This window comes from Planctomycetota bacterium (assembly GCA_016125255.1).
GTDB lineage: Bacteria > Planctomycetota > Phycisphaerae > Phycisphaerales > Zrk34 > RI-421.
In genome coordinates, this window is the sequence record WGMD01000017.1 from 1 (window position 1) to 115343 (window position 115343).

The 115343-nt window shown below is 63.5% G+C and carries 92 protein-coding genes (1 of these 92 running past the window's edge); 37 read left to right on the top strand and 55 right to left on the bottom strand.

The genetic code is table 11. The features are described from left to right. The first annotated feature begins 482 nt into the window (after positions 1-482). From GC162_13425 to GC162_13460, 8 genes are all read left to right on the top strand, one after another. Entirely contained in the window at positions 483-848 is a 366-nt protein-coding gene (locus tag GC162_13425) for a DUF559 domain-containing protein (protein ID MBI1369640.1), read from the top strand. Between the two features lie 30 nt (positions 849-878). After that, a complete protein-coding gene (locus GC162_13430) occupies positions 879-1334 on the top strand; it encodes a DUF393 domain-containing protein (GenBank protein ID MBI1369641.1) in 456 nt (151 codons plus the stop codon). A gap of 19 nt (positions 1335-1353) precedes the next feature. Continuing rightward, positions 1354-2166, top strand: a complete 813-nt coding sequence (gene panB, locus GC162_13435; GenBank protein MBI1369642.1) for a 3-methyl-2-oxobutanoate hydroxymethyltransferase — start codon at positions 1354-1356, stop codon at positions 2164-2166. Between the two features lie 711 nt (positions 2167-2877). Further along, complete coding sequence (locus GC162_13440) at positions 2878-4458, top strand: PDZ domain-containing protein (GenBank protein ID MBI1369643.1); 1581 nt, start codon at positions 2878-2880, stop codon at positions 4456-4458. A 130-nt stretch (positions 4459-4588) separates the two neighbouring features. Next, on the top strand, positions 4589-5875 hold the full coding sequence (locus tag GC162_13445; GenBank protein ID MBI1369644.1) for a citrate synthase: 1287 nt from the start codon (positions 4589-4591) through the stop codon (positions 5873-5875). 79 nt (positions 5876-5954) lie between these two features. Then, positions 5955-7325, top strand: a complete 1371-nt coding sequence (locus GC162_13450) for a homoserine dehydrogenase (protein MBI1369645.1) — start codon at positions 5955-5957, stop codon at positions 7323-7325. 233 nt (positions 7326-7558) lie between these two features. Next, positions 7559-9361 (top strand): glycosyltransferase, encoded by a 1803-nt coding sequence (locus GC162_13455; protein MBI1369646.1) that lies wholly within the window; start codon positions 7559-7561, stop codon positions 9359-9361. Positions 9362-9435: 74 nt separating this feature from the next. Next, on the top strand, positions 9436-10830 hold the full coding sequence (locus GC162_13460; GenBank protein ID MBI1369647.1) for a hypothetical protein: 1395 nt from the start codon (positions 9436-9438) through the stop codon (positions 10828-10830). Positions 10831-11017: 187 nt separating this feature from the next. On the opposite strand, the gene GC162_13465 is transcribed toward GC162_13460, so the two are convergent. Continuing rightward, positions 11018-12097 carry a hypothetical protein gene (locus GC162_13465; GenBank protein MBI1369648.1) on the bottom strand — a complete coding sequence of 360 codons (1080 nt, stop codon included), beginning with the start codon at positions 12095-12097 and terminating at the stop codon, positions 11018-11020. Between the two features lie 66 nt (positions 12098-12163). Continuing rightward, positions 12164-13288, bottom strand: coding sequence for a galactose-1-epimerase (locus GC162_13470; protein ID MBI1369649.1), 1125 nt, complete (start codon positions 13286-13288; stop codon positions 12164-12166). Between the two features lie 47 nt (positions 13289-13335). Between GC162_13470 and GC162_13475 the strand changes: the two genes are divergently transcribed. Together GC162_13475 and GC162_13480 are read left to right on the top strand one after the other, a co-directional pair. After that, positions 13336-14610 carry a cofactor-independent phosphoglycerate mutase gene (locus tag GC162_13475; GenBank protein MBI1369650.1) on the top strand — a complete coding sequence of 425 codons (1275 nt, stop codon included), beginning with the start codon at positions 13336-13338 and terminating at the stop codon, positions 14608-14610. Positions 14611-14729: 119 nt separating this feature from the next. Next, positions 14730-15221: a zinc-ribbon domain-containing protein gene (locus GC162_13480; GenBank protein MBI1369651.1), complete on the top strand. Its 492-nt coding sequence runs from the start codon at positions 14730-14732 to the stop codon at positions 15219-15221. 31 nt (positions 15222-15252) lie between these two features. Here GC162_13480 and GC162_13485 read toward each other — a convergent pair whose 3' ends face one another. Then, a complete protein-coding gene (locus GC162_13485) occupies positions 15253-16647 on the bottom strand; it encodes a hypothetical protein (protein MBI1369652.1) in 1395 nt (464 codons plus the stop codon). Next, positions 16644-17039: a hypothetical protein gene (locus GC162_13490; protein ID MBI1369653.1), complete on the bottom strand. Its 396-nt coding sequence runs from the start codon at positions 17037-17039 to the stop codon at positions 16644-16646. Before GC162_13490 ends, GC162_13485 begins: the two co-directional genes overlap by 4 nt. Before the next feature lie 76 nt (positions 17040-17115). On the opposite strand from GC162_13490, the gene GC162_13495 reads away from it, so the two are divergent. Both GC162_13495 and GC162_13500 read left to right on the top strand, forming a co-directional pair. Beyond that, positions 17116-17838: a tetratricopeptide repeat protein gene (locus GC162_13495; protein MBI1369654.1), complete on the top strand. Its 723-nt coding sequence runs from the start codon at positions 17116-17118 to the stop codon at positions 17836-17838. A gap of 168 nt (positions 17839-18006) precedes the next feature. Beyond that, the gene (locus GC162_13500; GenBank protein MBI1369655.1) at positions 18007-18351 is read left to right on the top strand and encodes a hypothetical protein; all 345 of its coding nucleotides are present in this window, start codon (positions 18007-18009) and stop codon (positions 18349-18351) included. A gap of 82 nt (positions 18352-18433) precedes the next feature. Here GC162_13500 and GC162_13505 read toward each other — a convergent pair whose 3' ends face one another. Then, positions 18434-19552 (bottom strand): FAD-dependent oxidoreductase, encoded by a 1119-nt coding sequence (locus GC162_13505; protein ID MBI1369656.1) that lies wholly within the window; start codon positions 19550-19552, stop codon positions 18434-18436. A 46-nt stretch (positions 19553-19598) separates the two neighbouring features. Continuing rightward, a complete protein-coding gene (locus GC162_13510) occupies positions 19599-21155 on the bottom strand; it encodes a hypothetical protein (GenBank protein MBI1369657.1) in 1557 nt (518 codons plus the stop codon). A 215-nt stretch (positions 21156-21370) separates the two neighbouring features. On the opposite strand from GC162_13510, the gene GC162_13515 reads away from it, so the two are divergent. The 5 genes from GC162_13515 (at position 21371) to GC162_13535 (ending at position 26199) form a co-directional block, all read left to right on the top strand. Continuing rightward, complete coding sequence (locus GC162_13515) at positions 21371-22318, top strand: metalloregulator ArsR/SmtB family transcription factor (protein MBI1369658.1); 948 nt, start codon at positions 21371-21373, stop codon at positions 22316-22318. Continuing rightward, entirely contained in the window at positions 22318-22734 is a 417-nt protein-coding gene (locus GC162_13520) for a HEPN domain-containing protein (GenBank protein ID MBI1369659.1), read from the top strand. Before GC162_13515 ends, GC162_13520 begins: the two co-directional genes overlap by 1 nt. Before the next feature lies 1 nt (position 22735). After that, positions 22736-23059 carry a hypothetical protein gene (locus tag GC162_13525; protein MBI1369660.1) on the top strand — a complete coding sequence of 108 codons (324 nt, stop codon included), beginning with the start codon at positions 22736-22738 and terminating at the stop codon, positions 23057-23059. Positions 23060-23125: 66 nt separating this feature from the next. Beyond that, positions 23126-24604 (top strand): adenosylhomocysteinase, encoded by a 1479-nt coding sequence (locus GC162_13530; GenBank protein ID MBI1369661.1) that lies wholly within the window; start codon positions 23126-23128, stop codon positions 24602-24604. 191 nt (positions 24605-24795) lie between these two features. After that, positions 24796-26199 carry a Si-specific NAD(P)(+) transhydrogenase gene (locus GC162_13535; protein ID MBI1369662.1) on the top strand — a complete coding sequence of 468 codons (1404 nt, stop codon included), beginning with the start codon at positions 24796-24798 and terminating at the stop codon, positions 26197-26199. A 121-nt stretch (positions 26200-26320) separates the two neighbouring features. On the opposite strand, the gene GC162_13540 is transcribed toward GC162_13535, so the two are convergent. The 13 genes from GC162_13540 to rpmE form a co-directional block, all read right to left on the bottom strand. Continuing rightward, the gene (locus tag GC162_13540; protein ID MBI1369663.1) at positions 26321-27379 is read right to left on the bottom strand and encodes an ATP-binding cassette domain-containing protein; all 1059 of its coding nucleotides are present in this window, start codon (positions 27377-27379) and stop codon (positions 26321-26323) included. Between the two features lie 66 nt (positions 27380-27445). Continuing rightward, positions 27446-28645, bottom strand: coding sequence for an ABC transporter permease subunit (locus tag GC162_13545; GenBank protein ID MBI1369664.1), 1200 nt, complete (start codon positions 28643-28645; stop codon positions 27446-27448). Continuing rightward, the gene (locus tag GC162_13550; protein MBI1369665.1) at positions 28638-29720 is read right to left on the bottom strand and encodes an ABC transporter permease subunit; all 1083 of its coding nucleotides are present in this window, start codon (positions 29718-29720) and stop codon (positions 28638-28640) included. Before GC162_13550 ends, GC162_13545 begins: the two co-directional genes overlap by 8 nt. A 55-nt stretch (positions 29721-29775) precedes the next feature. Beyond that, a complete protein-coding gene (locus GC162_13555) occupies positions 29776-31875 on the bottom strand; it encodes an ABC transporter substrate-binding protein (protein ID MBI1369666.1) in 2100 nt (699 codons plus the stop codon). 18 nt (positions 31876-31893) lie between these two features. Continuing rightward, positions 31894-32781, bottom strand: a complete 888-nt coding sequence (locus GC162_13560) for an ABC transporter permease subunit (protein MBI1369667.1) — start codon at positions 32779-32781, stop codon at positions 31894-31896. A 532-nt stretch (positions 32782-33313) separates the two neighbouring features. Beyond that, complete coding sequence (locus GC162_13565; GenBank protein ID MBI1369668.1) at positions 33314-34501, bottom strand: polysaccharide deacetylase family protein; 1188 nt, start codon at positions 34499-34501, stop codon at positions 33314-33316. A gap of 202 nt (positions 34502-34703) precedes the next feature. Further along, positions 34704-35375: a hypothetical protein gene (locus GC162_13570; GenBank protein MBI1369669.1), complete on the bottom strand. Its 672-nt coding sequence runs from the start codon at positions 35373-35375 to the stop codon at positions 34704-34706. Beyond that, complete coding sequence (locus tag GC162_13575) at positions 35372-36841, bottom strand: iron-sulfur cluster-binding protein (protein ID MBI1369670.1); 1470 nt, start codon at positions 36839-36841, stop codon at positions 35372-35374. Before GC162_13575 ends, GC162_13570 begins: the two co-directional genes overlap by 4 nt. A 118-nt stretch (positions 36842-36959) precedes the next feature. Next, positions 36960-37748, bottom strand: a complete 789-nt coding sequence (locus GC162_13580; protein ID MBI1369671.1) for a Fe-S oxidoreductase — start codon at positions 37746-37748, stop codon at positions 36960-36962. A 13-nt stretch (positions 37749-37761) separates the two neighbouring features. Further along, a complete protein-coding gene (locus GC162_13585; GenBank protein ID MBI1369672.1) occupies positions 37762-37944 on the bottom strand; it encodes an entericidin A/B family lipoprotein in 183 nt (60 codons plus the stop codon). Between the two features lie 142 nt (positions 37945-38086). Further along, complete coding sequence (locus GC162_13590; GenBank protein MBI1369673.1) at positions 38087-39493, bottom strand: glycosyltransferase; 1407 nt, start codon at positions 39491-39493, stop codon at positions 38087-38089. A 135-nt stretch (positions 39494-39628) separates the two neighbouring features. Next, positions 39629-40705: a peptide chain release factor 1 gene (gene prfA / locus GC162_13595; GenBank protein ID MBI1369674.1), complete on the bottom strand. Its 1077-nt coding sequence runs from the start codon at positions 40703-40705 to the stop codon at positions 39629-39631. A gap of 131 nt (positions 40706-40836) precedes the next feature. Then, positions 40837-41061, bottom strand: a complete 225-nt coding sequence (gene rpmE, locus GC162_13600; GenBank protein ID MBI1369675.1) for a 50S ribosomal protein L31 — start codon at positions 41059-41061, stop codon at positions 40837-40839. A 94-nt stretch (positions 41062-41155) separates the two neighbouring features. Here rpmE and GC162_13605 point away from each other — a divergent pair, with 94 nt between their 5' ends. Further along, entirely contained in the window at positions 41156-43255 is a 2100-nt protein-coding gene (locus GC162_13605) for a glycogen debranching protein (protein ID MBI1369676.1), read from the top strand. 15 nt (positions 43256-43270) lie between these two features. Here the strand turns inward: GC162_13605 and trpD are convergent, their stop codons facing one another. Beyond that, positions 43271-44299 (bottom strand): anthranilate phosphoribosyltransferase, encoded by a 1029-nt coding sequence (trpD, locus tag GC162_13610; GenBank protein MBI1369677.1) that lies wholly within the window; start codon positions 44297-44299, stop codon positions 43271-43273. Positions 44300-44421: 122 nt separating this feature from the next. Here trpD and GC162_13615 point away from each other — a divergent pair, with 122 nt between their 5' ends. The 8 genes from GC162_13615 to GC162_13650 all read left to right on the top strand — a co-directional run bounded on the left by GC162_13615 (position 44422) and on the right by GC162_13650 (position 54172). Further along, on the top strand, positions 44422-45903 hold the full coding sequence (locus GC162_13615; protein MBI1369678.1) for a hypothetical protein: 1482 nt from the start codon (positions 44422-44424) through the stop codon (positions 45901-45903). An 11-nt stretch (positions 45904-45914) separates the two neighbouring features. Continuing rightward, complete coding sequence (locus tag GC162_13620) at positions 45915-46433, top strand: hypothetical protein (protein MBI1369679.1); 519 nt, start codon at positions 45915-45917, stop codon at positions 46431-46433. After that, positions 46430-47260, top strand: coding sequence for a hypothetical protein (locus tag GC162_13625; protein MBI1369680.1), 831 nt, complete (start codon positions 46430-46432; stop codon positions 47258-47260). The genes GC162_13620 and GC162_13625 overlap by 4 nt, the downstream gene beginning before the upstream one ends. Before the next feature lie 177 nt (positions 47261-47437). Then, a complete protein-coding gene (locus GC162_13630) occupies positions 47438-50377 on the top strand; it encodes a CHASE2 domain-containing protein (GenBank protein MBI1369681.1) in 2940 nt (979 codons plus the stop codon). A gap of 23 nt (positions 50378-50400) precedes the next feature. Then, positions 50401-51690 (top strand): DUF21 domain-containing protein, encoded by a 1290-nt coding sequence (locus tag GC162_13635; GenBank protein MBI1369682.1) that lies wholly within the window; start codon positions 50401-50403, stop codon positions 51688-51690. Next, positions 51687-52685 (top strand): DUF21 domain-containing protein, encoded by a 999-nt coding sequence (locus GC162_13640; GenBank protein ID MBI1369683.1) that lies wholly within the window; start codon positions 51687-51689, stop codon positions 52683-52685. Before GC162_13635 ends, GC162_13640 begins: the two co-directional genes overlap by 4 nt. Before the next feature lie 99 nt (positions 52686-52784). Beyond that, on the top strand, positions 52785-53444 hold the full coding sequence (locus GC162_13645; protein ID MBI1369684.1) for a tetratricopeptide repeat protein: 660 nt from the start codon (positions 52785-52787) through the stop codon (positions 53442-53444). Beyond that, positions 53375-54172, top strand: coding sequence for a sialate O-acetylesterase (locus tag GC162_13650; protein ID MBI1369685.1), 798 nt, complete (start codon positions 53375-53377; stop codon positions 54170-54172). Before GC162_13645 ends, GC162_13650 begins: the two co-directional genes overlap by 70 nt. Here GC162_13650 and GC162_13655 read toward each other — a convergent pair. Further along, positions 54130-56592 carry a diguanylate cyclase gene (locus GC162_13655; GenBank protein MBI1369686.1) on the bottom strand — a complete coding sequence of 821 codons (2463 nt, stop codon included), beginning with the start codon at positions 56590-56592 and terminating at the stop codon, positions 54130-54132. The genes GC162_13650 and GC162_13655 overlap by 43 nt on opposite strands. 169 nt (positions 56593-56761) lie before the next feature. Then, complete coding sequence (locus GC162_13660; GenBank protein MBI1369687.1) at positions 56762-57334, bottom strand: NUDIX domain-containing protein; 573 nt, start codon at positions 57332-57334, stop codon at positions 56762-56764. A gap of 48 nt (positions 57335-57382) precedes the next feature. Between GC162_13660 and GC162_13665 the strand changes: the two genes are divergently transcribed. Continuing rightward, entirely contained in the window at positions 57383-59938 is a 2556-nt protein-coding gene (locus tag GC162_13665) for a hypothetical protein (GenBank protein ID MBI1369688.1), read from the top strand. 73 nt (positions 59939-60011) lie between these two features. Here the strand turns inward: GC162_13665 and GC162_13670 are convergent, their stop codons facing one another. From GC162_13670 to GC162_13735, 14 genes are all read right to left on the bottom strand, one after another. Then, a complete protein-coding gene (locus GC162_13670) occupies positions 60012-61553 on the bottom strand; it encodes a F0F1 ATP synthase subunit alpha (protein ID MBI1369689.1) in 1542 nt (513 codons plus the stop codon). 4 nt (positions 61554-61557) lie between these two features. Then, complete coding sequence (gene atpH / locus GC162_13675) at positions 61558-62160, bottom strand: ATP synthase F1 subunit delta (GenBank protein ID MBI1369690.1); 603 nt, start codon at positions 62158-62160, stop codon at positions 61558-61560. An 18-nt stretch (positions 62161-62178) separates the two neighbouring features. Then, positions 62179-62793: a F0F1 ATP synthase subunit B gene (gene atpF, locus GC162_13680; GenBank protein MBI1369691.1), complete on the bottom strand. Its 615-nt coding sequence runs from the start codon at positions 62791-62793 to the stop codon at positions 62179-62181. A 77-nt stretch (positions 62794-62870) separates the two neighbouring features. Further along, positions 62871-63125: an ATP synthase F0 subunit C gene (gene atpE / locus GC162_13685; GenBank protein ID MBI1369692.1), complete on the bottom strand. Its 255-nt coding sequence runs from the start codon at positions 63123-63125 to the stop codon at positions 62871-62873. Between the two features lie 101 nt (positions 63126-63226). After that, complete coding sequence (gene atpB / locus GC162_13690) at positions 63227-64177, bottom strand: F0F1 ATP synthase subunit A (protein ID MBI1369693.1); 951 nt, start codon at positions 64175-64177, stop codon at positions 63227-63229. Next, entirely contained in the window at positions 64174-64623 is a 450-nt protein-coding gene (locus GC162_13695) for a hypothetical protein (protein MBI1369694.1), read from the bottom strand. The genes atpB and GC162_13695 overlap by 4 nt, the downstream gene beginning before the upstream one ends. 21 nt (positions 64624-64644) lie before the next feature. After that, a complete protein-coding gene (locus tag GC162_13700) occupies positions 64645-64854 on the bottom strand; it encodes a hypothetical protein (GenBank protein MBI1369695.1) in 210 nt (69 codons plus the stop codon). Between the two features lie 200 nt (positions 64855-65054). Continuing rightward, positions 65055-66257 (bottom strand): hypothetical protein, encoded by a 1203-nt coding sequence (locus GC162_13705; protein MBI1369696.1) that lies wholly within the window; start codon positions 66255-66257, stop codon positions 65055-65057. 23 nt (positions 66258-66280) lie between these two features. Further along, a complete protein-coding gene (locus GC162_13710) occupies positions 66281-67348 on the bottom strand; it encodes a prenyltransferase (protein MBI1369697.1) in 1068 nt (355 codons plus the stop codon). Positions 67349-67350: 2 nt separating this feature from the next. Beyond that, positions 67351-68019: a hypothetical protein gene (locus tag GC162_13715; GenBank protein ID MBI1369698.1), complete on the bottom strand. Its 669-nt coding sequence runs from the start codon at positions 68017-68019 to the stop codon at positions 67351-67353. After that, positions 68016-71492: a hypothetical protein gene (locus GC162_13720; protein ID MBI1369699.1), complete on the bottom strand. Its 3477-nt coding sequence runs from the start codon at positions 71490-71492 to the stop codon at positions 68016-68018. The genes GC162_13715 and GC162_13720 overlap by 4 nt, the downstream gene beginning before the upstream one ends. 156 nt (positions 71493-71648) lie before the next feature. Next, a complete protein-coding gene (locus tag GC162_13725; GenBank protein MBI1369700.1) occupies positions 71649-74060 on the bottom strand; it encodes a hypothetical protein in 2412 nt (803 codons plus the stop codon). 6 nt (positions 74061-74066) lie between these two features. After that, positions 74067-76322: a VWA domain-containing protein gene (locus GC162_13730; GenBank protein ID MBI1369701.1), complete on the bottom strand. Its 2256-nt coding sequence runs from the start codon at positions 76320-76322 to the stop codon at positions 74067-74069. Positions 76323-76447: 125 nt separating this feature from the next. Beyond that, positions 76448-77383 carry a DUF58 domain-containing protein gene (locus GC162_13735; GenBank protein ID MBI1369702.1) on the bottom strand — a complete coding sequence of 312 codons (936 nt, stop codon included), beginning with the start codon at positions 77381-77383 and terminating at the stop codon, positions 76448-76450. A gap of 86 nt (positions 77384-77469) precedes the next feature. Between GC162_13735 and GC162_13740 the strand changes: the two genes are divergently transcribed. Further along, positions 77470-77754, top strand: coding sequence for a 4a-hydroxytetrahydrobiopterin dehydratase (locus tag GC162_13740; protein ID MBI1369703.1), 285 nt, complete (start codon positions 77470-77472; stop codon positions 77752-77754). 52 nt (positions 77755-77806) lie between these two features. Here the strand turns inward: GC162_13740 and GC162_13745 are convergent, their stop codons facing one another. Then, on the bottom strand, positions 77807-78583 hold the full coding sequence (locus tag GC162_13745) for a hypothetical protein (protein ID MBI1369704.1): 777 nt from the start codon (positions 78581-78583) through the stop codon (positions 77807-77809). After that, complete coding sequence (locus tag GC162_13750) at positions 78580-79398, bottom strand: AAA family ATPase (protein MBI1369705.1); 819 nt, start codon at positions 79396-79398, stop codon at positions 78580-78582. The genes GC162_13745 and GC162_13750 overlap by 4 nt, the downstream gene beginning before the upstream one ends. A 422-nt stretch (positions 79399-79820) precedes the next feature. On the opposite strand from GC162_13750, the gene GC162_13755 reads away from it, so the two are divergent. Further along, complete coding sequence (locus GC162_13755; protein MBI1369706.1) at positions 79821-81998, top strand: serine hydrolase; 2178 nt, start codon at positions 79821-79823, stop codon at positions 81996-81998. Here GC162_13755 and GC162_13760 read toward each other — a convergent pair. From GC162_13760 to GC162_13785, 6 genes are all read right to left on the bottom strand, one after another. Beyond that, on the bottom strand, positions 81985-82599 hold the full coding sequence (locus GC162_13760) for a DUF1080 domain-containing protein (protein ID MBI1369707.1): 615 nt from the start codon (positions 82597-82599) through the stop codon (positions 81985-81987). The genes GC162_13755 and GC162_13760 overlap by 14 nt on opposite strands. Before the next feature lie 518 nt (positions 82600-83117). Next, a complete protein-coding gene (locus GC162_13765; protein ID MBI1369708.1) occupies positions 83118-83609 on the bottom strand; it encodes a hypothetical protein in 492 nt (163 codons plus the stop codon). 461 nt (positions 83610-84070) lie between these two features. Beyond that, a complete protein-coding gene (locus GC162_13770) occupies positions 84071-84382 on the bottom strand; it encodes a hypothetical protein (protein ID MBI1369709.1) in 312 nt (103 codons plus the stop codon). Positions 84383-84509: 127 nt separating this feature from the next. Then, the gene (groL, locus tag GC162_13775) at positions 84510-86141 is read right to left on the bottom strand and encodes a chaperonin GroEL (GenBank protein MBI1369710.1); all 1632 of its coding nucleotides are present in this window, start codon (positions 86139-86141) and stop codon (positions 84510-84512) included. A gap of 91 nt (positions 86142-86232) precedes the next feature. Further along, positions 86233-86523, bottom strand: a complete 291-nt coding sequence (locus GC162_13780) for a co-chaperone GroES (GenBank protein MBI1369711.1) — start codon at positions 86521-86523, stop codon at positions 86233-86235. Between the two features lie 32 nt (positions 86524-86555). Next, on the bottom strand, positions 86556-86993 hold the full coding sequence (locus GC162_13785; GenBank protein MBI1369712.1) for a hypothetical protein: 438 nt from the start codon (positions 86991-86993) through the stop codon (positions 86556-86558). A 316-nt stretch (positions 86994-87309) separates the two neighbouring features. Between GC162_13785 and acnA the strand changes: the two genes are divergently transcribed. Continuing rightward, positions 87310-90081, top strand: coding sequence for an aconitate hydratase AcnA (acnA, locus tag GC162_13790; protein ID MBI1369713.1), 2772 nt, complete (start codon positions 87310-87312; stop codon positions 90079-90081). Between the two features lie 169 nt (positions 90082-90250). Further along, the gene (locus tag GC162_13795) at positions 90251-92023 is read left to right on the top strand and encodes an AAA family ATPase (GenBank protein ID MBI1369714.1); all 1773 of its coding nucleotides are present in this window, start codon (positions 90251-90253) and stop codon (positions 92021-92023) included. 474 nt (positions 92024-92497) lie between these two features. Here the strand turns inward: GC162_13795 and GC162_13800 are convergent, their stop codons facing one another. The 6 genes from GC162_13800 to GC162_13825 all read right to left on the bottom strand — a co-directional run bounded on the left by GC162_13800 (position 92498) and on the right by GC162_13825 (position 99033). Continuing rightward, positions 92498-92863, bottom strand: coding sequence for a hypothetical protein (locus GC162_13800; protein MBI1369715.1), 366 nt, complete (start codon positions 92861-92863; stop codon positions 92498-92500). Positions 92864-93085: 222 nt separating this feature from the next. Further along, on the bottom strand, positions 93086-94159 hold the full coding sequence (locus GC162_13805; protein MBI1369716.1) for a PilT/PilU family type 4a pilus ATPase: 1074 nt from the start codon (positions 94157-94159) through the stop codon (positions 93086-93088). Positions 94160-94221: 62 nt separating this feature from the next. Beyond that, positions 94222-96162 (bottom strand): EAL domain-containing protein, encoded by a 1941-nt coding sequence (locus GC162_13810; GenBank protein ID MBI1369717.1) that lies wholly within the window; start codon positions 96160-96162, stop codon positions 94222-94224. A 28-nt stretch (positions 96163-96190) separates the two neighbouring features. Beyond that, a complete protein-coding gene (locus GC162_13815) occupies positions 96191-96529 on the bottom strand; it encodes a hypothetical protein (protein MBI1369718.1) in 339 nt (112 codons plus the stop codon). Positions 96530-96580: 51 nt separating this feature from the next. Next, entirely contained in the window at positions 96581-98293 is a 1713-nt protein-coding gene (locus GC162_13820) for a M3 family oligoendopeptidase (protein ID MBI1369719.1), read from the bottom strand. A gap of 83 nt (positions 98294-98376) precedes the next feature. Beyond that, positions 98377-99033, bottom strand: coding sequence for a hypothetical protein (locus tag GC162_13825; protein ID MBI1369720.1), 657 nt, complete (start codon positions 99031-99033; stop codon positions 98377-98379). A 297-nt stretch (positions 99034-99330) separates the two neighbouring features. Here GC162_13825 and GC162_13830 point away from each other — a divergent pair, with 297 nt between their 5' ends. Beyond that, positions 99331-100704, top strand: a complete 1374-nt coding sequence (locus GC162_13830; protein ID MBI1369721.1) for a hypothetical protein — start codon at positions 99331-99333, stop codon at positions 100702-100704. An 85-nt stretch (positions 100705-100789) separates the two neighbouring features. Here GC162_13830 and GC162_13835 read toward each other — a convergent pair whose 3' ends face one another. Both GC162_13835 and GC162_13840 read right to left on the bottom strand, forming a co-directional pair. Further along, positions 100790-102025, bottom strand: a complete 1236-nt coding sequence (locus GC162_13835) for an argininosuccinate synthase (protein MBI1369722.1) — start codon at positions 102023-102025, stop codon at positions 100790-100792. 113 nt (positions 102026-102138) lie between these two features. Then, entirely contained in the window at positions 102139-103638 is a 1500-nt protein-coding gene (locus tag GC162_13840) for a hypothetical protein (GenBank protein ID MBI1369723.1), read from the bottom strand. 351 nt (positions 103639-103989) lie between these two features. On the opposite strand from GC162_13840, the gene GC162_13845 reads away from it, so the two are divergent. The 5 genes from GC162_13845 (at position 103990) to GC162_13865 (ending at position 110278) form a co-directional block, all read left to right on the top strand. Further along, positions 103990-106545, top strand: a complete 2556-nt coding sequence (locus tag GC162_13845; GenBank protein MBI1369724.1) for a twin-arginine translocation pathway signal protein — start codon at positions 103990-103992, stop codon at positions 106543-106545. Between the two features lie 175 nt (positions 106546-106720). Further along, positions 106721-107512 (top strand): prolyl oligopeptidase family serine peptidase, encoded by a 792-nt coding sequence (locus tag GC162_13850; protein MBI1369725.1) that lies wholly within the window; start codon positions 106721-106723, stop codon positions 107510-107512. 128 nt (positions 107513-107640) lie between these two features. Further along, on the top strand, positions 107641-108090 hold the full coding sequence (locus GC162_13855) for a hypothetical protein (protein MBI1369726.1): 450 nt from the start codon (positions 107641-107643) through the stop codon (positions 108088-108090). Between the two features lie 58 nt (positions 108091-108148). Next, positions 108149-109087 (top strand): DUF692 family protein, encoded by a 939-nt coding sequence (locus tag GC162_13860; GenBank protein MBI1369727.1) that lies wholly within the window; start codon positions 108149-108151, stop codon positions 109085-109087. Positions 109088-109357: 270 nt separating this feature from the next. Continuing rightward, entirely contained in the window at positions 109358-110278 is a 921-nt protein-coding gene (locus GC162_13865; protein ID MBI1369728.1) for a hypothetical protein, read from the top strand. Here the strand turns inward: GC162_13865 and GC162_13870 are convergent. The 3 genes from GC162_13870 to GC162_13880 form a co-directional block, all read right to left on the bottom strand. Next, a complete protein-coding gene (locus GC162_13870; GenBank protein MBI1369729.1) occupies positions 110254-110643 on the bottom strand; it encodes a hypothetical protein in 390 nt (129 codons plus the stop codon). The two genes, GC162_13865 and GC162_13870, sit on opposite strands and share 25 nt — an antisense overlap. A 505-nt stretch (positions 110644-111148) precedes the next feature. Beyond that, positions 111149-114841: an adenosylcobalamin-dependent ribonucleoside-diphosphate reductase gene (locus GC162_13875; protein ID MBI1369730.1), complete on the bottom strand. Its 3693-nt coding sequence runs from the start codon at positions 114839-114841 to the stop codon at positions 111149-111151. A 138-nt stretch (positions 114842-114979) separates the two neighbouring features. After that, positions 114980-115343, bottom strand: the 3' portion of a protein-coding gene (locus tag GC162_13880; protein MBI1369731.1) for a DUF4282 domain-containing protein. It continues 5 nt past the right edge of the window; only the last 364 of its 369 coding nucleotides appear in the window; its start codon lies off the right edge, out of view; its stop codon occupies positions 114980-114982.

Sequence of the window (115343 nt, forward strand, 5' to 3'; positions counted from 1 at the left end):
AAGGGGGAGGGCTTCTGACCCCCCGCCCTTGAGGGCGGGGCTGGGGGCGGGTGAGGCGCATCAGTTCGCGCGGGTTTCGTTTCGATGCGGACGTGGCTTGGTGCTGACACGATTCACCCCCACCCAACCCTCCCCCTCGAAGGGGGAGGGCTTCTGACCCCCCGCCCTTGAGGGCGGGGCTGGGGGCGGGTGAGGCGCATCAGTTTGCGCGGGTTTCGTTTCGATGCGGACGTGGCTTGGGGCTGACACGATTCACCCCCACCCAACCTCCCCCTCAAGGGGGAGGGCTTCTGACCCCCCGCCCTTGAGGGCGGGGCTGGGGGCGGGTGAGGCGCATCAGTTCGCGCGGGTTTCGTTTCGATGCGGACGTGGCTTGGGACTGACACGATTCACCCCCACCCAACCCTCCCCCTCGGAGGGGGAGGGCTTCTGTGCTCTATTGGCAGCTTGTCAAGAACCTGACCGCGCACCATGATGGGGTGATGTCGGAAAAGCGTCATCGCATCAAGCCCGTTCACACGGATCGCGCTCGTCGGCTCCGCCGGGTGATGACCGGGCCGGAGCGGCATTTGTGGAGCGTTCTGAGAGACAAGCAAATCGGGGGATTGCGATTTCGCCGACAGCATCCGGTTGGGCGGTTCATCGCTGACTTTGCATGCCTGGAGGCGCATCTGATTGTCGAGGTCGATGGCGAGAGTCACGTCGGACAATTCGATGCGGACAATGCGCGCACGCGCGAACTGATGCGGCAGGGATTCAAAGTCCTGCGCTTTACAAATGACGAGGTCTTGCAAGCCACGGAAGCCGTTGCGAACACGATCGCGCGTGCGGCGGGTTTGGATTGGTGATCGCATCGATGCGGGCACGGTCTTGGGCTGATGCGATTTACCCCCACCCAACCTCCCCCTCAAGGGGGAGGGGAAGAGGGCGCTAGACTTTCGGGTATGGCCGAATGGGACATCAAGATGTTGCACGATGGGCAGTGTCCGATCTGTTCGCGCGAGGTGGCGATGCTGCGGCGGAAGGATGTGCATCATCGCATCGCTTTTGAGGATATCACCGGGCCGGACTTTGATGCGGGCCGGTACGGTCTGACGCAGGCGGCGGTCGAGGGGCGGATGCACGGCGTGCTGCCGGACGGGCGGATCGTCACGGGCGTGGAGGTTTTTCGACGCACGTACCGGGCGATCGGGCTGGGCTGGCTGGTTGCGCCGACGGGTTGGCCGGTGCTTCGATGGGTGTTTGACGGGTTATACGCCGTTTTTGCGAAGGTTCGGCCCTGGCTGGGGCGCAAGCGGCGTTGCGAGACGGACACATGTCGCCCCGGCCGGTAGCCGATACAATGCCCGGCCCATGAACGAACCGACCCACAAGCCGATCACGCTTTCGACGCTGCGCCGGATGGCGGCGGCGGGGGAGCGCATTGCCGTGTTGACCTGTTATGACGCCACGACGGCGCGCTGGTTATCGCGGGCGGGGTTGCCGGTGCTTTTGGTGGGGGATACGGCGGCGGAGATGATTCTGGGCGAGCCGTCGACGATCCATGTCACGATGGACCTGCTCATCGCGCTGACGCGTGCGGTCAAGCGGGGGGCGCCGGATTGCTTTGTCATGGCGGACATGCCGTTCATGAGCTATCAGGCGTGCGACGCGGAGGCGATCCGCAATGCCGGCCGCTTTCTGAGCGAGGCGCATGCGGATGCGGTCAAGCTCGAAGTCGACGGTTCGTTCGGCGATCTGGTCGGCAAGATGGCGCGGGCGGGGGTGCCGGTGGTGGCGCATCTGGGGTCGAGGCCTCAGCATGTGCATCGCACGGGCGGGTACCGGGCAGCGGGGCGCAGCGCCGCGGATGCGAATCGGCTTGTGGAGGAAGCGCAGCTCATGGAAGCGCGCGGGGCGGTGATGTTGTTACTGGAGGCGACGACGGCGAGCGTGGCGGAGCGGATCGTGGGGAGCGTGAAGATTCCGGTGATCGGCTGCGGGGCCGGGCCGGCGTGTCACGGACATGTGGTGGTGCTGCACGATTTACTGGGTTTGACCGACTGGCACCCGCCGTTCGTCAAACCCAACGCGGCGATCGGCGAAGCGATCGCGCAGTCCGCCAAGCAGTGGATCGAACTGGTCCAGTCGGGGAAGTATCTGAAGGATGATCACCCGTATCGGTGACACGGGGATGGGGGTTGAGCACTCTCAATAACCACCAAGACACCAAGAACACCAAGGTGAAATCAGGGTTTTAGAACGTGTGTGAGAAGATCATTGATCGACGAGCCGCGACCGTCAGGGAGCGGTCGAAACAGGTCACAATGAGCGGCGCCGTGACCGCTCCCTGACGGTCGCGGCTCGTTAAACTCCGCCTTCTCACACACGTTCTTATACACAATGCGGCATTCCTTGGTGACCTTGGTGTCTTGGTGGTTGAGTTCTTTCTGAGGTTTCGGTTTTGCGATGCGCGAAGAAGTGGGCATCGCGGCTCGGGGATTTGGTCGCAATTCGCACAGGGTTTGCGCGTTTGGCGCATGGGGATGGCGGCTGTGCGCGCACCGTGCGCGCGGGTTGATGTAAGTCATTAAAAAACGTCGCATGGATGTGACGCGTCGGGTTCGGCGGTGCGCACGGGCGCGCCGGTGCGCGCTTCGTTGCGTGAAAAGCGTCGGAGGATGCAGGGGATAGGGCGCGAAGGGCGGGGAGCGAGAGCGGTGAAAACGCGGACGTGCGGATGCGCGGGGGAGGATCGGGCTGGGAAACTTTTCGGACGTGGGCGGGGGATGCAGGGCGGGGGGTGAACCTGTCGATCAAATGAGCGTATAGATTCGGAGCGGTGGCATAAACGATGAGCCATTGCACGTGGTACATTTACAAGACAGGAGCGAACCCATGAAGCGTTCAGTAAGCTACGGGCCGGTGATGGTGCTGGCCGTGACGGTGTTGGCGGTGTTGTTGGGCGGTCCGTATGCGATGCGGCAACTGGCGTACGCGGAGCAGGAAGCGCGTGTGAGCCAGGGGCGGCAGACGCTTAAGACGAGCAAGTTGGCGGAGTTGAGCGACGCCTTCCGGGAGGTGGCGAAGGTGGTCGAGCCGTCGGTGGTGCACATTTCGGTGAGCACGAAGGTTTCGGAGCATCCGGTGCATAACCGGCTTGGGCCGAACATTCCCGACGAGTTCCGCCGCTTTTTCCCGGGCATTCCCGATGACCAGGACAACGCCGAGCCCAAGGGCAAGGACGACGACAATCAGGAGTACGACAAGTACGACGTGCCGCAGGCGTACGGGTCGGGCAGCGGTTGGGTGTATGGGCACGGCAATGAGAATTTCATCGTGACCAACAACCACGTCGTCAAGGACGCGGACGAAATCATCGTCAAGTTCTTCGACAAATCGACGCGGAAGGCGACGGTCGTCGGCACCGATCCGCAGACGGACATCGCGGTGCTCAAGGTCGACGACGGCGACCTGCACCCGGCGGCGATCAGCATCAAGCCCGTCGAGCAGGGCGAGATGGTCTTCGCCTTCGGCTCGCCGTTCCAGTTCGATTTCTCCATGAGCCAGGGCATCGTCTCGGGGTCCGGCCGCCGGCTGGGGATCCTCGGCAACATGGGCTATGAGAACTTCATCCAGACCGACGCGGCGATCAACCCCGGCAACTCCGGCGGGCCGCTGTGCAATATCTATGGTGAAGTCATCGGCATGAACTCGGCGATCGCGACGCGCACCGGCGCCAGCAACGGCATCGGCTTCGCGATCCCGTCGGACATGATCAAGGACGTCGTCAACCAGATCATCGACAAGGGCAAGGTGAGCCGGGGCTACCTGGGCGTGTGGATCCGCGATCTGGATGACAAGCTGGCCAAGAGCTTCGGGTACAGCGGGTCGGGCGTGCTGGTGGAGGACCTCGTCGGGGCCGACAGCCCGGCGGGCAAGGGCGGCATGAAGGCCGGTGACATCATCACGAAGATCGAAGGCGTGGAGGTGACCAATGCGTCGGAGCTTCGCCGCGTGGTCGCCCGTTATGCGCCCGGTCAGGTGATCACGGTGGACATCTACCGCGATGGCAAGAATCAGATCCTCAAGATCACGCTGACCGAGCAGCCCAAGAACCCCGAGGTGGCGGCGGCCAACGGCGGGGCGGGTTCGGAGCCGGCCGTGGCGCCGGAGAAGCTCGAGCCGCTGCGTCAGCTCGGGCTTGAGAAGCTCGAGAATTTCACGGAGGGGATGGCCAAGCGTCTGGACGTTCAGTTCACGCCGGGCGTGGTGATCGAGGATGTTCGGGCCGGTTCGGTGGCGGCGGCGGAAGGGCTTCGCCCGGGCGTCGTCGTGACGGAAGTGATGGGCACGCCGGTCAAGAACCTCAAGCAGCTCACGACGGAGATCGCCAAGCACGATCTGAAAAAGGGCGTTCGGCTGCGTGTGATGGCGGGGGATGTGAAGCGATTTGTGCTCCTGGCCCTGCCCGAGTAACGCGATCGCGGACTCACAAAAACCCCATGCCCCCGGCGTCGTCCGGGGGTTTTTTTTTGCCCGTTTTCCTGCTACGCTGTGGGTCTTGCATGCGGGTCCGGCCCGGGCCCATTCTTCAGGAGTATTTCGTATGAGCGACAAAGCTCTGCTCAAGTTGCCCGATGGCAAGACGCTCGAGATGCCCATCGTCGTGGGCACCGAGAACGAGAAGGCCATCGATATCGCCAAGCTGCGTTCGGAGACCGGTTACATCACACTCGACCCCGCCTACGGGAACACCGGCTCGTGCACCAGCGACATCTGCTACATCGACGGCGAAGCGGGCATCCTCCGCTATCGCGGCTACCCCATCGAGCAGCTCGCCGAGCAGAGCTCCTTCGTCGAAGTCGCCTACATGCTCATCTGGGGCAAGCTGCCCAACGAACAGGAGCTGGCCGAGTGGAGCAATCTGCTGGGCAAGAACGCCATGCTCCACGAAGGCCTGCGCTTCGCGTTCAACTCGATCCCGCAGACCGGTCATCCGATGGCGACGCTTTCGTCGATGATCAACGCCATGTCCTGCTACCACCCCGATGTGCTGGAGCTCAAGGACGAGGCGCAGTTCATGCCCATGGCCGCCAAGCTTCTCTCGAAGGTGCGGACGATCGCCGCGTTCAGCTATCGCCAGACGGTCGGTCATCCGATCCGCTATCCCAAGCCGCACCTCGATTACTGCGCCAACTTCCTGCACATGATGTTCTCGATTCCCTACTCGGGCTATGAGCCGGACCCGGATGTGGCCAAGGCGCTCAATCAGATTCTGATTCTGCACGCCGAGCACGAGCAGAACTGCTCGACGTCGACGGTCCGCATGGTCGGCTCGTCGGGGGCGAACCTGTTCACTTCGTGCGCCGCGGGCGTCTGCGCCCTGTGGGGCCCGCTGCACGGCGGGGCGAACGTCGCCGTGCTCGACATGCTCGAACGCATCCGCGGCGGCAAAACCACCGTCAAGGACTTTATGGCCAAAGTCAAGAGCAAGGAAGAGAAGCTCATGGGCTTCGGCCACCGGGTCTACAAGAACTTCGACCCCCGCGCCAAGATCCTCAAGGACGCCTCGGTCAAAGTCCTCGCCAAGCTCGGCGTCAAGGACCCGCTGCTGGACATCGCCCGCGAGCTGGAGGAAATCGCCCTCGCCGACGACTATTTCATCAGCCGCAAGCTCTACCCCAACGTCGACTTCTACTCGGGCATCATCATGCGCGCGATGGGCCTGCCCACCAACATGTTCACCGTCATGTTCGCCATCGGCCGCATGCCCGGCTGGATCGCCCACTGGTACGAAGTCTACCGCGACCCCAATTCGCGCATCAACCGCCCGCGCCAGATCTACACCGGCCCGACCCGGCGCGATTACGTGCCGATGGATAAACGGTCCTGAGACGGCCGGAACGAGAGGGTTAACTGGTTGACTCGTTCACTGGTTAACTGGGAAAGGCAGAAAGACAAGCCGCGCCCCGATGCGATGGTCCTGCCAGTCAACGAATCAACGAGTTAACCAGTTAACCAGTCAACCTCAAATGTCTGAGTCTCCCCTGGGCATCGGTATCATCGGCTGCGGCACCGTCGGCGTCGGTGTCGTCAAGTTGCTCACCGACATGCGCGACGTCTACGCCCGGCGCGTCGGACGCCCGATCGAAATCCGCCGCATCCTCGTCCGCAGCGCCAAGGCGAAGCGCGATGCGGCCGTGCCCGCGAATCTTGTGACCGATGATGCCGACGCGTTCTTCAATGACAAGCGCATCGCCATCATCGTCGAAGTCGCCGGCGGCATCGACCCGGTCGGCAAGTACGTCCGCCGCGCCATCGAGACCGGCCGGCATGTCGTGACCGCCAACAAGTCGCTCCTGGCCGCGCAGGGCGTCGAACTTTTCGCCCTCGCCCGCAAGCACAAGGTCGCCATCGCCTTCGAGGCCTCCTGCGGCGGAGGCATCCCGATTCTCGCCGCCCTGAAATTCGGTCTCGCCGCCAACCGGATTGATGCGCTTTACGGCATTCTCAACGGCACCTGCAATTTCATCCTGACGCAGATGACCGAAGCCGGCGCGTCCTACGCCGACGCCCTCGCCGCCGCGCAGGCCCGGGGCTACGCCGAGGCCGACCCGACCCTTGACGTCTCCGGCGCCGACACCGCGCAGAAGCTTTCCATCATCGCCGCACTGGCGTTCGGCGTGTGCGTCGATGCCGCGGCGGTGAGCTGCCAAGGCATCGACAAACTCCAGAGCGAAGACATCTTCTTCGGCGCCGAGCTGGGCTACACCATCAAGCTGCTGGCCATCGCCCAGCGGACGGACAAGGGCTTGAGTCTGCGGGTGCATCCGTGCTTCGTGCACATGGACGAACCGCTCGCGCAGGTCCGCGCCGCCTACAACGCCCTGAGCGTGTTCGGACACGCGGTCGGACACACGATGTTCTACGGCCACGGCGCCGGTCAAATGCCGACCGCCTCCGCCGTGGTCGGCGATATCCTCAACGTCGCCGCCGGCTGGTATCCGCACGCCTTCGCGTCGATGTGCATCTGGCCCGATCAGCACAAGGCGACCGCCATCGCCAGTCCCGACATCGTGACCAACCGCTACTACCTCCGCATCGCGGCGAAGGATCAGCCGGGCGTGATGGCCAAGGTCGCCGGCGTGCTCGGTGATCACGCCATCAGCATCTCCGCCATCCTCCAGCACGAATCGCCCGACGGCGGATCGTTCGTGCCCCTGATCATCACGACGCACGACGCCCCCGAAGGCGCGATGCGCTCCGCCGCCGCCATCGCCAAACTCGACGTCGTCGCCGACAAACCCGTGTGCCTGCGCATCATCGAACTGCCGAGGGATTAGACGGGCGTCATCCCCATGGCTTTCCCGTTTCGCCGCGAGCCGCAGGCGAGCGCGATGCGACGAATGAACCGGTCCGGCAATCGACCCCCTTGTCCCCTTTGTGATATCATGCACGCGTCGCGAGGGAGCACATCTCAGTGAGCAAGCGCATTTCACGTACGAGGTCCGGCACGAAAAAGCCGCGGCGGGTGGTTGAGACGCCTGATGTGGTGACGGTGGTCGATGATGATGAAATGATTTCGACGACCGGGCGCAAGAACGACCCGCTGCTCGTCGAGGTCGCATGGGAAGTCGTCAACCAGGTCGGCGGCATCTACACCGTCATCCGATCCAAACTCCCGGCCATGGACGCCAAGTGGGCCAAACGCTATTGCGTCGTCGGCCCCTACATGCACCACACCGCCAGCGTCGAGTTCGAACCCGCCACCCCCACCGGCGCGTTCGGACAAGCCGTCAAAAAACTCCGCGAGATGGGCATCGGCGTGCATTACGGGCACTGGCTCGTCACCGGCCGGCCCCGCGCCGTGCTGCTCGACCTGGCGACCGGCTACTCGAAGCTCAATGAAGCGCGCGGCAAGCTCTGGCATCATCACAACGTCCCCACCCCGCACGATGATCAGCTCATCAACGACGTCGTGACCTTCGGCTACCTCGTCGAGCAGTTCCTGGCCGTGCTCGCCGACCGCGAGGCCGGCAAGCGTCCGATCATCGCGCATTTTCACGAATGGATGGGCGCCGCGGCGATTCCCGAAATCCGCCGCCGCATGATCCCCATCACGACCGTCTTCACCACCCACGCCACGATGCTCGGCCGATACATCGCCGCCAACGATCCGTGGTATTACGACCATGTGCCCTTCGTCGACTGGCTCAAGGACGCCCGCCGCTTCCTCATCGAACCGCAGGTCACGCTCGAACGCGCCGCCGCCCACGGCGCGCAGGTGTTGACCACCGTCTCCAACGTCACCGCCTTCGAATGCGAACATCTGCTCGGCCGCAAGGTCGATGTCGTCACGCCCAACGGGCTGAACATCGAACGATTCGTGGCGCTGCATCAATTCCAGAATCTTCACAACACCTACAAGGCGAAGATTCACGAATTCACGATGTCGCATTTCTTCCCCAGTTACGCCTTCGATCTGGACAAGACGCTCTACTTCTTCACGTCCGGCCGGTACGAGTATCGCAACAAGGGCTTTGACATGACGCTCGAAGCCCTCGCCCGACTCAACTGGCGGCTCAAACAGGACAAGATCGACCGCACCGTCGTCTTCTTCCTCGTGACGCGCAAGCCCTATCGCTGCATCAACGCCAACGAGCTTTCGCAGCACGCCATCATGGACGAATTGAAGGCGACCTGCGACGCGATCAAGGAGCAGATCGGCGAGAAGCTTTTCACGCAGACCGCCATGGGCCGCTCGCCCGAGTTCAACGAGCTGGTCGATGAATACTGGCGCCTGCGGCTGCGTCGCACGCGGCAGGCATGGGGCACCGGGCGCTGGCCGGCGATCGTGACGCATGACCTGGTCGATGATCGCAATGACGAGGTGCTCAATCAGATCCGCACCTGCAAGCTCCTCAACGACCGCTCCGATCCGGTCAAGGTCGTGTACCACCCCGAGTTCATTCAGGCGGTCAATCCGCTCTGGGGCCTCGATTACGATCAGTTCGTGCGCGGCTGCCACGCGGGCGTCTTCCCGAGCTACTACGAACCCTGGGGCTACACGCCGCTCGAGTGCATGGCGCTGGGCATTCCGTCGGTGACGAGCGATGTGTCGGGCTTCGGATCGTACGTCATCGACAACATCCCCAATCACGAGGACGCCGGCCTGTACGTCGTGCATCGCCGCTACGCCGACTATCACGCGGCCGTGGACGAGCTGGCCAACCACATGTACAACCTGACCGTGCTGGGCCGGCGCGACCGCATCGCCCTGCGCAACAAGGTCGACCGCTCCGCTGAGCATTTTGACTGGACCAACCTCGTCAAATACTACGATCAGGCCCACGACCTGGCGCTGCAGCGCATGAGCTGACCTACAATCAGACACCCGCCCCCCCGTTTAGCGACGCGGCTTGCCGCGTGCTTCTTCTTCAACGGACCATGCCCATGCTCCGCACCCTTCTGCTCGTCCTGGTATTGACCCCCGCGACCTTCGCCGCCGACTACGCCATCGTCGTCAAACAGGCGACGCTCGACGATGCCGCGTGGAAGCCCGTCATCGACGCGCTTGTGAAAAAGCACGACGGCGTCGTCATCGCGTACGCCGCCGAGGTGACCGAGTCGCGGGAAGCGCTGGCGAAAATGATGCCGCGCTATACGTGTTTCGTCACGAAGCCGGAGGAAGCCGGGCGGGCGATGGTGATCGCGGTGCATCGCATGACGCGCGCGCTCGATGACGATCCGTACACCGACACACGCTGGGCGATCCTCACCGGCTACTCGCCCGACGCCGCCCTGCGGATCGCGCAGGCGAGCGAACCGTTGGTCATCCGCAAAGGCGCCGCCGGCACGCCGATGGATCTGTCGCCGTTTCATGAAGGCGTCTGGTACTCGGAGCGCGACGCGGGGGAGTATGTTGTCAAAAAGCCCGGTGAAAAGGCCGAGAAACAGACCGGCCCCGCCGACTCGACGGCCGAGATCGTCGATACGCTCAACAAGTTCTCGCCCGATCTTTTCATGACCAGCGGGCACGCCACCGAACGCGACTGGCAGATCGGCTACGCCTATCGCAACGGGCAGTTCCGCTGCGCCGATGGCAAACTCTTCGGCCTCGACACCGCCGGCCAGCGCCTCCCCATCGACTCGCCCAATCCGAAAATCTACATGCCCGTCGGCAACTGCCTGATGGGCCACATCGCCGACCGCGATTCGATGGCGCTGGCCTTCATGAACAACGCCGGCGTCAACCAGATGATCGGCTACACCGTCCTGACATGGTTCGGCAAGGCCGGCTGGGGCACGCGCGATTACCTGTTCGATCTGCCCGGACGATACTCGCTCAGTGATGCGTTCTTCTTCAACAACCAGATGATCACGCGCGAACTGATCGACCGTTTCCCCAAGTCCCTCGACTACGTCAACACGCACTGGGACCTGCAGCACGATCCGCGCGCCCTGGCACGCATCGCCGGTGAACTGGGCTACACGCAGTTCGACCAGACGACGCAACAGAACGTCGGCCTCATCTGGGACCGCGACACGCTCGCCCTCTACGGCGACCCCGCCTGGGACGCCCGCCTCGACGCCGCCGACCTGCCCGTCAAAACGCAACTGTCGCGCGACGGAAATACGTGGACTTACACCATGACGGCGACGCGGAACATCCAACCCGCCCGCCCCCTCGCCGACTTCCTCCCGCAGCGCGTCAAAAACGTGAAGCTCACCACCGGCGCCGAGTTCGCGCCCGTCATCACCGATGACTTCATCCTCCTCGAAAAAACCCCGGTCCTCGAAGCGGGCAAAACCTACACCGTAACCTTCACCGCCGATCCGATTGAGTGATGCTTGAACCCTCCCCCTTGAGGGGGAGGGCAGGGTGGGGGTGAATCGCATCAGTTCAAATGCGTCTGTTTGCGCGTCCACACATCCGTGCGCGCGACGGATGCGATCATGGCGGAACGCGACATGACTGGACTGATACGCCTCACCCTCCCCCAGCCCCTCCCTGAAAGGGAGGGGGGAAGAGCATTCACTCCCCGATCGCACCGGGCAGCGGTTTGGCGATTTTGTCAGAGGTCGACGCGAAGTCTTCGTGCAGGGCGGCGCTGATCGTGGGGGCGATCTGCGATTGGGTCACTTCGATGTTCTCGCGCAGGCCCATCGCCTTCGTGTCGGGGCCCATGACGGCGATCCAGATGCGGTTGGATTCGGGGATGGATTTGCCGTGGCTGGTCCAGTTCTGCCCGGCAGCGCCGCGGCCGTGATCGGTGGAGAGGATCAGCGTGGTTTTGCCGGCGTACTGCGGGTCGGACTGGCAGTATTCCCATACGCGCCGAATGAAATCATCGCCCTGATGCATCGCGTGCAGGTACAGATCGTATCGCCGGCCGTGGCCCCATTCGTCGGTCTCGCCGAGCATGACGTACAGCACGCGCGGCTTGTTCGTGGTGAGCGTGCGCCAGGCGGATTGCATCGTCACGGCGTCGAAGCGCGCCCCGTCCCAATACGCGGGCAGGTCCGCGGCGATCTGATTGAGCGTGTGCTCCTCGGGCGTTTGCGGATCGAGAATCGGCGGGCCGTCGCCGTTGGCGGGGAGCTTGGAGCGATCGACGTTGAGAATGTACGGCAGCACGTCCCACGACCCGGCGGCATAGACGCGGCCCTCGAAGCCGGGGCGAGCATTGAGGTATTCCAGAACGGTGACGTTGGGATTGGGGACTTTGTTGTTGGAGTCGATGTGCTCATCATCGGGTCGGCCGGTGAGCATTTCGTTGTAGCCGGGGTAGGAGAAGCGCATGTCGTTGGCGACATGCGCGAGGGACCCGTGCGCGTCGTCGCCGAAGACCTGGCCGTGTTTGGCGACGACGGTCCAGAAGAAGGGCATGAGCTTCGCGCGCCGCTGCTCGGGCGTGTCGGCCTTGTACAGATCGGCGACGGGTGCGGGGTTGCGGATGCCGCCTTCCTTTGGAGTCAATAGTTCATCTTGCGCGCCGCCGAAGACTTCCTGCCAGCGCGTGCCGTCCATGGTGATGAAGATGACGTTTTGGGTTTTGGTTTGAGCGAGTGCGGTGTTGGCGAGGAGGACGCAGGCGAGGAGGAAGTTGCGCATGTTTGCACCGTGATGAAAGCGCGGGGCGTTGCCCCGCCGCTAAACGGGATCGACGGCGGTGGCGGGTCAGCGCGTCGAGAAGCGGAAGGTCATGTGATGTTCGTACGTCTGGCCGGGGCGGAGGATCGGGCTGGGGAAGTTCGGGTGGTTGATCGCATCGGGGAAGGTCTGGGTTTCCAGGCACAGACCGGCGTGCTGCTGATAGACAACGCCATGCTTGCCGGTCACCGTGCCATCGAGGAAGTTACCGGTGTAAAGCTGCACGCCGGGTTGATCGGCCGAGAGCTGCATCACGCGACCGGACGCCGGGTCGTACACCTCGGCGACGGGGCGCATCTGATGCGCCGGGCCGTCGACGACGAAGTTATGGTCATACCCCTTGCCGGGCCCTGCGCGGAGGGCGTCAATGTCGCGCCCGATTTCCTTGGGCTTGCGGAAGTCGAAGGGCGTTCCGGCGACGGGGGCCAGCTCGCCGGTGGGAATCTGCGTGTCATCGGTCGGCGTGTACTTGTCGGCATGCAGCGTGAGCACATCATCGAGCACATTCTTCGATGGATCCCCGCCGAGGTTCCAATACGTGTGCTGCGCCAGATTGACGATCGTCGGCGCATCGGTCACCGCGGACATCTCGACCTTCAGCTCGTTGTCATTGGTCAGCGTGTAAATCACCGTGACCGTCACCTTGCCCGGATAGTGTTCATCGCCATCGGGGCTGACGAGCGTGAGCTTCAGCGATGGGCCGTCGGATGTTTCCATCGGCTCGCCGGACCAGACGAGCTTGTCGAATCCGACGATGCCGCCGTGCAGATGGTTCACGCCATTGTTGACGGCGAGCTGGTACTTCTTGCCGTCGAGTTCGAACTGTCCCTTGGCGATGCGATTGGCGCACCTTCCGGCGATGACGCCGAAGTAGGGGTGCCCCTTGACGTAGTCCGCGAGGTTGTCGAAGCCAAGGACGACGTCGGCGAATTGTCCGTGGCGATCGGGGAGGTGCAGTTCGGTGAGGGTGGCGCCGTAGCTCGTGATTTTGGCGACGAGTCCGTGGATGTTGGTCAGCGTGTAGAGCTGAACGGGATGGTTGGAGGCGGCGCCCCAGTCGTTGGTCACGATTTTTCCTTTGATGCTCGTGCAGCAGGCGGCGAGGGGAAAGATGAGCAGGGCCAGTAGGACGATGCGGACGGTGCGTTGCATGGGTCTGCCTCGATTGCCGGTTCGTCGCGGTGGAGTTGAGGGTTGCCATGATAAAAGCGTCGGCGGGGCGGGGCAACGGGCGGAGGGTCAATCGCTATAATCCCGCCATGAAATACGCGATCATTCTTCCCGACGGGGCGGCGGATCATCCGCTTGAGGCATTGGAGGGGCGGACCCCGTTCCAGGTCGCCCGCAAGCCGAACATCGACGCGATCGCCATCGAAGGTCGTCAAGGCACCGTCGCCACGACGCCGGAGGGTTACGCCGCCGGTTCGGACATCTGCTCGATGGCCCTGCTCGGTTATGACCCGGTGCAGTATCACCCCGGCCGCGCCCCGCTGGAGGCGGCGGCGATGGGCCTGCCCATCGAGCCGGGTCAATGGGTCTTCCGCTGCAATCTCGTGACGGTGATCGACGGCGAGATGGCCGACCACTCCGCCGGTCACATTCAAAGCCCCGAGGGCCGGCGGCTCCTGGCCGACTTCGCGGCGATGATTCAATCCAGCGGTCTGGCCGACGGTTTGGATTTTTATCCGGGTGTGAGCTACCGCAACATCATGGTCGATCGCTCCGGGCGGACATATGACGAATTGATCACCACGCCGCCGCACGACATTCCCGGCGAGGCGATCCGCAAGTATCTGCCCAAGGGCGGCGAGCACGCCGCGCTGATTCAGAAGCTCATCGCCGCCAGCGCCGAGCTGTTCGCCAATCACGAAGTGAACATGACGCGTCGCGAGATGGGCGAGCGGGAGGCGACGCATGTCTGGCTCTGGGGCCAGGGCACGCCGCGCGTGATCGATTCGTTTGAGAAGCGTTTCGGTCTGCGCGGGGCGATGATCACAGCCGTGGACCTCCTCGCCGGCATCGCCGCGCTGATCGGATGGGACCGGCTCCACGTCGACGGGATCACCGGCTACCACGACACCAACTACATCGGCAAAGGCCAGGTCGCCTGCGACGCGCTCGATCACTACGACGTGGTCGCGGTGCACATCGAAGCGCCCGACGAGGCGAGTCATCAGGCCGACGCGGCGACGAAAGTGGCGAGCATCGAAGCGATCGACAAACACATCGTCGCGCCGATTCTCAAGAAGCTCAAGACGTATGACGAGGGCTGGCGCGTGCTGCTCATGCCCGATCATTACACCTGCGTCGAGACGCGCAAGCACGACCCGACCCCGCCGCCGTTCTGCATGGCGGGCAAAAACATCACCGGCGTCCGCCATCAGCCCTTCACCGAAGAAAACGCCATCCACTCGGACCTGCACATCGAGTACGGCCACGAACTGATGGAGTTCTTCCTCCGCAGCGGGCTTTGACCCCCGGAAGTTGCTGTTCAGCGACGCCGCTTCTTGCCGTGAGCGTGTCGAACGGGCGGCGTGTTTGCCTTGACGTTTCGTTCACGTTCCGGGAAACTCTCCGCCGTGGGAGCCCGTTCATGAGCGAGCCGAAAATCGTCTGCGAGGGATGCGGCAAACAGTACGCATGGAAGGAATCGCTGGCCGGCAAAAAGGTCAAGTGCAAGTGCGGTCACGTCATGCGCATCCCCGACAAGCCGCCCGTCGAAGACGACGGCCTGGGCCCGCTTGAACTGGAATTCGCCGACACGCCCTCGCATCTGGCCCCGCCGCCGCCGCCCCCTCCCAAAGCCAAACCCGCCGAGCCCAAGCCGCCCGCCATCGACACCGATGACATCAGTTTCATGGACGTACCCGCCAAAGCGCCCGAGCCGGCCGTGCCCGAAGGCGGCTGCCCCTCGTGCGGCGCGCCCCTCGCCGACGGCGCGGTGATCTGCATCCAGTGCGGGTTCAACGTCAAAGCCGGCAAAAAACTCGGCACGGAAAAGGGCGAAGTCGAAGTCGAAGAAGGCGCCGCCTCCGCCATGCTTGGCAAACTCAAGGGCCTGTTCAAGCGCAAGTCCAAAGAGTGAGGCACGTCACACGTCGCCTGTAACCGGGTCGCTACGCGACCCCGGTTCCCAGATCACGTCGCATCTCCTCAATTCGATACCCGAACCCCGCCCCACGGATTGTTGAAAGATCGACGCATCCGCCGCGCCGTTGGTACAAGCCGGGGTGGACGTGCGCTTCGATATCCGATGCCGCGGGGTAGAACTGGCACGCATTGGTTTCGACGCCCATGATCGTCCCCGCGTGGGCCGCAAGCTGCACATGCGGGATCATCGCCAGCATCGGGTTCGTCAGATCCTGCACCATCAGCGGCATGCCGTGCGCCTTCGCCCAGCACAGACTCAGCAGCGCCCCCGTCTGCGTCTTGCATGTCTTAAGCGCGACGCCCGTCCAGCCCAGCGCCCGCCCGAGCCGCACATGCTCCCAGTCGTGCGCGCTCTCGTCGAGAAACAAGGGCTTCCGGGCCGACACGCTGTGCACATCGATCGGGTGCGCGCGGAGTTCATACGGGAACGGCTGCTCGACGTAGAGAATCATGCCGTACAGCTTCGGGTCCGTGTCGCGCAGGCGATCGAGGATGGCGTTGACGTAGTCGGGGTCGGTCACGGTGCAGTTGAAATCGACGCTGAGCCAGTCGACGCCGCGTGCTCGGGCGATGGCGCCGACGCGGCGGAGGCGCTCCTCGTCCCACGCCCCGTCGTTGCCCCGCAGCTTGATCTTCAGACACGTCAGCCCGTCGCGCTCGATCCATTTTTCGAGCGTCACGGGGTAGCCGTCATCGGGTTCATCGCCTTTCAGATCGCCCGCCGTCAGCGCGTCCAGTCCGCCGACGAGGTGCCACGCGCGGAGCGTTTTGGCCGGATTTTGAAGGAGAAAACGATCGGGACACACGCCGGCGAAGCTCACGGCCGCGCCCTCGGCGGGCGTCAGAAAATGCGACAGGTCATGCGACAAAAATTCGCGGCGATACGTTTCGTACACCGGTTTGTCATGCAACCGGCCGTACGCGTCATGCGTCGCGATATCGACGACGCTCATGCATAGAAGCGCCGCCAGATGGGGCAATTGATCATCTGCGGCGCGCGAAGCATTGAAGCGCGCCAATAGATCGTGCAGCACATGCCGCTCGAACGCGTGGCCGATTTCCAGCGCATGACCCCGATGATCGAACGAAGCCCATGCTTCCGTCAACGCGATGCAGAATTGTTTGAGCGCTTCGTGGCGCGGTTCGTACGGTTTGCTGCTGGGCCAAACCCATTGCACGCTCAGCGGCGTCTCGCCCCAGCCCTCGGCGCTTCGACCGCTCGCATCGCTGACGCGCACGGCGGCGCGGGCGCACGTGACGCTCGTCAGCGATTCGGAGCCGAACTTGAGCGGGACGCGCGTCGTGACGGGCAGGAAATACAGACGCGCGGCGTCGATGGTGATGTCGGTCGGTCGGGTCATGGGTAGAGACTACTTTCGATGACACGGGCGAGCCAGCGGTCGCCGGTCAGCCGCGAAAGTTCGATGGTGGCGCTGACGCGGCGGAAGTACACGCGGAGCAGGGCGGCTTCGAGGGTCCAGCTTCGCACGATCACCGAGCCGACGTCGATGCGATGCACCTCGCCGCGGTTTTGGGTCATCGGGCCTTCGTAGCTCAGGTACGCCCGTCGGTGGTCGCCGAGGCGGGTCAAGTCCAGCGAACGGCCGAGGGTCCAATCGGCCGGTGGCGCGTCGACGCGCCAGGTCGCCAGCGGCGGGGCCGGGGCGGCAATGAGCGGATTTTCGACCATCCAGTCGAAATGCGCCCCGTCCGTCCGGCGATGTTCGAGCACGACGCTTGCCCAGGTCCGCATAAGTCCCTTCCTTGTTTCAGCCGCCCGCTCGGCGTATCTTGTTGGGTCGTTCCACTCAACGCAAGGACCATGACCGATGAGAGCTTCTTTGGCATTGGCGGCGATGATGATGATTCTGGGCGGGTGCGTGTCGGAACTGCCCGTCGACTCGGTGCGCGTCAACGCCTACGACGCCTACCGGGCCGGCGACGTGGACACCGCGACGACGAAGTTCACCGAATGCGTCGACCGCGACGCCACGGACTACAAGAGCCATTACTACCTCGGGCAGCTCGCGCTGAGGAAGCTGATGGACCCGGGGTTGGCGCAGCGGCATCTTGAGCTGGCCCTGTCGCTGTACGAGTCGCATCTGCGGCATCCGTGGGTCATGTCCGCCGGGGCGCCCGAGACGTACGTCCCCGCGCCCACCCGGCAGCAGATCACCGACGCCCTCGCCGAGGCGATTTATCAGCAGCGCAATCAGCCGCAGCTCATGAGCTTTCTCCGCGATGTGATCGACAAGTACGGCGAGAGCGGCGACTACCTCCGCCAGGCGACCTATCTCGTCAAAGCCGGCGACCACGACGCGGCCAAGCAGGCCTACCAGAACGCCATCAAAGTCGCCCCCAAGACCGACACCGCGCCCTACCTGGCGTTCGCCGATTTTTACGATTCGATCAACGCCCGCGACGCCGCCCTGCACGAACTTCAGATCGCCTACGGCATCGACCCGACCACGCCCGGCCTCGCCGACGCCATCCGCGCCCACGGCCTCGTCCCCGGGCCGACCATCGCGCTCCCGCCCGATCCTATCGAGTAATCCGCCCGTTTCGCCCCCCGTTCCGCCGGCCGAAACGAATTTTGGATATTTTGCTCCATTTTTCGCGCCGACAGTGGGCCGGCCGGTTTTCGGACCTATGATCTAATGACGGGAAAAGGAACGTCGTCGGAAAACGCCCGGCTGTTTCCTTCTGAGAGGATGCCCGACATGAACACGCAGTTCCATCTCAATCCCGAACTTCAATCGCAACTTCTGGCTTCGATCGATCAATATGCCGATGCGGCCTGGCGCGACAAGCTGCGCCGATGCGCGCCGCAGATCATCGCGCTCGTCTGCGATTCGCATGATCAGCCGGTGCGCCACCTTCAGCACCCCATCCGCGAGCTGATCGTCGAGCATTGCCTCTGCGGCGCCGGTCAGAACGATGCCGACCCGCATACCGTCGACCGGCACGTCAAGCTGGTGCTCGCGGAGCTGGAGAAGCTCCGCGGATTTCAGATCACCGCCGGCGACTGGTCCGACGCCCCCGTCCCGCCGCAGATGTTCGGCTGACCCGCTGTAAAGCCGCGACCGCCGGTCGCGCTTCCCTTTCATGATTTGACGAATGCGAAGAGCGCGACCGTCGGTCGCGGCTTCACACTGAGCGCGCGCCCCAAACCATTTCGCGCCACACGAGCGGACTGAGCAGTCCGCGGTGGTGGTAGAACACGATCTGTGCGAGCTTCATCGCCGCCGGGCTGTCGATCGCCAGGTCGTACACCCAATTCGCCGGTCGGCGGTCGAAGGCGAAGCGCATGAGGCGTTTGAACAAAAACGTCGGCAATTCCCGGCGAATCGCGCGGGCCGGGTCGGGACCGGCGTCGAGCAGATGATCGCAGATCGCCACGCCGGCGAGCCGCCCGTAGTGGATCGCGGTGTGAATGCCCCCGGCGGTGAGCGGCGAGACGAGACCGGCCGCATCGCCGACGAGCATGACGCGCCGCGTGCTCATCCGCCGCACCGGTCCGCCGACGGGAATCACCCCCGCGCGATGACCGACGATCTTCGCATCGTCGAAGTTGAACACCCGGCGCAGTTTCGTCACGAACGCATCGAGATCGAGTCGGCAGGGCTTCTTCGCGGCGAGGCCGACCTGCGTGATCCCGTTCACGCCCGGCACCGCCCATGCGATGTACCCCGGCGCGAGCTGCGAATCGAGAAACACGTGCAGGCGATCTTCATCGATGTCGCGCACGCCTTCGTACTCCGCCTCGATGCCCGCGAGCAGATGACGATTGCGCCCCAGCGAAAAATCCTCCGCCACGCGCGACCGCGCCCCGTCCGCCCCGACCAGATAATCGCACACGATCGGCGACCGATTCAATGTGATGCGGTCACCGTCATGGGTCGCACCGACATACGGCGATTTGCATCGCACTTCCGCGCCGGCCGAGCGCGCCTGATCCGCCCACCATCGCAACAGGGCGGTGGTGTCGGTGGCGAGGAAGTAGTAGCCGGGGCGCGTCAGATCGACGTGATGCATCGACGGGCTGTAGAGCCGCACGCCGTGGATTTTGCGGGTCATCGAGCGGGGCACGTCCCATTCGTCGGCGACTTCCTTGACGAGCAGCCCGGTCGTATGCGGCGACTGGCCGGGCGAAAGTCGCCGTTCGAGCACGAGCGTATCGAGCCCGCGCGATGCGGCCGCCTGTGCGCAGGCCAGACCGGCGAACGAGCCCCCGACGACGACCAGGTCGCGTTTTTGATGGGTCATGCCCCTTGTTACGCCGCGGCGGCGGGGCGGGTTTGGTGAACAGCCGTCAATTCGTCGGGTGCGTCATGCGGCCCATGAAGACGATCGCCCCGGTGGCGTTGTGGCGGATGAGGTACATGAACGGGCGGTCGGCGCTGAAGGTCGGGGTGAACGGCTCGTCGATCGGGGCCGAGAGCGTCCCGGCCATCATGACCGCCGTGACCGCCGCCGCCTCGGTGCCTTTTTCGTTGACCTCGACGAAGGCCTTGTGCAGCACGCCGGTGATGTAGAGCCGATCCTGCGGATCGGTGCTGGTGGTCATGCCCGAAAAGTCCGCCCCGCCCGCCGCATCGCGCGGGTCCGTGAACGCCCGCTTCATGCCCATCGCCATCAGCGGCTCGCCCAGCGCGTACTCCGTTTCGAGCTTGAATCGCGGCAGATTCACATTGACCTGGCGCTTCTGTAACTGGCCGATCCATGTCGCCAGTTTCCCGCTGGTCATCATCTTCTCGATCGCCGGCAAGCCGTCCGCCCGATCGGGCGCGATCACGATCATCGACAGCGCCCCGCCCTTGTACGGCAGATCCACCATGGCGAATCCGCCCGGCTCGGGGTACAGCCCCTTCGTCTGACCGCGCGCGATCCGCCGCGGCGTGTCGAACAGCGCGCCCGTCGCATCAAACGCCCCGTACCGCCCGCCGCCCATTTCCTCCGCGTGCATCATCTTCGCCATCGCTTTGTTGCCATCGGCGAGCGCGAACGGCGCGTCGTTCGTGTTCTTCGCATCGAACGGCGTGGACCATTCGCCTTTGAAGTAGATCGCATTGGTAAGGATGAGCCGAAGCAACTTCGCTTCGTCGGGGTCGAGTTCGGGGATGATGTCCTTGATGCGGTCGTGGGTTTTCAGAGCGGCCCACTCATTGATGCGCTTCCGCGCGGCGGGGAAGTCATGGCGGAAGTCGACATTGAACACGCCCGCCGTGCCGAACGCTTTGTCGATCGCATCGACGTAGCTCGGATCGAACGGATACGTCCGCTCGCCCCACAGCGCATTGGCGACGTTCAGTTCGTACGGATCAATCGTCGGCGCGAGCGCGTTGATCGCCTCGGCGAGCTGGCGGCTGTGCTGCTGCGCCTCGTTCGCTTCCTTCCATTGCTGACGCTCCTGCAGCCGGGCGACCTGCGCTTGGGCGTCCGCCAGTTGCTTGCGAAGCGCCGCCAGCTTCTGGCGCGCCGCCGGGTCGACGGCGGGGGGCTTCATCAAGGCGTCCGCCGCGCCGAGCCCCGAGTTCAGATGAGCGGTGTCCCACGGCCGGTCCCCCGGCTCGCGCGACCGCAGCGCGTCGGGCAGGTTCAACACCCGGCCCATTTCCTCGGCCGTGGCCCCCCGGGCGCCCTGCATCGCCATCGCCAGCGCCTCGGTGATCGACCACGGCGAGAAGAACACATTGTCCGCCCTATGCCGCTCGACCAACTGCCGGTACAAATCGACGCCGAACGCATTGCTCGCCCCCGCCCCCAGATTCATCGGGTCCGGCGTCGCCCCCGCCCCCGCGCCCGGAACCGCCCCGAACGAGAGGCCGACAAGAATTGTCGCAACACATGTTTTGGCAACATGATACATGATGGACTCCCTCTGATGTTCGCTCCGGCGCAAACGCTCGCCGTGGGCTCGCGGCTCAACGGGGCGGCGGATTGCCGGGCTTCACACCATAGCAGACGCCCCCGGACGGGCGGCGCTCGACGCGGGGGACAATTTTTCAATTCGGCGGGGGGTTTGACTCGATTCGGATATGATGCAATACTTCATCCGGATGAACGGATGAATAGGCCCCGCCCATGACGACCGCCCCCGCCATGATGAATTGGATGACCGCCCTCGCCGATGTGACGCGGGCGCGGGTGTTGCGTCTCTTGGAGCGGCACGAGTTGACGGTGGCGGAGCTGTGTGCGGTGTTGCAGTTGCCGCAGAGCACGGTGAGCCGGCATCTGAAGGTGCTGGCGGATGACCGGTGGGTGAGCCGGCGGCGGGAGGGGACGAGCAGCTTGTATCGCATGGCGTCGGACGAGCTGGAGCCCACGGCCCGGCGGCTCTGGAACCTCGTCCGCGAGCAGAGCGAATTTTACGCCTCGGCCGAGCAGGATGATCAGCGATTGGCCAGCGTGCTGGCGGAGCGTCAGACGCGATCGCAGGCGTTCTTCTCGTCGGCGGCCGGTCAATGGGACAAACTCCGCACCGACCTGTTCGGCGAGCGATTCGATCTGGTGGGCCTGGCCGGTCTGCTCGATGCTCAGTGGATCGTGGGCGATCTGGGTTGCGGCACCGGTCAGATCGCCGCGGCGGTCGCGCCGTTTGTCAAGGAAGTCATCGCCGTCGACTCCGCCCCCGCCATGATCACGGCCGCGAAGAAGCGCCTCGCCGCCTTCGACAACATCGAACTGCGCCGCGGCGACCTCGCCTCGCTGCCGATCGACGACGGCGTGCTCGATGCGGCGACGATCTATCTGGTGCTGCACCACATCAGCGATCCCGCCGCGGCCATGGTCGAAGTCGCACGCGTGCTCAAACTCGGCGGGCGCGTCCTGATCGTCGACATGCTCAAACACGACCGCGAAGAATACCGCCAGCAGATGGGCCACGTCTGGCTCGGCTTCGACGCCAAGAAAATCACGGGCTGGCTCACCGACGCCGGCCTGACCGATGCACGATTCATCCCGCTGCCGATCGAACCGGCCGCGAAGGGACCGGCCCTTTTCGCCGCGTCGGCCATGAAAGGGGCAGCATAATGCCTATGCCCCAAGACATTGATGCACGACGGTACTATCGCGTCGCGCTTCAGCGGATGGATGATGGCGAATTGATTCTCGAACGACTTAAGAGACCGACTGCAGCAGTGTATCTTGCCGGTTACGCTGCGGAGTGCATCTTAAAATCCTTGCTAGTCGCTTCGACGCCTTCGCAGCAGCGGCCGAAGACGATAGCGAAATTCATCGGAAACAGGGGGCATGATCTGGAATGGCTTCGCGCCCTGCTTCGTACGCATGGCGTTACGATGCCGGCGCAGGTCAGCCGTGATTTTGCATTTATCAGTACATGGTCAACCAATCTTCGCTATGAAGCGACACCAGGCAATGAACGTACTGCGGATCGCTTCATACGGTCCACCAAGGCAGTGCTACAATGGGCAATCGGGAGGTTTTAATATGGCGACCATTCTGCATGGAAAATCGGATTCAATCGTAACGGCGATAAAAGCCGCTCTCGATGCCTATGAACAAACATTCCCCGGCTCCAAAGCCGAGGTCTATCGGCAGAACTCTGCATCGATCCGTGTTCGCGTGATCGACGAGCGATTTGCTGCTATGAATCGCGCCGACCGCCACGACCAAGTTTGGGATTTCTTGCTAGAACGCGCTGGCGACGATGCCATGGCCGAGGTTTCCGTTTTGCTTCCGCTGGCGCCTGCGGAACTCAAGAAATCGTTTGCGAACTATGATTTCGATCATCCACTTCGATCGAAGCTTTGATATTTGCATGGTGATTGTCCATTGTCATCAATCTTCAACTTTTTTCGAACTCCTGGAGCTTTTCCAATGACGACTGCTGCTACCGAACGTCTTGCCTTCAAAGTCCGCGATCTGAATCTGGCGGAGCTGGGGCGCAAGGAACTGAGACTCGCTGAGGACGAAATGCCCGGCCTGATGGCGCTGCGGGCCAAGTACGGCAAGGACAAGCCGCTGGCCGGCGCGAAGATCATGGGCTCATTGCACATGACGGTGCAGACGGCGGTGCTGATCGAGACGCTTGTCGAACTCGGCGCGGATGTGCGCTGGGTGTCGTGCAACATTTTCAGCACGCAAGACTCGGCGGCCGCGGCGGTGGCGGTCGGGCCCAAGGGCACGATCGAGAAGCCGGCGGGCGTGGCGGTGTTCGCATGGAAGGGCGAAACGCTCGAGGAATACTGGTGGTGCACGAAGGAAGCGCTGCTCTGGCCCGATGGTTCGGGGCCGGATTTGATCGTCGACGACGGCGGCGACGCGACGCTGCTCATTCACAAGGGCGTCGAGTACACGGCCGCCGGCGCGGTGCCCGCCTCGGACCCCGAGACGATGAGCGAAGAGGAATGCGTGTTCCATGATCTTCTGCACGACACGTTCGGGCAGATCGACTGGAACGCCATCGCCAAGAAGATGCAGGGCGTCAGCGAAGAGACGACGACCGGCGTGCATCGCCTCTACGAATTCGCCAAGAAGGGCAAGCTGCTGTTCCCGGCGATCAACGTCAATGACTCGGTCACCAAGAGCAAGTTCGACAATCTTTATGGTTGCCGCCATTCGCTCATTGACGGGCTCAACCGCGCGACGGACGTCATGATGAGCGGCAAGGTCGCGGTCGTGTGCGGGTACGGCGACGTGGGCAAGGGCTGCGCCCAATCGCTCAAGGGTCAGGGCGCCCGCGTGATCATCAATGAGATCGATCCCATCTGCGCGCTTCAGGCGGCGATGGAAGGTTACGAGGTCAAGCCGGTCGAGGACGTGGTGAGCTTCGCGGATATTTTCATCACGACGACCGGCAACAAGGACATCATCACCGCGGACCACATGGCGAAGATGAAGGACAAGGCGATCGTCGGCAACATCGGGCATTTCGATAATGAAATTCAGATGGCGAAGCTGGCGAAGGTCAAGGGCATCAAGAAGATCAACATCAAGCCGCAGTATGACGAGTGGGTCTTCCCCGATGGTCACAGCGTGCTGATTCTGGCGGAAGGGCGGCTGCTGAATCTGGGCTGCGCGACGGGGCATCCGAGCTTCGTGATGAGTGCTTCGTTCACGAATCAGACGATCGCGCAGCTGGATCTGTGGCTCAGCGCCAAGGGCAAGCCGACGCTCAGCGGGATGAAGTACGAGACGGGCAAGGTGTACGTGCTGCCGAAGATTCTCGACGAGGAAGTGGCGCGTCTGCACCTTGGCAAGCTGGGCGTGAAGCTCACGAAGCTCTCGCAGGCGCAGGCGGACTACATCGGCGTGCCGGTGGAAGGGCCTTACAAGCCGGAGCATTACCGGTATTGATCGCGTTTCGTAAGCGAAAACGGAGTTCAAGCCCCGGCCGATCGGTCGGGGCTTTTTTCATGGATGTTAAGACGGATGCGATGCGGTAGTCTCATGCGCGGCGGCTGTGGTATCATGCGTCGATACGCACCATCAGGCCGCCGGGTGATGGGCCCGGGTGAGGCCGGCTGATTAACAGGAAAGGCGACCTGATGCGTCATTACGATTTGTGTGTCATCGGCACGGGACCGGCGGGACAGAAGGCGGCGATTCAGGCGGCCAAGCTCGGCAAGAGCGTCGTCGCCATTGAAAAGGCCGGGACCGTCGGCGGAGCGCAGATCAACACCGGCACCATTCCGAGCAAAGCGCTGCGCGAGGCGGCGATGCATCTGACCGGGCAGGCGAAGCGCGGGCTCTTCGGCGAGTCGTATCGCGTCAAACGCAAGATCACCGTCGCCGACCTGATCAGCGTCTCGCGCATCGTCATCAACAACGAGCTGGACGTCGTGCGCGACGCCTTCGATCGCAACGGCATCGACCTGATCTGGGGCCGGGCCCAGTTCATCGATGCCCATACCGTGCAGGTGACGCACGACCAGGGCACGGACCGCATCGGAGCCGACACTTTCGTCATCGCCGTCGGCACGCGCCCCGCCAAGCCCGGGCATGTCCCCTTCGACGGCGAGCAGGTCTTCTGCTCCGATGACATCCTGACGATGACGCATCTGCCCAAGAACATGATCGTCGTCGGCGGCGGGGTCATCGGCACCGAATACGCCTGCATCTTCGCCACGCTCGGCGTCCGCGTCACCCTCATCGAAGGCCGCTCGCAGGTTCTCGGCTTTCTCGACACCGAGATCGCCGAGGCGTTTCATTACCACATGCGCCACGCCGGCGTCACCCTGCGAATCAACGAAAAGGTCGAGAAAATCGAGAAACTCCCGCCGGTCAACGGCGAGGAGGCCATCGTGCAGGCGACCCTCGAATCCGGCAAGAAGATCAAGGCCCAGACGCTGCTCTACTCCATCGGACGCCAGGGCGTGTGCGGTGAACTGGACCTGGACAAGTGCGGGCTTACGTTCGATGACCGCGAGCGGCTGCATGTCGATGAGCACTACCGCACCGCCGTCGAGCACGTCTACGCCGTCGGCGACGTGATCGGCTTCCCCGCGCTGGCGTCGACCGCCATGGAGCAGGGCCGGCTCGCCGCCTGCCACGCCTTCGGCGCCCCCACCATGTCCATCCCCGCGCTCTTCCCCTTCGGCGTGTACTCCGTGCCGGAAATCTCCATGGTCGGCAAAACCGAGCAGCAGCTCACCGAAGAGGGCGTCCCCTACGAAGCCGGCGTCGCGCAGTACAAGGAAATCGCCCGCGGGCAACTCCTCGGCGATGACATCGGACTCCTGAAGCTGCTCATCCATCAGGAAGACCGCCGCATCCTCGGCGTCCACGTCATCGGCACCGGCGCGACCGAACTGATCCACATCGGCCAGGCCGTCATGGCCTTCGGCGGCACCGTCGACTTCTTCATCAACAACGTCTTCAACTTCCCCACCCTCGCCGAGGCCTACAAGGTCGCCGCCCTCAACGGCGCCAACAAGATCGCCCTCGTCTGACCGGCCCGACCGCTTCAACGGGGCGTCGCTTCCATCAACCGCGACTCGGTCACGCGGCGCGGCCAACGCATCGCCGGAAAACACCTCATCCAAAACCCATGACGAACAAGACAGCCGCGGTTCAGGCCGGCTGCGGCTCCGGCCGGCGGTAGCTCACGTCGGGCCGCGTGCGCTGGCCCTGCGCGTATCCCTCGACGTGCCAGCAGGCGGCCCAGTGACCGGCGGTGATCTCCAGCAGCGGCGGGTCGTCCGTCCGACAGCTCGCGTCGCCCTTCATCGCATCGCAGCGCGGATGAAACGGGCAGCCGCTCGGCAAGTGCGCCGGATTGGGCACCTGTCCCGGAATCGTCGCCAGTCGATGCGCCGTTTCGCCCAGCTTCGGGATCGACCGGAAGAGCCCGCGCGTGTACGGATGCAGCGGATTGTTGAACACGTCATGCACCGATCCGTACTCGACGACCCGGCCGGCGTACATCACGGCGACGACGTCGGCGTTCTCGGCGACGACGCCCAGGTCGTGCGTGATGAGCATGATGCTCATGCCGTGGCGCGATTGAAGCGTGCGCAGCAGTTCGAGAATCTGCGCCTGAATCGTCACATCCAGCGCCGTCGTCGGCTCGTCCGCCAGCAGCAGCCGCGGCTTGCACGCCAGCGCCATCGCGATCATGATCCGCTGCCGCATGCCCCCCGAAAGCTGATGCGGATATTCGTCAAGCCGCCGCCGCGCCTCCGCGATGCCCACATCCTTAAGCGCCTGCTCCGCGACGTCGATCGCCTGAATCTGCTTGACCTTCTGATGCAGCATCACCGCTTCGATGATCTGGTCGCCGATCGTGTACACCGGATTGAGCGACGTCATCGGCTCCTGAAAGACCATGGCGATCTGATTCCCCCGGATCGTCTGCATCTGCTTTTCGCTCTGCGTCAGCAGGTCCAGCACGCGCCCGTCCTCGTGTGCGAAGGTGATCCGCCCGCGCTCGTACTTGCCCGGCGGCGTGGGAATGAGCTGAAGCGTCGACATCGCCGACACGCTCTTGCCGCACCCCGATTCGCCCACGACCGCCAGCGTCTGCTTCGGATAAATCGTCAGGTTCACCCCGTTGACCGCCCGCACCAAACCCGCGCTCGTGTCGAACGTCACGGCGAGGTCTTCGATTTTCAGCAGCGGGGTGTCGGTCATGACTTGAGTATATCAGACGACCAGACGCTTCGTGGCGAAGCGCCACTCAGCGTCGGCGTGTGATCCTCACAAGTGCGCCGCCTTCTTGAGATGCGGATCGATCGCGTCGCGTAATGCTTCGCCGATGAGGTTGTACGCGAAGACCGTGACGAAGATCGCCATGCCCGGGAAGGTCGCGATCCACCAGTGGAATCCGCCGGTCGATCCGACGGCCTGACTGAGCATCTCGCCCCAACTCGGCTCATCGACCAGGCCCAGACCCAGGAAGCTCAGGAACGCCTCGGCGAGAATCGCGCTGGCGACGCCGAAGCTGGCGGTGACAAGCACCGGCGCGACGCCGTTGGGCAGCATATGGCGGAAAAGAATCGATCGCAGCGGCAGCCCGCACGCGATCGCCGCCTGCACGTAATCCTGCTTGCGCAGCTTCAGGAACTCGGCCCGGACGAACCGCGCATAGCCCGTCCAGCTTGTCAGCCCGATGATCGCCATCATGATGTAGAGATTTCTCGGGAAAAACGCGACGAAAGTCAGCAGCAGATACAACTGCGGGATGGCCTCGAAGACTTCGACAAGGCGCATGCCCAGAAGGTCCGCCATGCCGGAGAAGTAGCCCATGAGCCCGCCGAGGAAGATGCCGATGACCAGCGCGATGCCCGTGGCGATGAATCCGACGGCCAGAGCGATGCGGCAGGCGTGAATCATGCGCGACAGCACATCGCCGCCGTTCGTCTCCGTGCCGAACCAGTGCGTGCGATTGGGCGGCTGGAGCCGCGCATCGGGCTCATCACGCAGCCGGTCCGTCGGCGAATAGGGAAGCGGTGCGTAGATGGCGAACGCGATTGCGCCGTCGCGCGTCATCTGTCGATACCGCTCGTATCCGCCGACGACAGTCTCCGGCGGCTTCACGAAGAAGATGCACAGCGGAATGCTGACCGCCAGCACGCCCAGCAGGATGAGCCAGCGTATCGTCGCCGACCAGCCGCCGAGGAGGTACAGCACGATCGCGCTGGGCGTGAAGATCAAAAGCACCACATCCGACGGTTCGAGGAAGCGGAAGAGCGGGAAGCTCAGCGTGCCGTCTTTGGTGCGCATGACGAACGGATGCGTGTTGGCGAGGAACGGGGCGAAGACGGCGCAGAAGGCGATGAGGATGATGAACACGATGCCGATCTTCGCGCCGGGGCGCGCGAACGTGCCGGCGATGACCTGCTGCGTGTACGTGCGGCGGCGGGGCGGAACAGTGATGGCGACGGCGGCTTCACTCATAGCTGACCCTCGGATCCGCCAGCACGTAGCACAGGTCCGCGATCAGAATGCTCACCATGCTCAAAATGCCCGCCACCAGCGCCCCCGCCAGCACCAGCTCGCGGTCGCGCGCGTGGATGGCGTCGATCGTCAAGAGCCCCATCCCCGGAATCGAAAAGATGCTCTCGACAATGACCGACCCCGCCAAGAGCCCCGGCACGATGTTCGCCGCCATCGTGATCAGCGGCAGCAGACTGTTGCGAAAAGCATGACGCCAGAGCACGACGCGTTCCGACAAGCCCTTCGCCCGCGCGGTGCGGACGAAGTCGGCGGAAAGATTCTCGAGCATCGCCGAACGCATCAGCTTCGATAAAAACGCGAACCCTCCGTACGTCAGACACGCCACCGGCAACACCAGATGCCAGCACCGATCCAGCAGCCATCCCGGCACGAATCCCGCATCCGACCACGTCGGCAAAAACGGCATCGACTGCGCCAACGTCGAACTGAGCCCCGCCGAGGGAAACCAATACCAATACTCCCGGCTCGCGAAAAAACCGATCAGCATCACCCCCGACCAGATCGTCGGAATCGACCATGTCCCCAGAAGCAGCACGCCCGACCCCACGTCCAGCAGCTTTCCCCGATGACGCGCCGAGTAAATGCCCGTGATGATCGCGATGAAATAGATGATCGGCGTCGTCACCACGTTCAGCAGCAGCGTCACCGGCAACGCTTCCTTATAGAGTTCGACCACCGACCGACCCTTGGAAAAGCTCTTGCCCAGGTCCGGCCACTTGAATCCGAAAGAACCGAACTTCATCCCTTCCGGCGTATCCTCCGTGCGAAATCCCAGCGGTGAAATCTGATTGAGCCAGCGCCCGTACTGCACGATCAGCGGCTTATCGAGCCCGTAACGCCGGTTGTAATACTCCTTGAGCGCCTTGGCCTTCTCCGCCTCCATCTCGCCGAACTCGTTGAGCAGCGACCCGCCGACCCCGCCGGGCGACAATCCCATGACGAAAAACGTCACCGCCGTGATCCCGATCAGTGTCGGAATCATCAGTAAAAGTCGGCGAATAATGTAAGTGGTCATATCGGAATGCCGGTCTGATCAATTCGTTCTGCAATCCAAAATCCGCAATCCAAAATCATTTGCCCCACTTCTGCTCGGGCGTCGGCACATACCACTCATTGCGCGGCGGGTCGTTGATGCCCTGCGTGTTGCGGACGATGTTGTGGATGCGCTTGTCGAAGAAACGCAGCGAGTTCTGGACCACCATGAAGGTGTACGGCTGATCCTCATAAAGAATCTGATGACATTTCTGCCACAGCGGATAGCGCTCTTTCGGATCGACCGTGCTGCGGGCCAGGTCGATGTACTTGTCCAGTTCGGGGCTGATGTAGTTCATCACGTTGTCCCCGCCCTTGTTGGTCTGCGAGGAGTGGAACATCTGGCGGATGTCCGATTCGACCGCCCCGCCGCCCCAGCGGAGGATGATCGCGTCGAAGGTCTGCTGCTCCAGCCGCGAGATGAGCACGTTGAACTCCAGGGGATCGAGCTCCATCACGATGCCCGCCCGGGCGTACGAGTCCTTGAGGAACAGCGCGATGCGGTCGTAGTCCGCGGACCCGGAGGGGTAAGTCAGCTTGAATTTGAACGGGTTGCCGTTCTTGTCTTCGATGACGCCGTCGCCGTTGCGGTCCTCCCACCCGGCCTCCTTGAGCAGCGCCATGCCCTTGACCGGGTCATACGGCCGGGCCTTCAAGCTCGGGTCGGCCTGCTTGGAGCCGACGGGCCAGGGGCCGTTCGCCGGCACCGCGTAGCCGTGAAACACCTCGTCGCAGATGCGCTGCCGCTCGGTCAGATACGTCATCGCCTGCCGCACGCGCTTGTCGGCGAACATCGTCGGCTTGTTGTTGCGCTTCTGCTGCCAGGCGAGCCACATGTATCCGCTGGGGATCGCCTGATACGCATAATGCTGCGTCCGGGCGACGAGGTCCTTGTCCTTGAGAAGCTGCTCGAACTGCTCGGGTGTGGCGGCGAGCATGTCGACTTCGCCGTTCTTGAACGCGGTGACGCGCGCCACGTCGTTGATGATTTCCTTGTAGACGATCTTGTCGAAGCCGCCCTGCGGGCCCCAGTAGCGCTCGTTGCGGACCAGTTCGATGGGTTTGCCCGGCGCCCAGTTTTCCGGATCGGGCAGGCGATACGGGCCGGACCCCAGCAGCAGGCCGGGCTTTTCGTTGATCTGATCGATCGTGAACTTCTCGTAGAAGTGCTTGGGCAGCACCTCGCGCCCGCCGCACATGCCCAGCGCCAGATAGTTGGGCTCCTTCATCGTGAAGACGACTTCGTAAGGTCCGTTGGCCTTGCACGTATCGATGTTGTCGTAGAACTGCCGCGTGCTGGCGGCATCAAGCGCGGGGTTGTTGAGCAGATCGAAGCTGAAGACGACGTCGGCGCTGGTGAGCCCGACGCCGTCGGAGAAGACGACGTCCTTGCGGAGCTCGAAGGTGATCGTCGTGGCGGGGATGCGCTCCGGGTCTTTGTCGATCTGCTTTTTGATCCACTGTTCTTTCGCCGCCGCGACCGCCTCGGCATACGCGGGCGAATCACCGGCGACGGGCTTGCCGCCTTCCTTTTCCTTCGTTTCCAGAACGGTCTTGAGTTGATCCGCGTAGACGTTCGCATCCGCGTCGGCCTGGCCGCCGAATTTCGCCAGCGCCTTGTCGTGATACGCCTTCCACGCCTTGGAGTTGTCGTCGATCTTCCACGACTTGGCGATCAGCGGGACTTCCTCAAGCGTGTCGGCGTCGATGGTGACGAGCGTTTCGAGAATCTGGCTCTGGATGAGCCGGCCGTAGAGGTCTTTGTAGGTCAGCGCCGTGATGATGCCGACTTTGGAGGCGAAAACGTCGATGCACCAGTCGCCCTGCGCGAAGTCGGGCTTCTTGCGCGCTTCGCGCACGCCGGTGAAGGGATCGTAACCGCCGGTGTCTTGGGACGTCTGCGTCGTCGCGGGATGATCGGGATTGACGTGCACGCCCTGCTGGATCGTCCGCGTCAGGTCTTCGATGTTCTTGCGGAGCTTGGACTGCTCGGCGGTGAGCTGATTGACCTGCGTGTTGACGAGTTTGACGTCGTCCCACTGCCGATCGAACTGCTCCATGGCGAGCCAGACGCTGACGATGAGAAAGACCAGCAGGACGAAGAGGGCGAAGTCTTTGAAGCCGAATTTGTTTTCCATGCGTGGGTCACCGATGACTTAGCGTTTTGAGCGGGATCGTGGGTCGTAGTAGTCGCGCAGGCCGTCGCCCATGAAGTTCAGGGCCAGCAGGGTCACGCCGAGCAGGACGCAGGGCCAGATCAGGAGCCAGGCGTGGCTTTTGACGGGGTTGAGTTCGACGAGGCCGTCGGCGGCGAGGTTGCCCCAGCTCGGGAGGGGGGGCTGAACGCCGATGCCCAGGAAGCTCAGGAACGACTCCTGCAAAATCGCCTGCGGGACGGTCAATGTCGTATAGACGATGATCGGGCCGAGCAGGTTCGGCAGGAGATGGCGGGTCATGATGTGCAAGGGCGAGCAGCCCATGGCGCGGGCGGCTTCGACGAACGGCTGCTGCTTGATGCTCAGGACCTGACCCCGGACGACGCGCGCGAGGGTGAGCCAGCTCACGGCTCCGATGGCGATGAGCAAGGTGACGATGTTGCCGGCGAGCGGGCCGAGCCAGCGTTCGACGACGGGCTGAAGCGCGACGTTGAGGAGGACGACGAGGAGGATGTAGGGGAGGCCATAGAGGACATCGACGCAGCGCATCATGGCGGCGTCGACGCGTCCGCCGACGTAACCGGCGACGAGTCCCCAGGCGGTGCCGATGAGGGTGGTGATGGTGGCGGCGGCGAGGCCGATGCCCAGGGAGATGGCCCCGCCGAGGAGGCATCGCCAGGCGAGGGATCGGCCGAGGCGATCGGTGCCCATGATCGCGCCGGCGTGCGGGGCTTCCAGGACGTGATCGAGCTGCTGCGCGTTGTACTGGGCGAGGGACCAGGGCAGGGAAAGGAGACACGCGGCGGCCATGACGATCAGGATCGCGCCGCCGAGTCGGGCGGCGGACAGGGGCGATCGACGCAGTGGCAGCGCGGCGGCCGAGGTCATGACCGGGCATGATAACACAAAGGCGGAGGGCGGCGTTCGGGCGTCGACTCGTTCTCGTTCTTGCTCGGCGGAATGTCGAGAACGAGGAACGAACACGAGGGCGAGCACGATGGGGGGGTCGCTCACGCCGACGCTGCTGGCCCTGAGCGACGTCGAAGGGAGCCGGCTCGGCGGCGAAGCGTCTGGTACGAAGTGGGTCAAATTCCCCAGCGCGGCGCACGGATGTTTCGCGATGCGCGCACGAGGTTGGCGCGATGGCGCGCCCGGTGCGCGCGATGACCGGGGACATCAGCGTTTTCGATGGCGTCCGCGCGCACCGGCGCGCCCGCGCTGGCCGCGCCGATGCGCACCGTGCGCGCGGTGGATCGCGCGACAGGGGGGAAAAGCGTTGATGGGCAATCGAATACAAAGGTTCACGAACCGTGCGGACGCGATGAGGGCGTGCTCGGCGTGTGCGCGCGGGGGATTTGACGCAGGGGTCCCCCGCCCCGCTGAATCGGGACGGGCCAGGGGGCGGATCGGGGAGGGGGGGTCAGACGCTGACGGCGCCGATGCGCGTGCGGAGGTTGTCCAGGACGTTCATGAAGTTGATGTAGCTGTCGTAGGGGGATTCGTAGGGGCTGAAGTAGGTGTGCACGTCGCCGTCGGCGAAGTACTTGGTGCACATGTAATAGAAGTGATCGCTGATGGTGAGCCGGCGCCAGTCTTCGAGCAGGGCCTCGTCGCCGTGCGATTTGATGGGGCCTTCCAGCTTGTACAGTTCGTGCAGGGCGTTGGACTGCATGGCATTGCCGAGCCAGGCGGAAAGGTCGCGTTCGGTGTCGGCCCAGCTTGTCATGTGCGGGGCGTCGAACTCGTCGGCGGGGGCGTGGGCGGCGAGGGCTTCGCTGATGGTCATGAAGCGGGACTTGTCGGAGGCGAGCACGGCTTCGGGGAGTTTGTCGAGGAAGTTGAAGATGCCGGTGTCGGCCCACTGGTGCTCGCCGAAGGTCTCCATGTCCATGAAGATGTTGCAGACGTCGGCAGCGGGGCCGAGGCGGTCGATCCATGCGGCGTACTTTTCGGCACTGAGCGGCCACTCGGACCACCCGCGATTGGAAAAGCGGAAGGCGATGTCATCGCTCAACCGGTAGTTGCGGACGAGCAGGGACAGTTCGGGCGTGTGCGGCGGGCGGTACACGACGTTCGCCGACCGGCCGGCGAGCACCTGATCCGAGCCCTCGGCCAGCAGGCCCTTGTACCCGCCCAGCGAATCGATGTAGTAGGCCAGGTCGTTGTTGTAGATCAGCTCGGTGTTGCGGAAGACCGTCGGCTTCTGATCGAAAAGCTCTTCGATCAACGCCGCGTGCAGGGCGAGTTGCTCCTTGAACTCGTCGCGGCTGTAGAGGAAGGCCATCGAGTGGTAGTAGGTTTCATTGAGGAACTCGACGCAGCCGGTGGCGGCGAGCTTGGCGAGCTGGTCGATGATCTTCGGCGCCCGCTGCTTGAGCTGATCGAGCAAAACGCCCGTGATGCTCAGACTCACGCGGAACTTGCCCTTGTGCCGCTTGACCAGGTCCAGGAGCTTCTTCGTCGTCGGTTCGTAGCACTTCTCGACAACCTTGGCGAGCACCTGCGCGTTCAGATCATGATCGTAATACTGCGCATCGGTGTCGAAGACGCTGTACCGCCGCAGCCGAATCGGCTGGTGCATCTGCAGGTACATACAGACAGTGGGCATCGCGGCGGAACTCCTGACCTCTTAAAGAACCCTGAGCATCATATCGTGTATCGGCGATGTGGGAAGCGAGACGCGAGGAAATGACCAATGTCCAAGCACCAATGACCAAAGGAATGCTCAAAGGTTCAATGTCAAAATAAAGGGCCGCAGGCCGTTCCTTCCTTGGTCATTGGGATTTGGTCATTGGTCATTCCCATGACGATCATCCCACCAGGATCACATACACCCGCTCGGGTCCGTGTACGCCGGTAATCAGAATCCCTTCGATGTCCGCGGTTTTGGAGGGTCCGGTGATGATGGCGATCGCGCTGGGCCGCTCGTTGGGGGCTTTCCCCGCATGGCGCGGCAGATCGTCGAGCAGGTCCGCCACGATCTGCTCCGCCCGCACGATGGCGATATGCACCGCCGGGGCAAGCGAATGTCCGCGCCCGTGATGAGCATCCGACTCGCACACGATGCTGCCCGTCTCGGCGATCGCCGAATGCACATCGCTGATACCCGCGTCGGCTTGGTAGTGCGACGCCATCGTGCGGTCGCCGCGCCAGTCGAGCAGCCGAATGCCGCGCTCCTCGAGCAGGTTCGCCACCGCCGGGTCCGTCGCCGAGAGCGTCACGGCCCTGGCGTTGATCTCCGTCAGCACCGCGCCGAGCGCCGTCGCCAGCGAACCCGCCTCGCATCGCCGAACGATCATGCCCACTTCGCTCGCCCGCTGCGCGAAAAGCTCCGTCAGATTCTCCTCCGGCTTCGTCACGCGCGCGATCGCCTCGTCAATCACCGGCGGCGTCGGCGCCACATCGAGCGCCCCGCGCCGCCCCAGCGCCTTGCGCACGCGCTGGAGCATCTGTTCCTTCGTTGTCCGCGTGCCTTCGTTCATGATTTATGCCGTTTCCACCAGCTTCGAAAATCCTTCGCCGCCGGCGCCGGCAGGTCGCGCTCGATGGTCCAACCCTTAAAAGGCCCCGGCGCTTTGCGGATGTACCCGCCCTTGGAAAGCATCCGCAGCATCTTCCGCTGGAAAAATCCGCCGACGCGATAGATGAAGCGCGACTTGAGGCCGATCGCGCCGATCTTGTACATGATGCGCTCGTGCCACTTGGTCACCCGCCCGCTGAGCATGTCGCGCCTCAGCTTGATGAGCAGCTCGGGCAGATTGATCTTGACCGGACACGCCTCGTAGCACGCCCCGCAGAGACTCGAAGCGTTCGGCAAATCCTTGTAGTTCTCAAGCCCCTTGAACAGCGGCGTGATCACCGCGCCGATCGGCCCCGAATAGACCGCGCCGTACGCATGCCCCGTCGTCTTGCGATACACCGGGCACGCATTGAGACACGCCCCGCAGCGGATGCACCGCAGCGCTTCGCGATACTCGGGGTCCGCGAGAATCTTCGTGCGCCCGTTGTCGACGAGAATGAAGTGCATCTGTTCCGGGCCATCGTGCTCAGCCGCGCGCTTCGGGCCGGTCATGATGTGCGTGTACACGGTCAATGGCTGCGCGGTGGCGTGTTTGGCGAGCAGTTTGAGCAGCACGCTCAGGTGCATTTGCGTCGGCACCAGTTTCTCGATCCCGACGAAAGCGACATGCACGCGCGGGGCGGTCGTGCAGAAGCGCCCGTTGCCCTCATTCGTGCAGATCACCACCGACCCCGTCTCCGCGACAAGGAAATTCCCGCCGCTGATGCCCAGGTCCGCCCGGCGGAATTTGTCCCGCAGATAGTTCCGCGCGATGGTCGTCAGTTCCTTCGGGTCTTCGGTGTACTCCGCGCCGAGTTCGCGCACGAACGCCCGCGCCACGGCCGTCTTGTCCTTGTGAATCATCGGCGTGACGATGTGGCTCGGCGCATCGTTGTCGATCTGCAAAATGAACTCGCCCAAGTCCGTTTCGAGCGCCTCGACGCCGATCGCCTCCAGCTCGGGCACGAGGTGGGTTTCCTCGGTGACCATGCTCTTGGACTTCACGCAGGCCGTGAGCTTTTCACGCCTGGCGATGTCGAGGCAGATCGCATTCGCTTCCTTCGCGTCGGCGGCGAAATGGACTTTCGCCCCGGATTTCTCAGCGTTGTCGATGAACTGCTCGAGGTAGTAATCGAGATTGTCGAGCGTGTGCTGCTTGATCCGGCCGGCGAGGAGGCGCAGGTCATTATGCCGGTCGCCGAAGATTTGTTTCGTGAAGGCCTTGCGCCCGTTGTCGCGCCCGAGCGTGGCGCGGTTGACGTAGGTCTGAATGTGCTCGTCGGCGATGAACGCCTCCGCCCGCGCGTGCATGTCATACGGCAACGAGGGGAACAGAATCGACTGCCCATCCTTGGAGAGCGCGACGGGATGTTCGTGGTGATCGCTCATGCTTCTCCATTGACCAATGACAAATGCCTAATGCCTAATGACAAATTGCCTTTCTCCAGCACTGATACAACAAGGCGGAGAAGAAATGGGTCATTAGGCATTAGGCATTTGTCATTGGTCATTGCCTGGCCTCGCGGCGCTGTTCCATCGGCATGAGCCCCAGTCCCTCGGCGATGATCTCGGCGATGTGTTTGGTCGTGATGGGCATGCCGGCCCGGTGCATGGCGCCGGTGATGTTCAGGGCGCATCCGCCATCGTTGCATACGAGCACGGATGCGCCGGTGTCTTTGACGCAGCCGATTTTGTCGCGGACCATCGAGCCGGAGATTTCGGGGTATTTGACGGCGAACGTCCCGCCGAACCCGCAGCACTGCTCGGTCTTGTTCAGCGGCACGTAGTCGATCCCGCCGATCTGTTCGAGCAGGCGCACCGCTTCGTTGGTCATGCCCAGCCCGCGCAGGTGGCACGAATAGTGGTACGTCGTTTTGATGGGCACATTGCCGTCGGCCCCGCCGCCCCATTTGCACTTTTGGCGCTTCAGGTCGACCTTCATGACGTTGAGCAGAAACTCGGCGAATTCGTAGGTCTTTTTGACGAATTTCGTGCAGCGTTCCGCGTAAGCCGGATCGTCGTGCAGAAGCTCGTGATAGTAGTCGCGGATCATCGCGCAGCAGGAGCCGGACGGCGTCACGACGATTTCGCTTTGCTCGAACACGTCGATCATGCGCTTGGCCAGATCGCGCGCGTCGGCGTGGCAGCCGGTGTTGAACATGGGCTGCCCGCAGCAGGTCTGCGCCGCGGGGAAGTCGACTTCGCAGCCCAGATGTTCGAGCACGCGCACGACCGCCTCGCCCACGCGGGGGTAAAACGTATCGGTCAGGCAGGTGACGAAGAGACTGACTTTCATGCGCCGCTGAGGTTCACTTCTGATAGGGATTGCCGTTGGGCTGTTCGCCGGGCGTGTAGTTGTTGTACTCGCGCGCGGTCGAGGAGGTGTGCTTGCCAAGCTGCTCCAGATCCCTGCCCGCGCCCTCGACCGTATTGCACGCGGAAAGCCCGCTGAGCATCAGGCCGGTCATCAACATCCATGCGATGTATTTCATGGTGTCCGCTCCATCATGACGCCGACTGTTCGGCCCTACATCATAACGCCTTGATCGGATCACCGCTAAGGGCGCGTTTGTGGCTCCTCCCGGAGGCAGAGCGGGCGGGCGACCCTCGCAACGAGGTGCGTGTCAATGACAATTAAGCCGCCTTCGTCTGCCGGGCTGTGTCGTCGGCGCCGCTGCGGTGGGCTTCGATCTTCTCGACCAACTCGCTGACGACCGTCGCCCAGGTGTGGTCGACAAGCGTCCGCTGGTAGCCCGCTTCGGCGATGGACGCGAGCCCGGTCGGGTCGGCGAGCAGCGCGGCCAGGCGATTGCGCGCCTCGGCGAGTGTGTGATACGTGACGATCTCCCGGCCGGGGACATACAGGTCTTCGATCCCGCAGCGGTGATGGGCCAGGCAGGCGACGCCGCTGGCGGCGATTTCCATTGGCTTGATGTGCACGCCGACCTCGTCCTGCCACCGCATGACGCTCAGCCCGACGCTCGCCTGCGAGTACATCGCCGCCTGCTTCTCGTAGGGCACGAACCCGGCGCTCTTCACATCGCAGCCCCAGGCCGAAAAATCCGCCGTGCCGAACATGGCGCAGTTGAAATGCTTCGCCAGATGCACGAACGTGAACGCGCGGATGAAATGCTCGATCGAGCGGATCGCCTGCAGCGCCTGCACATAAACATTGATCTGTTTCGTGAATGCCGCGACGGCCGGCTTGAGTTCCGCATCGCGCCCGATGAGCGAAAGCCGCTGCGTCATCGTCACATCGCGCTGTTCGATCTGCATGGTCAATAGTTCGCTCATGACCTTGCGCACGCCCGGGCGGATCGCCGCGTCGAACGACTGCGAGAGCGCATCGAGCTTGGGTTCGACCTGCTTGGCCAGCTCCCGCCGCACCGCATCGACATCGGGCTCATCCTTGCCGACCTCGTCGCGCATGAGCGGCGTCGGAGCGGTCCAGCGATCGCCCCCGCCGGCCGAGAACATCAGATCGTATCGCCGGGGCACGTTCGGATCGGGGCGGAAGAGATCGGGGTTGATGCCGTAGCGCGATGGCAGCACGGTCCGTGGGTTGAAGTTGAATAGTTCGGTCATCTCCGCGGCGGTGCCGGTGTTGTTGATGAAGTGATACAGATGCGGGCTTTGCAGAACGCCGGTCGAGAACAGCGGGGCGACCGAGCCGTCGTTGGCGCGTTCGGGCGAGTCGAGCCAGATCATCAGGTGCGGGTGCTGGATCGCATCGAAAATCGTGGCGAGTCGGCCTTCGTGATTGATGAGCCCCAGCGTCGTCAGGCCGTTGGCCCACATGCCGACGGTCAGGTCGATGCCGTTGTGCTGGATGAAAGTCGCGATCAGGCGGCAGAAGTCGCCCTGTACGGCGTTACGCTGTTGGGGCATGCGACTGGTGGCGGTCCAGAGCGGGTCGAGTTCGAGGATCACCGCTTCGTGCCCCGCCGTCCTCGTCCCGGCGATCATGTCCAGAAAAATGCTGCGTGAATTCGTGCCCGGCTGAAGCAGATAGAGAATCTTCATACCGATAAAAGTCGGCATCCCGCGGCAATTCGCTTGAAATGAGAATCAGATGAGAGGAATTGAACCGCCGAGACGCCGAGGACGCAGAGAAGGACAGAGCAAATTCTGTTTTGACCTCTATGCTCTCGGCGTCTCGGCGGTTCAATTCTTCACTTACAGAGCCGCGAGGCGCTGGGCTTTGTCATAGTCGATCAGGGCGGTGACCAGTTCGTCGAGTCGGCCGGCCAATACTTCGCCGAGGTTGAACGACTGATTGATGCGGTGGTCGACTGCCTGATTGTCCTTGTATCGGTAGGTGCGGATGCGTTCGCCTCGCCCCGCTCCGCCGATCATCGAGCGGCGCTGCTGGGCCCGCTCCGCATCGACCTGCTGCTGGTAATACTCATAGACGCGCGCCCGCAGGAGTTGCCACGCCAGCGCACGATTCTGATTCTGACTTTTCGTATCCTGCATCCGGACGTCGATGCCCGTCGGCAGATGCGTCATGCGCACCGCCGTTGCCACTTTGTTGACATTCTGCCCACCCGGCCCGCGAGCCGTCGTGACTTCGATCTTCACATCCGACTCGGGGATCTTCACGTCGATCTCCTCCGGCTCCGGCAGCACGGCCACCGTCGCCGTGCTCGTATGCACCCGCCCCTGACTCTCCGTCGCCGGCACGCGCTTCACGCAATGGGTCCCCCCCTCATACCCCAGATGCTGCCACACGCCCGGCCCCGTCACGTGAATCGTCGCCGCCTTGTACCCGCCCATCTCCGACGCACTGAACGACATCGGCTCCCACTTCCATCCCTTCGAAACCGCGTATTTCTCGTACATATTCAGTAGATCGCCCGCCCAGATCCCCGCCTCGTCGCCGCCGACGCCGGCGCGGAGTTCGACGATCACCGAACCGATCGCCCGGTCGTCGCTGGTGACCAGGTCGCCCTTGATCGTTTCGAGCAGCGCCGCCGCGCGCGGCTTGAGCTGCGCCAGCTCCGACTCGGCGATCGCGCGCAGTTCCGCATCCGTTTCCGTTTCGATCATGCGTGAGAGGTCGGCTGACTCGGCGAGCATTGACTTGTACGCGGCATACTGCCGGCACACCGGTTCGATCGCCGCCCGCTGCCGTGCGATGCGCGAGGCGGCGAGGTGATCCGACGCGACGGCCGGGTCGGCAAGCTGCTGACCCAATTGCTCGTACTCCGCGAGCAATGCGTCGAGTCGATGAAGGAGTGCGTCGTCGGACATGAGTGTTCAGCGAGCGGACTTGCCCGCTGTTTCGATCACCGGGCAAGCCCGGTCGCTAAACGGGATTCGCCGGGGCATAGAAAAACCGTGCGCGAACGGGCGCGCACGGTTGATCGTGTATCGCAGCAGGCCTACTTCTTGGCGCGGGCGCCGAAGTAGTTTCCGCCGAAGCGTTTCTGGAACTTCTCGACGCGGCCGGCGGTGTCGACGAACTTCTGCTTGCCGGTGTAGAACGGATGGCAGGCGGAGCAGATGTCCACGTGCAGTTCCTTGCGGGTGCTGCGGGTCGTGAACGTGTTGCCGCAGGCGCAGGACGCTTTGGTCTCGACGTATTGGGGGTGAATGTCAGCTTTCATGGTCATATCCTTCGGAGCATTCCGTAGCGGGCAGGTGCTGTGTGGGCGATTCCGGGGGTGCTGGAAAAGTCGGGTATTATAGCGATCGGCGGCGATGTGGCAACTGATCGCGATCTGCCTGTATGATAGGGCCATGAAGCAGGCCACATCCAACGCCCCCGTCCCCACCTACACGCTCGACTACCCCCCCGGCGAACCCTGGATCGGCCACGCCCCGCCCGCCGAAATGGTCGAAACCGAGTGGCTTTTGACCAATGGCATCGGCTCCTACGCCATGGGCACCGTCGCCGGGACCAACACCCGCCGATATCACAGTCTCCTCGTCGCCGCGACCCACCCCCCCGTCGGCCGCATCAACACCCTCGCCGCCGTTAACGAATCCCTCCGCTTCGGCGGGGCCCTCTACGAACTGGCCGCCCACGAATTCGCCGCTGACGGGCACACCATGTTCGTCCCCAAGGGCTGGCAGTACCTCCGCAAATTCGAAAAGGACCTCTCCGCCCGATGGACCTACGTCGTCGGTCCGATCACGATCACCAAAGAGCTGCGCATCGCATGGCATCGCAATCTCGCCCAGCTTGTCTATCGCCTTGAGCCCGCCATCGGCGCGGGCGAGTCGCACGACATGGTCCCCGATGAACTGACGCTGAGTATCCGCCCGCTGCTGGCGATGCGCGATTTTCATCATCAGCGCCGGGCTGCATGGGGCGGCGGATCGTTCGGGCTCGTCATCGACGGCTCCACCGTCCAGGTCGTCACGCCCGGCCTGCCCGTCCTGCACATGCACGCCGATGCGGGCAAGTTCATCGAGAACCCCGACTGGTGGTACAACTTCCACCGCCGCATCGAAGCCCGCCGCCATCAGGACGACATCGAAGACCTCTACACGCCCGGCTGGTTCGAGCATACGTTCAAAAACATCGGTAAATCCGTCAGCGAGATCCGTTTCACCTTCGGCGTCGAACCCATCGATCCGAAGCTCTTCGAGGGCGAAGACGCGCGGATCCCGCACCTCAAGAAGATGATCAAACACGTGCGCAAGCAGGTGAACAATGAGCGTGTGTGCGACGGGCTGGTCGTCGCGGGCGACGACTTCGTCGTCGAGCGAGAAGTCGACGGCGAGCCGATGATGACGATCCTTGCGGGTTATCCGTGGTTCGCCGACTGGGGGCGCGACACGATGATCAGTCTGCCGGGCCTGCTGCTTGCCACCGGGCGATTCGATGAAGCGAAAAAAACATTGCTGGCGTACGCGCGGCACATCCGCAAGGGACTGATCCCCAATCGCTTCGACGACTACGGCGGCGAGCCGCACTACAACACGGTCGACGCAAGTCTGTGGTTCATTCACGCGGCCCTCGAATACGTGCGCCAGTCCGAAGACAAGACCACATGGAAAAAGTCGCTCACCAGCGCATGTGCGCAGATCATCGAAGCGTATCAGCGCGGCACGGACGGGCCGATCGCGATGGACCGCGACGGGCTCATCAACGCCGGCGACCCGCACACGCAGCTCACATGGATGGACGCCAAGCGCGACGGCGTCGTGTTCACGCCGCGGCACGGCAAGGCGGTCGAGATCAATGCGCTGTGGTACCGGGCGCTGATGGGCATGGGCGAGCAGACCGGCGAATCGCGTTACCTGAAGCTGGCGGAGAAGGTCAAGCGTTCCTTCAACCGCGTGTTCTGGCGCGATGAGCTGGGCTATCTGATGGATCACGTGAACATCTGGGGCTCGGACCGTTCGCTGCGGCCGAATCAGATTTTCGCCGTGAGTCTGCCGCACTCGCCGCTGTCTCAGAAGCGGCAGAAGCAGGTCATGGAAGTCGTGCGCGAGCGGCTGCTGACGCCGATGGGCCTGCGCACGCTGCCGCGCGAAGACGTGAACTACCACGGCCGTTACGACGGTTCCATGTTCGACCGCGACCGGGCGTACCATCAGGGCACCGTCTGGGCTTGGCCCATCGGGGGATACATCGAGGGCTATTTGCGGGCGCACAAGTTCTCCAAACCCGCGTTGGCCCACGCCCGCGAAGCCCTCGCCCCGCTGCTCGAAGAGCTGGGCAAGCACAGTCTGGGCCAGATTCACGAAGTCTTCGAAGCCGACGCCCCGCACCGCCCCGAGGGTTGCATGGCCCAGGCCTGGAGCGTCGCCGAAACCCTGCGCGCGGCGATTCTGATCGAATCGGCGTGAACCTGGCTGTTGGGATCAGTTGGTGATTTCGACAAGGCGCTTCAGCACAGTTTGGGCGGCGCCGTTGTCGATGGCGGTGCAGGCGCGTTGATAGCCGGCGGGAAGATCGGGGGCGAGGTCGGCGACGACGAGTGCGGCGGCGGCGTTGACGGCGGCGATGTCGCGGGCGGGTGATTTTTCGCCGGCAAGGATCGAGCGGATGATCCGAGCGGACTGCTCGACGGAGTCGGCCTTGAGTGCGTCGAGCGCGATGGTCGGAAGATCGAAGTCAGCGGGGCGGACGGTGGTGGTGGTGAGTTTGTTGTGATGAGCGGTGGTGATGCGGGTCGGGCCAGCGGTGGTGATTTCGTCGAGACCGGAGCCGTGGACCACCATGGCGTGCGTCGCGCCGAGGTTCAGGAGCACCTGCGCGAGCGGCTCGGTGAGTGCGGGGTCGTAGACGCCGATGATCTGGCGTTTGGCGCCGGCGGGATTGGTCAGGGGGCCCAGCAGGTTGAAGATGGTGCGGAAGCCGAGCTGTTTGCGGACGGGCGCGGCGTACTTCATGGCGGGGTGGTGCGCGGGGGCGAAACAGAAGCAGAGATTGGCGTCGGCGAGGCAGCGCGTGAGGGTGGCGTCGGAGACTTCGAGTTTGACGCCGAGGGTTTCGAGGACTTGGGACGAGCCGGATTTGGAAGTGGTGGAGCGGTTGCCGTGCTTGGCGACATGGACGCCGGCGCCGGCGGCGATGAGTGCGGCGGCGGTGGAGATGTTAAAGGTTCCGGCATAGTCGCCGCCGGTCCCGCAGGTGTCGACGACTTCGATGCCCGGCGGCACGGGGACGGGGCGGACGTGACGTCGCATCGTCGCCGCGGCGCCGGTGATTTCATCGACCGTCGGCCCGCCCGGCCGCTGCGCCAGCGCGGTCAGCAGGGCGGCGATCTGGGCTTCGCTCGCCTGCCCGGTCATGACCAGGTCAAACGCCCGGGCGGCCTGATCGTGATCGAGCGCATGTCCGGCGGCGAGGCGGGAGAGCAGGGCGGGAAGGTCGAGGGGCAAGGTCATGCGTCTGATAATATCCGTGATGGCGCAGGTGTCGTGTAAATAAGAGGATATCAAACAATTTTCATTGCAGCCACGTACCTCGATCATTATGATGGGTCGGCAATTTCTGCTAGGGATCCGCTATGCGTCATGTCAACTGGTTTGCGGGCTTGGTTGTCGTGCTGATTTGCGCGGGCGGACTGAACGCGCAAGGCACCGATGTGCAGCGCCTCGATCGCGCCCTGCGCCAGGCGGAACAGCATTATCAGATGCTTACCAATCCGTCGCTGAGTCTGGGCGAACGGGCGCTGCTCGACTACGGCGGACTGGCGGAGTTTTCGTTCGCCGCCATCGACGACGCTAATCAGGCGACGCACATTCTGCGTCAGACCGATGTCCAGCTTTTCGGCCGACTCAACATCGATGACGCGCACGAGTTTTTCGGTCGGCTGCGCTTCAACTATCAGGACTTCAACGACGGCGACAGCTTCGACGGGCGCGGCGATGAGCTGGAGCGCCCGCTGGGCGATCGGTACTGGTACCGCTTCGATCTTCGCCGCGCGGTGGAGGCGACGGAAGGGCGGCGGATCGACGACAACATCACGCTGACCGTCGGCCGACAGTACATCGCATGGGGCAATGAGCTGGCGCTGAGTCTGCCGCTCTACGCCGCCACGGGCACGGTCGAGCTGGGCGGTTTCGAGATGCAGTGGCTGGCCGGTTTCACGCCCGGGCACGGCGTCGTCGACTTCGATTCGTCCCGCCCCAACTTCGACCGCGACACGAAGCGCGGGTTCTTCGGCGGGAAGTTCACCTGCAACGCCCTGGACGATCATCACCCCTACGCCTATGTGCTGCATCAGCGCGACTACAACGATGAGAGCACGGTGCTGGTGCTGACGCTTTCGCAGACGCCGCTCATTACCCGCAATATTCCGACGGCTTATCAGTATGACAGCACGTACATCGGCTTCGGGTCCGACGGCGTGCTGCTGCCGCGGCTGGCGTATTCGGCGGAATTCGTCTACGAAACCGGCGACTCGATGAGCACGAGTCTCGAACCCGGCGCGACGATTCCCGTCATCAAAGGGCAGCACCTTGAGACGATCGACGCGTGGGCCGGCAAGGTCGAACTGGCGTACCTGGTGCCCGATGACAATCAGACGCGCCTCGAAGGCGAGGTGCTCTTCGCCAGCGGCGACCCCGACCGCGATCTGAGCACGTCCAACACCTTCGGCGGCAACGCGCCGGGCACGACCGACCGGGCCTTCAACGGGTTCGGTTTCGCCAAGACCGGCCTGTCGTTCGCGGCGCCGATCAGCAACCTGCTTCTGTTCCGCGCGAGCGCTTCGACGTTCCCCCTGCGGGATCAGAAACTTTTCCGCAATCTCCAGATCGGCATCGACCTGTTGTGGTTCAACAAGTTCGATGGGTACGCCCCGATCAACGAGCCGACGACGAACGATCGGTATCTGGGTTTTGAGACGGACCTGTTCGCGGCATGGCGCGTCACGAGCGACGTGGCGCTGAATCTGCGTTACGGCGTGTTCTTCCCGGGCGCGGGGATCGCGGCCGACCACGATCCGCGCCACTTCGTCTTTGCCGGCGTGTCGTACTCGTTCTAAGGACTATGGCGATGATGCACAATCGCATGATCATCACGGCGATTTTCGCGGCGGCGCTGTGGAGCGGCGGCTGCGCCCGCACGCAGATGGACCAGACGTTAAAGACGGACTACTCGACGAAGGACACGACGGCGAGTCTGGACTTCTGGCACGATCTGGCGGACGCGGCGGTGACGACCAATGACGAGGCCCTGCATGGATTGATCCTGCTGGCCCATGAGGATGATCCGAACAAGACGTACGAGGAGCGGGTGGACTGGCTCAAGAAAAACGGATACCTGGGCGGGGATTTTGACCGGCCGGGCAAGGAAGCGGCGACACGGGGCACGGTGGCCCAAGTGCTGGTGAAAATCCTCAAGGTGGACGGGGGCCTGACGATGCGCGTCATCGGCGACCACCCCCGCTACGCCACCCGCGAACTGGTGTACATGGAGATCTTCCCGCCATGCTCCGAGCAACAGGGAATGTCTGGCATCCAGTTTGTAGGTGCTATTAGTCGAGCGGAAGCATACCTCGAGGAACAGTCATGAATACCCATGTGCAAGTGAAGATGATTGTGACGGTTATGACGATTGCGCTGACTTTGTCGGCGGCGGGGGCCTGGGGCGCCGTCCCCAATGAGGTGGGGAATAATCCCCAGGCGGGGGCCCCAGTGCTGGCCATCAAGGTACTCGAGGCCACCGGACGCAACCAGTTCCGCAACAATGCCGACGCGGCCTGGGAAGACCTGTCCACCGAATCGAAACTGTCGATCGGCAGCGAAATCCGCACCGGGCTCCGCTCCGTCGTCAAGGTCCAACTCGGCCTCAATTCCGTCATCATCCTCCGCGGCATCGGCATCGTCGGCATCGCGGACCTGAGCGAGGATACCGATCAGCACGTGCTGTCGACGAAGCTCGCCAAGAAATACGGCCGGCTCGAAGCGCAAGTCGAGCACATCGGCGACAACCGCAACGACTACCAGATCGCCACGCCCGGGTCGGTGCTGTCCGTCCGCGGAACGCATTTTGACCATGAGGGCTACGACACCGAGCAGACCCACGGGTTTGCCGGCAACTACAACTATCACTCGCACCAGACGAACCATAACGGCTCGATCCACCCCGGCGACTCGGCCGAAGGCGATAACCCCGATCCGACGTCCAACGCGGAGAACAATACGAATCAGAACAATACGTCCAACCCCGGGTCCAATCGTGGCAATCATCGCCGCAATGACCCGCACAACGGATACTTCGGCGGCAACAGCGGGACCCAGAACCTCAACAATTCCCGTAACGGCATGATGACCATGAGCAACTCGATGCACAATGCCGTCGACCGCCCGAACAACCCCGGCAACGGCGGCAATCCGTAAGGGATGCGATCAGCCGTCAGGGATCAGCTTTCAGCCAGCGTGCTGACTGCTGAGCGCTCAAACCTTCATAAGCACCCGGCCCCGCGAAAAGCAGTTGTCTCGCGGGGCTTTTTTATGCCCTGATTCTGTCGGGGGTTTGCCTGTCGGACGACTTCAACGCCCGTACAATACGCGGCAATGAAGTGGACGCCGCCCAAAAGACTCAAACCCGCTGTCCAGGTCGCTTCGCGATTCGGATCGAGCATGCTCATCGGCGGGCTGGTGACGTGCATCGTTATCGTGTTGACCGGGTTCGGCCTGCTGGCCCCTCTGGAACGGACGGCACTGGATTATCGCTTCCGGTACTTTCAGAACTTCAGTCCGCCGCCGACGAATCGCGTCGTTCACATTGACATCGACGACGGGTCGCTCAAGACGATTGGACGCTGGCCGTGGCCCCGGTCGCAGATGGCGGCGGTGGTGGACGAACTGAAGAACGCGGGGGCGACGGTGATTGCGTTCGACGTGCTTTTCGTCGAACCGCAGGAATCGCGTATCGTGGAGAAGCACGCCGCGGATTCGGCGACGCCTCTGTTCGATCGCGTGGACGACGATGAGGTATTCGCCAAGTCCGTCGCCGCGGCGGGCAATGTGCTTCTGCCGATCGCCATGAAGATCGAAGAAGAGCCGACGACGCTGATGCTGCACGTGCGGTCGGTGTTGCGCGATGACGTGGAGCTTCAGTTACCGCAGATCATCACGCGGCTGGGCCTGAACCGGGCGCAGGCGATGGCGCTTCAGGATGTGCTCGGGTCGCAGAAGGCATGGATCATCCGTCATCGGCTTCAGAAGCTTTTCGACGAGTCGCCGGATCGTGTGCCGACACTGTCGGAATGTCGGGCCGCCATCCTGCCCAAGCTTCCGCCGCACGTCATCGAGTCCAACGAACTGACGACGCTTCGCGATGAATACGGCTATGTGTCGTCGGTGCGCTATCTCCGCAAGCTCATGCGTCCGGTCGAATCCTCCGACGCCGGATTCGCCAAGGCGACGGACCCGACCGTGCCGATCGCGGGACTGGCCAGGTCCGCCGCGACGACGGGTTTTGTCACGTTCGATGAAAACGCGTACCGGACGGACAGCGTGTTGCGGTCGATTCCGCTGTGGTTGCGCGATGAGCAGAATCTCTGGCCGCAGATCGCGCTGGCGGCGGGGTGCATGTACCTCAAAGTTCCGCTCGATAAAGTCCGAATCACGCCCGACGAAACCGTGCTCCCGGGCGCGACAATGCCCGACGGCAAAGTGCGCGATGTGCACCTCAAAACGATGGAGCGCCGCGTCGGCGACGGATGGTACAGCAGCGGCGGGCAGATTCTGATTCCCTGGCAGAGCAACTCGCGGCACTGGCAATACCTTTTCGATCCGCTCAAGCTACAGACCAAACAGCATCTGCCCATCGGCACGCTCATCGAGCTTAATGATCGCCGGCGGGCGGTGGCGTTCAATGATCGCTCCGCCGACGTGGCCCTGCTCAAGCTCATGACGCGGGCGCCGTTCGACAGTCTGTTCCGTCCGGAGATGGTGCAGAACTTCGACCGCGTGTCGGAACAGATTCGCCAGGCGGGCCTGAACGTCGACAAGGCGCTGGTCGATCAACGCGTCGAGTTTCGTCGGCGGGCGATGGAGGAATTGAACGTCGTCAAAAAAGACTACGAAGCGACGAAGAATCTGAACCCGCAGGAACGCGACGAACTGAAGGCGCTCAAGGATCAGCTTGCGATTTACGCTGACGCGGTGCTTCAGGTCGAGCGCGGCCGGGAGCGCATCAGCGACGACGAACATCGCTTCAAGGAACTCGTCGACGGCACGGTGTGCCTCATCGGATGGACCGGCACGGGGACGATCGCCGACTTCGTGCCGACGAGTCTGGAGCCCAAGGTGCCGGGCGTGGCGGTGCACGGCGCGATCCTCAACGCCATGTTGACGGGTCATTTCATCGGCCGGGCGCCGGTGTGGGCGGACCTCTGGGCGGTGGCGCTGATGGGGCTTCTGACGGCGCTGATCGCTTCGAGCTTCGGGCCGGAGAAGGCGCTGGGTCTGATGGTGCTGATCATCGGTACGTTCTTCGCGATCAATGCGGTGCTCCTGTTCGATTATCTGAGCACATGGGCGGCGGCGGGCCCGATCGTGGCGGCCGTGTCGGTGTGGGCGGCTCTGACCGTCTTCCGACTTCTGCTCGAGCAGCGACAGCGCGCCCGCATCACGCGGCAGTTCAAGAACTATGTCGCGCCGGATCTGGTCGATTTCCTCGTGGACAATCCCAACGTGGTCAAACTCGAAGGCGAACGCCGCGAGATGACCTGCATGTTCAGCGACATCGCCGGTTTCACCACGCTCTCCGAACACCTCGGCCCCGAAGGCACCGTCAACCTGCTCAACACCTATCTCGCCACCGCCACCGATGCGCTCATGACGCATCGCGCGACCGTCAACAAATACCTCGGCGACGGCATCATGGCCTTCTGGGGCGCGCCGATTCACAACCCCAATCACGCTTACGATGCGTGCATGAGCGTGCTGGCGATGCTCGAAGCCCTCAACAAGCTCGCCGACGAGACCGAGCTCAAGGACATGCCCAAGCTCTTTACGCGCATGGGCGTCTGCACCGGCGCGATGATGGTCGGCGACTGCGGCGCGCCGCCCCGGCGAAGCGACTACACCGTCATCGGCGACCCCGTCAATCTCGCCTCCCGTCTCGAGAACGCCAACAAACAGTTCGGCACGCAGATGCTCATCAGCGATCACACCCAGCAGCTCGTCCGCGACCGAATGCTCACCCGCCCCATCGGCCGCATCGTCGTCGTCGGCCGCAAGGAATATGAAACGGTCCACGAGCTGCTCAACACGCGCGAAAAAGCCACCGAGTTTCAGCAGCGCTACGCCGCCGCCACCGCCACCGCCGTCGAGGCCTTCATCCACGCCAACTTCAGCTCCGCCCTCGGCCTCTTCGATGAGCTCGCCACGCACTTCGGCCCCTCCCCGCTCATCAAGCTCTATCGCGAGGCCTGTCTCCACCACATCGACGCCCAAACCGAACCCGAATCCTTCAACGGCGCCCTGGTGCTCACGGAAAAATAGAAGCTGGTAAGCTATTCGCCGTCATGCCGTACACGTTCGCTGATCTTCCCTTCTTTTTGATGCTGCCGGTGCTGCTGGCGGGTTCGGCGTTTTTCAGCGGGTCCGAAACCGCGCTGTTCAGTTTGCGGGCGCATCAGCGATTCGTCATCACGCAGCAGGGCGGACTCGTCGGCCGGGCGGTGTCGATGCTCCTGGCCGACCCGCGCACGCTGCTCATCACGCTCATGCTCGGCAACATGGTCGTCAACGTCCTGTATTTCGTCGTCAGCACCGTGCTGCTTCTGAAACTCGATCACGCCGAGGTCGGCCCGCTCTTCGTTGCCTTCGCCACCGTGCTGCCGCTGCTGTTGGTGATCCTGCTGGGCGAGGTACTGCCGAAAATCGTCGCCAACACCGGCGCGATCGTCTGGGTCAAGGCCAGTGCGATTCCGCTGTACGCCATTCATCGCGTGGTCCTGCCGCTCGGGGCGCTGTTAAGCCGCTGGGTGGTTCAGCCGCTCGGCCGGCTGTTCGCCCCGCCTCAGTCCCCCGGCCAGCTCACGACCGACGAGATGGACGCGCTTCTGGAAATGAGTCAGAAGCGCGGCATCATCGGGTCCGGCGAGCAGCAGCTTCTCAATGAAGTGCTCTACCTGAGCGAGATCAAGGTGCGCGACGTGATGATCCCGCGCGTCGACATCAGCGAGATCGACGTCAACGAGCCGCCCCGCCGGCTGCGCGAGTTGATCGAAAAGACCCGGCTCACCAAGTATGTCGCCGTCGATGGCGGCATCGATCACGTGCTGGGCGTCATCTATGCCAGGCAGTTCCTTCTGGCGCATCGTCTGTCGCCCAAGGTATCGCTGCGCAAGCTCGTGCGACAGGTGCGCTTCGTGCCCGAGCTTCAGCGCGTGGATCAACTGCTCGAAGACTTCCGCAAATCGGGCACGAAGCTGGCGCTGGCGGTCGATGAATACGGCGGAACGGCGGGGCTCGTCACGCTCAAGGACATCGTCGAGCAGATGGTCGGCGATCTGGACATGGACCACGGCCCGGGCGAGACGCCGGCTTCGACGGCTGAGCAACTCGGCCCGCACCGCTGGCGCGTCAGCGGGCGGCTGAGCGTACATGACTGGTCGGATGCGTTCGGACAATATCGCTTGCCGCCGCGGGTTTCCACGGTCGGCGGACTGGTCATGTCATTGCTGGGGCGCGTGCCGCGACTGGGGGACACGGTGCGCGTGGCGAATCTGCAACTGGAAGTGGAGCGCATGAGCGGCGGGCGCGTCGAGAGCGTGCTGCTGCATCTGGACGGCGGGGCGGGCAAGCCATGAGTGAAACCGAACTGATGCTCTGGTATCTGGCGGCCGTGGTCGGCACGGGCGGGTCCGCGCTGTTCAGCGGGCTCGAGACGGGCATCTACACGATCAACCGCGTGCGCCTGCACGTCGCCGCCCATCAGCCGCGTTCCAGTGCGGCGGCGCTCGAAGGTTTGATCGCCTCGCCGAATCGTCTGCTCGGAACGCTGCTGGTCGCCACGAACATCGCCAATTATCTGACGTCGTATGCCGTGGGCACGATTCTCGACGAAGCGGGGTATCAGGGCTGGGCGCAGGTCGCCGTCGACGCCGCCATTGTCACGCCGCTGCTGTTCGTCTTCGGCGAGGTCATCCCCAAGGACTTTTTCCGCAGTCACTCCGACACGATCACCCCGCCGTTCGCAATTCCGCTGCGCCTGTTTCAGCGCCTGCTGACCATCACCGGCGTCCTGCCGCTCATCGACGGCATCAGCGTGCTGGTGCAGAAGGCCCTGCGTCAGTCGCCTTCCGCGCTCACCATGCTGCACCCCCGCCGAAATGTCACGCAGCTCATCAAGGAAGGCATCGGGCACGGCATGATCAGTCCATATCAGTCGGCGATGATCGATCGGGTGCTGGAGATGGAGCGGTTGACGGTGCGCGATGTGATGGCGCCGTGGGCGAGTGTGACGAGCGTGCGGGAGAATCAGCCGCCGGAGGCGGTATGGGCGCTGGCGGATCGCGTGTCGTATTCACGCGCGCCGCTGGTCAGCGCGGCGGGGGAGCCGGCGGGGCTCATTGATTTGTATGACGTATTGATGTACGAACCGGCGAATTGTCCGCCGCTGCGCTCGCTCGCCAAACCGCTGCCGAGCATTCGGGCCGACCTGTCCCTGCGCGATGCCCTGCGACTCCTTCAGCAGCAGCGCGCCTCCATGGCGCTGATCGTCGATGCGAACAAGCGCCCGCTGGGCCTGGTCACCACCAAAGACCTCGTCGAACCCATCATCGGCGAGCTTGAAGTTTGGTAAACATCGCTCGCTTGCTCAATCGCCGGGTCGCTGCGCGACTCCGGTCCCCCGCATGGCGCACCCCTTCCCCGTCCTCATTTCTCGTTGTATGCTAAGGGGATGGACACCGACATGCTCAATCAGCGGATCGCGCAATGGCAGAAGATGACCAGCGACGATCCGGACAATGCCATGGGCTGGTTCAGTCTTGGCAACGCCTACAAGGAAGCGCAGCGGCCGGAAGAAGCGGCCCGGGCGCTCCGCAAGGCGATCGAACTGGATGACGGTCTTTCGCGGGCGTACCAGTTACTCGGGGGGCTTCTGATTCAATCCGGCGCCGACGATCAGGCAGCGGACGTGCTCACGAAGGGTTACACCATCGCCGCCAAGCGCGGCGATGTGATGCCGCAGCGCGCGATGGGCTCGCTGCTTGAAAAGATCAAGCGGCCGGTGCCGAAGATCGAGACTGGGCCGGCCGTGGCGGAGGTCGAATTGGGCGACGATGCCGTGCTCGATCGCCGCACCGGTCAGCCGGGGGCGCGCCTTCCCGATCCGCCGATGCGCGGCCCGCTGGGCAGGTTCATCTATGACCACTATTCCGCACCGACCTGGCGGCAGTGGATCGCGCAGGGCACGAAGGTCATCAACGAGCTTCGCCTCGACTTTTCCAACATCGACCATCAGCGCACGTACGACCTGCACATGATGGAATGGCTCGGCTTCACACAGGAGGAAGCCGACGCGTACGCCCGCCAGTCTCAGCAACAACAGCAGCAGTGAACTCACCGACGGCTAGCCGTCCCGGAAAGGATACGACGATGATGCGCCTGCGAGGTTGGCTTCTGGTTCTTCCGCTCGTGCTCGCCGCCTGTGAATGCAAGCCGCAGATGTTCGATGCGAGCCACTACGCAGGCGACGCGAAGATTCGTGTCGCCTGTGTCGGCGACTCGATCACCGCCGGGTCGGGACTGGCCGATCCGACGACGCAGGCGTATCCGGCGCTGCTGGGTCAGATGCTCGGCGAGCGATTCGACGTGCATAACTTCGGCCAGAGCGGGCACACGCTCATGAAGACCGGCGACCGCCCCTACTGGGACAAGCTCCCGCGCGTCGATCAGTTCGAGCCCGACGTTGTGATCATCATGCTCGGGTCCAACGACTCCAAGCCCCACAACTGGGAGCACCGCGCCGAGTTCGGCAACGATCTGGCGGCGATGGTCGAGCATTTTCAGAATCTGCCCAGCAAGCCGCTTGTTTTGCTGGCGTATCCCCCAGCCGTGACACAGTCGGCGTACGGCATTTCCGATGAGCACGTCAAAGCCGAGCAGCCGGCGTATCAGGCGGTCGCGCGCGAGAAATGCGTGCAGGTCATCGACGCCTACACGCCGTTCGTCGGCCAATTCCTGTTGATGCGCGACGGCGTGCATCCCAACGTCGAGGGCGCGAAGGTGCTCGCCCAGACGATTCACGACGGCTTGATTCCCCCGGCACCCGCGCCTTCAAAGTGATCTGAATCCGACGGCGACGATGCGTCGTCCGACGCGGCCCGATTCCGGGCGGTGCTGGTGACGGATCGCCCCCGGCCGGCGGACTTGGCCTGGTACATCGCATGGTCCGCGCGCCGCACGAGCGCATCGGCCTCGCGGCAGCCGTCGAAAGTAGTGGCGATGCCGATGCTCACCGATGACCGAATCTGATGCCCGGCGAGTGCGTAGGGGGCTTTGAACTTATCGAGCAATCGGTCCACGATCGTCTGCGCGTCGGCTTCGCAAGCGATATCGCGGACAAGGACGACGAACTCATCGCCGCCGAATCGGGCGGCGATGGCCGGGACTTCGCTCAGCTTCTGGCGCGGGTTGAATCGCAGTGCGGTACGCATTCGTCCGGCGATGGCGCAGAGCAACTCGTCCCCCGCATCATGGCCGTAGGTGTCATTGATGTGCTTGAAGCGATCGAAGTCCAGAAAGAGCACGGCGAGCTGTCGCTTGGTTTCTCGCTTCGCATGTTGGAGCGATCCCTTGAGTTCCTTGAAGAAGGTTTCGCGATTGGGCAGGCCGGTGAGCCGATCCGACTCGGCCGCCTGGCGCAGGGCCGTCTCGGAGCGTTTGCGGTCGGTGATGTCCCGGCTGGTCACCGCCACGCCGTCACCGACACGGACCGCCTGAATCTGAAACCAGATTTCGCTTTCGCCGCGCAGTTCGCGAACTTCGACTTCGTAGGTGTTGCCCGTTTCGATGACCTTGACGTATTGATTGAAAAGCTCGTTCGTCGCCGGCTGTGGGAACAGTTCCAGGAGGCGCCTGCCGATGATGCGTTCACGCGGCAAAAGGGCGAATTCCGTGGCCTTGGTGTTGATGTCCAGGAAGACGAAGTCGCTGATGGTCACGCCGTCCTCGCGTTCGGCCTTAAGGAGGAAGAAGGCATCGAACCCGCCGTCGATCGCCGCTCGGAACCGCGCCTCCGACTCGCGAAGCCGACCCGCCGCCATGTGCTGGTCGGTGACGTCCGATCCGATGGCCATGATCTGGAAGACTTTGCCCTGATGGTCCATGCACGACTGAATTTCCATGGCGTTCCAGAACGCCCGTCCGGTCTTGGTGTAGTGGATGATCGTGACGCTGACGCCGTCCTTCTGGGTCATCGCATGATCAATGCGGGCCTGCGTGGAATGATCGGTGCGCGGGCCGTTGAGCACCGCACCGAGCGTTCGCCCGCGAATTTCCTCCAGGTGGTATCCAGTGATTTTTGTAAATGAATCGTTGACCCATTCGATCGCCCCCTTGGGGTCCATGAGCACGACCAGATCGTTGGTCATGCTCGCGATGGTGGCGAGCCGCCGCGATTCGGTTTCGCTTTCGCGAAGCGAACGCGTCATCTTCATCGCCAGATGATGGGCCTTGATTTCCAGGCGGCACTGGGCGAGGACGATGCCCGCCAGCAGCATCGAGAGCGTCACGCCGCCGACGCCGGCGAACAGGGGCATGTTTTCATTGGCCCGCGCATCGAACTCGGGCGTGGAGTTGAGCCAGATCGTCCATGTCCGCCCGCCCACTTCGATGCCGACAGAGCGGCTGAAGGTGCTGGCGGCGTAGTGCCGATCGTCCACGGCTTCCGCGGGGTCCAGCGGTCGGAGATGGCGATACGACAAGGCGGTCAGGGCGGTGCACTCGTTGCCGTCGAAGATGTCGAATCCGATCTGATGATCGACGATCTTCGCCACGTCGCGAATCATCTCGTCCATGATCAACGGGGCGTAGACCCATCCGAGCAGGGCCCGGCGGCGCTGTTCGGGCGTGGCGGGCGAGGCGCCCGGCTCATAGACCGGATAGAGGTAGAGGAATCCGGTGTGCCTGCGGGTGTCGTGCGGCAGCAGGATGCGGCCGGTGATGGACGGCCGGCCGGTCAGCATGGCGCGGTCGGCGGTCTCTTTGCGGTTGGGCTCGGCGGCGATGTCGTGGCCCAAGGCCGCGGCGTTGGCCGACAGCGGCTCGATGAATCGAATGACGTACAGATCGGCGGCGTCGCCTTCTGTCTGCACCGCAAAGTCCGCCATGTCCTCCCGTCGGACGCGATCGACATAGTCGTCAAGTTTATCGCGGCTCACCCGCTCGATGTAGCCGTAGCCCTGCGCTCCGGGGAATTCGTGCGTCAGATCGCGCGAGTGGACGTAGCGGGCGAATTCGTCGCGCGTGACCTGGACGCTTGCGACGAAGACGCCGTTGGCGCCGCGCAGGCCGTAGGCGTTGATGTTGACACGGTCGGCGATGCCCTCGGCGATCTTGTCGCCGAGGTTGACGAATCGCTGATATTCGCCGCGTTCGTGAATGCGCCATGCCAGATGATGCGCCATCAGCGTCGCCGCCAGTCCGAGCAGCAGGACCATCGCCGGCAGCATCATCATGCGGTATCGCGCGGTTTTCAGAGACATGACACCTGCCTGTTGGGGTGGCCACGACCCAGCCGCCGGATCGGATAGACATGATCAGCCGACGACGCTTTGAAACCATCGGCGCGGCACGACGCCGACATGAACGGATTCATGGCGGATACGGGACAATCCTGATACGTAGATTTAACTAAACCGCGATGGGCCGGCCTCAGGCGACGGGGTGCTCGAGCCGCCATGCGATGTCGCCGTTGTGGCAATCGATGTGGACATGGAAGAATTTATCGTGGTACTGCCGCATCAGCGGATAGATCACGCGGCGGTCGGTTTCGGGGATGGCGAGCTTCTGGACATCCTCCCACGGATGCCACTCGAGCGTGCCTTCGCGGAAGACCATGCGCTGGACCCGAACGGGGCGGGTCACTTCGTACATGAACATGAGCCAGTGCGTCTGATTGTTGAAGGCGGTTTCGCTCACCAGGCCCGTCAGGTGGATGTCCTTGTAGTCGAGTTCGAGCTCGACCTCCTCGCGGATTTCCCGCAGGGCGCACGCTGCGGGCGACTCGCCGCTGGCCATGTCCAGTTTCCCGCCGATCGGGGAGTACAGGCCCTTGTTGGGCTCCTGCGCCCGGTGCAATAGCAGCAGCCGTCCCCACTCATCGTAGAGGTAGCACAGCACGGCGATCTTGTAGGGAATCGGCGAAGTCATGGGCACCATCATATGCGGATCGCGAAGTTTCGTCCGCCGCGAACCGCCCGCCCGCCGGTGCGTCTCAATGGGCATCCTCCGGTATGATGGATCGAACTCGCCAATCTTCCGCGGGAGGTTTTCATGAGCATGTCATCCGGGCGGCGCTGGCTGCTGGGCGTACTGACGCTGCTGGTCATTTTGGGCGCGTTGGGCGGGTTCGCCGCCTGGCGTCACACGCATCCGTCCACCATCGAGGGCAAGGTCTATGCGCTGCTCGCCAAGCTCGAGCATCGACGATGGGCGTGGTGGGATGATCTTCGGATGAAGGTTTCGGAGTGGGGCTGGATCAGCGAGCCGGAACGGGTCGACAACTATCAGGTGCAGTCGTCGCTGCGGGCGCTGGGCGAGGAGGCCAAGCCGGCGATTTACGAGGCGCTGATGACGACGGATACGCAGACCCGGCTGTTCCTGCTGGACATGCTCCGATGGGAGCGCGATCCGAGGTTGTGCACGGCCCTGATCGCGCAGCTTGACTTTGACGATGCGGACGTGCGCGCGGTTGCCGCGGAGGCGCTGGAGCGTCATCCGACACAGCCGGTCGTCGATGCGCTGGTCGCGCATCTGAAGGATGGCAACGACAACGTCCGCAGTCACATCATCACGGCGCTGGGGAGCATCGGCGACCCGGCGGCGATCGACCCGCTGATCGCGCGCGTGGACGAGCCGTCGGGTCCGGTCGTGATCAAGGCCCTGGGCGACATCGGCGACCTGAAGGCGATGCCGGTGCTGCTGGCGCAGATTCGTTCGAATGATTCGGATCGTCGGGCGGCGGCGGCGGACGCCCTCGGCGACGTGCTGGCGGGCCGGGGCACGAAGGCGGTCGAGGCGCTGATCGACGCCATGAAGGACGAGGAGCCGAACGTGCGCGCGGCCGCGATTCGATCGATGGGGCAGATCGGCGATGAACGGCACGCGGACGTGATGCTCGCGGCGGCCAAGGACACGTCCGGCGTGGTGCGAGCGGCGGCGGCGCAGGCGCTGGGCCGGGTGGGCGATGTGTCGGTGATCCCGGTGCTGATCACGATGCTCGATGATACGGACCCGAATGTCCAGCAGAATGCCGCCTCGTCGCTGGGCAATCGAGGTGCGGCCGAGGCGGTGTCGGGACTGGCGAAGATCTCGCGGGATTCCAACGATGACGTGCGCAACAGTGCGATCGAAGCGCTGGGCGCGATCGGAAATATGGATGCGGCGAAAGCGCTCGGCGCGCTGACGAGCAACAATCGCGACGGGTATCGAGTCCGGTCCGGGATGGAGAATGTGCGCGATCCGGCGGCGGTGCCGCTGCTGATCGGCATGGTCAGCGCGAGCGACAACGATCTTCGCCAGAGCGCGGCGAAGGCGCTGGGAAAGATAGGAGACCGACGGGCGCTGGAGTCGCTGATCGCCATGCTCGCGGCGGATTTCGACACCGCTCATGCAGCGGTGGACGCGCTGGGTGAACTGGGCGATCCGCGCGCGGCCGAGCCGTTGATGCGCGTCATGCAGGCAGGAACCGAACTGGCGCCGGCGGCGGGACAGGCGCTGGGGGCGCTCGGCGAGAGGGGTATGATCGAGCAGCTCATCGACGTCGCGCGCGGGGGCAATCAAAATGCCCGCATGGCGGCGGTCGTGGCGCTGGGGCGGATTGGTGACGAGCGGGGTCGTCCGGTGATGCGCGAGATTCTCATGTCGGCGGCGGGCGGTTTGCTCAAAGAGGTCGTCGAGGCGGAGGGCCGGCTCGGCGATCGGGAGGCGATCCCGCGGCTGTTGGAATTGCTTAACCATCCGCCCAAGGACACGGAGGAAACGACAAACCCGTCGCCCTTCGGCTTCGATTCGGACAATCAAGAGCGTTTCGATCCGCGTCCGGCGATCCTCCGGGCCGTTGGCCGCATCGGCGACCGCAGCGCCACCGCGGCGATTGCGGCGCGGTTGACGGATTCAAATTCGGATGTGAGGGAGGCCGCGGCGGAGGCGCTGGCGGACATGGCCGATCCGGCGGCGATGCCGGCGCTGACGGCGATGCTCAAATCCGCCAGCGCCGATGTGGACATCAACGTGCTCGAGTCGCTGGGCAAGACGGGGGATGCGTCGGCGCTGGCGGCGATTCGGCCGATGCTCGAACATCGCAGCAGTTCGGTGCGGTTCTGGGCGGCGGTGGCGATGGCGAACATCGGCGATGCGCGGGCGATGGACGATCTGCTTCCCGCCATGGAGGACCGCAACGGGACGAACCGGCTTGTGTTCGCCTACGCCGTCACCGCGCTGGGCAGCGACAAGGCCCTGCCGCAGATTCGCCAGGCGATCCGTCACCATACCGACTGGCAGGCGTTCGCGGCGGCGGCGGCGCTGGGACACTTGGAGAGTGATGCGGCGAAGGCGATGATTCGCGAGGCGATCGATCATGCGCGTGATCCGAAGATTCGCGCATTCGCCATGCGGCTTGCGAACAAGCCGCTGGCCGAGGCGCTGAAGGCGGAGATCGAGACGCGCGACGGATACGGCGACTACGCGATCCGCGTGATGGGGCATCTCAATGACGCCTCGGCCGTAGGCCCGCTGGAGGAACTTTGCAAAAGCCGCGATCCGGACATCCGTCTCAAATCCCGCATCACGCTGCGGCGATTGAAAGAGCGGTTGAATGTGACGCCATGAAAAAACCCCGCGAATTGCGGGGTTTTGTGAGCGTGGGAGAAGCACGCCGCGAGCGGCGTCGCTGAACGGGCGATCAGGCGGACCAGCCGTTTTTGAAGTCGCCGATGGCTTTCTTGAGGGCGGCCTTGATGTCGTCGGTCAGGGCCTTCTTCTCGGCGAGCTGGGCACGGGCGGCCTTGGCGTCGGCGTTCGAGGCGAAGTGCTCGAGCAGGGCTTTCTCGAACTTGGACACGTTGTCGACGTCGAGCGAGTCGAGGAACCCGTTGGCGCCAGCGAAGATCGAGATGACCTGATCAATGACGTCCATCGGCACGTACTGCGGCTGCTTGAGCAGCTCGACCATGCGGGCGCCGCGGTCGAGCTGGGCCTGCGTGGCCTTGTCGAGTTCGGTGCCGAGCTGGGCGAACGCTTCGAGTTCGCGGTAGGCGGCGAGGTCGAGGCGGAGGGAGCCGGCGATCTGCTTCATCGCCTTGATCTGCGCGTTGCCGCCCACGCGGCTGACGGAGATGCCGACGTTGACGGCGGGTCGGACGCCGGCGAAGAACAGTTCGGGCTCGAGGTAGATCTGACCGTCGGTGATGGAGATTACGTTCGTGGGGATGTACGCCGACACGTCGCCTTCCTGCGTCTCGATGACGGGCAGGGCGGTGAGCGATCCGCCGCCCAGGTCCTTGGAAAGCTTGGTCGCGCGCTCGAGCAGGCGGGAGTGCAGATAGAACACGTCGCCGGGGTACGCTTCGCGGCCGGGCGGACGCTTGAGCAGCAGCGAAAGCTGACGGTATGCCACGGCCTGCTTGCTCAGGTCGTCGTACACGCACAGCACATGCTTGCCCTTCCACATGAAGTATTCGCCCATCGCGCAGCCGGCGTAGGGGGCGATGTACTGCATCGGAGCGGGGTCGGACGAACCGGCGTTGACGACGATGGTGTAGTCCATCGCGCCGTTTTTGCGGAGCGTCTCGACGACGCCGGCGACGGTTGATTCCTTCTGACCGACGGCGACGTAGATGCAGAGGAGCTCGTTTTCGGTGCCGACGTATTTTTTCTGATTGATGATGGCGTCGATGGCGACGGCGGTCTTGCCGGTCTTTCGGTCGCCGATGATCAGTTCGCGCTGCCCACGGCCGATGGGGATCATGGAGTCGATGGCCTTGATGCCCGTCTGCATGGGTTGGGTCACCGGCTGCCGCTGGGCGATGCCGGGGGCGATGATGTCCATGAGGCGCGACTCGGTCGCCTGAATCGGGCCTTTGCCGTCGAGGGGCTGCCCGAGCGGATTGACGACGCGGCCGAGCAGGGCTTCACCGACGGGCACGGACAGGAGCTTGCCGGTCGCGCGGACGGTGGCGCCTTCCTTGACCTTGAGGTATTCGCCGAAGAGCACGGCGCCGACGGAGTCTTCTTCGAGGTTGAAGACCTGGCCCATGATGGTCGAGCCGTCGTCGCCTTCGAAGCTGAGCATTTCGCTGGCCATTGCCTTGGACAGGCCGTAGACGCGGGCGATGCCGTCGCCGACTTCCAGCACGCGTCCGACTTCCGAGACTTCCAGTTCCGAGGTGTACTGGGCGATCTCTTCCTTGATGACCGAGGCGATTTCACCGGTGTTGATCTTCATGGGATTAACCTTCCTGAACGAGCGCGGTGCTGGAGCGGGCCAATTGCTGACCGCGCTCGTTGAGCTGTTGTTTGATGCGGGCCAGTTGATGGGTGACGCTGGCGTCGATGAGCTTGTCGCCGATGCGGATCTTCAGGCCGCCGATCAGTGAGGGGTCGAGCCGGGGATGAACCACGGCCGTCTTACCCATCGCGTTGGAGAGCTTGGTCGTCACGGCGGCGAGCTGTCCGGCGTCGAGGGGCTGAGCGGTGTGGACCTCCACGTCGACCTGCCCGCGGCTGTCCTTGAGCAGCTTGTCGAACGCCCTCGCGATCGAGCTGATCTGATCGAGGCGGGCGTGACGATTGAGCACAAGCAGAAGGCGAAGCGTCAGTTCGCTGACGCGGCCGTTGAAGATCGACTCGATGCTCGCGGCCTTGCGGTCGGCGGGAATCGTGCGATGCGCGAACAGGGCGGCCAGACCCTTTTCGTGCTCGATGAGCGAAGCGATCTGCTTCAGCTCATCGCCGACTTCCGCCACCGACCCGCCTTGCTGGGCGAGGTCGAAGACGGAACGGGCGTACGTCTCCGCCACGGCGCCGGCCTTCTGTGCATGTGACTGAGCCATCGGTGGGTTCCTGGCGGCTTAAAGGCCCGTCTTGGAAAGTTCGCTGAGCGATTCGTCCACGAGCGACTGCGTGTCGGAAGCGTTGATCTGACGATGCAGAATCTTGCCCGCCACCGCCACCGCGATCTCGCCCGCCTGTGCGTACAGGTCCGACACCGCCTGCTGCTTGGCCTGCATGATCTCCTGCCTGGAGCGCTCACGCAGCTTCGCCGCCTCGGCCTCGGCGTCGGCGACAAGCTTCGCCCGCACCGCGTCGGCGTCGACACGCGCCTGATCGATCATCTTGCGCGCCTCGGCGTGAGCGTCGGCCAGACTCTGCTTGTACTCGGCGAGCGTCTTCTGGGCCTGCTGATTGGCCTTCTCCGCCGAGTGAATGTCCTCGCGAATCTTGTGCTCGCGCGCATCGAGCCCGCTGACGATGTTGGGCCAGACGAACTTGCCCAGAACGGCCAGCAGGACGATGAACAGGACCAGCGTCCAGACGGCCGTGCCCAGGTCGGGGTTGAGCAGTCCGCCGCCGGCGCCTTCGTGGGCGCCCGCCTCTGCGGCGGCTTCATGCGCTTCCTGCGCGAAGGCGAGGACGGGCGTGAGGGCCAGCGACAGGGCGGAAATCCAGGGCGTATGTTTGAACATGCGTGGCCACCTTTGTGGTCGATGGTTCAAGAGCGCATCGCGGGCGCTGAGGCCGGCGTGCGCCAGTCCGGGGACGATCAGACGCCGGTCTTGATGACGAACGCGCCCAGCAGGAGGGCGAAGAAGGCCAGACCTTCGATCAGCGCGGCGGCGATGATCATATTGGTCGAGATTTTCGGAGCGGCTTCGGGCTGACGGCTGATGCCCGAGCAGGCGTTGGAGCCGATGTTGCCGATGCCGATGCCCGCGCCCAGCACCACCAGACCGATGCCGATGCCAATGCCGGCCACGCCCCACGTCGATGCCTCAGCAGCCAGAGTCAGCAGATTCATGTTCCATGTCCTTTCAAAGATGCGAGTCAGTGATCGCCAACGTGTGTCGGTTTGCGTCGCCGGGCGGTTGGCCGTTCGTCCGGCGTCGAGTTGTATCGGTGTCAGAGCGTCGCGATGATCGTCGTGTCCGTTTCGGTTTCCGCGGCGTGCTCGAAGGGCACATGCTCGTGATGATCCTCGTGATGCGGATGGTCGCCGTGATCATGCACCGCGCCCTGCGCGATGAACAGGACGGTCAGGAACGTGAACACGTAGGCCTGAAGGAACGCCACGAAGAGTTCGAGCAGACTCATGATCACGCCGCCGAGGACAGCCGGAGCGACGATCGCGCCGCGCACCGTGTAGCTTTCAGCGAGGAAGATCATGCCGATGATCGCGCCCAGCACGAGGTGGCCGGCGAGCATGTTGGCGAATAGACGCATGCACAGCGCGAAGGGCTTGATGAACGCGCCGACGATTTCCAGAATGACCAGCAGAATCGCCACGGGCATGAGCCCCGGCGAGGCGTCCTTCATGAAAGGCCAGAGCGGGACGGGGGCGAAGTGGGCGAAATACTTGAGCCCGTGCTCGCGCAGGCCCACGAAAAGGATCATGAAGAAGCTGATGAGGGCGAGCACGATGGTGACGGCGATATTGCCGGTCGCGGTGCCGCCGAGATGCTCCCAATGCTCGTTGAAAAGCGCCAGAAGCGATCCGAGCGGGAACATGCCAAGAAGGTTGCAGAAGAGGATGAAGAAGAAGGTGGTCCAGATGTAGCCGATGTAGGTTTCGGTGAGTTTGCCGAGGGCGGGTCGGGTCATTTCCTCGCGGAGGAAGACGAGGATGACTTCGACGATCTGGCTGAGCTTGCCGTTGGTGAGGTAGTCGTCGGTGGAGCCGGTCTGCCCGGTCTTGATGCGAGCGGCGGCGTGAGCGAGGACGAGGAAAGTCAACAGGGCGGCGATTGTCGCCATGATCATGTGGTTCGACACGGCGACGGGCCCGAGGTGGAAAATCTCGTGCGGAAGCACGTGGCTGATCAGGTCGCCGGCGGCAAGCGTGGTCGGGATCATCGCGGGCGTGACTCCTTCACGGCGGCGGTGTGCGGCAGGGCGTGACGGTCGTTGAGGTAACGCACGATGAGCGAAACTTCGATGACCAGCAGGACCAGATACCAGGCGGCGGTCCACCCGGCGACAGGCATCAGCGGCAGGTCGGCAAGCTGGTTGAGGAGGATCACGCTGAACATGCTCAGCCCCAGCCGCAGCAGTGTGCCGAGGAGGAAGCCCAGCCCAGCGCCTTCGGGGCGGGAGGTCGCCAGGAGCGTCACCGGCACGAGTCCGACAGCGGCGGCGAGCGTACAGGCGACGGCGGCGGAGGAAGCGGCTAGGGCCTGATCGATGGTAGACACGCCCGCGCAGACCGCCGCCGCGACGAGGCCGCAGACAATGCCCGAGACGATCAGCAGCATGGCTGAGCGTGCGAAGGGGAAGGGCGGGATGGCAGGTGCGTGAATCATTTCACAAAGTCAGGGGCGATTTCAGCGGTCGTTCAGTTGTTTGACCATCTTGATGAGGTTGTAGAGGCCGCCGACGAGACCGAGGCAGGCTCCGATCATGACGCCCCAGGGGTCGGAGCCGAAGTACCGGTCGATCCCATACCCGATCGCCGCCATGAGTCCGATGACGCCGGCGAGTTCGAGCCCGGCTCCCATGAACCGCCACGGGCTGGGTTCTGGCTGCTCCGGCATGCGTTCATCGCCATTTGAGGCGGTTTTATCGGGCGTAAAACCCTCTCCCGTCACGCTGGACGGGGGCAAGTAGAATAGGTGTAGCGCTCGCGGGTGTCAACCGGCGATGCCCCGTATTTTTTCGATGTTTAGAAGCTGTCGGTCCCGTGATGGCACGTCCGCCGACCGGTCTTCGCCGGGTCGCGACCCGCTTGCGGGCGTTATGGCTGAACGTCGATCAGCAGATACGCCCCCGAAAGCACCAGCCGGTCGAATACCGGTCCGTTGGCCCCGTCGTCAAGCTGCACCACCAGCGTCCGGTCCCGCGGCACGATGTTCACCTCGGCCGACGGCTGCGCCCCATTGAGATGCCACTGGGCCAGCATGCCCTTGCCGTCCTCGACGATCAGATTCAGGTCCGCCCAGTCCAGGCCCTGCGGGTCGAGCCGGGCCGTCGCCGCGAACCGCCGCACGCCTTCCGGCAGATGATACGTCACGCTGACCGGCGCATGCAGATACACCCCGTCGATCGTCGCCTGCGGCTTCATCGGTACGCCGAACACGCTCCCGCCGCCGGTCACCTCCGACTCGATCTCGCCCAGACGCATCAGACGATGGCGCTGCGCAAAGTCGATCCCGCTGACCTGCTCGCGCGGCAGGGCGACGGACTTGCCCAATACCTCCCCCGCCATCTGCTTCGAATCGATCGCCAGTTTCTCGACCCGCAGGCGCGACCCGCCCGCGAGCCGGACCCACACGCCGGGTTTGGCCCGCACCGGGTTCGCCAGGGCGAGCCGGGCCACGCGGTCCCACGTGAGCGTGAGCTTCTGATTCTGCTCGACGGTGATGTTCAGGCCGGTCGTCTGGACGGATTCGATGAACCCGCTGATGACATCGCCGTTGCGCAGCGTGACGCGGTCATTGGCGGACACGGGTCCGTTCGCCGCCGGCGGGGGCGCGGGGGTTGCCGTCGTCGACGCGGCGCCCGGGGCGGGGGCGGGAGGCGTTTCGATCTCGCTGACGTTCATTCGTGCGATGTCGTCGAGCTTAAAAGTCAGACGGCCCAGGTCGCTCGTGTCCCACTGAACCTTGCCCGCTTCGTCCACGCCGGCGAACTTGCCCCGGAAAAGATGCCCGTCATTGAGCATCAGGGCCGGGAACTCGGCGGCGTCCGCGGGGGCGGCTTCGTCGGTGAAGGACAGCGACACGAACTGAGCCGCGTCAGCTCGCTGAAGTTGCCGGTCGGCGTTGAAATAGGTCAGTTCTCCACCGGAAAGCCCCACGAATTTGATCGACTGCGCATGCAGATCGTCGCCGATGAGCGTCGCTGACTCGACCGCGCGGGCGGCGCCGCCGAACATCAACACCATCATCAGCACAGCCATCACCGGGTCGCGTAGCGACCCGGCTACCACATTTCGCAAGCGTCGCATCATGCGTGTCATCATCACTTCTGAAAAATCGGCAGATAGCGGTTGGGCATCTGAAGAATGATCAGCGCCATCGCGGTGCCGTAGCTTTTGCCCGCCTGTCCGTCCCAGTCGCCGGTCGTCGGGTTCTGCCGGTCGAGCAGTTCCGAGCGGATCGCCGGGAACCAATGCGACCAGTATTCGCCGCCCGCCATGTACATCGCCTGCACCGCGTAGTAGTGCCCGTAGAAATAGTGCGGCGTGTTGCGACCCTCGCCCGGCAGATTCTGCACAAGGTACTGCAAGCCACGGTCGATCGCCTGGTCCTGATAGATGCCCGCGTAGTACAGCGTCGCCACGCCCGCCGCCGATCGCGGAAACGCGCTGTTGCCGCTGTTGAGCATGTAGCGGAAGCCCCCGTCGGCGTTCTGGCAGCGGCGGACATAATCGACCGCCTGATCGATCGTCTCCTTGGGCACCTTGATGCCCGCATTGCGCGCGGCGCGCAGGCCCATCACCTGGCAGATCGTCACCGACACGTCCGCTTCGACCGGCACCGGCTGATAGCGCCAGCCGCCTTCCTTATTCTGCGAGCGCGTGATGAGTCGGACGGCCTTGATGAGCGCTTCGCGCGTGCGCGGGTCGTTGGTCATCCCGTACACTTCGCCCAGAAACAGTGTGGCGAATCCGTGCCCGTACATCGGGCCATGCGACGTGTCGGCCGCGATGAGCCCGTTGGGCTGTTGCGAGTCGAGCACGAAGCGGACCGCCGCCTCGACATTCGGCCCGTACTTGCCGCGACCGGGCAGATTGCCGTCGCTCATGAACGCCAGTCCCGCCAGTGCCGTGATCGCCACATTGCGCCCGTATTGCTCGGCGCCGAAGCTCCCGTCCGGCTGCTGCTGCGACGCGAGGAACACCAGGCCCTTTTGCACCGCTGCCTGAACCTGCGGCGTGATCTCCACGAAATCCGTCGGTGCGTTCGCCGCCCCGACCTCGCCCACGGGCGCCGCCGCTGGAGCCGCATCGTCGGCCGCCAGCGCCCGCAGCATCGCTGCATTCACGCCCACCGCGACGCACAACATCATGCCCACGGTTCGATTCATGTTCAGTTACCCTGCTCGCCGAGGCGGCGGTAATAGCGTTCGGTCATGTTGCGATACAACTGGCTGAACCGGTCTTCGAGTCCCTGAAGTAATTGATCGCGCAGGCGCGGCGGGAGATTGCCCCATTCCGACAGCTTCTCCGTCAGGGGTTCGTCGTTGAGCCGGCCGTTCTCGACCTGGCCGTGATCGAGCGTCGTGTCCTTGGCCGCCTCCTGCGAGTTGGCCTGTTGCTGCGACTGCTGTTGCTGCTGCTGGTTCTGCTGGCTGCCGGTGTCCTGCTGCTGATCCTTGGGCTTCTTCTTGCTCGACTGCTGCTGTTTGGATAGTTCGCTGATGAGCTGATCGAGTCGGGCGATGACGCGCTCCTGCGTGCGCTGCGTGTCGAGCCCGGTGTCGTGCGCATCGGCGATCTGCTCCCCGGCCTGACGCATGTCCGTCACCGCCAGCTTGAACGCATCGCCCGCACCCGCGTCCTCGCCGGGCACTTTGACATCGGGCATGATCGGCTTGTCACCTTCGGGCGCGGCCGACTTGGGCGCGTCGGGCTTGGCGGGCGCATCGGGCTTCGTCGGCACAGGGATGTTCAGAAGCTCATCGAGCGTCGGATCGGCGCCCCATGCGCTGACGCCGGCGGCGAGCGCGACGATCAACATGGGAAGGATGTTTTTCATTGCTGTGGCTCCGGCCCGCCGGGCGGGGCATTGCGGTTCTGCATGGCGCGGATCAGCCGTTCGCCCGTCTGGGCGAGATTGCTTTGCTGCTGACCGAGGTCCTGCACCATCAGCTTCCGGTCCGCATCGGGCAGCGGCGCGGGCGGCTGATCGATCATGCGCGTCATTTCGTGAATCTGCACCTGCCGCTGGCGCAGCAGCTTGACTTCCGCGATGGGCGGAATGAGCGGCTGTTTGCCCCCGCCTCCGCCGCCGCCCCCGTCGCCCTGCTGATCCGCGAATTCGTTGTCGGGTTTGGACGGCTTGAGCGCTTCGATCAAAGCTTCGAGCGACATGACGATCATGCGCTGGTCGATCACCACGCGCGCGTCCGCCTCCGAGCGACGAAGCTTCGTCGACGCATCGCCCGCCCAGTTGTCGATCTGCTCATGCACCGAGTTGTACACGATCGTGTTGCCCAGCTTGGTCTGAAGGTTCTTGAGCGTCACACGCAGGTCCGCCTGCCGATTGCCCAGGTTCATCGTCTCAGCCCGGAAGCGCCGGTCGCGGTCCGCCTCGGCGACGACGCTCAATGGCGTCGTCGCTTCCATGATCGCCTTCTGCTCCGCCAGGGCCGCCTGATATTCCTTGGCGAGCTTGGCGCGCTCCTCCTCGCTCATCTTCTTGTTCGCCTCATCCGCCAGTTTCTGCGCCAGCTTGAGCGCTTCGTCGAGCTTCGCCAGCGCATCGGTCTCCGCCTGCTCGACGGTCGGCTTGGACGGGCTCTTGGCGCGGAGCGCCTCGACCGCACCGCCCTGCGACTTGGCCGCCAGTTCGAGCAGGTCCGCCACCGGTCCCGCCGAGCGGTCCGTCGCGCGGGCCGTCTCAGCGACCGCCAGCGTGTTACGGCGCAGCGTGAGCATCGGGGCGTCGAGGTCCGCCAGCACCTCCGCCGCCTTGAGCCGATCAAGCTGTGCCTGCTGCTGCTCGCGCAGCTTGCGGATCGCCTCCACCAGTTCCAGCAGTTTCCGCTGGAGAATCTCCTGGCGGATCTGCTCGGCCCGGCCCAGGTCCTTGAGCATCTGATCGATCGTGTCCGACGCTGACGCCTGCTGCTGCTGCGACTGCGAGAGCTGGTTCTGCTTGGCCTGTTCCGACGCCTTGTCCATCTTCTCGTCGAGCTTCTGCTGAGTGGCCGTGTCGGCCGCCTGCTTCATCGCCTCCGCGTTGGCCTGATCCTCGGGTTTCTCCGACTGGCGACTGATCGCCGCGGCGGTCGAGCGCATCCGCTGCGTGAGCTGGCGCGCCTGCTCGGCGAGCTTGGCCTGATCCTCCGCCGCCTGATTGAGCGCGGCCTTCTGCTCATCGGTGAGCTGGTCCGCCGTCTTGCCAAGCGTCTGCGGCAGCATTTTGCGCACCTGATCCGCTAGCTGCTGCTGCTCCTGCTGGAGCTTCACGAGCTTCTGCTTCAGTTCATACGCATCGCGGCCCTGATCCAAAAGGTCCACGAGCTCCGCCAGTTCCTTCTCCGTCTTGTCCTGCTGGGCCCGCGCGTCCTTGAGCTGCTCGGCCGCCTTGGGGTCCGCGTTTTGTGCATCGCGCCCCGCCCGCTCGATCGCCTCCGTCGCCTTCCCGGCGCTGCTCTTGGCGTCCGAAAGCATCTTCTGAGCATCCGATGCGGTGCGATTGAGGTTCTCGTCCTTAAGCCGATTCATCGACATGCGATCCTGCAGCGCCTTGTTCGTCTGCGCCATCGCATCGATGCGCTCCACCAGATCCTTCTGCTGCTGGGCGGTCGAAGCGGACGGTTCGGATTCGATGAGCCGCTGCTGTGTGGCCTGAGCACGGATCGCCCGCTGGCGCAGCTCCGCAAGATCCGTCCGAAGCTGCCGCGTCAGTTCTTCTTCACTGATGAGGCGCAGGCGCCGCGGCGTCGATTCGACCGGGTCATGCCGCTGACCGTCGAGCAGGTAGTTGTCCTGCGCGATCGAAACGATCGAAAGCTCCTCACCGGCCTTGAGCCCCAGCGGCGTCAGGTCCAGCGTGACGCCCACCTGCGCCCGGCTCTTGGGCTCCGTCATCGACGCCAGTTCCTTGTCCGCCTCCTTACCGTGCCGCGCCACGAGCTTCATCGACGCGATCGCCACGTCGTCCGTCGCCTCCGCCATGAGCGGCACCGTCGCCGTCGCGAGCACCGACTCGTCGGCGGCGGGGTCCGTGATCGTCGTGCGCGGCGGATGGTCCGGGCGCACCTCGAAACGGAACACCCGCTGATCCTCATATCGCATACCGAACGCGTCGGCGAGATGGAACTGAAACTGCGTGACCTTCCGCAGCGTCCAGCTCAATTCAAATTCATACGACGCATCATCCGTCCACGTTGGCGCGTACACGAGCCGCATCGCTTCGTATGTTTCGTCATCGCCGATGAGCCCCGGGAACGTCGAAGCCGCCCACGCTTTAAGCTGATCCGCATCGGCTTCGGAGGGCAATTTCTGAATCGACCCGTCGATGACCATCTGCAAACGCACGCGCGATCCTTCCAGCGCTTCGAGCACGACGCTCGGCCGCGGCGGCGAGAGAAGGTCGTGCCGCTCCAGGGCGGCCTGACCCGAGGCGTAATCGGGCGGGTCGATCTGCACGACCGCACGGTGCACGTTCGGCGGCTCGATAAGCTGAATCGTCTGCGGGGCGCTCTGATCGTCGCCCGCCTCGAAATACAGCGTCACATGATCGGCCGTCGGCTGCGGCTCGATCGGGCGCAGGTACTGGCCGGCCATGGTCGCTTCGGTCTGCCGCGTCATCAGCGCCCGCTGCCACGGGATCGCGTCGGCGTTCTCGCCTTCGTGCGTGAACTTGTATACGACCCATGTGCGCAGATTGTCGTGATCTCCCTTGGTGACCCGGGCGGCGACGCGCAGCGGCGCATTGTTGGGCGCGACCTTCTGCGTCGTCATCGACTCGACGTGATACCGATTGGGCCAGGCGGCGTCGCCGAAGGGATTGGCCCATCGCCCAATCGCCGTGGAGACGGAATTGGGCGCGGCGATGGTGATGCCCGCCGACAGGCCCACGACGATCATGAAGATCAGCGTCGTGCGGATCAGGTGCACCGGATCAAGCAGGCGATTGACCTGTTTAGCGTCGAGGAGTCCGCGGGCGGACTCGGTGGTGGACGCGGCCAGCTCGCGCGCGACGGGGGAGTCCAGTTCGGCGGGGCTCTGCGTGGCGAAGGCGACGGCGGAGGCGAGTCGGCCGGCGGCTTCGGGGTAGAGGCGCTCAAGCCGCATCGCCAGCGCGGTGAGCTGCGGGTTGACGCGGGCGGAGCGGAGGATGCGCGTCATGACATGGCGCACGGCGAAGATCAGCCCGGCCACGACGATCACAAAGCGCAGCCATGCGGGCAGCCGCAGGGCGAAGTCGACGAGGCCCATGACGATGAGTGCGGCGAGGATGGTGTTCAACCATGCGGCGAGGCGCATGAGGATGAGCATCCGCCGCGCTCGCTTTCGGACGCGGTCGAGCTGTGTGATCAGCGGGATCAAAAAGCGTCCTTTCCGATGGGTGATTCTAGCAAGCCAGGGGTCGGGGGTCAGGGGTCGGGGATCAGGGATCAGCCGATCCCCAACCCCCGATCCCTGATCCCCGACTCACGCCAATCCGATCAATCGCCGGCCGATCCATTCGCCGCTGATGAGCAGCAGGACGAGGATGAACGCCAGCGGGCTGTTCCAGAGCGGTTCGCTGATGTCGGTCACGGTATGCCGGGCGTTGTTGGGCAGCAGGCGTTCCAGATCATCGACCTGCGAAGCCGCCAGCACGGTCCCGCCGGAGCGCTGAGCCAGCTCGCCCAGCAGGGCGTGATCGGCGGCGGGGTAGCGCAGCTCCGCGTCGGCCCGGTCGACCTGCACAATCTGCGTGAGCCCCAGGTCCGCCAGCGTCGGCTCCACCACGCGCAGCGCCATCCGACCGGCCGCCGGCGGGGTCCACAGGCCCTGATAATGCCCCTTGCGATCGGGCGAAGCGGTGAGCGTGATCCGCTGCGTCGGCGTCGAACCCGGCCGGGGCGCCGGGTCCTTTTCGCCCGCCACTTCCGTCACATCGACCGCGATCGTCGACGGCTGTTGCTCCAGCAGGGCCTGGTCGTTGATGTTCAGTTCCACCACGAGCGTATCCCCTGTCGCCGCGCGCCGGTGGGAGACGATCAGCGTCGCCCGATCATCCGAGCCCGAACCGGACTGAAGTCGTCCGCGGGCCAGCAGGCGAAGAAGCTGCATCCAGAACTGCTCGGGGTACAGGTCGCCGCGCCCGTAGCGCCAGCGCCAGATTTCGTCCGTCGCCACATACAGCGACTGTCCCGCGCCGAAGCGCATGCGCACGATCAACGGCTGATTGGAATTGGCGTCCACCGCCAGCGCCTCCGCCGCGGGCTTGAGCGATTCGATCGACTGCGCCCACTGAAGCACCGGCAAATTCTCCGGCCAGGTCGTGTCCGCATCCGGCCCCGAGAGCGACCGCAACCGCAACACCCCCAATGCCTCGGCCATCGGCGTAGGCATCAACTTGATCGGCGTCGGCAACAAGGCGCTCGACATCGCCCCGCCCATCGGAAGCAGCGATGCCAGCGGACTGGTGGCATACGAACCGGGCGTGTCGTAAGCACCGCCGATCCACATGAGCCCCGCCCCGCGCACCGACACCTGCTGCTCGATGAGCCGCAGTTGATCGGCGCTGAAGAAACCAGCGGGCACGTCGCCGATGATGATCACGTCATACGGCTTCATCTCCTCTTCCGTCCGCGGAAGCCGCTTGAGCGGAATATTCCCCTCCTGCGCGAACGTCCGGTCAGCGGACAAGAGCATGATCGAACTGGACACGCTCGCTTCGCGCACCACCATGTTCTTGAGGTAGCGGTACTCCCATCGCGGATATCCCTCGACGTAGAGCAGGCGGATCGGCCGATCGACGAGCGTCAGCTCAAGGTTCTGCTGGTTGTTCTCGGTGATGAGTTCCGGCTCGCTCGTCGAAAGCTCGACGCGCCACGTCACCGCGCCGGCGGCCTTGGGCGTCGTCATGAGCTGCACCGGCTTGTCGTAACGCTCCACGGGCTTTTGATCGAGCACCTGGCCGGTCGTAGTGTCGACGAGCTTGACGATCGTGCCGGGCGGGGCGCGGTCGGTGGCGTCGGCGGATTCTCCGGTGCGCGTGATCGATACGCCGATCGGCACGGTGTCGTTGACGAACGCCCGGTCCGGCGCGTCCGTGCGGCCGATCGCAAGATCGAGCGGCGCCTTGGGCGCCCCCAGCGGCACGGCATACACCGGCACGCCCATCTGGCGCAGCATGCGCCAAGTATCCGGCCCGATCGGCTCGCTGGAGCGACCGTCGGACATGACCACCATCGCACTGATCGGTTTGCCCGCCGACCGACGCAGCGCTTCGAGAATCGCGCTGCGCAGGGCCGTCGACCGCCCGCCGGGCGCCTCGAGCTTGTCGGGCGACCCGAGCTCGACGAGCCGATCGGAGAACCCGAGCCAGTCGACATGATGCTGCTTGGCGAGCTTGTCCCAGAGCGGATCGTGCGAAGTGATGATCGACTGAAGCTGCTGCTGCCGCGAGGTGCGGTCCGCGGCGTTCTGTGCGTCAAAGACATCCTTGACCGACACGGACGCGCTGCGGTCCACGAGCATCAGCACGTGATCCTGCTCGATCTCCTCATCGGGCAGGACCAGCGACGGCTGGGCCAGCAGCACGATGATGAGCAGCAGCACAGCGGCGCGCACGGCGGCGAGCGTGATCCGCCCGCCGCGGCGACCGACCATGTACCGATAGCTCATCCCCGCGATGACCGCCGCCGCCGTGATGATCGCGACCCATGCCCACGACGGAATCGTATGCTGAAAACTGATGAGCAGATTCGGATTCGTCGGGTCCAGTTCCTTGAGCCCCAATAGCCACCGCAGCACGCCCCCGCCGGAGCCGGAAGCGGCGCGCGAGGACGCATCACCGCCATGCGCGGCGGCGAGAATCAACGGCAGATTGGCGAAACGCATCGTGGTCATCGTGGTTCAAATCACGGGCTTGTCGATAATACTGGTCACGTCGTGCGTGCGGTGTTTTGTGCTGGCGTGCGAAGCGTAGCGCGCCAGCACCATCTCGCCGATCGCCAGCGCGAGCACCGCCCAAAGCAGCGGCCAACTCAGGTCCGCCCGGTCCGCATCGATGCGCAGACTCGCCGACGGATCGGCGGCATGGATCATGTTCCATTCCCCCGCGGCCCCAAGGTACGAACGCAGGGCGGCGCGGTCGACGGCGAGCGTATTCCCCGCGTCCGGCCGCACGTTCACCACCAGCGCATCCGTCTCCGACCGATACACGCCCGGCAACAGAAGCGGGCGAATCGGCGTCACGCCTTCGCCGCCGGCGCTGTCCGTGTCCGAATCCTTGATGAGCATGACCTGCGTATCGCCCGGGCCGATGAGTTTCGTGACGTCGGCCCACGCCGGTCCGAGCCGCGGCTGATCGCCCGCTTCAAAATGGCCCGCCGGCTGGAGCTGATCGATCGCCGCGCGGATCACTTCGTGCACCAGCGGGACGAACAGCGGCTTGATCGGCAGGTTCGTCCAGTTCAGATCCACCGCCGTGCTCGTGAGCATCACGCGACCCCGCCCGCTGGCCGTGTCCGCCGCGATCATGATCGGCTGTCCGCCGGCTCCTTTGAGCAGCACGCTTGTCTGCGCGCCCAGCGACGCCGTTTCGATCGGCAGATGGCGATAGATTTCGACCGGCCGCAACAAGTCTTCAATGTCCGAGCGGAGCCGCACCAGTTCCTCCGCGATCTGCGTATCGGACGCGAGTCGCAGTGGTGGTTCGTCCTTGACCGCCTCAGCCCCGATCGACCAGTTCAGGCCCATCGTCTCGTTGAGTTTGGCGGGCCAGAGCGTCGGCGTGGGCGTCGGCGGGGCGATGATCCACGCCAGTCCGCCCGCCTTGGTCCATGTCCCGAGCGTGTCCCAGCCCGCATCGTCCAGCAGGTCCGGCCGCAGCACGAGCACGGCGTCCGTGTCGCGCAGAATCGTCCGATCCGCCCCCAGCGCCGCCGTGTCCGCATCCTTGACATGGATCGGCCAGCCAAGCTGATCCGCCACCGGCGCCAATGCCGTCGAAAGCCACTTGGCCGGGCTCAACCCCATGCTCGCCGTGCCGACGCGATCGAGGATGGTCACGCCCAGTTTCTGCCGCACGCGCACGATCGCACGCATGGTGTTGTCCGTGTCGAGCACATCGCTGCCCTCGGCCGCGGGTTCGAGCATCGCCTCGACTTCCGCCGTGCCGGGCGTCGCCAGCGGCGTGTCCATGTGCAGATCGGCGATGTTCTGACCCGCCGCCCATCGCACCTCGCGGCGCACCGGCGGCTGACCCGGGGCGCTGAGCCGCACGGTCGATACCGCCGGCCCGCCGGCGCTCTGCGTGAACCGGCGCACCTTGATCGACCAGCTCACCGGCGTCGCCCCCGTCGCGCCGCCCGCGATCACCACCTTCCGATCCGGCTCGATCGACTGAATCTGGATGTTGTCCGCGCCCGCCGCCGGCGTGTACATGAGCAGCTTCGCCTTCTCGCCCAGCCGCGAGATCTCCTTCGGCAGCGTCGACGACCCGGCCTCCAGCGGCACCGCCCCGGCGGAAAAGTCGCTCAAAAGCACCACATAGGTGGGCCTACCCGTCTGCTCCATCTCGTCAAGCGTCTGCTGCGCGAGCTGCAACGCTCCGCGCAGGTCCGCCGCGGCGGCGGTCGGCCCCAGCATGTCGATCTGCCGTCGCACCGCCATCGGGTCGCTCGTCGGCGGGGCGATGATCGCCGCCGCCGGTCGCGACGCCGTAATCAGCGCCACGCGATCCTGAGCCGTCAGTTCATCGAGCAGCTTCCCCGCCGCACCGCGCAGTTCGTCATACCGCGACTTGCCCGGCGACTCGGCCGCGGCGCTCGTGAGCGAATTGTCCAATACGATCACCACGACCCGCCCGCTCTTGGCCAGCCCCGCCATCGCGCCGAGGGCCGACCAGATCGGCCCCGCCAGCGCCAGCCCCAGCACCGCCAGAATCAGACACCGCATCAATAGAAGCAGAAGTTGCTCGAGCCGTGTGCGCATCCGGTGACGTTTGTACGCCGCCAGCACGAACCGCATCGCCGCCCACTCCACCGGCTTGCGCGGCCGGCGCGAGAGAATATGAATAATGATCGGCACCGACACCGCCGCCAACCCGGCAACCGCCAGCCCCGGCGCGATGAACGATGGCAGAACCTGTGCGAGAAAACAGAACATTATCCGTGGCTCATTCGATTAAAAGGCAAATGGAAAATGGCCATTGGAAAATGGAAAATCAGCGTCGTCGATTTTCCATTTCCCATTTTCCAATGGCCATTTTCCGTTTCAGTCATGCGTGGGTTTCAAGGTCGTTTCAATCGCGCCGCGCGGCGGGCCAGGAAGTGGCTCAGCGGCGGGCCGACGTCCTGCGTGGTGTCGATCAGTTCGTGGTCGTAGCGGTAGCGCCGGGCTTCTTCGCGCAGGGCGCGGATGTGCTGATGCAGTTCATCCAGGTACGCCTCGCGCAGCGCCTTGGGGTCCAGGTCCAGTTTGCCTTCGTTTTCCAGCCCGAGCAGCCGCTGCGGCGTGGCGAACGGAAACGTCAGTTCCGCATGATCGAGCGTCTGAAGCATCATCACGTCATGCCGCCGATAGTGCAGCCGGGCCAATCCCGCCCCGACATGCGCCGCATCGTCGAAAAAATCGCTCAAGATCACCACCAGCGTCCGGTGCGTGAGCTTCGAGATCACCTGCTCGAACACATGGCTCATCTGCGTCTGCGCCTCGACCGGCTGACCCGACAGCGCCTTGACGATCGTGCGCCACTGGCCCCGCGCATTGCTCGGCCGAACCACTTCCAGAAGCTTGTCCGCGAACACGATCAGCCCCGTGCGGTCCTGCTGTTGAAGCGCCAGGTAGCTCAGCGCCGCCGCGATGCTCGTGGCATGATCGAACTTGCGCCACTGCTGATTCCGCCGCCCCATCTTCGTCCCGTACCGCATCGACCCCGACGCATCGACGAGGAGCATCAGATCCAGGTTCGTTTCCTGCTGATACTGTTTGAGGTACAGCTTGTCCGTGCGCCCGAAGACCTTCCAGTCCAGATGCCGCAGATCATCGCCCGGCGTGTACGGCCGATGCTGGGCGAACTCGACGCTGTACCCGAAGTACGGCGAGCGGTGCATGCCCGTCATGAGCCCTTCGACGATGTGCCGCGCCCGAAGCTCGATGCCCTCCACCGCCGAAAGCGTCTGCGGATGAAGGTAGTCAATCGCGCTGTGCTGCACGTTGGGCGTCATGGATGGCTAAGTCTAGTCGCTTCCCGCCCGCAACGCACGTCGAGTCCCTATACTGACTTAACCTCATCAAACCGGAAGGAGACCCGATGCCCAAACTTACTGCCGACGAACTGCAAAAAGCCCTCGCCGACCTGACCGGGTGGAGCGTCGAAGGCGGCAAGCTCCGCCGCGTCTACAAGTTCAAGGACTTCTCCGAAGCGTTCGCCTTCATGACCCGCTGCGCCCTCGCCGCCGAGAAAATGAACCATCATCCCGACTGGTCCAACGTCTGGAACACCGTCACCGTCGACCTCATCACCCATGATGCCGGCGGCATCACGCAAAATGATGTGAAACTCGCACAGACAATGAACAAACTGGCCGGCGCATGAACGACCGACATGCCCCGCTTCCCCGTTTAGCCACGCCGCCCGCGGCGTGCTCTCACGGCATCCTTAAAAAGAATTTCGTCCCCGCATACTCGAGCTGCACGCGCTTGGGTTCGATCTTGAGCACCTTTACGCCGTCGACGCTGTCGCCCGGCTCCAGCGTCATGCCGTTGAGCAGCGCGAGCTGAATCGAATCCGAGCACGCAATGCCCCCCAGCTTCAGCAGCGGCCCGTTGGGAATCTCCACCGACTTGGCGTAATCCCGCCCTTCAATCAGTCCATTGCTCGGAGCCGCTTGCGGCTTCGCAATCTCCACCACCGGCGCTACCACCACCGGCGCAGGCGCTGTCGCTGCATCCGGCGCCGCCACCGGCGCAACGACCGGCGCTGCGGTCACCGCCGGCTCGACCGCCCGCGGCGCGGGCGCATTCGCCTCCGCCGCGCCCCCGGCCGGAATATCAATCAATGGCTTGATGAGCTGCGTCTTCTTCTGCACCGATTTCACCGGCTCATGAACCACCGTCTCCACGACCGGCGTCACCGGCGTCACCGGCGCGATCGGCGCGGCGGAAGCGATCGGCGTCTGCGCCCGCGCCTCCGCCGGGCGCGTCGCACGGTACACATACGCAATACCCGGCCAGGCGATCACGCCCAGCGCCGCCACGCCGCCGATGATCAGGTATTTGTTGATCCCGCCCGCAGCGCGACCGTAGCCGGCGTGTCCGCCGTAGGTCGTTCCGCCCGTGATCGCGCCGAAGTCGACTTCGCGGCTGACCTGGCGCATGCCCGATTCGATCTTGGCTTTCTTGAGCGCTTCGTTGACCAGACTCATGCCAGTTCCCCTTCGAGCGATGCGATGGCCCGGCGCACATGCGTATACCCCAGCTTCGGCGTCCCGGCGACGAACCCGCACAGAAGCGCCTTGTCGCACACCGCATTGATCAATCGCGGAATACCCTTGGAATAGCGGTAAATCTGAAGCTGCGCCCATGTACTGAAGCTCGGCAATCCGTTGCCGCCGCACACCGTGATGCGATGGCGGATGTACGCATTCATTTCCCGCCGCGTCAGCGGGCGCAGGTGATAACGCACCGTGATGCGCTGGCGAAGCTGCCGCAGGCGCGGCTCGTTGATCTTCTCGCGCAGCTCCGGCTGACCGATCAAGACGATCTGCAAAAGCTTGCGGTCATCGGTTTCGAGATTCGACAGGAGCCGCACCTGCTCCAGCAGTTCGAAGCTCAGGTCCTGGGCCTCGTCGATGATGAGCACGACTTCGTTGCCCTCGGCGACCTGCCTGAGGAGGAAGTCGTTGAGCGAATGAAGCATGTCGACGCGATTGGGTTTGGAGCGGGCGTATTCGATGCCGAACTCATCAAGGATCGCCTGAAGCAGTTGATTGCCGCTCATGCAGGGATTGAGAATGAGCGCGGTCTTGTAGTTGTCGCCGAGCTGTTCGAGCAGGGAGCGGCAGAGCGTGGTCTTGCCGGAGCCGACTTCGCCGGTGATCTGGATGAAGCCCTTGCGCTGCTGAATGCCGAACATGAGATGGCTGAACGCTTCGCGATGCTTGTCGGAGAAGAACAGGAAGCGCGGATCAGGCGTGATGTTGAACGGCGACTCGGTGAAGCCGTAAAACTGATTGTACAGGTCGGCCATGGCGTGCCTCCGTGTGTGCGGACCTCGCCCGCTGCCCATCACATCGGCACAATTCCCCAGCCGGTTTATCTGCTCCAGACGGAACAGACGGAAGCAGGGCGGCCCCATCGCCGGACCGCCGCCGCCTCATTTCACAGCGTAAATGACGGTGAGGATCATGAAGATGATGAACGCCACCAGCAGCGTCGTCTCGCCGAACCACATGATCTGATCCTTGGTCTCTTCAGTCATGGCCAACTCCTTGTGCCCAAGGCACGAAGCACAACCTTGATAGAAGCCCTATCGGAAGACATATTAGCGCCGTCTTAACTTTTTGCTATCTATTTGCTAGCCAAAGGTTAACAATTTATTTTGTTAATCTGCTTCACGTGACTCAATTGTCTTGCGCGTCGTGCGGCTGTGATAATGAAGACATGCGAACTTCATGCGGTCTGGTGCTGCTCATCGCGGGTGTGGTCGGCTTGTTGGCGCAAGCGGGGAGTGCGGCGGGGGCGCCGTATCCGCCGAGTCCGGTGGTGGCGTCGATGACATGGCACTGGGACACGCTCAAGACCGCCGCGCCCGGCAGCGACCTCTGGCCCGTCACATGGGCGGGGGATGACCACTTGTATGTCGCATGGGGCGACGGGGGCGGGTTCGGCGGCACGAACAACGACGGCCGCGTCGCCGCCGGATTCGCCCGCATCGATGGCGATCCCGAACACTTCACCGCAATCAACATCAACGGCGGACGCGACACCCAACACCCCGCCGACTTCCCCAAGGCCGGCAAAGTCGACAGTCTCATCGCCGTCGGCGATCAACTCTACGCATGGGTCAACATGCAGAATGGCAATTGGCCCGATGTGAACATGGCGCTGTATCAGTCCGGGGACCGCGGCGCGTCGTGGCGCGCCACACCCTGCGTCTTCCCCAAAGGTCAGCAGCTTCGCCCGATCCGTTTCATCAACTTCGGCCGCGCCAACGCCGGCGTCCCCGATGACCTGGCCGGCTATGTCTACATCTACGCCTACCGCGCGACGCGCGATGGCGAGGGCCGCGACGCCTATCTGCTGCGCGTCCCCACGGAGAAAATCACTGATCGGGCCGCGTATGAATTCTTCACGCAACTCGATGCGCAGGACGCGCCGCGGTGGTCACGCAACGTGGACGATGCCAAACCCGTCTTCACCGATCCGAACGGCCTGCGCATCGCCGGGGCCGTGTACCACCCGCAGCTTCGCCGCTTCCTTTTTTCGACCTATCACATCAGTCCCGGTCAGCTTGGCGTCTTCGATGCGCCGCGTCCATGGGGACCGTGGACCACGATCAGCTACCAGGACCGCTTCGGCGACATGGGCGACGGCGGCCACGGCCTCGTGCACGATTTCCCCCTGAAATGGATCAGCCCCGACGGCCGCACGCTATGGGCCGTCTTCAGCGTGTACGGCGACGGCGCGCAGCAGGGCGTCAAAGCTCACGATCGCTTCAATCTTGTCAAAGTCACGCTCGAACCGCGCGCCGCTGCCGGGCCGACTTCGACCTATTTCCCGCCGCCCGAATCGCAAAGCGGATGGCGAAAGCTCGCCACGCCCGACGATATCCGCCGCCTCGCCGGCATGGATCCGGCGAAGCTCGACGAATTGCGTGACTGGCTCATCCAGTCGGACCAGCGAAAGTTCGCGGCCGTGGTGATTCGACATGGTTACATCGCCCTCGAAGTCGAGCGCGATCACAGCAGCGTCAGCGACACCGGCAACATCAAGTCATGCGCGAAGGCGATCTGCGCGACGGTGCTCGCCATCGCCTCGGAGGAAAGTCAGCGGGGCAGGACGCCGCGGCGCATGACGTTTGAAGACCCGGCGTTTGATTTCATCCCGTGGGCGCAACCTCTGAGCGATCCGCGCAAGAAGGCGATCACGGTGGGGCAACTGCTCAATCACACATCGGGTATCGCCCCCGAATCGAGCGGCGCGGGCAACAACGGCCCGTGGGAATACATCATGGGGCACACCGGCGACCCGAAGACCGCGAAGCTCGCCTTCGATCCCGGCACGAACCTCGACTATTCGACGCAGGCACTCTATCACGCATCGCTCGTCTGCGAGACGGTGACTGGCATGCCATATGACCAATTCGCGCGGAAGCAGTTGCTCGAGCCCCTAGGAATCAGTCATGCATGGTTCGAGTATTTCAACGGCGGAGAAGGCATCGGGCGTCACCCGTCGCATGCCATCGGCCTGTCCGCGCGGGACATGGCGCGCATCGGGTACTGCATGGCGCAACGCGGGAAATGGGGCGAGCGGCAGGTGATTCCATCGTGGTTTATCGACATGGCCGCCCAGCCGACGCACAACCTCACCGGCAAAAAAAGCTTCGACCGTGACGCCCGCTCGTTCTCCGCCGGGTGGGAACTGCCCGCCAATCTCAGTGACGCCCGCGGCAAAGAAATCCCCGCCGACGCCCGCTTCAAACCGGGGTCCGGCGGGCAGCTTATCGCCTTCGTCCCGAGTCTCGACCTCGTCGTCGTCCGGCAAACCGGCTCCAGCGGATCGTGGGAATTCGAGGATTACCTCCGCCGGGCGTGTGCGGCCGTGCTCACTCCGCCTTGATCTGAATATGACGATACTCCATCGTCCCCCGATCCCCCTCCAAACCGATCGGCCCCGTCGGCGGAAGCTTCAGCGCGTCCTCCAGCACCTCCCCATTGCATGTGCAGTGCGCCACCCCGTCCTTGACCACCACCTCAATCAAATTCCATTCCTGCGGCTTGTACTTCTTAAGCTCCTTGTACGGCCCGGCGACAAGGTAATCGCGACATTGCAACTGCGGCTTCCGCAGGAAGATCCCGCTGTCGGCATTGACGGACGCCCGGAACTCGAGCTTGAGCGTGAAGTCCTTGGGGAACTCTTCGACCGTGTAAATCTGCCCCGTCAGATGGTCGTTTTCATCGGGGAATTGGATGACGAACACGCCGTCTTTGACGAAGTATCGCCCATCGCTCGACACCGTTTTGCCGTCGAAGTTTTCGGTGACGTCGCCGGGCTTGGGGTCCTCGCGTTTGGGTTTGACGCGGAAGCACCAGCCGCTCAGATCATGACCATTGAACAAACTGCGGAAGCCCGGCTCCGGCTGCCACTCGTCCGCCCCGATGGCCAGCGGGCTGAGTGCAAGAAGCATGACGACGCTGATGATCAGACGCAAGGGATGCATGTTCGACCCGCCTGTGAGTTGGCCCAACCGGACCCCGCGCCGGACGCTCCGCCGCGGACGCCGCTCATTGTACCGAACGCCCCCGCGCACCGCCGCGCACCAGCGCACGTCCCATCGCGTTTTCGACCGCTCCCCGTCCTCCCGCCGTTTTGAGCGTCCCATTCGCGATTTTCGCCCCTCCCAACCCCTCCTTCGGCGCGCACGGGCGCGCCCGTGCGCACCGGCGCGGAGCCAAACGACGCGCCCCTGCGCGCCGAATATGAACTTACATCAACGCGTGCGCATCACCGCGCCTGATCGGTCATCCCGGTGCGCCTTTTGCGCCGCCTCCATGCGCCCGCACGCCCCGTTCCCGCCCGCGCTGCCGTGCCGACGCCGCTGAAATTCCCGCGCTCTTGGCGGACTCCGCCTTCTCCGAGCCGGGCCGCCCCCGGCCCGGTTCTTCCATCCCCCCGCAGCCCCAAGCCCCCGACCCCCGGGTCGGGGGCGGCCCGGCTCGGATGAAAAACGCGAATCCGTCAAATCCGCTGTCGTTCGATATACTCGTACACATTCTCAAAATACGTCGGATCCCACACCCACTTGATCGACCCGCACTCCGCCCACCAGCTCGCCCCCGCCGCCCGCGGCCATCGCTTCGACAGCTCCACGCCCAACCGCCGCTTGAGCAAGGTCCGAATCGTCTTCGCGCCCTTGACGTCGATCGCCGCTTCGTTTGACCGAACCAGCACGTGAACATGATCCCCGCGCGCCGCGCCGATCATGCAGGCGCATCGCGTCTGAGCGCACACATCGATGAGCATCGCCTGCGCCACCCGGCGCTGTGCCGTACTCAACACCACCGGTGCATGCCGCAGCAGGCGCGCTTCCTCAAGCCGCCACTGATCGTCCCGCCCGACAATCGGCTCGCCCGGCGCGTTCATCGCGCGGCACACCGTCCCCCGCTCATCGCCGTGCAGACGCATCCCGTACGTGCCCCATGTGATGTGCAGCCCCAGCGGATCGGACATGCGCCCCATCATACAAATCCCCCGCCTTCTCCGAGCCGGCCCGCCCCCGGGCCGGTTCTTTTTTCTTCTTCCTGCTCTTACCCCGACCCCGCAAACCCCGGCCCGAGGGCGGGCCGGCTCTGACAAGACAAAAAACCCACCCCGCCCCCTCCGCCTTTCGCAACCGTGCCTATCCGAGCCGGGCCGCCCCCGGCCCGGCCTTCCCCTCAAACCGCGTACGTGAAATCCCCGAATCGAAGTCATTTTTTCGTAGGGTGCATCAAGCGCAGCGGACCCGCCACGATGTGCGAAGGCGCGTTCGATCTTCATTCAATCATTCGTCGCGCCGGCGAGGCCTTTGGAAATCCGCTCTCACATTCATCGGCCGCTTCCTCGCCTCGCGTGGCGGGTCCGCTGCGCTCGACCCACCCTACCTCGCTACACCGGAGCCGGACCTACGTCACTGTGCGCACTCTACGCCGCTACCTCGTTAGTACCGTGTGCATTGCTATTGCGTGCAAAAGGATCACGAAGCCGCCGAAGATTGGTATCGCGAGAATTCCTTTCGATTCGCTGGCGTGATCGAATGCAAACGTTGAAACGCAGAGGTACAACCCGCCGGCGATACAGATTGGTGACATAAAAAGGACGACGAGAAATTCACCAAAGGCGGCATAATTCTCGCCGGTGGCCTTGTGGAGGTCGTGATAAACCTGCGGCGCTTCCGCGAGGTACCACAGCGCCATAATGACCTCAAACCATATGCAGACTTTTATTCGGGCCGGTATCTTCATGTTGTCGAATCCGTACGTCATGCAAGCACCAAAGGGCGCTTCATATTGATCGCCTAAGAAAAACGGCCGAACAGTTTTCGCCGTTCGGCCGTGTGAGTTTCAAAATATCCTGGAATCAGTCATGGATTTAGTAGTCCATGTCCTCCATGCCTGCACCGGCCTTGGCGCCCTTCTTTTCCTTGATTTCGGAGATGAGGGCGTCGGTGGTCAGGAGGAGGCCGGCGATGGACGCGGCGTTTTGCAAGGCGGTGCGTTCGACCTTGGTGGGGACGAGGACGCCGAATTTGATCATGTCGCCGTATTCGGCGGTCAGGGCGTTGTAGCCGAAGTTGTTGTCGTTGGACTCTTCGACTTTCTGGGCGACGACGGAGCCGTCGAGGCCGGCGTTTTCGGCGATCTGCTTGATGGGGGCGGCGACGGCACGGAAGATGATGTCGGCGCCGATCTTTTCATCGCCTTCGAGGGACTTGCGGAGCTTGTCGAGGGCCTTGCGGGCACGCAGGACGGCGACGCCGCCGCCGGGGAGGATGCCTTCTTCGACGGCAGCGCGGCAGGCATGAACCGCGTCTTCGACGCGGCCCTTCTTTTCCTTCATCTCGGACTCGGTCGCAGCGCCGACGTGAATCTGCGCGACGCCGCCGGCGAGCTTGGCGAGGCGCTCCTGGAGCTTCTCGCGGTCGTAGTCGGAGGTGGTGATGTCCATCTCGCGCTTGATGGCGTCGATGCGGCCCTTGATGTCGGAGGACTTGCCGGCGCCTTCGATGATGGTGGTGGCTTCCTTCTCGATCGTCACCTTCTTGGCGCGGCCGAGCTGGTTGAGTTCGAGCTTCTCGAGGTCGACGCCGAGCTCTTCCATGATGGCCTGGCCGCCGGTCAGGGTGGCGATGTCCTGAAGCATGGCCTTGCGGCGGTCGCCGAACCCGGGGGCTTTGACGGCGACGACCTTCAGGATGCCGCGGAGCTTATTGATGACGAGGGTGGCGAGGGCTTCGCCGTCGATGTCTTCAGCGATGATGAGCAGGGCTTTGCCCGACTCGGCGACCTTGCCGAGGATCGGCAGGAGGTCCTTGGCGCTGGAGAATTTCTTCTCGTTGATGAGGACGTAGGCGTCTTCAAGCTCAGCGGTCATGTTCGCGACATTGGTCACGAAATGAGGCGAGAGGTAGCCCTTGTCGAACTGCATGCCTTCGACGAGTTCGACGTGGGTGTCGAGGGTCGAGCCCTCTTCGACGGTGATGACGCCGTCTTTGCCGACCTTGTCCATGGCTTCGGCGATGATGGAGCCGATGGTGGTGTCATGGTTGGCGGAGCAGGTTCCGACCTGTGCGATTTCCTTGGTGGTCGAGACCTTCTTGGAGAGTTTGAGGAGCTCATCGGACATGGAGCCGACGGCTTTCTCGATGCCGCGCTTGATGGCGTTGGCGTTAGCGCCGGCGGTGACGTTCTTGAGTCCTTCTTCGTAGATGGCTTCGGCGTAGATCGTCGCGGTGGTGGTTCCGTCGCCGGCGGTGGTGGAGGTCTTGGAGGCGACTTCCTTCACCATTTGGGCGCCCATGTTTTCATAGGGGTCTTCGAGTTCGACCTCGTTGGCGACGGTGACGCCGTCCTTGGTGACGGTGGGGGAGCCGAAGGATTTTTCGAGGACGACGACGCGGCCGGAGGGGCCGAGCGTGACCTTGACGGCGTGAGCGAGTTTCTTGACGCCGCGGCGGATTGCCTCGCGTGCGTCGGAGTCGAAGACGATTTTCTTGGCAGCCATGATGTGGGGTCCTTGTTGAGTGTGTGTACGTGTTTGGGTGAATGGTCAGCGGAGCGCGGGGCGTTGCCCCGCCGCTAAACGGGGGGGAGTGTTACTCGACGATGGCGAGGATGTCGTCTTCGTTGACGATGAGCATTTCGTCGGAGCCGACTTTGATTTCGGTGCCGCCCCATTTATTGAGCAGGACGGTGTCGCCCTTTTTGACTTGCAGCGAGTTGCGTTTGCCGGTCTTTTCGTTGACGGCGCCTTCGCCGACTTCCAGGACCTTGGCCTGCTGGGGCTTTTCGGCGGCGGACTCGGGGAGGTAGAGGCCGGAGGAGGTCTTGGTTTCGGCTTCCTTGCGCTTGACAAGAATGCGGTCGCCGAGGGGCTTGATCTTCATGGGGGGTTGCTCCGAGAAAAAGAGGGTGATGTTTATGAGGAGGCGGGCCACTGGCCGCCGTAGTGACGTTCGAGGAGACGACGCAGGACATCGAGGACCTGTTCGAGTTCGACGGGCTGATCGAGGACGCTGAAGGCGTCGAGCTTCAGGGCATCGGAGAGCAGTCGATTGTCGGTGCGGCGATCGAAGATGCGTCCGCGGACGAGGACGGCGGGGGGCGTGGGGCGAAGGCGCTGAATCACGCGCAGGAGTTTGAGCCCGCCGGGGTCGCGCGGCTGACCGGCGTCGATGACGGCGGCATGGATGGGCTGACGCTCGATGAGCACCGCGGCCTCGTTGGGGTCCGACACGACAATCGACCGCACGCCCTGCGGCGCCAGCAGCCGGGGCAACTGCGTCGCCCAGTTCTGCTCGCTGACGCTCATCAGCACGTTGAGCCGATTCTCGGATGGATCGCGGACCGCAAGCATGAATGCTCCTTAACGTCAAAGAAAGGGGGCAAACGGCGTGCGCGGAGGAGGGGAATGTGCGAAGGCGCAAGCGGCTGTATCAGCACGGGTTGCGCCATTCATGCGTGAACAGCATTTCCGCAGGTGTCTGCCATGTCGGACCGAAGCGGGTCGCCGCCTGCCATGCTGACAGCCGCCGCCGAAAGCTGAGGGATGGCCATCCCTCAGCGTTCCCCTCTTCCCGTCCCCCTCCCCGATCCCCTTCCCGCAAGCCCTTTCCCCCCTCCCCGTGCTGTGATAAAGTGAGACTTTCGACCCTTTTACGCAGGATTTTGCCATGACCACCGCGCTCAACGATCCGTTCAAGGCCGTCTCGAAGCTCAAAACGCTCGGCGGCGAAGTCAGCTATTTCGATCTGAAGAAACTCGCCGCCGCGGGGATCAAGGAGGTCGATTCCCTCCCCGTCTCGATCAAGGTGCTCCTCGAAGCGGCGCTGCGAAACGTCGATGACTTCATCGTCTCGGCGGACGATGTGAAGAAAGTCGCGGCTTGGAATGCGAAAGATCCCGGGGCGGTGGAGATTCCCTTCATGCCCGGCCGCGTCGTGCTTCAGGATTTCACGGGCGTCCCCGCCGTCGTCGATCTGGCGGCCCTGCGCGACGGGTGCAAGCGGCTCGGGGGCGACGTGACGAAGATCAATCCGCTCGTGCCTTGCGACCTCGTCATCGATCACAGCGTGCAGGTCGATCACTTTGCGCGCGAAGATGCGCTCGAGTTGAATCTGCTCGTCGAGTTCGAACGCAATCGCGAGCGATACGAGTTTCTCAAATGGGGCCAGCAGGCGTTTAAGAATTTCCGCGCGGTTCCGCCGGGCATCGGCATCGTCCATCAGGTCAATCTCGAATACCTCGCCAGCGTCGTCATGACCAAAGACGGCGTGGCGTATCCTGATTCGCTCGTCGGCACCGATTCGCACACGACCATGATCAACGGGCTGGGCGTCGTCGGATGGGGCGTCGGCGGCATCGAGGCCGAAGCCGTCATGCTCGGCCAGCCCATCTACATGCTCCTGCCCAAAGTCGTCGGCTTCCGCCTGACCGGCAAACTCCCCGAAGGCGCGACCGCCACCGACCTGGTCCTCCGCGTTACCGAAATGCTCCGCAAAGTCGGCGTCGTCGAAACATTCGTCGAATTCTTCGGCGAAGGCACGGCTCAGCTTCCCTTGCCCGACCGCGCGACGATCGCCAACATGGCCCCCGAATATGGCGCGACCATGGGTTTCTTCCCCGTCGATCATGTCACGCTCGACTACATGAAGATGACCGGCCGCAGCGCCGAGACGATCGACCTTGTTGAGAAATATGCCAAGGCGCAGGGCATGTGGCTCGATCCGAAAAACGAGCCGCGTTTCACGCAGATTGTCGAGCTGGATTTGTCGACGGTCGTCCCGTCCCTCGCCGGCCCGAAGCGCCCGCAGGATCGCATCGCGCTGACGGCCATGAAGACCCAGTGGGAATACGACCTGACCAACACGTTCGGCAAGGCGAACCACACGCACGATTCGACCGGCACTTCCATGATGGCCGAGGGCGCCATGCTCGAGGACGCCGCGCAGGCCGCCGTCGCCACCGAGCCCGCCGACCCGGGGGAATACGGCGTCCCCGTCTCGTACAACGGCAAGTCGTTCAAGCTCAAGCACGGCGCCGTCGTCATCGCCGCCATTACGTCATGCACGAATACGTCCAACCCGAGCGTCCTCGTCGCCGCGGGTCTGCTCGCCAAGGCGGCGGTCGAGAAGGGGTTGACGGTGAAGCCGTGGGTCAAGACTTCGCTCGCCCCCGGGAGCCGCGTCGTCACGGATTACCTCGCCGATGCGAAGCTCGACACGTATCTCGACAAGATCGGTTTCAACACCGTCGGCTACGGCTGCACGACCTGCATCGGGAACTCCGGCCCCCTCCCCGACGAAATAGCGAAAGCCGTCGAAACCGGTGACCTCGTCGTCGCCTCCGTCCTCTCCGGTAATCGCAACTTCGAGGGCCGCATCAATCCGCATGTGAAGGCGAATTATCTCGCGTCGCCCCCGCTCGTCGTCGCCTACGCCCTTGCCGGCTCGACCGACATCGACCTGACCACAGAGCCCCTCGGTCAAGGCAAAAACGGCCCCGTCTACCTCAAAGACATCTGGCCCACGAGTGACCTGATCCGCAAAACCGTCGCGTCATGCGTCAAGCCCGAGCAGTTCGCCGCCCGCTACGGTGCGGATGTTAACAAGGGTCCGGCGCAGTGGCAGAAAATCGACGCGCCGACGGGTGATCTCTACAAGTGGAAAGATTCGTCCACGTACATTCAGCACCCGCCGTTCTTCGCCGACATGACGCAGGACGTGAAACCGATCGCGACGATCACCGGCGCCCGCTGCCTCGCCATGCTCGGCGACTCCGTCACGACCGATCACATCTCCCCCGCCGGTGCGATCAAGGCCGACACCCCCGCCGGCAAATACCTCATCGCGCACGGCGTCGAAAAGAAGGACTTCAACAGCTACGGCTCCCGCCGCGGCAACGACCGCGTCATGACCCGCGGCACCTTCGCCAACATCCGCGTCCGCAACCAACTCGCCCCCGGCACCGAAGGCGGCTACACCACCGACTTCACCACCGGCAAAGTCGCCTTCATCTACGACGCCTCCGTCAACTACAAAAACGCCGGCACCCCGCTGATCGTCCTCGCCGGCAAAGACTACGGCATGGGCTCATCCCGCGACTGGGCCGCCAAGGGCACCTACCTCCTCGGCGTCAAAGCCGTCATCGCCGAATCCTACGAACGCATCCACCGCTCCAACCTCGTCGGCATGGGCGTCCTCCCGCTGGTCTACAACAAAGGCGAAAGCGCCAAAACGCTGGGCCTCACCGGCCGCGAGACGTTCAACATCGCCATCGACGACCACGTCAAACCCGGCCAGCAAATCAAAGTTACCGCCACCGACGAATCCGGCAAGAAGACCGAGTTCACAACCTTGTGCCGCATCGACACCCCCGTCGAAGTCGCCTACTACCGCAACGGCGGCATTCTGCATACGGTGCTGAGGAAGATTGCTAAAAGTTGACATCTTGCAGACCGCAAATGGCTAGTGAGCGCGCTTGCGAATAAATACTGTCGAAATTACAGGGTCAATCCTTGGTGACAAACACGTTGATTAGCTGTTTACGATGAAGATCGTAACGCGCGCAATACAAACGGCTTGAATTTGCGGATTACATTGCCCGGGTGCGTCTATGATTGGCAACGACGATGTGCGATTTGTTCGCGTCAGCTTTGAGAACTTCAAGGCGCTCAAACAGTATTCCGTTGATTTAGGCCGAATGAATATCATGGTTGGGCCTAACAACTGTGGCAAATCTACAATTCTCAGCGCCTTTCGGACATTACATATAGCCTTAAGAAGAGCGAGAGCTAAATCATCTGAAGTACTCAATATAGATGGAACGCCGACACGTTGCTATCGATTGAGTGATGACACTGTTCCAATATCGCTCGAAAATGTACATACTGATTATGTTGATGCGCCATCGAGAGTAACGTTTTTTCTGAGCAACTCGGCAAAGTTGGAGTTGCTATTTTCAAAAGACGGGAAATGCACACTAATTCCTAGGGTCGAAGGTCAGTTGATCAAGACGCCGACCTCATTTCGAAATGCATTTCCCGTGGACCTCGCTATAGTACCAGTTCTAGGGCCAGTTGAGCATAACGAGCCAATTGTCAACGAACAAACGATCGCGTCAGGTCTATCGACTCATCGCGCATCTCGACATTTCCGCAACTATTGGTTTTTTAATAGCGACGGCTTTGAAGAATTCTCCGATCTTGTGAGCAAAACTTGGCCAGGGATGAGCATCCAACGGCCACAACGACCGGACGCGCTATCGCAGTATCTGACAATGTTTTGCCAAGAAGATCGCATAGATCGTGAAATCTATTGGTCAGGCTTTGGATTTCAGGTATGGTGTCAGTTGCTCACGCACATTTCTCGGGCCAAGGCGGCGACTGCACTCGTAGTGGACGAGCCGGAAATCTATTTACACCCCGACGTTCAAAGGCAGCTATTAGGTATATTGCGAAGCGCTGGTCCAGATATAATGCTTGCCACGCACTCTACGGAAATCATAGCTGATGCAGAGCCATCAGAAATCTTACTAGTTGACAAACGGCAATCAAATGCAAGGCGACTCAAAGACTTTAACGATGTGCAGGGCGCGCTCGAAGCCGTAGGATCAGTACAAAACATAGTTTTGGCTAATCTCTCGCGTACCCGTCGTGCGCTTTATATTGAGGGGAGTAATGACTACAAATTAATTCGAAGATTTGCAGCAAAAATCGGACTCGATGAATTAGCATCAGGTGTGGGAATTACTCCAGTTGAGTCTGGCGGCTTTTCAAGTTGGGAAACGCTTCAGAAGCTGGCACGCGGATTTGAACAGACACTGGGAACAAACTTGCGTCTCGCTGCTGTCTACGATCGCGATTACTATTGTGATGAGCAAATTTCGAGTATTGAGAAGTCGCTAAACGCGAGCATTGCTTTTGGGTATTTTCACAAGCGGAAGGAAATTGAAAATTATTTACTCGAGCCTGAGGTTCTTCAGCGGGCAATAGACCGACTATTGAAAGAGCGAGCATCTCGTAACGGCTCGGAACCAGGAACATGTGACGTTCGACAATTGTTGAGTGAGATTACAGATCCGATGCAGAATCATGTATGTGCGCAGTATGTTGCTCGCAGATGCGAGTACATGAAGCATTGTGGCGAAGACATGGCCACTATGACGGCGCGCGCGATGGAATGGTTTACGACTAGATGGAGCGATTTGGACGCTCGATTAGAGATTGTGCCGGGTAAAGAGGTACTCCGCCAATTACGATCGATAATTGCTGGCCGTCATCGCGTATCGATGACCGATGCTCGCATCCTTGAATCATTTCATCGGGGGGACGTCGCGACGGATCTTGAGAGTTGTCTTCGATCGATTGATCTGTTCCGAAAGAGCTGATGATAGCGAGGTAGCGTGCGTCCGCTGCGCTTGACCCACCGTACGAAAATGCATTTCGGTGTCTTGGGGTTTTGTTTGTGGGGTGAGTGGGGTTGAGGCGACAAAGCGGGAGGCACCGGCCCGGGGGCGGGCCGGCTCGGATGAGGCGGGGGGTGGGGGTGTCTTCTTATTGCGGGGGGAGTCAGAGCCGGGCTGCCCTCAGCCCGGGGTATTGAGCGTGGTGGGTTTTTTGACCTGATGCAAAAACGTGGGGGAGCTGACGCGGGCGTTCGTGCTCATGCTCGCCTTCGCTTCTGGGCATCGGACTTATTGATGCGGAGAGAAGCGGTTACGAATGGCGAGCATGAGCACGAGACGACGGAGGGCGGCGGGTCAGAAGTTCGTATTTGCACGACGGACACGACGTAACGGAGCGTGCCTGTGATTTTGGTCCATGGTTGAATCGTCCTGGTCGGGACGAATTCTGATTCACGATCATGTGTCGTTAACGACACTTGCTTCAGTCTGCCCGCAGGTGATGGTGCCGCCGGAATACTTGCAGTAGTTGCCCGTCGGTGGCGGGTCTGTTCCCGGCGAGGGCAATTTGAAAGCTGCGACCACCGCGCAGGGTGAACTCATATTTCGAAGATTCAACGTCCAGTTGACGACGTTCCCGCTGCCATCCTTTTCCGGATTCAGGATGCACGCGTAAAAATTGTTCGGAGATGCGGGATCTTTGTTGTATGTTTCGTTGTCCTCTTGAAGGATCAGACGTTGTGTCGGAGCGGGCGAGCAACTGCTGCCGTTCACCTTGACGATCGTCACCAGAAGGTAATAGGGATATGACATTTGCAGCGCCACTTACGCGAGTGTGTTGAGATGAATCCGTCCGAGGGACTGCTGTGTCGCAGGTTCATACAGTAAAACCGGATTGAACTTGCGCCTTGGCCAATATATTTTTTCTTATTGATGAGTCCGCCATTTGTATTTCTGGCCGAGGGGCCCCACGTTGCCACGTGGGGCTCACTTGATCAAAAGCGGTGCAATATTAGGGGAGCCCCGCGTGGGAACGCGGGGCTGGTTTTACGACTGCGGGGGGGTGAGCGTGGTGGGCTTTTTGACCTGATGCAAAAACGTCGGGGAGCTGACGCGGCGGGCGAGTTCGGGGTAGGTGATTTGGCCGGACTCGTAGAGTTCCTTGAGGCGGGCGTCCATGGTGATCATGCCTTCGGCGCGGCTGGACTCGATGATGGAGCGGGTCTGGTGGGTCTTGGCTTCGCGGATGTGGGCGGCGACGGCGTGGTTCTTGATGAGGACTTCGGTGGCGAGGAGGCGTCCCTTGCCGGAGGCGCGGGGGATGAGCTGCTGCGCGACGATGGCGAGGAGGGCGAAAGACAATTGCGTGCGGATTTGTTCTTGTTGGTGCGGGGGGAAGACGTCGACGATGCGGTCGATGGCCTGGATGGCGTCGTTGGTATGGAGGGTTGCGATGACGAGGTGGCCGGTCTCGGCGGCGGTGAGTGCGGCGGCGATGGTTTCGGGGTCGCGCATTTCGCCGACGAGGATGACATCGGGGTCCTGACGGAGGACGTACTTGAGTGCGTTGGAGAAGCTGAGCGTGTCGGCGTAGACCTCGCGTTGATCGACGATGGAGCGTTTGTTTTCGTGGACGAATTCGATGGGGTCTTCGCAGGTGACGATGTGGCAGCGTCGGGTTTCATTGATGAGGTCGACCATGGCGGCGCAGGTGGTGGATTTGCCGGAGCCGGTCGGGCCGGTGAGGAGGATCAGGCCGTGCGTGCGGAGGGTGAGATTGCCCATGACGGGCGGGAGTCCGAGCTGGGTGAGGTTCGGGACGGAGCGGGGGATGAGACGAAACGCCCCGGCGACGGTTCCCTTCTGATAGTACACGTTGGCGCGGAAGCGGAGATGACCGGACACGGCGAGGGAGAAGTCCAGCTCGCGCTGGCGCTCGAAGTGTTCCTGCTGCGTTTCGCTCAGGAGCGACCAGATCAGGGCGCGGGTCTGCTCGGGGGCGAGGGGCTTGTTGAGGACGGGATGGAGATCGCCATCGACGCGAATGATGGGCGGTGAGCCGGCGGTGATGAGCAGATCGGAGGCGCCGGATTTTGCGGCGTGGTCGAAGAGCGCTTTCATGCTCAGTGGTTGGGATTCGGGAACGGGGGAGGAAGAAGGCGAAGGGGAGTTGGGGGCGGTGGTCATGAAGGCAGTATAGCGGAGGGTTTGGGGCGGGCGGTGTAGGACGAGGCCCGACCCGTTGAAGCGGGCGGGGCCGGGGGAGCGGGGAGGGGGCAGGTGGTTTGGAAGAGGCGCTCGGCCTGATCAGGCGGGAGGGGGCGGGAGAGGTGATAGCCCTGTGCGAAGTTGCAGGTGAGGGCCTGGAGCATGGAGAGTTGGTCGGCGGTTTCGACGCCTTCGGCGACGACCTGCATGTGCAGATTGTGCGCGAGGGCCATGATGGCGTGAACGATGGCGGAGTAGTGCTTGTTCCTGGGCGACTCGCGGGAGATGAAACTGCGGTCGATTTTCAGGACGTCGAGGGGGAGTCGGTGAAGGCAATGAAGGGAGGAGTGCCCGGTGCCGAAGTCGTCCATGGCGAGCTGGACGCCGAGGGATTTGAGGTCGGTGAGGACGCGGGACATGTGATCCATGTCGGTCATGACGACGGACTCGGTGACTTCGATGCGGAGGGCGCCGGGGGGGAGTTCGGACTCGGCGATCGCGTCGCGGACGGTGTCGAGGAGGGTTGGGTCAAAGAGTTGATGCCGCGAGAGGTTGACGCCGATGGTGCAGTGTTGCATGTTGGGGTGTGCATTGCGCCAGGCGCGCCACTGGCGTGCGGCGGTCTGGATGACCCATCGGCCGATGTCGGGGATGAGTCCCAGCTCCTCGGCGAGTGTGATGAACTGATCGGGCATGATCAGTCCGCGCGTCGGATGGGGCCAGCGGATCAGCGCTTCGAAGCCGGCGAGCTTGCCGTCATCGAGCGCGACGATCGGTTCGTAGTAAAGCTCGAACGCGCAGTCGGCGACGGCCTGCCGCAGCTCGCGCTCGAGAGCGAGGCGGTCGACGATGGCCTGGTGCATGGCTTCATCGAAGATGACGAAGCGGGCTTTGCCGTCGGACTTGGCCTGGTACATGGCGGTGTCGGCGTCGCGGAGCATTTCGTCGGCCTGCGTGTATCGGGGATCGAAGAGGACGATGCCGATGCTGGCGGTGGAGACGACTTCATGGCCGGCGATGCGGTGCGGCTTGGCGAAGGCGTCGAGCAGTCGTCGCGCGGCGGCGGCGGCGGCGTCTTCGGAGCCGATGCCGTCGAGGAGGACGACGAACTCGTCGCCGCCGAGGCGCGCGGGCAGATGTCCGGCGGTTCGGCCGTGCGAGGCGGTGTCGACGCTGCGGAGATTGGTGGTGAGGCGCTGAGCGATGTTGATGAGCAGTTGATCGCCGGCTTCGTGGCCGAGACTGTCGTTGATGATCTTGAAGCGGTCGAAATCGAGGAAAAGCACGGCAAAACGGTAGGCCGGCGAACGGCGGGCGCGGTGGATGGCCTGTTCGAGATGCTCGGTGAAATGCTTGCGATTGGGCAGGGCGGTCAGGGCGTCATGCTCGGCGGCGTGTCGCAACTGCTCCTCGGTGCTCTTGCGGTGATTGATGTCGGCGAAGGTCACGACGAGTCCGTCGCCGTGGCGCACCGCGGCGATCTGGTACCACGTCTCGGTCTGCCGGATGTAGCGGTCGGCGCGGAAGGGCAGCCCGCTGGTCACGACCGTCAGGGCATCTTCAAAGAGGCCCGACGCGCGCACGCACGGCAACAGCGACAGGAGCGAAGCGCCCATCATGTGCTGCCCGCAGCGTCCGACAAGTTGTTCGGCGGCGGGGTTGGTCATGCGGATTTCGAAGTCGATGATCTCGCGCGACGGATCGCGCACGGCTCGGAGGACGATGACGCCGCCGAGCGCGCTGGCGAGCAGGCCGTCCAATAGCGAGTGCGCATCGGGGGCGGGCTTGCTTGGCACGGTGAGGATGCGCGGCTTGCGTCGTGAAAGGGCGCGTCCGGCCGCAAGGAACATCAGCGCCGCCGCCATGCTCAGTCCCACGACCCACAGATACGGAATGTTGAGCGGGGCCAGGTCCATGGCGGTCGCATACTCCCAAGCGGCGCGTTCAGTAATGCGCGGCGGTCATGGCGATGCGCGACAACTGCGAGTTGATGTCGGGCGTGGTGTCGGTGAATTCGATGCCGACCAGATGTTTGCGAAAGCCCATGCGTTCGCGCCATGCGACGACGCCTTTGACCGTGACGGCCAGACCGGCGGGGTTGGCAAGCTGGACATCGACCGTGCCGTCGAGCGGGCGATCGCTGATCATGCGCAGTCCGCCGGCCGACAGGTCCAGCACGGTGCCGAGGTTGCACTTGAGCTGCGCCTGCCGAATGCGGCCGAAGCGGCGTCGGTCGGCAAGCGAGAGGGTCTTGCGTTTGTTGAGTTCACGTCGCGAGAGCATCGTATAACTATGATCGGAAACGATGCGGGAGGACTTGAGCAGTGATGATTATCAGACGGGCAGCGCGGCCAGTTCGGTTTCGACGGCGGCGATGAGGGGCTCGAGCGTGGCGCGGGTGAACTGGAATTTGACGCCGGCGGTTTCGAAGAGCGTCGGCAGCGGGACGGTGCCGCCGAGCGCGAACGCGTCGAGCAGTTTGGCGAGCGCCGTCTTCGGATCGCGCTTGTAGTTGAGCCAGACGCCCAGCGCGCCGAGCTGCGCGATGCCGTATTCGATGTAGTAGAACGGGTACGAGAACAGATGCACCTGCCGGTGCCAGAGCGTGCGCTGCACCTGCTCGTAGCCGGTCCAGTCGATGACGTCGCTGGCGAATCGGCGCTGCAGATCGAGCCAGGCGGCGGTGCGCTCGTCGCGCGAATGACCGGGGTGCGTGTAGAGCCAGTGCTGGAACCCGTCGATCGTCGCGATCCAGGGGAACATGCGGACGAGCCCTTCGAGCTGCCGGCGTTTGGCGCGGGCGGCGGTGGCTTCGTCGGCGTAGAACAGGTCGTAGTGATCGGAAGCGATCGTCTCCATCGACATGCTCGCCACTTCGCAGAACTCCAGCGGGGCGTGACGCACGAAGACGTTGGGAATCGAGCGCGAGGCGAGGTAGTGGAAGGCGTGCCCGCCTTCGTGCACGAGCGTCTCGACATCATGCTGCACGCCCGCCGCGTTCATGAAAATGAACGGACGCTTGCTCGCTTCCAGCGACGCCTGAAATCCGCCCGGGCGCTTGCCCAGCCGGCTCTCCAGGTCCAGGTCGCCGTGCTCGCGCAGCGAATCGAACTGCCGACCGAGCTCGGGGCTGATGCGGTCGAAAAGCTTGCGGGTTTTCTCGACGAATCCGGCGATGTCCTTCGGGTCGAACGGCCGCAGGGGCGACCGGCCGCGCACGTCCACGCTCGTGTCCCATGGCCTCAGCGCCTCAAGCTTCAGCGCTTCGCGCCGCTGCTTGTCCAGCGCCCGGATGCGCGGCATGCAGACCGCTTCGACCGCGTCGCCGAACGACAGACAGTCGGCCGGTGTGTAGTCGAAGCGCTTCCTGGCGAGCCACATGTAGTCGCGGAAGTCGGCGCTGTCGGCGTTGATCGCCATCTCGTGGCGGAGCTTCAGCAGCTTCTCGAAAATGTCTTCCACCGTTTCGCCATCGAGCATGCGCCGGTTCACGCTCGCTTCCCATGCTTCGCGTCGCGTCGGGCGGTCCGTTTCTTCAAGGAAGCGCGCGAGCTGCGGAAGCGTGCAGGTTTCGCCGCGGAATTCGACGGTCATGGCGCCCATGATCTTGCCGTACTGCGTCGCCAGCTCGGTGATCTGCGTGTCGAGCGGGATGTTCTTCTCGCGGAACTGCTCGACATCGGTGCGCCATTCGCGCAGCATCATGTCGTACCCGCCGGCGGTCAGCTCGGCGTGATGCTCGTTGGCGAGGTACTTTTTCTGAATCTCGAAGATGACCGGCTGAAGGCGGGGCTGAATCTCGCGGACGTAGTGCATGTACGCCTGCTCGACGGCTTCGTCGTCGGTGTGGCAGGCGTTTTCGATGTTCCGCCGCGACCCGTATTCCCAGACGATCTCGCACAGGGCGGTCAGATCCATCACCCACTGATGCAGCGCGCCCGCCGAGTCGATCGGCCGGTCGATCAGCTCGCGGAAATGCGGCTCGAGCGAGGCCCAGTTGGAGACATCGATGTCGGAAAACGACGGCGCGGTGGGAGTGGTGGTCATGCGGAAGTTGTATGCGAAAGGCGCGGGGGAGTCCACGAATCAGGTTGGACGCGGGGGGACTGAAGTCCCCCCGCCTTGAAAGATCAATGCGCGACCTTCGCCTCCCAGGGCATCGGGTCGTCAAGGCCGACGATCTGGTAGCTCGTCGGGGCGGCGAAGTCGGGGAGGGTATGGCGCATGGCGTCGAGCGTCGGTTCGTCGAGCCGGGCGATCTGCTCATCGCTCATCCACTTGGTATGCCATGCACAGCACAGATGTCCGAGCACGCGGGCGAAATCGTGGCGGAGCGCTTCGCGCCGGGGCGGGTCGTCTTCGCCGGCGTCGATCGTGTCGATGATGCGCTCCACTTCGCCCAGTGCGGCTCGCAGCGGCGCGCCCGCGGCCTTGGGATTGATCAACTCGATCGCCGGCACGACGATGCCCCACCGTTTCCACACCGCCGGCCGCTCCGCCTCGACGAGCGACAGCCGCCCGCAGTAGTTGGGCACGGTGAGGTTGACCAGGTGCAGATGCCGATCGCCGACGGTTTCGTAGGCGGTGTTGGAAATCCAGATGGCGGTCCATGCGTGATTCAGATGCGCCACCAGATGGGCGAAGTCGTGGCGAAGCTGCGCCGCGGCGTCCTCATGATCGTGCGCGCCGGTTTCCAGATCGCGCAGAACAATCGCCAGCGCCTCCGCCACCTCGGCGAGATTGTGCCGCACGCCCCAGTGTCGTAATGACGGGCCCCGTTTGGTCATGCTTTCTCCGCAGACATTGTATCGGTGAAATCGCCGCGGAGATTGATCGGACCGGAACCCGGACGGACGGGGCCGATCGCGGATGACACGTGAAAAAACGGGTCCAAATCCTGAATTTTGGGTTGTGGCGCGGGCGTTGATCGTGTTAAACTGCGGCACGAGAAATTGCGCTGAGGCGCCTGTGACATCCGATTTTAAGACGACTGCCGCCATGCTCCGGCGTGCGCGGAACATGCATTTCTGTCCGCCCGTCGTGGGCACCGCGAGGTATTGAGACAATCCGAACAGGAGAACGCCATGTTGAAGCTTCGACTTTTTACGCCCATGTTCGTCCTCGCGCTGGTTGCCGCGCCGCTTGATGCGGCCGTGACGACCTTGACGCTCGACTCGGGCGAACTGGGCTCGTACCTGTCCGAAGGCACGCGCACGCCCAGCGACACCTACGGCGGAACCGTGCAGTACAACCGGTCGGAGCTGTTCGTCGGGTACGGCGACTCGAGCGACCTGTTGTCGCTGCGGGCGATCTTCGGGTTCGACATCAGCGCGCTCCGCACCGGGCCGCTGCAAGGCGCGGTCATCAACAGCGTCCAATTGAGCTTTCATGTCACCAGCGTCTCGGGCGTCGAGGCGACGTCGCAGGGCGTGATCGGGCTCGAGCTTTGGCAATCGCCGCAGCAGGCGATCGAATCGCAGGTCGACTGGGATGTGTATTCGACGGGCAACAACTGGTCGCCGGCGTTCGCGCCCGGGGCGAGCACGGGGCTGGGCGCGCCCTTCTCCTCGTCCTCCGCGACGATCAAGAACGGCGACACGCCGCAGACCGTGACGCTCACCGACACGACCGGCAACTTCCTGACCGAACTGCGCAACGCCATCGCCACGCCCGGCGAAGTGTTCACCATGATCGTCACCTCGCTTCAGACCGAAGACAACGGCACCAACATCGCCGGCAACCCCGAGTCGCTGCTGCGCATCGTCAGCGACGACGGCACCTCGTCCCTGCGCCCGATGCTCACCATCGACTACAGCCCGATCGGGTTCATCAACGCTTCGCAGTTCAAGGATCAGATCCTTCTGGATTTTGAATCGTCAGCGCTGGGCAATCTCGACGCCGGGGCGGACAATCCCTCGACCAATACGCTTTTTACCAGCAACGGCATCACCTCGATCGCCGCGGTCTGCGCCACCAATCAGTCCGATGCACAGGGACAGAACACGCCCAATGACAACGGCCTGTTCTACGTGCAGGGCTCCAACGCCTTCGGCGACGGCACCGCCGGACGATTCGCCATCCTCCCCGACGCCTCCAATGCGTTCAATGAAAACGCCTCGGCGTTTCTCATGGACGGCGGACCGACCTACACGATCAAGTTCGCCGACCTGCACAACCAGTTCGGCGCGACCTACATCGACCAGGCCGTGCAGACCTTCACTTACGCCTTCTACCGCGAAGGCGTGCTGCTGGGCGATTTCTCCTTCAGCATGCCCAACATCAGCACGGATTTCTTCGGCGTGGAAACGCCTTACCTGTTCGACGAAGTGCGCGTCTACGGATCGAACGCCAACGATGGATGGGGCTTTGGCGAAATCCGCGTGGGCTACGTGCCCGAGCCGGCCACGCTGAGCATTTGGGGCGTGGGTCTGCTGGCCCTGCTCCGCCGCCGGCGGTGAGCGGTGCGGCCGATCGCTTGTCATGAAAAAAGCCCCGGTATTCGCCGGGGCTTTTTCGAGCATGTTCATCAGTGCGAGCGACGGGTCAGTCCTTCCACGGATGCCGCGCGCCGTACACCTTGGCGGGCAGGCCGAAGAGGTCGATGAACCCGCGGGCGGCGGTGATGTCGTAGCCGCCCATCGCGAAACTGGCGAGCTTCGTGTCGTACAAGCTCTTGGGCGACGAGCTGGCGATGGCCAGCGCCCGGCCCTTGTAGAGCTTGACCTTCACCTTGCCGGTCAGGTTTTCGTTGACGTGATCGAAGAAGGCCTGAAGCGACTGGCGCATCGGGTGGAACCATTGCCCGTTGTACACCAGCTCGGCGTACCGGAGCGAAAGCTGCTGGGCGAGGTGATACGTGTCGCGTTCGAGGCAAAGATGCTGCATCGCCTTGTGGGCTTCATACAGGATCGTCCCGCCGGGCGTTTCGTACACGCCCCGGCTCTTCATGCCGACGAGGCGATTCTCGACGAGTACCGTGATGCCCACGCCGTGCTTGCCGCCGATCTCGTTCAGCGCCGCGATCAGCGCTTCGCCGCGCAGTTTCCTGCCATCGACGGCGACGGGATTGCCCGCCTTGAACTCGATCTCGACGACCGCGCCCTTGGCCGGGGCTTTTTCCGGGGGGACGCTCATCGTCAGGCAGTGACCCCAGTTCGGTTCGCTGTCCGGGTGCTCGATCTCCGCGCCTTCGTGGGAGATATGCCAGAGATTGCGGTCCTGCGAGTAGATCTTTTTCTTGGTCTGCGCGATCGGAATGTTGTGCTGTTTGGCGTAGTCGATGGCGGTCTCGCGGTCGGTCAGTCCGTCGGCGATGAACTGCGGGTCTTTCCAGGGGCTGATGATCTTGAGCTTCGGGTCCAGCGCCATCGCCGTCAGCTCGAAGCGCACCTGATCATTGCCCTTGCCGGTCGCGCCGTGGCCGACCGCGTCGGCGCCGGTCTTGTGCGCGACGAGGACCTGATGCTTGGCGATGAGCGGGCGGGCGATGGACGTGCCCAGCAGGTAATCGTTTTCATACACGGCGTGCGCGCGGAGCATGGCGTAGCAATACTCTTCCGCGAATTCACGCCGCAGGTCCTTGACGACGACTTCGTCCGCCCCGCTGGCGTAGGCCTTTTTCTCGATGCCCTTCAGTTCGCTGCCCTGTCCGAGTTCGGCGGCGAAGGCGACGAGCTTCACGCCGGGGTAGCGCTTCTTGAGCCAGGGGAGAATCACGCTCGTGTCCAGCCCGCCGGAGTAGGCGAGCACGATCTTCTTGGGGTCATTGCCTTGAGCCATCGCTGATCAAACCTTTCAGTGGGGAAAGCGGTGATTGTATCCGCTCCCGGCGCGCATGAAAAACGCCCGGTCTAGCCGGGCGCTCTTCTCTCAAATCTCCGATGTCCGGGGCGTCAGGCGCTTGGGCGTCGGCGCATGATCGTCAAGCCCATCATCGCCAGCCCGGCGGGCAGCGCCAGCGGGACCGGCACGCTGATGATGGTGAAGTTGTCGAAATTGACGGTGCCGTTCGTCAGCGCGCCGGAGGAGAACACGCGGAAGCCGGCGGAGCCGGGGCCGAGGATGCGATTGGCGCTGGAATCGACGATGTCGATGACGCCGAAGCTGCCGGCGAAGTCCTGCATGAACGACGCCATGCCGACGAGGTGCACGTTGCCGCCTTCGTTGATCGCCTGAAGCGACAGGAACGTGTCGACGCTCTCGGGGACATCGGACGCGCTGAGCGTCACGCTCTGAAGCAGCGAGAAGACGCCGCTGTTGACCCGGTAGAGCTGGGCCAGGTAGACGTTGTTCGCTTCGTCATGCACGAGGCGGTAGTGGTAGTAGTTGCCCGAGCCGTTGTTGGCGCCGGTGGTGCCGGTTTCGCGCACGACGAGCCCGGCGGCGAGCTGGCCGTTGTTCGTCCCGTTGGTGTTGAGGCGCATGAGCGTCGTGGCCTGCACATTGGCCCACTTGGCGCTGCTCGTCTCCGCGTCGAAGTCGATCAGCCGCAGGGCGCGTTCGGCGTCGCCCAGCCCGGAGAAGTTGACCTTGGTGGCGGTGACGTTGGCCGTGACGGTGCCGTCGACGAACGTGTCGGTGCGTCGGGCGGTATTGTCGTAATAGTCGTCGTACCAGAGCAGCTTGTCATTGTTGCCGGTGACTTTCAGGTCGTCATAGGTCGCGCGGTTGCCGGATGAGCCGTTGGCGAAGTTGGTTCGGACGCCGACGCTTCCGCCGCGCGTGATGGCGCTGGTGGAGGTGTCGGTGAAGTCGATGGTGCGGACGACGCTCGTCGCATCGTTCGCGCCGTTGTAGAGCGTCACCTGCAGGTGCACGAAATCGTGATCGGGATTGGCGACGTTGGCGACCTCTACGCGCATGAGCCGGTCTTGGATAGCGCCCAACGATCCGCCGGCGCTGGCGGAGGCGATGTTCGTGAACGTGCCGTTGTTGACGCGGTAGAGGACCATCGTGTCGCCTTCGAGGCGCACATGGTAATAGTCGCCGCTGTTGGTCCCGGCGACGTTCGACGCCCGCACCAGCACGCCGTTCTTGTTCGCCGCCCCGCCCGAGTAGCGCAGGATCACATCCGTCGTCGTATCGCGCCAGGCGCCGACGTCCGTGATGTCCGGCTGACTGTACCAGCCCAGCGCGGAAAAGCTGCCGGCGTTCGAGTCGGTGCGCTTCTGCTCATATTCGCCCGCCCCGTCGAGCTGGCTGTTGATGCCGGCGACGGTGAAGGCGGCGAAGCCGGTCGGCTGCGTGCCGGCCGTGCCTGTGAACGGCTCCGACAACAGCACCGTGTCCGCGTGCAGTTGCGCCGCTCCAAGCGTGACCGAAGCCGCCATCGCCATGACCGCCGCCATGCGATAGCGCTTCCCGTTCCCCCGGGCGAATTGGAAACTCACCATGCGATAAAACCTCCAGGTAATCAGTCCGAATTGACGACCTCAACACACCGCCGCCGCGACCCGGAAGCGCAGCGCCGAACAACGTGTTCTTCCACGCCTGTTCACAATGCAAAGCGTGTACCAACCTCATTGCCGCCGCGCCATCGCAGATCGGCATCGAGAATCATCGAAATTGCGCCACTTTGGCTGGCCGGAAACGGACATCTCGTGCCTTCATCTGTCCCGCCCCGGCAACAACCCGCATGACCCCACCCCCGCACGCGCGCCGGCAATACCGCCGCGTCAGTTCACGTTCCGACCCATATCCGGTAATATCGCCGAACTCGCCGGCCAACACGGAGCATCCCATTCATGTCCATCTCGCGTCGCCGTTTCATCGCCGATTCCACCACTGCCGCCGCCGCCGTCACGCTGCTCGCCTCCGCCGGCGCGACAAGCCGGGCCGCCGCCGACTCGACCCACGCCTTCGTCAGTCCGTGGGCCGCTTCGCTCGACCGCGTCTGGCTCGGCCGCGAATTCTGGGCCAATCCATTACAGGACTGGCGCGTCGCCAACGGCGCCGCCGAGTGCATCAACGCCCGGCCCAACGCCAATGTGCATCTGCTCACCCGCATCGTTACGGATCGCCCCGGTTCACTGACCGCCTCCGTCCGCATTGCCCGCCCCGACGCCAACCAGCCGGTCGGACAAGGCAAGGGATCCGCCGGTTTCCGCATCGGCGTCAAGGGTGATCAGGACGACTATCGCGACAATCTGCTGACGCATCAGGGCATCGATGCCGGTTTCTCCGCCGATGGCCGCCTCTTCATCGGCCCGATGCACGAGGCCAGGCCCGGCTTGATCAAGCTCGACGTCCCCGCCGTCGATCTGACGCTCGCCGCCGCGCCCGAGGGCAATGACAAGTACGCGCTGACGCTCACCGCGCGCAACGCCGCCGACGGCTCCGAGCTGGGCAAAGTCACCGCCAAACTCCCCGCCGCCCGACTGCCCGGCAATCTGACGCTCGTCAACAATTTCGGCGCGATGGGCAATCAGCGCAAGGAAGCTCCCAACGTGGCGGGGCTCGGCCGGTTCACCTTCGCCGACTGGAAAGTCGACGGCGACAAGCTCGATGCCCACGACGAGCGGCACTTCGGCCCGATCCTCTTTTCGCAGTACACGCTCTCCAACAAAATCCTCAAGCTCTCCGTCCAGTTGCCCCCGCTCGGCAAGGACGACAATCTGTCCGCCGAGCTTCAGGTGAATGAGGGCGGCGCGTGGAAGACGATCGCCAAGGCGGACATCGACACCGCGGCGTATCTGGCGGTCTTCCGCGTCGAAAAATGGGACGACACGAAGGACCACGACTACCGCGTCCGTTATGACCTGAAGGAAAAATCCGGCTCCGCCGAGCACACATGGGCCGGCGTCATCCGTCGCGATCCCGTCGACAAACCCGTCATCACCGTCGCCGACATCTCCTGTAACGCGCATTACCTGTTTCCCAATGCGCCGTACGTCCGGCGCACCGCGATGCTCGACCCGGACCTGGTGCTCTTCGTCGGCGACCAGTTCTACGAACCGTCCGGCGGGTACGGCGTCGTGCGCAAGCCCGTCGATATGGCGATGCTCGATGAGCTTCGCAAGTGGTACCTGCACGGATGGACTTGGCGCGAGCTGACGCGTGATCGGCCGAGCGTGGCGATGCCCGACGATCACGATGTGTATCAGGGCAACATCTGGGGCGACGACGGCCGGGCATGCACGGGAACGCAGGAATCCGGCGGGTATGAAATGGACGCGGCGTGGGTCAACGTCGTGCATCGCTCGCAGACCGCGCATCTGCCCGATCCGTATGACCCGCAGCCGATCAAGCAGGGCATCAGCGTCTACTACTGCCCGATGACCTGGGGCCGCATCAGCTTCGCCATCATCGCTGACCGCATGTTCAAGACCGGGCCCGACGGGTTCGTGCCCAAGACCGGCTCGCGCGCCGATCATGTGGTCGATCCCAACTGGGATCCGAAAACCGCCGACCTGCCGGGGGCGCACATGCTCGGCGATCGGCAGATCAAGTTCCTCGAACAATGGGTCAGTCAATGGCGCGGCGCCGACATCAAATGCGTCATCTCGCAGACGGCGTTTACGGGCATGGCCACCACGCACGGCGGCAATCGCGAGCGGCTCGTCGCCGACTACGACTCCAACGGCTGGCCGCAGACCCCGCGCAATGAAGCGCTCCGCGTCATCCGCAAGGCCTTCGCCTGTCACCTCTGCGGCGACCAGCATCTCAACGCCGTGGTGCAGTACGGCGTCGACGAGCACCGCGACGGGCCGATCACTTTCATCGGACCGGCGGTGAACAATCTCTACCCCCGCTGGTTCGAGCCGACCAAACCCGGCGAGAACCGCAAGCCCGATGCACCCGAAAACACCGGCGACTTCCGCGATTGTTTCGGTCACCCGATGACCGTGCTGGCCGTCGACAATCCGAAGGTGCAGTGGCGCCGCGATTCGATGACGCACATGCAGGAGGACTGGCGGGCGGCTCTGGGCATTGCGCGCTTCGACAAGGCCAATCGAAAGATCAGCTACGAATCGTGGCTCATGGGCGTTGATCCGAAGCCGGACAATCAGATCCCCGGCTGGCCGGTCGTATTTGAGGTGATGGACAATTACGCCAAGAAGCCCGTGGCGTATCTGCCGTCGCTGACCATCACGGGCTGCGACAGCCCGGCCGTGGACGTGCGCGATGAAAAGGGCGAGCTGGTGTATTCGATCCGCCTGCCCAAGCCGTCGTTCCAGCCGCACGTCTTCGCGGAAGGTTCATACACGGTGCGCGTGTACGACCCCGAATCCGATCGCGCCGTCGAGAAGAACCTCGACGCGAAGGCGAAAAACGATGAGCGGATGACGGTTGCGCTTTGAGCGGTTTATTGACACGGAGACACGGAGACACGGAGAAAGGCAATAGAGCGAGTTAAAGACAAGATGCAATTGCCTTTGACCCTCTCCTTTGTCTTCTCCGTGTCTCCGTGTCAAAACCGCTTTAATCGCCAAATTCACTCGCGTCACGCCGGGGAATCGCGTGTAAGATGTCATCATGCAAAAACTCCTCATCACACTGATCGTGCTGGCCGTCGCGCCGCTGACTTTGGCACAGGAGAAGACCGGCGTGGACGCCTACGAAGCGAAGGAACTCAAGTACACGGGAGGCGAATACAAGGATCACGCCTTCGCATACCGTCTGATGAAACCGGCGAAGATCGAGCCGGGCAGGAAGTATCCCTTGATTGTGTTCCTGCACGGCGCGGGCGAGCGCGGTGCGGACAATCTGGCGCAGCTCAAGTTTCTGCCGACGTGGATGAGCACGGCCGAGATGCGCGAAAAGTATCCGTGCTATCTGCTCGCGCCGCAGTGTCCGACGAATCACAAGTGGGTCAACGTCGATTGGAGCGCCAAGAAGAACGCCATGCCCGACGAACCGGCCGACGAGATGAAGGCGGTCATCGAGATGCTGCACCGGACGATGAAGGAGGAAGCGGTCGATTCGGATCGGGTGTACCTGACGGGGTTGTCGATGGGCGGGTACGGGACATGGGATCTGGCGGCCCGACACGCCGACTGGTTCGCCGCGGCGGCGCCGATCTGCGGAGGCGGTGATGAGAATCAGGCGGGCAAGTATGTGGGGCTGCCGTTGTGGGCATGGCACGGCGATGCGGACAATGCGGTGCCGGTGCAGCGGAGCCGAAACATGATCGAAGCGATCAAAAAGGCGGGGGGCGAGCCCAAATACACGGAGCTGCCGGGCGTGGGGCACAACAGTTGGACCGAGGCGTACACGCGGGCGGACGGCGTGGTGCCATGGCTCTTCGAGCAGAAACGCGGCAAATAGCCGCGGAGACGAACCGCGCGATAGGGCAAGCGTATTGACAGAAGGTTCACACGGGCTGCGTAACATGGCGCGGACCGCTGGGCGGATCACGCGGATGAATGCGAACACTTATTGAAAGGAATGATCGCATGGACAGCCGGAATGTTTCACGTCGTGACTTCGGCAAGCTTTCGATGGCGGCGCTGGGCGGGATGGTCGCCGGTTCGGCGATGATCGGTTCGAGCGCGATGGCGGCCGAAGAGTCGCTGCTGTTGTCGGAGCCGCATGTCTGTCGCGGGCTCAACACATGCAAGGGCAAGGGCACGTGCGCGACGGCGAACAACGGGTGCAAGGGTCAGAACGAATGCGCCGGGGCCGGCGGCTGCGCCACGGCCGAGAAGCACTCGTGCAGCGGCGAGAACGCCTGCAAGGGTCAGGGCGGCTGCGGCGCCAAGCCCGGCGAGAACGACTGCAAGGGCAAGGGCCACTGCGGCGTGCCGCTGGACGAAGGCGGCTGGAAAAAGGCCCGCGCGAATTTCGAGAAGGCCATGACCGCCGCCGGCAAGAAGTTCAATCCCGCGCCCGGCAAAAAAGGTTAAGTGACCATGGAGGCGGGGGGACTTAAGTCCCCCCCGCCTTATTTGATGAGATCGCACCATGACCGCGCCGCGCATGGGTTATCCGAATCTCGGGCTCGGGGTGGGATTGCGCACCGTGCACTTCGGGCACATCCTCGAACATCGTCCGGCCGTCGACTGGTTCGAGATCATCAGCGAAAACTTCATCGACTCCGGCGGACGCCCGCGGCACGTGCTCGATCAGATCGCCGCGCACTACCCGATCGTCATGCACGGCGTGTCCATGTCGATCGGCTCCACCGACCCATTGAACATTCCCTATCTGCGCAAGCTCAAGAAACTCGCCGGCGAAATCAACGCGCGCTGGATCAGCGATCACCTGTGCTGGACCGGCGTCGCCGGCGTGAACAGTCACGACCTCTTGCCGCTGCCGATGAACGAAGCTTCGCTGCGCCATGTGATCGAGCGCATCCGCATCGTGCAGGATGTGCTTGAGCGCCCGCTCGTTCTCGAAAATCCGTCGAGCTATGTGACGTTCACGGATTCAACGATGGACGAATGGGAGTTCGTGACGCGCATGGCGGCGGAGGCGGACTGCGGGCTGCTGCTGGATGTCAACAACGTGTACGTGTCGAGCTTCAATCACGACATGGACCCGCACACGTTCATCCGCTCCCTCCCGCACGAACGCATCGTGCAGTTCCACCTGGCCGGTCACAGCAACTACATCACCCACCTGATCGACACGCACGACGATCACGTGATTGATCCGGTGTGGGAGCTTTACGCACTGGCGCACGAATTGACCGGCGGCGTGAGCACGCTGCTGGAATGGGACGCGAAGATTCCGCCCTTCGACGAAATGCACGCCGAGGTGCTCAAGGCCCGGCGTTACATGGCCGCGCATCTCGTCGGCGCCGGCGCGGCCGGAAGCGTTCGCAACCCCGCCGACGAAACCCGCGACAACGCCGACTGGGTGCCGCATCCGTTGCATCATGTTCGGCCGGAAGTGGAGTGATATGAAAATGACCAATGACCAAGCACCAATGACCAAGGGAATGTTCAATGTCCCAATGTCAAGATGAAAGGCCGCAGGCCGTTCCTTCATTGGTCATTGGTGCTTAGAACGTGTGTGAGAAGATCATTGATCGACGAGCCGCGACCGTCAGGGAGCGGTCGAAACAGGTAACAATGAGCGGCGCCGTGACCGCTCCCTGACGGTCGCGGCTCGTTAAACTCCGCCTTCTCACACACGTTCTTAGACATTGGTCGTTTCCCCCGAAAGCCCATGAACGATCCCGCCCCACAACCCGCGCTCGACGCGCTTCAGAAGTGGTTCACGACCGTCATCATGCACCCCGATGGCGTCGATGGGGGCATCGCCTCCGAGCGGGCGCAGCAGATCATCCGCATGAAACGCGACGAACTGGAGAAAGTCATCGCGCGCTCCGGGCAGCTCACCGCGGCGGAGCGCATCGGCATCTACGCCAACGCCTATTACGCCCGGCTCATGGAAGTCATACGCGCATCGTTCCCCGTCATGGTGCGCACCGTCGGCGAGGAACTCTTCGACGAGTTCGCCTTCGGCTATCTGCAAACGCATCCCTCGCGCAGCTACACGCTCGAACATCTGACGGATCATTTCGCGGATTATCTCAACGACACACGTCCGACGACGCGCGAAGACGGGTCGCCGATGAGGGAAGTCGATTGGCCGGATTTTCTGGTGGACCTGGCGAAGCTGGAGCAGGTCATCGGGCGGGTGTTCGACGGGCCGGGCGTGGAGAAGATCGTGATGCTCACAATCGACGATCTGGCGGCGATCGATCCGGCGGACTGGCCTGGCGCGAAGGTTGACACGGCTCCGTGTCTGCACCTGGCGAAGTATCGCTATCCGGTCAATGCGTTCTTCTCGCAGGTCAAGGCGGCGGGGGAGGGCGACGAACTGGATCTGCCCGCCCCGGCGGACGAATACGTCGCCCTCACGCGGCGGGACTACATCGTCCGTCGTCTGCCATTGACTCACACGCAGTATGTGTTGCTCGATGCCCTGCGGCGCGGCGCATGCGTGCAGGCGGCGATCGAGGCGGCGGGGGCGGTGAGCGAATTGGATGATGAGCGGTTGGCGCGCGAGCTGCGCGCGTGGTTCATGCAATGGGCGAGCGAGCAGCTTTTCGTTTCGGTTCAGACGGCCAGCAGGCGGGGATGAATCTTCTCGGGCATGTTGGTCGGCTCCGGTCGCCCGGCTTCGATCCACACGACGCTGATCCAGTCGCCGTCCGCATCGGGCTCGACGCCATAGGCGGCGAAGTCGGTTTCCCACGTCCGTCCGTCGACGCGGTAGCGGAAGCGGTACTCGCCCGGCGGGAGGATCAGCCGCAGGCGCCACCAGCCGCGCTCATCGCGCTCCATGGCGCCCTGATCGAGCTGCCAGTGATTGAAGTCGCCGACGACCTGCACGGTCGCCGCGCTGGGGCGGAAGTAGGCGAACTCGATCCAACCGGGACGAATCTGCGTGACCATTTTCGTACCTCTGCGGAAAGGGTATGTGCGAGCGATAAGAACGGTACGCATCGCGCATTTTCGATCCGTGAGTACGCCATGAGTAATCGGTGTTCAGAGGGGGTCCGCAGTCAGGTATCAGGGATCAGCCGGAAGCTCATCGGGCTGACAGCTGATCGCTGAAAGCTGACGCCTTCAAAAAACCCCTCGGCACCCGTAAAGGTGTCGAGGGGCGGAGGAGAAAAGGAGAAAAAACTGTGTGAAAATCGCGAAGTTAGGGGGGACGGGAGGCAAAATCAGTCTAAGGCCGGCCCGAATCAGGGTCAAGGATTCATACGCGCCGAATCGGCGGGGGGTTCGCCCGGCCCCGATCTATACCAAGCTATCGACGTTGCGGCGGCGTTGGCCACAACTTTTTTTGGGCAAAAAAAAGCCCCCCGAGGTGGTGGGGTCCTCGGGGGACGGAGGGGAGGTACAGGCCTGTTTCATGCCGCTTCGTGCGGCGGGTGTTTTGCCTTCCGTGGTCGCCAGTCCGTTGCACCAACGAACGGGCCGAACCTCCGATCTTTCAAGCGGCTCAGCTGCAACCCATCGAGTTGCCGCAGTTGAGGCACTTGTAGCAGGTACCGTTGCGAACCGTGATCGACCCGCAGACATCACATGCGGGCGCGTCGCCCATCATGGCGCTGTTGGCTTCGTTGAGCGTGCTGACGAGCGCGGCGGCGGCGGCGTTCTCGCGATCGACCACCGCGATGACCGTCGAGCTCTTGATGCTCAATTTGCTCAGCGGGCTGTGCTTGATGACGTGCGACTCGGCGATCTGCGGATCGTCGATGCCGGACGTGTTGTCATCGACGATGACGCGGCGGGGGCGATCGACGCCGGTGTCGGCGTGACCATTGCCGTTGTTGTCATCCGCCAGTCGGCCGCCGACGCTGGACTTGGCGACGGGCGTCGGAGTCGGCGCGATTCCGGGGGCGGGCTTCTTGGGCTCGACCGGGCGCGTTTCGATCTTCGGCTCCGGCCGCGCGGGTGCGGCCGGGGCGGCGGGCGCTTCGGTCTTTGTGTCGCTCGGACGCTTGGGCGCGTTGGCGGCGCGGTAGCCGGCGATGAACTCCATGCCCATCCAGCGGAAGATGTAGTCGACGAGCGACTTGGCGAAGGGGATGTCGCGGTTGTCGGTCATGCCCGCCGGTTCAAAGCGCTGATGCGAGAACTTGTTGACGAGCGATTCGACCGGCACGCCGTACTGAAGCGCGACGCTGATCGCCGTGCCCAGCGAATCCATCAGCCCGCCGATGGTCGAGCCCTCTTTGGCCATCGTGATGAACAGTTCGCCGGGGTTGCCGTCTTCGTAGAGTCCGACGGTGAGGTAGCCCTCGTGGCCGGCGACGTTGAACTTGTGGGTCATGGAGTGACGCGTGTTGGGGAGCCGGCGACGCATCGGGCGTTCGACGATGCGCTCGACGATCTTCTCGACCGGCGCTTTGGCCGCCGCCGCATCGGCGTCAGAACCCGCACCCGCAGCCCGGCTCGCCACGGCCAGCACAGCCGCGGAAACTTCCTCTTTTCCCGCTTCGACCGCCTCCTCGTCCTCCGACTCCGTGTCGGTGGTCGAGTTGAGCGGCTGCGAAAGTTTGGACCCGTCGCGATACAAGGCGTTGGCCTTGAGCCCCAGTTCCCAACTCATCCGGTACGCCGCCTTGATGTCGTCGACGTTCGCTTCGTTGGGCAGGTTAATCGTCTTGGAGATCGCGCCCGAAATGAACGGCTGCACGGCGCCCATCATGCGGATGTGCCCGGTCGGCGCGATGAAGCGCTGACCCTTCCGGCCGCACTTGTTGGCGCAGTCGAACACCGGCAGGTGCTCATCGGCAAGGTGCGGAGCGCCTTCGATCGTGCCCGTCCCGCAGACCAGTTCGTTGAGCTTGTCGATCTGACGACGGTTGAGGCCCAGCCCCTTGAGCAGGTCCTTCTGACCGGTGAGCCCCATCGCGTCGACCGCCGCCTCGCCCAGCGTCCAGGCATTGAAGACGAACCCGAGTTCCATCGCGCCGGCGAGGGCGTCGTCGAGCTTTTGCAGCGTCGACGCATCGGCCCCGCGATCATGCAGGAAGGCGGCGAATGTCGTCGCATTCTCGGGGATTTCGCCCGTTTCGTCGGGCATCGGCACATTCAGACTCAGATGGCCCATCACGTAGGTGAGCATCTGGTGAATCTGCGCGTCGGTGTAGCCCAGCGACTTGAACGCGGGTTTGATCGACTGGTTGGCGATCTTGAAGTATCCGCCGCCGGCAAGCTTCTTGAACTTCACCAGCGCGAAGTCCGGCTCGACGCCCGTCGTGTCGCAGTCCATGAGCAGGCCGATCGTGCCGGTCGGCGCGATGACGGTAGTCTGCGCGTTGCGATACCCGTGCTTGTTGCCGAGGTTCAGGGCGTCGTCCCATGTGCGGCGGGAGGCATGCAGCAGTTCGGCGCTGTTGGCGATGCCGGCGTAGGGCGACTCGGTCGTGCCGTCCATCAGGTCCGCATCGATCGGCACCGGCGCGGTTTCGAGACTTTCGTAGAAGCCCAGTTCGTGCTCGCCCGCCTCGTCGCGCGAGCGCGGCACGCCGTAGGCCGCCCGGCGGTGATTGCGGATGACGCGGAGCATGTGCTCGCGGTTCTTGTAGAAGCCCGGGAACGGGCCATGCCGCGCGGCCAGCTCGGCGCTGGTGGCGTAGCTGCGCCCGGTCATGATCGCCGCCAGCGTTCCGCCCAGCGCCCGGCCCTCTTGGCTGTCGTACGGGACGCCGGCCTGCATGAGCATCGCGCCGAGGTTGGCGTAGCCCAGGCCCAGCGTGCGGAACTCGTAGCTGAGCCGCGCGATTTCCTTGGAAGGATACTGCGCCATCAGCACGCTGATTTCCAGCACGATGGTCCAGAGCCGAATCGCATGTTCGTACGCTTCGTTGTCAAAGACGCGCGAGCGGGCGTCGTAGAGCTTGAGCAGGTTGATCGAGGCGAGGTTGCAGGCGGTGTTGTCCAGGAACATGTACTCGCTGCACGGATTGGACGCATTGATGCGCCCCGAGCCCGGGCAGGTGTGCCATTCGTTGATGGTCGAATCGAACTGCACGCCCGGATCGGCGCAGCGCCAGGCCGCGTACCCGATCTGATCCCAAAGTTCGCGGGCGCGGAGGCGCTTGGCGACCTTGCCGTCCGTGCGGCGGGTCAGCTCCCAGTCGCCGTTCTCGTCGAGCGTCTTGAAGAACGTGTTGGGGATGCGGACGGAGTTGTTGGAGTTTTGTCCGCTGACGGTCTGGTAGGACTCGCCGTTGAAGTCGTAGTCGAGTTTGAGGCCGAGGCGTTCGGCGGTTTCGCGCTGGGTCTTGTCGAGCCGCTTCATGCCTTCGACCATGGCGGCGACTTTGAGTTCCTCGCGGACCTTCCAGTTGACGAAGGACTCGATGTCGGGATGGTCCAGATCGAGGCAGACCATCTTCGCCGCGCGGCGGGTGGTTCCGCCGCTCTTGATCGCGCCGGCGGCGCGGTCGCCGATTTTCAAAAAGCTCATGAGACCGGAACTGCGCCCTCCACCCGAGAGCGATTCATCTTCAGCTCGGAGCTGACTGAAGTTCGTGCCGGTCCCAGAGCCGTACTTGAACAGCCGCGCTTCACGGACCCAAAGGTCCATGATGCCGCCTTCGTTGACCAGGTCGTCTCCGACGGCCTGGATGAAGCAGGCGTGGGGCTGCGGGTGGGTATAAGCGTCTTCGCTGGAGCGTGTCTCGCCGGTCGCCGGGTCCGTGTAGTAGTGACCCTGCGCCGGACCGTTGATCCCGTACGCCCAGTTGAGTCCCGTGTTGAACCACTGCGGACTGTTGGGCGCGGCGATCTGCTCCAGCAGCATGTACGCCAGTTCGTCGTAGAACGCCTGCGCGTCCTCCGTCGTGACGAAGTAGCCGTGATCCTCGCCCCATTGGCGCCAGCAACCGGCCAGGCGATGAATCACCTGCCGGACGCTCCGCTCGGGCCCCGTCACGACATTTCCCTTTTCATCCCGCACCACATTGCCGTTCGCGTCCGACTGCGGAACACCGGCCTTGCGGAAATACTTGCTGACCATGATGTCCGTGGCGAGCTGGCTCCACGAGGCCGGCACCTCCACGTCCTTCATCTCGAACACCACCGACCCGTCCGGGTTCACAATGCGACTCGACTTCTTCGTCCACTCGATGCTCGAGTACACGTCCTTGCCTGCTTCCGTGAACCGTCGGCTGATCTTCATGCTGAACTGACCTCTCGTGTATGACCGTCGTTATGATTGACCCGTGTGCATCCGTACACACGGAAATAATGCCCATCCCGATCCGCGGCGCCCGTGCGCCCCTGCCGTTTAGCGGCGGGGCAGCGCCCCGCGCTTCTTCTACTTCGCCGCCATGCGCGTCGTGTTCTCGCCGATGCGGAACATCACCACGACCAGCTCCAGCCCGATGCGTGCGAAGATGATCTGCACCACCACGGCCAGCGCCATCGTGATCATCGCGCCCAGCCCCCCGCCGAAACCCGCCGCTGCGAACGCCGCGATGACCGCGACGAGCCATTCGATCGCCAGCAGCGCGATGATCAGAATGTAAAGCAGCTTCACGACCCGCAGCGTGATGAACGTCGAGAACGAAAAGTCCAGCAGCCCCCCCAGCACGCCGCCGGACTGATTGATCACGTCCTTCGCTTCCTTCGCCGCCTCGTTCATCGACGGGCCCGAGTTGTTCATGTCATCCGCCATATCG

Bases quoted from the DNA above. Each gene is read 5' to 3' on its own strand.
- GC162_13425 (MBI1369640.1), top strand. From the start codon at position 483: ATGTCGGAAAAGCGTCATCGCATCAAGCCCGTTCACACGGATCGCGCT.
- GC162_13430 (MBI1369641.1), top strand. From the start codon at position 879: ATGCGATTTACCCCCACCCAACCTCCCCCTCAAGGGGGAGGGGAAGAG.
- panB (MBI1369642.1), top strand. From the start codon at position 1,354: ATGAACGAACCGACCCACAAGCCGATCACGCTTTCGACGCTGCGCCGG.
- GC162_13440 (MBI1369643.1), top strand. From the start codon at position 2,878: ATGAAGCGTTCAGTAAGCTACGGGCCGGTGATGGTGCTGGCCGTGACG.
- GC162_13445 (MBI1369644.1), top strand. From the start codon at position 4,589: ATGAGCGACAAAGCTCTGCTCAAGTTGCCCGATGGCAAGACGCTCGAG.
- GC162_13450 (MBI1369645.1), top strand. From the start codon at position 5,955: ATGCGATGGTCCTGCCAGTCAACGAATCAACGAGTTAACCAGTTAACC.
- GC162_13455 (MBI1369646.1), top strand. From the start codon at position 7,559: ATGATTTCGACGACCGGGCGCAAGAACGACCCGCTGCTCGTCGAGGTC.
- GC162_13460 (MBI1369647.1), top strand. From the start codon at position 9,436: ATGCTCCGCACCCTTCTGCTCGTCCTGGTATTGACCCCCGCGACCTTC.
- GC162_13465 (MBI1369648.1), bottom strand. From the start codon at position 12,097: ATGCGCAACTTCCTCCTCGCCTGCGTCCTCCTCGCCAACACCGCACTC.
- GC162_13470 (MBI1369649.1), bottom strand. From the start codon at position 13,288: ATGCAACGCACCGTCCGCATCGTCCTACTGGCCCTGCTCATCTTTCCC.
- GC162_13475 (MBI1369650.1), top strand. From the start codon at position 13,336: ATGATAAAAGCGTCGGCGGGGCGGGGCAACGGGCGGAGGGTCAATCGC.
- GC162_13480 (MBI1369651.1), top strand. From the start codon at position 14,730: ATGAGCGAGCCGAAAATCGTCTGCGAGGGATGCGGCAAACAGTACGCA.
- GC162_13485 (MBI1369652.1), bottom strand. From the start codon at position 16,647: ATGACCCGACCGACCGACATCACCATCGACGCCGCGCGTCTGTATTTC.
- GC162_13490 (MBI1369653.1), bottom strand. From the start codon at position 17,039: ATGCGGACCTGGGCAAGCGTCGTGCTCGAACATCGCCGGACGGACGGG.
- GC162_13495 (MBI1369654.1), top strand. From the start codon at position 17,116: ATGAGAGCTTCTTTGGCATTGGCGGCGATGATGATGATTCTGGGCGGG.
- GC162_13500 (MBI1369655.1), top strand. From the start codon at position 18,007: ATGAACACGCAGTTCCATCTCAATCCCGAACTTCAATCGCAACTTCTG.
- GC162_13505 (MBI1369656.1), bottom strand. From the start codon at position 19,552: ATGACCCATCAAAAACGCGACCTGGTCGTCGTCGGGGGCTCGTTCGCC.
- GC162_13510 (MBI1369657.1), bottom strand. From the start codon at position 21,155: ATGTATCATGTTGCCAAAACATGTGTTGCGACAATTCTTGTCGGCCTC.
- GC162_13515 (MBI1369658.1), top strand. From the start codon at position 21,371: ATGACGACCGCCCCCGCCATGATGAATTGGATGACCGCCCTCGCCGAT.
- GC162_13520 (MBI1369659.1), top strand. From the start codon at position 22,318: ATGCCTATGCCCCAAGACATTGATGCACGACGGTACTATCGCGTCGCG.
- GC162_13525 (MBI1369660.1), top strand. From the start codon at position 22,736: ATGGCGACCATTCTGCATGGAAAATCGGATTCAATCGTAACGGCGATA.
- GC162_13530 (MBI1369661.1), top strand. From the start codon at position 23,126: ATGACGACTGCTGCTACCGAACGTCTTGCCTTCAAAGTCCGCGATCTG.
- GC162_13535 (MBI1369662.1), top strand. From the start codon at position 24,796: ATGCGTCATTACGATTTGTGTGTCATCGGCACGGGACCGGCGGGACAG.
- GC162_13540 (MBI1369663.1), bottom strand. From the start codon at position 27,379: ATGACCGACACCCCGCTGCTGAAAATCGAAGACCTCGCCGTGACGTTC.
- GC162_13545 (MBI1369664.1), bottom strand. From the start codon at position 28,645: ATGAGTGAAGCCGCCGTCGCCATCACTGTTCCGCCCCGCCGCCGCACG.
- GC162_13550 (MBI1369665.1), bottom strand. From the start codon at position 29,720: ATGACCACTTACATTATTCGCCGACTTTTACTGATGATTCCGACACTG.
- GC162_13555 (MBI1369666.1), bottom strand. From the start codon at position 31,875: ATGGAAAACAAATTCGGCTTCAAAGACTTCGCCCTCTTCGTCCTGCTG.
- GC162_13560 (MBI1369667.1), bottom strand. From the start codon at position 32,781: ATGACCTCGGCCGCCGCGCTGCCACTGCGTCGATCGCCCCTGTCCGCC.
- GC162_13565 (MBI1369668.1), bottom strand. From the start codon at position 34,501: ATGCCCACTGTCTGTATGTACCTGCAGATGCACCAGCCGATTCGGCTG.
- GC162_13570 (MBI1369669.1), bottom strand. From the start codon at position 35,375: ATGAACGAAGGCACGCGGACAACGAAGGAACAGATGCTCCAGCGCGTG.
- GC162_13575 (MBI1369670.1), bottom strand. From the start codon at position 36,841: ATGAGCGATCACCACGAACATCCCGTCGCGCTCTCCAAGGATGGGCAG.
- GC162_13580 (MBI1369671.1), bottom strand. From the start codon at position 37,748: ATGAAAGTCAGTCTCTTCGTCACCTGCCTGACCGATACGTTTTACCCC.
- GC162_13585 (MBI1369672.1), bottom strand. From the start codon at position 37,944: ATGAAATACATCGCATGGATGTTGATGACCGGCCTGATGCTCAGCGGG.
- GC162_13590 (MBI1369673.1), bottom strand. From the start codon at position 39,493: ATGCCGACTTTTATCGGTATGAAGATTCTCTATCTGCTTCAGCCGGGC.
- prfA (MBI1369674.1), bottom strand. From the start codon at position 40,705: ATGTCCGACGACGCACTCCTTCATCGACTCGACGCATTGCTCGCGGAG.
- rpmE (MBI1369675.1), bottom strand. From the start codon at position 41,061: ATGAAAGCTGACATTCACCCCCAATACGTCGAGACCAAAGCGTCCTGC.
- GC162_13605 (MBI1369676.1), top strand. From the start codon at position 41,156: ATGTGGCAACTGATCGCGATCTGCCTGTATGATAGGGCCATGAAGCAG.
- trpD (MBI1369677.1), bottom strand. From the start codon at position 44,299: ATGACCTTGCCCCTCGACCTTCCCGCCCTGCTCTCCCGCCTCGCCGCC.
- GC162_13615 (MBI1369678.1), top strand. From the start codon at position 44,422: ATGCGTCATGTCAACTGGTTTGCGGGCTTGGTTGTCGTGCTGATTTGC.
- GC162_13620 (MBI1369679.1), top strand. From the start codon at position 45,915: ATGATGCACAATCGCATGATCATCACGGCGATTTTCGCGGCGGCGCTG.
- GC162_13625 (MBI1369680.1), top strand. From the start codon at position 46,430: ATGAATACCCATGTGCAAGTGAAGATGATTGTGACGGTTATGACGATT.
- GC162_13630 (MBI1369681.1), top strand. From the start codon at position 47,438: ATGAAGTGGACGCCGCCCAAAAGACTCAAACCCGCTGTCCAGGTCGCT.
- GC162_13635 (MBI1369682.1), top strand. From the start codon at position 50,401: ATGCCGTACACGTTCGCTGATCTTCCCTTCTTTTTGATGCTGCCGGTG.
- GC162_13640 (MBI1369683.1), top strand. From the start codon at position 51,687: ATGAGTGAAACCGAACTGATGCTCTGGTATCTGGCGGCCGTGGTCGGC.
- GC162_13645 (MBI1369684.1), top strand. From the start codon at position 52,785: ATGGACACCGACATGCTCAATCAGCGGATCGCGCAATGGCAGAAGATG.
- GC162_13650 (MBI1369685.1), top strand. From the start codon at position 53,375: ATGGCTCGGCTTCACACAGGAGGAAGCCGACGCGTACGCCCGCCAGTC.
- GC162_13655 (MBI1369686.1), bottom strand. From the start codon at position 56,592: ATGTCTCTGAAAACCGCGCGATACCGCATGATGATGCTGCCGGCGATG.
- GC162_13660 (MBI1369687.1), bottom strand. From the start codon at position 57,334: ATGCCCATTGAGACGCACCGGCGGGCGGGCGGTTCGCGGCGGACGAAA.
- GC162_13665 (MBI1369688.1), top strand. From the start codon at position 57,383: ATGAGCATGTCATCCGGGCGGCGCTGGCTGCTGGGCGTACTGACGCTG.
- GC162_13670 (MBI1369689.1), bottom strand. From the start codon at position 61,553: ATGAAGATCAACACCGGTGAAATCGCCTCGGTCATCAAGGAAGAGATC.
- atpH (MBI1369690.1), bottom strand. From the start codon at position 62,160: ATGGCTCAGTCACATGCACAGAAGGCCGGCGCCGTGGCGGAGACGTAC.
- atpF (MBI1369691.1), bottom strand. From the start codon at position 62,793: ATGTTCAAACATACGCCCTGGATTTCCGCCCTGTCGCTGGCCCTCACG.
- atpE (MBI1369692.1), bottom strand. From the start codon at position 63,125: ATGAATCTGCTGACTCTGGCTGCTGAGGCATCGACGTGGGGCGTGGCC.
- atpB (MBI1369693.1), bottom strand. From the start codon at position 64,177: ATGATCCCGACCACGCTTGCCGCCGGCGACCTGATCAGCCACGTGCTT.
- GC162_13695 (MBI1369694.1), bottom strand. From the start codon at position 64,623: ATGATTCACGCACCTGCCATCCCGCCCTTCCCCTTCGCACGCTCAGCC.
- GC162_13700 (MBI1369695.1), bottom strand. From the start codon at position 64,854: ATGCCGGAGCAGCCAGAACCCAGCCCGTGGCGGTTCATGGGAGCCGGG.
- GC162_13710 (MBI1369697.1), bottom strand. From the start codon at position 67,348: ATGAATCGAACCGTGGGCATGATGTTGTGCGTCGCGGTGGGCGTGAAT.
- GC162_13715 (MBI1369698.1), bottom strand. From the start codon at position 68,019: ATGAAAAACATCCTTCCCATGTTGATCGTCGCGCTCGCCGCCGGCGTC.
- GC162_13720 (MBI1369699.1), bottom strand. From the start codon at position 71,492: ATGCTCATCCTCATGCGCCTCGCCGCATGGTTGAACACCATCCTCGCC.
- GC162_13725 (MBI1369700.1), bottom strand. From the start codon at position 74,060: ATGACCACGATGCGTTTCGCCAATCTGCCGTTGATTCTCGCCGCCGCG.
- GC162_13730 (MBI1369701.1), bottom strand. From the start codon at position 76,322: ATGTTCTGTTTTCTCGCACAGGTTCTGCCATCGTTCATCGCGCCGGGG.
- GC162_13735 (MBI1369702.1), bottom strand. From the start codon at position 77,383: ATGACGCCCAACGTGCAGCACAGCGCGATTGACTACCTTCATCCGCAG.
- GC162_13740 (MBI1369703.1), top strand. From the start codon at position 77,470: ATGCCCAAACTTACTGCCGACGAACTGCAAAAAGCCCTCGCCGACCTG.
- GC162_13745 (MBI1369704.1), bottom strand. From the start codon at position 78,583: ATGAGTCTGGTCAACGAAGCGCTCAAGAAAGCCAAGATCGAATCGGGC.
- GC162_13755 (MBI1369706.1), top strand. From the start codon at position 79,821: ATGCGAACTTCATGCGGTCTGGTGCTGCTCATCGCGGGTGTGGTCGGC.
- GC162_13760 (MBI1369707.1), bottom strand. From the start codon at position 82,599: ATGCATCCCTTGCGTCTGATCATCAGCGTCGTCATGCTTCTTGCACTC.
- GC162_13765 (MBI1369708.1), bottom strand. From the start codon at position 83,609: ATGTCCGATCCGCTGGGGCTGCACATCACATGGGGCACGTACGGGATG.
- GC162_13770 (MBI1369709.1), bottom strand. From the start codon at position 84,382: ATGAAGATACCGGCCCGAATAAAAGTCTGCATATGGTTTGAGGTCATT.
- groL (MBI1369710.1), bottom strand. From the start codon at position 86,141: ATGGCTGCCAAGAAAATCGTCTTCGACTCCGACGCACGCGAGGCAATC.
- GC162_13780 (MBI1369711.1), bottom strand. From the start codon at position 86,523: ATGAAGATCAAGCCCCTCGGCGACCGCATTCTTGTCAAGCGCAAGGAA.
- GC162_13785 (MBI1369712.1), bottom strand. From the start codon at position 86,993: ATGCTTGCGGTCCGCGATCCATCCGAGAATCGGCTCAACGTGCTGATG.
- acnA (MBI1369713.1), top strand. From the start codon at position 87,310: ATGACCACCGCGCTCAACGATCCGTTCAAGGCCGTCTCGAAGCTCAAA.
- GC162_13795 (MBI1369714.1), top strand. From the start codon at position 90,251: ATGATTGGCAACGACGATGTGCGATTTGTTCGCGTCAGCTTTGAGAAC.
- GC162_13805 (MBI1369716.1), bottom strand. From the start codon at position 94,159: ATGAAAGCGCTCTTCGACCACGCCGCAAAATCCGGCGCCTCCGATCTG.
- GC162_13810 (MBI1369717.1), bottom strand. From the start codon at position 96,162: ATGGACCTGGCCCCGCTCAACATTCCGTATCTGTGGGTCGTGGGACTG.
- GC162_13815 (MBI1369718.1), bottom strand. From the start codon at position 96,529: ATGCTCTCGCGACGTGAACTCAACAAACGCAAGACCCTCTCGCTTGCC.
- GC162_13820 (MBI1369719.1), bottom strand. From the start codon at position 98,293: ATGACCACCACTCCCACCGCGCCGTCGTTTTCCGACATCGATGTCTCC.
- GC162_13825 (MBI1369720.1), bottom strand. From the start codon at position 99,033: ATGACCAAACGGGGCCCGTCATTACGACACTGGGGCGTGCGGCACAAT.
- GC162_13830 (MBI1369721.1), top strand. From the start codon at position 99,331: ATGTTGAAGCTTCGACTTTTTACGCCCATGTTCGTCCTCGCGCTGGTT.
- GC162_13835 (MBI1369722.1), bottom strand. From the start codon at position 102,025: ATGGCTCAAGGCAATGACCCCAAGAAGATCGTGCTCGCCTACTCCGGC.
- GC162_13840 (MBI1369723.1), bottom strand. From the start codon at position 103,638: ATGGTGAGTTTCCAATTCGCCCGGGGGAACGGGAAGCGCTATCGCATG.
- GC162_13845 (MBI1369724.1), top strand. From the start codon at position 103,990: ATGTCCATCTCGCGTCGCCGTTTCATCGCCGATTCCACCACTGCCGCC.
- GC162_13850 (MBI1369725.1), top strand. From the start codon at position 106,721: ATGCAAAAACTCCTCATCACACTGATCGTGCTGGCCGTCGCGCCGCTG.
- GC162_13855 (MBI1369726.1), top strand. From the start codon at position 107,641: ATGGACAGCCGGAATGTTTCACGTCGTGACTTCGGCAAGCTTTCGATG.
- GC162_13860 (MBI1369727.1), top strand. From the start codon at position 108,149: ATGACCGCGCCGCGCATGGGTTATCCGAATCTCGGGCTCGGGGTGGGA.
- GC162_13865 (MBI1369728.1), top strand. From the start codon at position 109,358: ATGAACGATCCCGCCCCACAACCCGCGCTCGACGCGCTTCAGAAGTGG.
- GC162_13870 (MBI1369729.1), bottom strand. From the start codon at position 110,643: ATGCGTACCGTTCTTATCGCTCGCACATACCCTTTCCGCAGAGGTACG.
- GC162_13875 (MBI1369730.1), bottom strand. From the start codon at position 114,841: ATGAAGATCAGCCGACGGTTCACGGAAGCAGGCAAGGACGTGTACTCG.